Source organism: Saccharothrix obliqua, assembly GCF_019375475.1.
GTDB classification, from domain to species: Bacteria; Actinomycetota; Actinomycetes; order Mycobacteriales; family Pseudonocardiaceae; genus Actinosynnema; species Actinosynnema obliqua.
The window spans coordinates 397,500-510,363 of sequence record NZ_JAHXGQ010000005.1 but is presented as its reverse complement, the minus strand read 5'-3'; the positions used below and the strand labels follow the sequence as shown (position 1 = coordinate 510,363).

111 protein-coding genes and 1 pseudogene (2 of these 112 only partly in view) are annotated in these 112,864 nt (G+C 72.5%); 39 read left to right on the top strand and 73 right to left on the bottom strand.

Annotated elements, in window-relative coordinates; genetic code table 11:
* Together KZQ38_RS19245 and KZQ38_RS19240 are read right to left on the bottom strand one after the other, a co-directional pair.
* Positions 1–1,880 carry the start of an ATP-dependent helicase gene (locus tag KZQ38_RS19245; RefSeq protein WP_219443475.1) on the bottom strand. Its footprint begins 1,915 nt before the window's first position, so the window shows 1,880 of its 3,795 coding nt (coding positions 1–1,880); it begins with the start codon at positions 1,878–1,880; the stop codon falls past the left edge of the window.
* Positions 1,881–1,980: 100 nt separating this feature from the next.
* Positions 1,981–5,139 carry an ATP-dependent helicase gene (locus tag KZQ38_RS19240; RefSeq protein ID WP_219443474.1) on the bottom strand — a complete coding sequence of 1,053 codons (3,159 nt, stop codon included), beginning with the start codon at positions 5,137–5,139 and terminating at the stop codon, positions 1,981–1,983.
* Between the two features lie 139 nt (positions 5,140–5,278).
* Here KZQ38_RS19240 and KZQ38_RS19235 point away from each other — a divergent pair, with 139 nt between their 5' ends.
* Entirely contained in the window at positions 5,279–6,232 is a 954-nt protein-coding gene (locus tag KZQ38_RS19235) for a chitinase (RefSeq protein WP_219443473.1), read from the top strand.
* Positions 6,233–6,265: 33 nt separating this feature from the next.
* Positions 6,266–6,592, top strand: coding sequence for an MGMT family protein (locus KZQ38_RS19230; protein WP_219443472.1), 327 nt, complete (start codon positions 6,266–6,268; stop codon positions 6,590–6,592).
* Here KZQ38_RS19230 and KZQ38_RS19225 read toward each other — a convergent pair.
* The 5 genes from KZQ38_RS19225 to KZQ38_RS19205 form a co-directional block, all read right to left on the bottom strand.
* On the bottom strand, positions 6,555–6,944 hold the full coding sequence (locus tag KZQ38_RS19225; protein ID WP_219443471.1) for a tetratricopeptide repeat protein: 390 nt from the start codon (positions 6,942–6,944) through the stop codon (positions 6,555–6,557). The two genes, KZQ38_RS19230 and KZQ38_RS19225, sit on opposite strands and share 38 nt — an antisense overlap.
* A gap of 60 nt (positions 6,945–7,004) precedes the next feature.
* A complete protein-coding gene (locus KZQ38_RS19220; protein ID WP_219443470.1) occupies positions 7,005–7,802 on the bottom strand; it encodes a TIGR02569 family protein in 798 nt (265 codons plus the stop codon).
* 176 nt (positions 7,803–7,978) lie between these two features.
* Positions 7,979–9,151 (bottom strand): adenylyltransferase/sulfurtransferase MoeZ, encoded by a 1,173-nt coding sequence (gene moeZ / locus KZQ38_RS19215; RefSeq protein ID WP_219443469.1) that lies wholly within the window; start codon positions 9,149–9,151, stop codon positions 7,979–7,981.
* Positions 9,152–9,575: 424 nt separating this feature from the next.
* The gene (locus tag KZQ38_RS19210) at positions 9,576–10,601 is read right to left on the bottom strand and encodes a DUF3152 domain-containing protein (RefSeq protein ID WP_219443468.1); all 1,026 of its coding nucleotides are present in this window, start codon (positions 10,599–10,601) and stop codon (positions 9,576–9,578) included.
* Between the two features lie 60 nt (positions 10,602–10,661).
* Positions 10,662–11,639, bottom strand: a complete 978-nt coding sequence (locus tag KZQ38_RS19205) for an alpha/beta fold hydrolase (RefSeq protein ID WP_219443467.1) — start codon at positions 11,637–11,639, stop codon at positions 10,662–10,664.
* Positions 11,640–11,776: 137 nt separating this feature from the next.
* On the opposite strand from KZQ38_RS19205, the gene KZQ38_RS19200 reads away from it, so the two are divergent.
* Positions 11,777–12,421: a TetR/AcrR family transcriptional regulator gene (locus tag KZQ38_RS19200; RefSeq protein WP_219443466.1), complete on the top strand. Its 645-nt coding sequence runs from the start codon at positions 11,777–11,779 to the stop codon at positions 12,419–12,421.
* A gap of 8 nt (positions 12,422–12,429) precedes the next feature.
* On the opposite strand, the gene KZQ38_RS19195 is transcribed toward KZQ38_RS19200, so the two are convergent.
* Positions 12,430–13,275, bottom strand: coding sequence for an alpha/beta fold hydrolase (locus KZQ38_RS19195; RefSeq protein WP_219443465.1), 846 nt, complete (start codon positions 13,273–13,275; stop codon positions 12,430–12,432).
* Positions 13,272–14,171, bottom strand: coding sequence for an AurF N-oxygenase family protein (locus KZQ38_RS19190; protein WP_219443464.1), 900 nt, complete (start codon positions 14,169–14,171; stop codon positions 13,272–13,274). The genes KZQ38_RS19195 and KZQ38_RS19190 overlap by 4 nt, the downstream gene beginning before the upstream one ends.
* 58 nt (positions 14,172–14,229) lie before the next feature.
* Between KZQ38_RS19190 and KZQ38_RS19185 the strand changes: the two genes are divergently transcribed.
* Positions 14,230–14,940 carry a TetR/AcrR family transcriptional regulator gene (locus tag KZQ38_RS19185; protein WP_219443463.1) on the top strand — a complete coding sequence of 237 codons (711 nt, stop codon included), beginning with the start codon at positions 14,230–14,232 and terminating at the stop codon, positions 14,938–14,940.
* The gene (locus tag KZQ38_RS19180) at positions 14,940–15,251 is read left to right on the top strand and encodes a DUF4873 domain-containing protein (protein WP_219443462.1); all 312 of its coding nucleotides are present in this window, start codon (positions 14,940–14,942) and stop codon (positions 15,249–15,251) included. The genes KZQ38_RS19185 and KZQ38_RS19180 overlap by 1 nt, the downstream gene beginning before the upstream one ends.
* A 51-nt stretch (positions 15,252–15,302) precedes the next feature.
* Here the strand turns inward: KZQ38_RS19180 and KZQ38_RS19175 are convergent, their stop codons facing one another.
* Both KZQ38_RS19175 and KZQ38_RS19170 read right to left on the bottom strand, forming a co-directional pair.
* Positions 15,303–15,533, bottom strand: a complete 231-nt coding sequence (locus KZQ38_RS19175) for a DUF3107 domain-containing protein (RefSeq protein ID WP_219443461.1) — start codon at positions 15,531–15,533, stop codon at positions 15,303–15,305.
* A 61-nt stretch (positions 15,534–15,594) separates the two neighbouring features.
* Positions 15,595–16,272 carry a ferritin-like fold-containing protein gene (locus KZQ38_RS19170; RefSeq protein ID WP_219443460.1) on the bottom strand — a complete coding sequence of 226 codons (678 nt, stop codon included), beginning with the start codon at positions 16,270–16,272 and terminating at the stop codon, positions 15,595–15,597.
* A 285-nt stretch (positions 16,273–16,557) separates the two neighbouring features.
* On the opposite strand from KZQ38_RS19170, the pseudogene KZQ38_RS37510 reads away from it, so the two are divergent.
* The 3 genes and pseudogenes from KZQ38_RS37510 to KZQ38_RS19155 all read left to right on the top strand — a co-directional run.
* Positions 16,558–18,175, top strand: a pseudogene (locus tag KZQ38_RS37510) (DEAD/DEAH box helicase); the annotation flags it as partial.
* Positions 18,176–19,434: 1,259 nt separating this feature from the next.
* Positions 19,435–20,814, top strand: coding sequence for an Rv3212 family protein (locus KZQ38_RS19160; RefSeq protein WP_219443459.1), 1,380 nt, complete (start codon positions 19,435–19,437; stop codon positions 20,812–20,814).
* A gap of 46 nt (positions 20,815–20,860) precedes the next feature.
* Positions 20,861–21,733, top strand: coding sequence for an alpha/beta fold hydrolase (locus tag KZQ38_RS19155; RefSeq protein ID WP_219443458.1), 873 nt, complete (start codon positions 20,861–20,863; stop codon positions 21,731–21,733).
* A gap of 3 nt (positions 21,734–21,736) precedes the next feature.
* Here KZQ38_RS19155 and KZQ38_RS19150 read toward each other — a convergent pair whose 3' ends face one another.
* Genes KZQ38_RS19150 through KZQ38_RS19130 form a run of 5 tightly spaced genes read right to left on the bottom strand, consistent with a single transcriptional unit; the run spans position 21,737 to position 24,565 of the window.
* Entirely contained in the window at positions 21,737–22,033 is a 297-nt protein-coding gene (locus tag KZQ38_RS19150; RefSeq protein WP_219443457.1) for a hypothetical protein, read from the bottom strand.
* A gap of 8 nt (positions 22,034–22,041) precedes the next feature.
* On the bottom strand, positions 22,042–22,881 hold the full coding sequence (locus tag KZQ38_RS19145) for a RecB family exonuclease (RefSeq protein WP_308258472.1): 840 nt from the start codon (positions 22,879–22,881) through the stop codon (positions 22,042–22,044).
* Between the two features lie 48 nt (positions 22,882–22,929).
* Positions 22,930–23,787, bottom strand: coding sequence for a PHP domain-containing protein (locus tag KZQ38_RS19140; protein ID WP_219443456.1), 858 nt, complete (start codon positions 23,785–23,787; stop codon positions 22,930–22,932).
* 14 nt (positions 23,788–23,801) lie between these two features.
* Entirely contained in the window at positions 23,802–24,362 is a 561-nt protein-coding gene (locus KZQ38_RS19135) for a PH domain-containing protein (RefSeq protein WP_219443455.1), read from the bottom strand.
* A gap of 44 nt (positions 24,363–24,406) precedes the next feature.
* Positions 24,407–24,565, bottom strand: a complete 159-nt coding sequence (locus tag KZQ38_RS19130) for a hypothetical protein (RefSeq protein ID WP_198932907.1) — start codon at positions 24,563–24,565, stop codon at positions 24,407–24,409.
* A gap of 143 nt (positions 24,566–24,708) precedes the next feature.
* Here KZQ38_RS19130 and KZQ38_RS19125 point away from each other — a divergent pair, with 143 nt between their 5' ends.
* Positions 24,709–25,122, top strand: coding sequence for an NUDIX hydrolase (locus KZQ38_RS19125; RefSeq protein WP_219443454.1), 414 nt, complete (start codon positions 24,709–24,711; stop codon positions 25,120–25,122).
* Positions 25,123–25,169: 47 nt separating this feature from the next.
* Here the strand turns inward: KZQ38_RS19125 and KZQ38_RS19120 are convergent, their stop codons facing one another.
* The gene (locus KZQ38_RS19120; protein ID WP_219443453.1) at positions 25,170–26,249 is read right to left on the bottom strand and encodes a DUF2332 domain-containing protein; all 1,080 of its coding nucleotides are present in this window, start codon (positions 26,247–26,249) and stop codon (positions 25,170–25,172) included.
* A 9-nt stretch (positions 26,250–26,258) separates the two neighbouring features.
* The gene (locus KZQ38_RS19115) at positions 26,259–26,801 is read right to left on the bottom strand and encodes a MaoC family dehydratase (RefSeq protein WP_372452257.1); all 543 of its coding nucleotides are present in this window, start codon (positions 26,799–26,801) and stop codon (positions 26,259–26,261) included.
* Positions 26,802–27,060: 259 nt separating this feature from the next.
* Here KZQ38_RS19115 and corA point away from each other — a divergent pair, with 259 nt between their 5' ends.
* A complete protein-coding gene (corA, locus tag KZQ38_RS19110; RefSeq protein ID WP_219443451.1) occupies positions 27,061–28,137 on the top strand; it encodes a magnesium/cobalt transporter CorA in 1,077 nt (358 codons plus the stop codon).
* A 180-nt stretch (positions 28,138–28,317) separates the two neighbouring features.
* Positions 28,318–28,977, top strand: a complete 660-nt coding sequence (locus KZQ38_RS19105) for a hypothetical protein (protein WP_219443450.1) — start codon at positions 28,318–28,320, stop codon at positions 28,975–28,977.
* On the opposite strand, the gene KZQ38_RS19100 is transcribed toward KZQ38_RS19105, so the two are convergent.
* Positions 28,866–29,948, bottom strand: a complete 1,083-nt coding sequence (locus KZQ38_RS19100; protein ID WP_219443449.1) for a DUF2332 domain-containing protein — start codon at positions 29,946–29,948, stop codon at positions 28,866–28,868. The genes KZQ38_RS19105 and KZQ38_RS19100 overlap by 112 nt on opposite strands.
* 106 nt (positions 29,949–30,054) lie before the next feature.
* Here KZQ38_RS19100 and KZQ38_RS19095 point away from each other — a divergent pair, with 106 nt between their 5' ends.
* On the top strand, positions 30,055–30,720 hold the full coding sequence (locus KZQ38_RS19095) for a metallophosphoesterase family protein (protein WP_219443448.1): 666 nt from the start codon (positions 30,055–30,057) through the stop codon (positions 30,718–30,720).
* A complete protein-coding gene (locus KZQ38_RS19090) occupies positions 30,720–31,559 on the top strand; it encodes a chromosome partitioning protein ParB (RefSeq protein WP_219443447.1) in 840 nt (279 codons plus the stop codon). Before KZQ38_RS19095 ends, KZQ38_RS19090 begins: the two co-directional genes overlap by 1 nt.
* Here the strand turns inward: KZQ38_RS19090 and KZQ38_RS19085 are convergent.
* The 10 genes from KZQ38_RS19085 to KZQ38_RS19040 all read right to left on the bottom strand — a co-directional run bounded on the left by KZQ38_RS19085 (position 31,556) and on the right by KZQ38_RS19040 (position 41,449).
* A complete protein-coding gene (locus KZQ38_RS19085) occupies positions 31,556–32,518 on the bottom strand; it encodes a hypothetical protein (protein WP_219443446.1) in 963 nt (320 codons plus the stop codon). The genes KZQ38_RS19090 and KZQ38_RS19085 overlap by 4 nt on opposite strands.
* A gap of 81 nt (positions 32,519–32,599) precedes the next feature.
* Positions 32,600–33,487: an SDR family NAD(P)-dependent oxidoreductase gene (locus KZQ38_RS19080; RefSeq protein ID WP_219443445.1), complete on the bottom strand. Its 888-nt coding sequence runs from the start codon at positions 33,485–33,487 to the stop codon at positions 32,600–32,602.
* Between the two features lie 245 nt (positions 33,488–33,732).
* Positions 33,733–34,917 (bottom strand): ABC transporter ATP-binding protein, encoded by a 1,185-nt coding sequence (locus tag KZQ38_RS19075; RefSeq protein WP_219443444.1) that lies wholly within the window; start codon positions 34,915–34,917, stop codon positions 33,733–33,735.
* A gap of 4 nt (positions 34,918–34,921) precedes the next feature.
* Positions 34,922–35,767 (bottom strand): carbohydrate ABC transporter permease, encoded by an 846-nt coding sequence (locus KZQ38_RS19070; protein WP_219443443.1) that lies wholly within the window; start codon positions 35,765–35,767, stop codon positions 34,922–34,924.
* A complete protein-coding gene (locus tag KZQ38_RS19065; protein WP_308258471.1) occupies positions 35,767–36,705 on the bottom strand; it encodes a carbohydrate ABC transporter permease in 939 nt (312 codons plus the stop codon). The genes KZQ38_RS19070 and KZQ38_RS19065 overlap by 1 nt, the downstream gene beginning before the upstream one ends.
* Positions 36,702–37,943 carry an ABC transporter substrate-binding protein gene (locus KZQ38_RS19060; protein ID WP_219443442.1) on the bottom strand — a complete coding sequence of 414 codons (1,242 nt, stop codon included), beginning with the start codon at positions 37,941–37,943 and terminating at the stop codon, positions 36,702–36,704. The genes KZQ38_RS19065 and KZQ38_RS19060 overlap by 4 nt, the downstream gene beginning before the upstream one ends.
* Positions 37,944–38,108: 165 nt before the next feature.
* Positions 38,109–38,600 carry a YflT domain-containing protein gene (locus KZQ38_RS19055; RefSeq protein ID WP_219443566.1) on the bottom strand — a complete coding sequence of 164 codons (492 nt, stop codon included), beginning with the start codon at positions 38,598–38,600 and terminating at the stop codon, positions 38,109–38,111.
* Positions 38,601–39,019: 419 nt separating this feature from the next.
* Positions 39,020–40,213: an acyl-CoA dehydrogenase family protein gene (locus KZQ38_RS19050; protein ID WP_219443441.1), complete on the bottom strand. Its 1,194-nt coding sequence runs from the start codon at positions 40,211–40,213 to the stop codon at positions 39,020–39,022.
* A 25-nt stretch (positions 40,214–40,238) separates the two neighbouring features.
* Entirely contained in the window at positions 40,239–40,442 is a 204-nt protein-coding gene (locus KZQ38_RS19045; RefSeq protein ID WP_219443440.1) for a hypothetical protein, read from the bottom strand.
* 47 nt (positions 40,443–40,489) lie between these two features.
* The gene (locus KZQ38_RS19040) at positions 40,490–41,449 is read right to left on the bottom strand and encodes an HpcH/HpaI aldolase/citrate lyase family protein (protein ID WP_219443439.1); all 960 of its coding nucleotides are present in this window, start codon (positions 41,447–41,449) and stop codon (positions 40,490–40,492) included.
* A 113-nt stretch (positions 41,450–41,562) separates the two neighbouring features.
* Between KZQ38_RS19040 and KZQ38_RS19035 the strand changes: the two genes are divergently transcribed.
* Positions 41,563–41,901 (top strand): hypothetical protein, encoded by a 339-nt coding sequence (locus tag KZQ38_RS19035; RefSeq protein WP_308258470.1) that lies wholly within the window; start codon positions 41,563–41,565, stop codon positions 41,899–41,901.
* Positions 41,902–41,948: 47 nt separating this feature from the next.
* On the top strand, positions 41,949–42,806 hold the full coding sequence (locus KZQ38_RS19030; protein WP_219443438.1) for an aminoglycoside phosphotransferase family protein: 858 nt from the start codon (positions 41,949–41,951) through the stop codon (positions 42,804–42,806).
* Positions 42,807–42,831: 25 nt separating this feature from the next.
* Here the strand turns inward: KZQ38_RS19030 and KZQ38_RS19025 are convergent, their stop codons facing one another.
* On the bottom strand, positions 42,832–43,665 hold the full coding sequence (locus tag KZQ38_RS19025) for a PhzF family phenazine biosynthesis protein (protein WP_219443437.1): 834 nt from the start codon (positions 43,663–43,665) through the stop codon (positions 42,832–42,834).
* A gap of 167 nt (positions 43,666–43,832) precedes the next feature.
* Here KZQ38_RS19025 and KZQ38_RS19020 point away from each other — a divergent pair, with 167 nt between their 5' ends.
* Both KZQ38_RS19020 and KZQ38_RS19015 read left to right on the top strand, forming a co-directional pair.
* Positions 43,833–45,077, top strand: a complete 1,245-nt coding sequence (locus KZQ38_RS19020; RefSeq protein ID WP_219443564.1) for a magnesium transporter MgtE N-terminal domain-containing protein — start codon at positions 43,833–43,835, stop codon at positions 45,075–45,077.
* Complete coding sequence (locus tag KZQ38_RS19015) at positions 45,070–45,579, top strand: DUF1003 domain-containing protein (RefSeq protein WP_219443436.1); 510 nt, start codon at positions 45,070–45,072, stop codon at positions 45,577–45,579. The genes KZQ38_RS19020 and KZQ38_RS19015 overlap by 8 nt, the downstream gene beginning before the upstream one ends.
* 34 nt (positions 45,580–45,613) lie before the next feature.
* On the opposite strand, the gene KZQ38_RS19010 is transcribed toward KZQ38_RS19015, so the two are convergent.
* Positions 45,614–46,087 (bottom strand): MarR family winged helix-turn-helix transcriptional regulator, encoded by a 474-nt coding sequence (locus tag KZQ38_RS19010; RefSeq protein WP_308258469.1) that lies wholly within the window; start codon positions 46,085–46,087, stop codon positions 45,614–45,616.
* A gap of 185 nt (positions 46,088–46,272) precedes the next feature.
* Between KZQ38_RS19010 and KZQ38_RS19005 the strand changes: the two genes are divergently transcribed.
* Positions 46,273–47,400, top strand: a complete 1,128-nt coding sequence (locus KZQ38_RS19005) for an Mrp/NBP35 family ATP-binding protein (RefSeq protein WP_219443434.1) — start codon at positions 46,273–46,275, stop codon at positions 47,398–47,400.
* A gap of 343 nt (positions 47,401–47,743) precedes the next feature.
* Here the strand turns inward: KZQ38_RS19005 and tatB are convergent, their stop codons facing one another.
* The 5 genes from tatB to KZQ38_RS18980 all read right to left on the bottom strand — a co-directional run bounded on the left by tatB (position 47,744) and on the right by KZQ38_RS18980 (position 52,379).
* Positions 47,744–48,163, bottom strand: a complete 420-nt coding sequence (gene tatB / locus KZQ38_RS19000) for a Sec-independent protein translocase protein TatB (protein ID WP_219443433.1) — start codon at positions 48,161–48,163, stop codon at positions 47,744–47,746.
* Between the two features lie 45 nt (positions 48,164–48,208).
* Entirely contained in the window at positions 48,209–49,759 is a 1,551-nt protein-coding gene (locus tag KZQ38_RS18995) for a S1C family serine protease (protein WP_219443432.1), read from the bottom strand.
* A gap of 273 nt (positions 49,760–50,032) precedes the next feature.
* Positions 50,033–50,665, bottom strand: a complete 633-nt coding sequence (locus KZQ38_RS18990; RefSeq protein ID WP_219443431.1) for an anti-sigma factor — start codon at positions 50,663–50,665, stop codon at positions 50,033–50,035.
* Positions 50,662–51,234: an RNA polymerase sigma factor SigE gene (gene sigE, locus KZQ38_RS18985; RefSeq protein ID WP_219443430.1), complete on the bottom strand. Its 573-nt coding sequence runs from the start codon at positions 51,232–51,234 to the stop codon at positions 50,662–50,664. Before sigE ends, KZQ38_RS18990 begins: the two co-directional genes overlap by 4 nt.
* Before the next feature lie 182 nt (positions 51,235–51,416).
* Entirely contained in the window at positions 51,417–52,379 is a 963-nt protein-coding gene (locus KZQ38_RS18980) for a helix-turn-helix domain-containing protein (protein WP_219443429.1), read from the bottom strand.
* A 52-nt stretch (positions 52,380–52,431) separates the two neighbouring features.
* Between KZQ38_RS18980 and KZQ38_RS18975 the strand changes: the two genes are divergently transcribed.
* Positions 52,432–52,812, top strand: coding sequence for a cupin domain-containing protein (locus KZQ38_RS18975; RefSeq protein ID WP_219443428.1), 381 nt, complete (start codon positions 52,432–52,434; stop codon positions 52,810–52,812).
* Here KZQ38_RS18975 and glgC read toward each other — a convergent pair.
* The gene (gene glgC, locus KZQ38_RS18970) at positions 52,799–54,013 is read right to left on the bottom strand and encodes a glucose-1-phosphate adenylyltransferase (protein WP_219443427.1); all 1,215 of its coding nucleotides are present in this window, start codon (positions 54,011–54,013) and stop codon (positions 52,799–52,801) included. The genes KZQ38_RS18975 and glgC overlap by 14 nt on opposite strands.
* A gap of 104 nt (positions 54,014–54,117) precedes the next feature.
* Here glgC and glgA point away from each other — a divergent pair, with 104 nt between their 5' ends.
* Positions 54,118–55,278, top strand: a complete 1,161-nt coding sequence (glgA, locus tag KZQ38_RS18965; RefSeq protein ID WP_219443426.1) for a glycogen synthase — start codon at positions 54,118–54,120, stop codon at positions 55,276–55,278.
* Between the two features lie 1,281 nt (positions 55,279–56,559).
* Here glgA and KZQ38_RS18960 read toward each other — a convergent pair.
* A complete protein-coding gene (locus KZQ38_RS18960) occupies positions 56,560–57,810 on the bottom strand; it encodes an MFS transporter (protein ID WP_219443425.1) in 1,251 nt (416 codons plus the stop codon).
* Positions 57,811–57,866: 56 nt separating this feature from the next.
* Here KZQ38_RS18960 and KZQ38_RS18955 point away from each other — a divergent pair, with 56 nt between their 5' ends.
* Positions 57,867–58,742 carry a LysR family transcriptional regulator gene (locus KZQ38_RS18955; RefSeq protein ID WP_257901771.1) on the top strand — a complete coding sequence of 292 codons (876 nt, stop codon included), beginning with the start codon at positions 57,867–57,869 and terminating at the stop codon, positions 58,740–58,742.
* On the opposite strand, the gene KZQ38_RS18950 is transcribed toward KZQ38_RS18955, so the two are convergent.
* Together KZQ38_RS18950 and KZQ38_RS18945 are read right to left on the bottom strand one after the other, a co-directional pair.
* Positions 58,730–60,148 (bottom strand): leucyl aminopeptidase family protein, encoded by a 1,419-nt coding sequence (locus tag KZQ38_RS18950; protein ID WP_219443423.1) that lies wholly within the window; start codon positions 60,146–60,148, stop codon positions 58,730–58,732. The two genes, KZQ38_RS18955 and KZQ38_RS18950, sit on opposite strands and share 13 nt — an antisense overlap.
* Before the next feature lie 94 nt (positions 60,149–60,242).
* Positions 60,243–60,410: a DUF3117 domain-containing protein gene (locus KZQ38_RS18945; protein ID WP_012783412.1), complete on the bottom strand. Its 168-nt coding sequence runs from the start codon at positions 60,408–60,410 to the stop codon at positions 60,243–60,245.
* 263 nt (positions 60,411–60,673) lie between these two features.
* Between KZQ38_RS18945 and KZQ38_RS18940 the strand changes: the two genes are divergently transcribed.
* Both KZQ38_RS18940 and KZQ38_RS18935 read left to right on the top strand, forming a co-directional pair.
* Positions 60,674–61,453: a PaaX family transcriptional regulator gene (locus tag KZQ38_RS18940; RefSeq protein ID WP_308258468.1), complete on the top strand. Its 780-nt coding sequence runs from the start codon at positions 60,674–60,676 to the stop codon at positions 61,451–61,453.
* Between the two features lie 15 nt (positions 61,454–61,468).
* Positions 61,469–62,248: an enoyl-CoA hydratase-related protein gene (locus KZQ38_RS18935; RefSeq protein ID WP_219443421.1), complete on the top strand. Its 780-nt coding sequence runs from the start codon at positions 61,469–61,471 to the stop codon at positions 62,246–62,248.
* On the opposite strand, the gene KZQ38_RS18930 is transcribed toward KZQ38_RS18935, so the two are convergent.
* From KZQ38_RS18930 to KZQ38_RS18910, 5 genes are read right to left on the bottom strand one after another with little or no spacing between them, the layout of a single operon-like run.
* Positions 62,235–62,792: a DNA-3-methyladenine glycosylase I gene (locus tag KZQ38_RS18930; protein WP_219443420.1), complete on the bottom strand. Its 558-nt coding sequence runs from the start codon at positions 62,790–62,792 to the stop codon at positions 62,235–62,237. The genes KZQ38_RS18935 and KZQ38_RS18930 overlap by 14 nt on opposite strands.
* Positions 62,789–63,199 (bottom strand): SRPBCC family protein, encoded by a 411-nt coding sequence (locus tag KZQ38_RS18925; protein WP_219443419.1) that lies wholly within the window; start codon positions 63,197–63,199, stop codon positions 62,789–62,791. Before KZQ38_RS18925 ends, KZQ38_RS18930 begins: the two co-directional genes overlap by 4 nt.
* On the bottom strand, positions 63,186–63,485 hold the full coding sequence (locus tag KZQ38_RS18920; protein WP_219443418.1) for a DivIVA domain-containing protein: 300 nt from the start codon (positions 63,483–63,485) through the stop codon (positions 63,186–63,188). Before KZQ38_RS18920 ends, KZQ38_RS18925 begins: the two co-directional genes overlap by 14 nt.
* A 46-nt stretch (positions 63,486–63,531) precedes the next feature.
* Positions 63,532–64,215, bottom strand: coding sequence for a permease prefix domain 1-containing protein (locus tag KZQ38_RS18915; RefSeq protein ID WP_219443417.1), 684 nt, complete (start codon positions 64,213–64,215; stop codon positions 63,532–63,534).
* On the bottom strand, positions 64,197–64,535 hold the full coding sequence (locus KZQ38_RS18910; RefSeq protein WP_219443416.1) for a PadR family transcriptional regulator: 339 nt from the start codon (positions 64,533–64,535) through the stop codon (positions 64,197–64,199). The genes KZQ38_RS18915 and KZQ38_RS18910 overlap by 19 nt, the downstream gene beginning before the upstream one ends.
* Positions 64,536–64,623: 88 nt before the next feature.
* Between KZQ38_RS18910 and KZQ38_RS18905 the strand changes: the two genes are divergently transcribed.
* Genes KZQ38_RS18905 through KZQ38_RS18890 form a run of 4 tightly spaced genes read left to right on the top strand, consistent with a single transcriptional unit; the run spans position 64,624 to position 69,534 of the window.
* Positions 64,624–65,787 carry a cytochrome ubiquinol oxidase subunit I gene (locus KZQ38_RS18905; protein ID WP_219443415.1) on the top strand — a complete coding sequence of 388 codons (1,164 nt, stop codon included), beginning with the start codon at positions 64,624–64,626 and terminating at the stop codon, positions 65,785–65,787.
* Between the two features lie 21 nt (positions 65,788–65,808).
* Positions 65,809–66,660: a cytochrome d ubiquinol oxidase subunit II gene (locus KZQ38_RS18900; RefSeq protein WP_219443414.1), complete on the top strand. Its 852-nt coding sequence runs from the start codon at positions 65,809–65,811 to the stop codon at positions 66,658–66,660.
* Positions 66,647–68,134, top strand: coding sequence for a thiol reductant ABC exporter subunit CydD (gene cydD / locus KZQ38_RS18895; protein WP_219443413.1), 1,488 nt, complete (start codon positions 66,647–66,649; stop codon positions 68,132–68,134). The genes KZQ38_RS18900 and cydD overlap by 14 nt, the downstream gene beginning before the upstream one ends.
* On the top strand, positions 68,131–69,534 hold the full coding sequence (locus tag KZQ38_RS18890) for an amino acid ABC transporter ATP-binding/permease protein (protein ID WP_308258467.1): 1,404 nt from the start codon (positions 68,131–68,133) through the stop codon (positions 69,532–69,534). The genes cydD and KZQ38_RS18890 overlap by 4 nt, the downstream gene beginning before the upstream one ends.
* Here the strand turns inward: KZQ38_RS18890 and folP are convergent.
* From folP to dapE, 4 genes are read right to left on the bottom strand one after another with little or no spacing between them, the layout of a single operon-like run.
* Positions 69,531–70,400, bottom strand: coding sequence for a dihydropteroate synthase (folP, locus tag KZQ38_RS18885; protein ID WP_219443412.1), 870 nt, complete (start codon positions 70,398–70,400; stop codon positions 69,531–69,533). The two genes, KZQ38_RS18890 and folP, sit on opposite strands and share 4 nt — an antisense overlap.
* Before the next feature lie 17 nt (positions 70,401–70,417).
* On the bottom strand, positions 70,418–70,972 hold the full coding sequence (locus KZQ38_RS18880) for an LOG family protein (RefSeq protein ID WP_219443411.1): 555 nt from the start codon (positions 70,970–70,972) through the stop codon (positions 70,418–70,420).
* Positions 70,954–71,724 carry an LOG family protein gene (locus KZQ38_RS18875; protein ID WP_219443410.1) on the bottom strand — a complete coding sequence of 257 codons (771 nt, stop codon included), beginning with the start codon at positions 71,722–71,724 and terminating at the stop codon, positions 70,954–70,956. The genes KZQ38_RS18880 and KZQ38_RS18875 overlap by 19 nt, the downstream gene beginning before the upstream one ends.
* Before the next feature lie 21 nt (positions 71,725–71,745).
* Positions 71,746–72,816: a succinyl-diaminopimelate desuccinylase gene (gene dapE / locus KZQ38_RS18870; RefSeq protein WP_219443409.1), complete on the bottom strand. Its 1,071-nt coding sequence runs from the start codon at positions 72,814–72,816 to the stop codon at positions 71,746–71,748.
* 25 nt (positions 72,817–72,841) lie between these two features.
* On the opposite strand from dapE, the gene dapD reads away from it, so the two are divergent.
* The gene (gene dapD, locus KZQ38_RS18865) at positions 72,842–73,807 is read left to right on the top strand and encodes a 2,3,4,5-tetrahydropyridine-2,6-dicarboxylate N-succinyltransferase (RefSeq protein WP_219443408.1); all 966 of its coding nucleotides are present in this window, start codon (positions 72,842–72,844) and stop codon (positions 73,805–73,807) included.
* Positions 73,808–74,022: 215 nt separating this feature from the next.
* Here the strand turns inward: dapD and KZQ38_RS18860 are convergent, their stop codons facing one another.
* From KZQ38_RS18860 to KZQ38_RS18795, 14 genes are all read right to left on the bottom strand, one after another.
* Positions 74,023–74,451: a GNAT family N-acetyltransferase gene (locus tag KZQ38_RS18860; protein ID WP_219443407.1), complete on the bottom strand. Its 429-nt coding sequence runs from the start codon at positions 74,449–74,451 to the stop codon at positions 74,023–74,025.
* Positions 74,448–75,530: a succinyldiaminopimelate transaminase gene (gene dapC, locus KZQ38_RS18855; protein ID WP_219443406.1), complete on the bottom strand. Its 1,083-nt coding sequence runs from the start codon at positions 75,528–75,530 to the stop codon at positions 74,448–74,450. The genes KZQ38_RS18860 and dapC overlap by 4 nt, the downstream gene beginning before the upstream one ends.
* A complete protein-coding gene (gene fdxA / locus KZQ38_RS18850) occupies positions 75,527–75,853 on the bottom strand; it encodes a ferredoxin (RefSeq protein ID WP_033430540.1) in 327 nt (108 codons plus the stop codon). The genes dapC and fdxA overlap by 4 nt, the downstream gene beginning before the upstream one ends.
* A 388-nt stretch (positions 75,854–76,241) precedes the next feature.
* The gene (locus KZQ38_RS18845; RefSeq protein WP_219443405.1) at positions 76,242–77,021 is read right to left on the bottom strand and encodes a hypothetical protein; all 780 of its coding nucleotides are present in this window, start codon (positions 77,019–77,021) and stop codon (positions 76,242–76,244) included.
* On the bottom strand, positions 77,005–77,394 hold the full coding sequence (locus KZQ38_RS18840) for a hypothetical protein (RefSeq protein ID WP_257901654.1): 390 nt from the start codon (positions 77,392–77,394) through the stop codon (positions 77,005–77,007). Before KZQ38_RS18840 ends, KZQ38_RS18845 begins: the two co-directional genes overlap by 17 nt.
* A complete protein-coding gene (mshB, locus tag KZQ38_RS18835) occupies positions 77,391–78,227 on the bottom strand; it encodes an N-acetyl-1-D-myo-inositol-2-amino-2-deoxy-alpha-D-glucopyranoside deacetylase (protein ID WP_219443404.1) in 837 nt (278 codons plus the stop codon). Before mshB ends, KZQ38_RS18840 begins: the two co-directional genes overlap by 4 nt.
* A 202-nt stretch (positions 78,228–78,429) precedes the next feature.
* Positions 78,430–79,485, bottom strand: a complete 1,056-nt coding sequence (locus KZQ38_RS18830) for an ABC transporter ATP-binding protein (RefSeq protein ID WP_257901653.1) — start codon at positions 79,483–79,485, stop codon at positions 78,430–78,432.
* Positions 79,482–80,660 (bottom strand): ABC transporter ATP-binding protein, encoded by a 1,179-nt coding sequence (locus tag KZQ38_RS18825; protein ID WP_219443403.1) that lies wholly within the window; start codon positions 80,658–80,660, stop codon positions 79,482–79,484. Before KZQ38_RS18825 ends, KZQ38_RS18830 begins: the two co-directional genes overlap by 4 nt.
* Entirely contained in the window at positions 80,657–81,607 is a 951-nt protein-coding gene (locus KZQ38_RS18820; RefSeq protein ID WP_219443402.1) for an ABC transporter permease, read from the bottom strand. The genes KZQ38_RS18825 and KZQ38_RS18820 overlap by 4 nt, the downstream gene beginning before the upstream one ends.
* Positions 81,600–82,598, bottom strand: a complete 999-nt coding sequence (locus KZQ38_RS18815; protein ID WP_219443401.1) for an ABC transporter permease — start codon at positions 82,596–82,598, stop codon at positions 81,600–81,602. The genes KZQ38_RS18820 and KZQ38_RS18815 overlap by 8 nt, the downstream gene beginning before the upstream one ends.
* 144 nt (positions 82,599–82,742) lie before the next feature.
* Positions 82,743–84,572: an ABC transporter family substrate-binding protein gene (locus tag KZQ38_RS18810; RefSeq protein WP_219443400.1), complete on the bottom strand. Its 1,830-nt coding sequence runs from the start codon at positions 84,570–84,572 to the stop codon at positions 82,743–82,745.
* Positions 84,573–84,873: 301 nt separating this feature from the next.
* A complete protein-coding gene (locus KZQ38_RS18805; RefSeq protein WP_308258466.1) occupies positions 84,874–86,520 on the bottom strand; it encodes an ABC transporter family substrate-binding protein in 1,647 nt (548 codons plus the stop codon).
* Between the two features lie 221 nt (positions 86,521–86,741).
* Entirely contained in the window at positions 86,742–88,643 is a 1,902-nt protein-coding gene (typA, locus tag KZQ38_RS18800; protein ID WP_219443398.1) for a translational GTPase TypA, read from the bottom strand.
* Positions 88,644–89,009: 366 nt separating this feature from the next.
* Positions 89,010–89,309 carry a YciI family protein gene (locus KZQ38_RS18795; RefSeq protein WP_219443397.1) on the bottom strand — a complete coding sequence of 100 codons (300 nt, stop codon included), beginning with the start codon at positions 89,307–89,309 and terminating at the stop codon, positions 89,010–89,012.
* Between the two features lie 195 nt (positions 89,310–89,504).
* Between KZQ38_RS18795 and trpS the strand changes: the two genes are divergently transcribed.
* A complete protein-coding gene (trpS, locus tag KZQ38_RS18790; RefSeq protein WP_219443396.1) occupies positions 89,505–90,470 on the top strand; it encodes a tryptophan--tRNA ligase in 966 nt (321 codons plus the stop codon).
* 222 nt (positions 90,471–90,692) lie between these two features.
* Here the strand turns inward: trpS and KZQ38_RS36310 are convergent, their stop codons facing one another.
* From KZQ38_RS36310 to KZQ38_RS18775, 3 genes are read right to left on the bottom strand one after another with little or no spacing between them, the layout of a single operon-like run.
* Positions 90,693–91,523: an NUDIX domain-containing protein gene (locus KZQ38_RS36310; RefSeq protein ID WP_308258465.1), complete on the bottom strand. Its 831-nt coding sequence runs from the start codon at positions 91,521–91,523 to the stop codon at positions 90,693–90,695.
* A gap of 16 nt (positions 91,524–91,539) precedes the next feature.
* Positions 91,540–92,808 (bottom strand): sensor histidine kinase, encoded by a 1,269-nt coding sequence (locus KZQ38_RS18780; RefSeq protein WP_219443395.1) that lies wholly within the window; start codon positions 92,806–92,808, stop codon positions 91,540–91,542.
* Positions 92,805–93,527 (bottom strand): response regulator transcription factor, encoded by a 723-nt coding sequence (locus KZQ38_RS18775; protein ID WP_308258464.1) that lies wholly within the window; start codon positions 93,525–93,527, stop codon positions 92,805–92,807. The genes KZQ38_RS18780 and KZQ38_RS18775 overlap by 4 nt, the downstream gene beginning before the upstream one ends.
* A gap of 156 nt (positions 93,528–93,683) precedes the next feature.
* Between KZQ38_RS18775 and KZQ38_RS18770 the strand changes: the two genes are divergently transcribed.
* Genes KZQ38_RS18770 through KZQ38_RS18755 form a run of 4 tightly spaced genes read left to right on the top strand, consistent with a single transcriptional unit; the run spans position 93,684 to position 97,240 of the window.
* The gene (locus tag KZQ38_RS18770) at positions 93,684–94,796 is read left to right on the top strand and encodes a LolA family protein (RefSeq protein ID WP_219443394.1); all 1,113 of its coding nucleotides are present in this window, start codon (positions 93,684–93,686) and stop codon (positions 94,794–94,796) included.
* 40 nt (positions 94,797–94,836) lie between these two features.
* On the top strand, positions 94,837–95,853 hold the full coding sequence (locus KZQ38_RS18765; protein WP_219443393.1) for an ABC transporter ATP-binding protein: 1,017 nt from the start codon (positions 94,837–94,839) through the stop codon (positions 95,851–95,853).
* Positions 95,850–96,683 (top strand): DUF2705 family protein, encoded by an 834-nt coding sequence (locus KZQ38_RS18760; protein WP_219443392.1) that lies wholly within the window; start codon positions 95,850–95,852, stop codon positions 96,681–96,683. Before KZQ38_RS18765 ends, KZQ38_RS18760 begins: the two co-directional genes overlap by 4 nt.
* Positions 96,683–97,240 (top strand): GNAT family N-acetyltransferase, encoded by a 558-nt coding sequence (locus KZQ38_RS18755; RefSeq protein ID WP_308258463.1) that lies wholly within the window; start codon positions 96,683–96,685, stop codon positions 97,238–97,240. Before KZQ38_RS18760 ends, KZQ38_RS18755 begins: the two co-directional genes overlap by 1 nt.
* On the opposite strand, the gene KZQ38_RS18750 is transcribed toward KZQ38_RS18755, so the two are convergent.
* Genes KZQ38_RS18750 through KZQ38_RS18740 form a run of 3 tightly spaced genes read right to left on the bottom strand, consistent with a single transcriptional unit; the run spans position 97,224 to position 100,813 of the window.
* Entirely contained in the window at positions 97,224–98,207 is a 984-nt protein-coding gene (locus KZQ38_RS18750; RefSeq protein ID WP_219443391.1) for an ABC transporter ATP-binding protein, read from the bottom strand. The two genes, KZQ38_RS18755 and KZQ38_RS18750, sit on opposite strands and share 17 nt — an antisense overlap.
* Positions 98,208–99,803 carry an ABC transporter permease gene (locus KZQ38_RS18745; protein ID WP_372452253.1) on the bottom strand — a complete coding sequence of 532 codons (1,596 nt, stop codon included), beginning with the start codon at positions 99,801–99,803 and terminating at the stop codon, positions 98,208–98,210.
* Positions 99,779–100,813 (bottom strand): thiamine ABC transporter substrate-binding protein, encoded by a 1,035-nt coding sequence (locus KZQ38_RS18740; RefSeq protein WP_219443390.1) that lies wholly within the window; start codon positions 100,811–100,813, stop codon positions 99,779–99,781. Before KZQ38_RS18740 ends, KZQ38_RS18745 begins: the two co-directional genes overlap by 25 nt.
* 137 nt (positions 100,814–100,950) lie before the next feature.
* Between KZQ38_RS18740 and KZQ38_RS18735 the strand changes: the two genes are divergently transcribed.
* Positions 100,951–101,244 (top strand): 4a-hydroxytetrahydrobiopterin dehydratase, encoded by a 294-nt coding sequence (locus tag KZQ38_RS18735; RefSeq protein ID WP_219443389.1) that lies wholly within the window; start codon positions 100,951–100,953, stop codon positions 101,242–101,244.
* Here KZQ38_RS18735 and KZQ38_RS18730 read toward each other — a convergent pair.
* Together KZQ38_RS18730 and ychF are read right to left on the bottom strand one after the other, a co-directional pair.
* Complete coding sequence (locus KZQ38_RS18730; RefSeq protein ID WP_219443388.1) at positions 101,200–102,402, bottom strand: mannosyltransferase; 1,203 nt, start codon at positions 102,400–102,402, stop codon at positions 101,200–101,202. The two genes, KZQ38_RS18735 and KZQ38_RS18730, sit on opposite strands and share 45 nt — an antisense overlap.
* 282 nt (positions 102,403–102,684) lie before the next feature.
* On the bottom strand, positions 102,685–103,764 hold the full coding sequence (gene ychF / locus KZQ38_RS18725; RefSeq protein WP_219443387.1) for a redox-regulated ATPase YchF: 1,080 nt from the start codon (positions 103,762–103,764) through the stop codon (positions 102,685–102,687).
* Between the two features lie 79 nt (positions 103,765–103,843).
* Between ychF and KZQ38_RS18720 the strand changes: the two genes are divergently transcribed.
* The 3 genes from KZQ38_RS18720 to KZQ38_RS18710 are packed head-to-tail and all read left to right on the top strand — an operon-like array spanning position 103,844 to position 107,563.
* Complete coding sequence (locus KZQ38_RS18720) at positions 103,844–105,112, top strand: bifunctional transcriptional activator/DNA repair enzyme AdaA (protein WP_219443556.1); 1,269 nt, start codon at positions 103,844–103,846, stop codon at positions 105,110–105,112.
* Positions 105,109–105,624: a methylated-DNA--[protein]-cysteine S-methyltransferase gene (locus KZQ38_RS18715; protein ID WP_219443386.1), complete on the top strand. Its 516-nt coding sequence runs from the start codon at positions 105,109–105,111 to the stop codon at positions 105,622–105,624. Before KZQ38_RS18720 ends, KZQ38_RS18715 begins: the two co-directional genes overlap by 4 nt.
* A 7-nt stretch (positions 105,625–105,631) precedes the next feature.
* A complete protein-coding gene (locus tag KZQ38_RS18710) occupies positions 105,632–107,563 on the top strand; it encodes an ABC transporter ATP-binding protein (protein WP_257901652.1) in 1,932 nt (643 codons plus the stop codon).
* Between the two features lie 10 nt (positions 107,564–107,573).
* Here the strand turns inward: KZQ38_RS18710 and KZQ38_RS18705 are convergent, their stop codons facing one another.
* Together KZQ38_RS18705 and KZQ38_RS18700 are read right to left on the bottom strand one after the other, a co-directional pair.
* Positions 107,574–110,477, bottom strand: coding sequence for an AAA family ATPase (locus tag KZQ38_RS18705; RefSeq protein WP_219443385.1), 2,904 nt, complete (start codon positions 110,475–110,477; stop codon positions 107,574–107,576).
* Positions 110,474–111,613, bottom strand: coding sequence for a metallophosphoesterase family protein (locus KZQ38_RS18700; protein WP_219443384.1), 1,140 nt, complete (start codon positions 111,611–111,613; stop codon positions 110,474–110,476). The genes KZQ38_RS18705 and KZQ38_RS18700 overlap by 4 nt, the downstream gene beginning before the upstream one ends.
* 98 nt (positions 111,614–111,711) lie before the next feature.
* On the opposite strand from KZQ38_RS18700, the gene KZQ38_RS18695 reads away from it, so the two are divergent.
* Together KZQ38_RS18695 and KZQ38_RS18690 are read left to right on the top strand one after the other, a co-directional pair.
* Complete coding sequence (locus tag KZQ38_RS18695) at positions 111,712–112,647, top strand: DNA recombination protein RmuC (protein ID WP_219443383.1); 936 nt, start codon at positions 111,712–111,714, stop codon at positions 112,645–112,647.
* Between the two features lie 41 nt (positions 112,648–112,688).
* Positions 112,689–112,864, top strand: the start of a protein-coding gene (locus KZQ38_RS18690) for a DUF6542 domain-containing protein (RefSeq protein WP_219443382.1). 595 nt of this gene lie beyond the right edge of the window; 176 of the gene's 771 nt are visible here — the first part of the coding sequence; the start codon lies at positions 112,689–112,691; the stop codon falls past the right edge of the window.

Sequence of the window (112,864 nt, the reverse complement as noted above, 5' to 3'; positions counted from 1 at the left end):
GCCGCCGCGAAGTCCGTCACGACGTCGGCGAACGCGTCCAGGTGCGCGCGACCCACGCCGCCGGGCCGGGCCATGGCCTCGATGTCCAGCAGCAACGTGCGCTCGACGTCCGCGACCAGCTCCGGCAACGGCTGGTCGAGGCGGCGGCGCAGGGCGGACAGCTCGGCGCCCAGCCGGCGGATGCGGCGGTAGCCCTCCGCCGAGTACGCCGCCGGGTCGCCGGGGTCGTCCAACGCGTCGGCCAGCCCGGCCTGCTCCGCGTGCTCACCCGGCAGGGCGTCGGCGATGACGGCCAGCGGGTCGTCCACCACGGACTGCCGGCTGGGCGCGCCCGCCAGCTCGCGCGCCCGCTGCCACAGGGCGGCCAGGTCGACCGCGGCCACGCGCCAGCGCGAGCCGGTGAGCAGGCGGGCCGCCGCGGTACCGGCCAGGGGGTCCACCAGCACGCGCAACGCGCTGGTCAGGTCACGCACCTCCGGCTCGTCCAGCAGACCGCCCAGGCCGACCACCTCCACCGGCAGGTCCCGCTCACGCAGGGCCGCGGCGACGGCGGACATGTCGGCGCGGCGGCGGACCAGGACGGCGGCCGTGGGCGGCTCCTCGCTGCGCTCCACGTGCTCCGCCCACCGGGCGGCGACGGCGTCGGCCATCCAGTCCAGCTCGGTCCGCACGTCCTCGAACAACCCGATGCGCACGTCGCCCGGACCCGCGCCGGGACGGGCACGCAGCTCGTCCACGTCCAGCCCGGACGCGCGCAGCGGGGCGGACACGGCGTTGGCCAGCGCCAGCACCTCCGGCGGGTTGCGGAAGCTGGTCAGCAGCCCGAACTCCCGGGCGGGCGGGAAGTCCTGGGTGAAGCGCGGCAGGTTGGCCGCCGACGCGCCGCGCCAGCCGTAGATGGCCTGCGCCGGGTCGCCGACCGACGTCACGGCCATCGGCTCGCCGCGCCCGAACAGGGACCGCAGCAGCACGCGCTGCGCGTGGCCGGTGTCCTGGTACTCGTCCAGCAGCACCGCGCCGTAGCGCTCGCGCTCGCCACGCACCACCTCCGGGTGGTTCTCGGCGAGGCGGGCGGCCAACGACATCTGGTCGGCGAAGTCCATCGCCGCTTCCCGCCGCTTGCGCGCCTGGTACGCCTCCAGCAGCGGCAGGAGGTGCACGCGGAGCTGTTGGGCGTTGATGACGTCCTTCAGCTTCTCCGGCAACGCGTCGCGCTGGCGGGCCGTCTTGGGCGCCGACTCGATCACGGTCGTCAGCCACTCGGCGTGCTTGCGCAGGTCGGTCGGCTCCACCAGGTGCTCGCCCAGCTCACCGGCCAGCGCCAGCAGGTAGCCGGTGACCGTGGCCGGGACCTTGTCGGTGTCGATGTCCTCCGTCCACGTCGTCACGACGCGGTGCGCGAGCTGCCACGACGCGGTCTCGGTGAGCAGCCGCACGCCGGGTTCGACGGGCAGCCGCAGGCCGTGCTCGCCGACCAGGCGACCCGCGTACGCGTGGTAGGTGAGGATCACCGGCTCGGTGGTGAGCACGGCGGCACGGCGCTCGCCCGCCGGGTCGAGCCGGTCCAGCAGCGGCGAGCCGGCGAGGCGGCGCAGCCGGGCCCGGACGCGGTCGGCGAGCTGGCGGGCCGCCTTGCGGGTGAACGTGAGACCGAGCACGCGGTCCGGCGTGACGAAGCCGTTGGCCACCAGGTACACGACGCGGGCCGCCATGGTCTCCGTCTTGCCCGCGCCCGCGCCCGCGACGACCAGGGCCGGCGCGGGTGGCGCGGCGATGACGGCGGCCTGTTCCGGGGTGGGTTTCGGCAGGCCGAGCGCCTCGGCCACCTCGAACGGGCTCGCCCGTTCTCCCTCCGCACCCGGCACTGCCACGACTCGCATTCTCCGATGTCGGCCGTCGAGATCTTCGGGGACCCGCGGCGGGCGGGGCGGCGACCGGCCAATGACTGTGTCAGAGACGCCCGCGGGTCGCCAGTCGCCGCTACTGCCCCACCTGCCGCCCGGACGCGTGCACGGGGCACGACGTCCGCGCCGGGCAGCGGTCGCAGTCGGGCGTCTCCACCGCCGTGTACTCGGGCCCGCCGCCGGCGTCGGCCGCCGCCTGCACCGCCTCCAGCCACACCCGGACGCCCTGCTCGTCCAGCGGCGCCTGCGCCAGCTCGGTGGCGCCGGTCTTCTTGTTCTCCTTCGCCACGTACAGCAGGCGCGCGCCGCCCGGTTCCGTGCCCAGGCCGAGGTGGGTGAACCCGCCGAGCGCCGACGCCAGCTGGTAGACGGCGAGCTGCGGGTGCTGCCGGGCCTCCTCCTTGGTGACCGGCGACTTGCCGGTCTTGAGGTCGACCACGACGGGCCGGCCGTCGCGGTCGGTCTCCAGCCGGTCGACGCGGCCCTTGACCCGCAGCCACGGCCCGCCGCCCGCACGCGGCACGTCGACCGTGACCTCCTCCTCGACCGCGACCTGGGTGAGCTGGTCGCGGCTGGACGCGAGCCAGGTGAGGAACGTGTCGAGCATCCGCTCCACGCGCTGCCGCTCGCGGCGGGAGAACCACGGCGCGCCCGCGTCCACGGCGGACCACGCGTCGGCCAGCTTGGCACGCAGCTCGCGCTCGTCCGCACCGGCCGCGGCGGCCTGCGCGAGGGCGTGCACGAGGGTGCCGGTGATGGACGCCAGCTCCGCCGGGTCCTGCCCGCCGTGCCGCTCCACCACCCACCGCACCGGGCACTTCGCCAGCACCTCCACCGTGGACGGTGACACGCTGACCGTGTGGTCCTCCGTCCACAGCGGATCGGTCGAGGACACCGGGGCGAGGCCGTACCAGGAATCGGGGTGCGCGCCGGGCACGCCCGCCGCCGCGAGCCGGGCGAGCTGGGTCGCGGCCCGCGCGCGGCGGTCCTCGGTCTCCTCCGCGTCGCACACCACGCGACGCAGCTCGCCGACCAGCTCGGCGAGCACCAGGCCGCGTTCCGGGGTGTGCGTGGGGCGTTCCCGCTCCTCGGTGCTCAGCTCCTCCAGCTCGTCCAGGAACCGGGACGGCTGCTCGTCCTCGCCGCGCACCGCGCTGACCAGCAGCACCCGGCGTGCCCGGCTGGCGGCCACCAGCAGCAGGCGGCGTTCCTCGGCGAGCAGCGGCGCGACCGCCGACACCTGCTCGCCTACACCGGACACCACGTCGACCATGCGCTCCACGCCGAGCAACGAGCCACGCAGCCGCAGGTCGGGCCAACTGCCCTCCTGGACGCCGGGCACGGCCACCACGGTCCACTCGCGACCGGCGGCGGCGTGCGCGGTGAGGACGGTCACGGCCTCGCCGGTGGGCGCCGACGCGGCGAGCGTGTCGCCCACGATCTCCTGCGCCGCCAGGTAGTCGGCGAACCCGTCCGCGCCCGCGCCGGGCAACCGGTCCACGTACTTGGCGGCGGCCTCGAACAGGCCCACGATCGCGTCCAGGTCGCGGTCGGCCTGCACGCCGGCGGTGCCGTGCCGCGCGGACTGCGCGACCCACCGCTTCTCCAGCCCGGTGGCCTGCCACAGGTCCCACAGCACCTGCTCCACGCTCTGCCCCTTGGCGATCGCCGCGCGTGCCCGGCGGAGCAGGTCGGCGACGCGGCGCGCGGGCTGCGCCTCGGCGTCCTCCAGGGCGGCCAGCCGGTCGGCCGACTCGATCACCTCGACCAGCAGCTCACCGCTGGGCCGGTCGCCGCCCGCGGCCATCTCCAGCCGACGCAGGCCGCGCCGCAACCGCCGCAACGCCAACGGGTCCGCGCCGCCCAGCGGGGACGCCAGCAGCATCGCCGCGGTGTCCTCGTCCAGGCTGCCGGGTGTGGCGGCGCACCGCAGCAGGGCCAGGAACGGCGCGACGGCGGGCCGCCGCGCGAGCGGCAGCTCCTCGGTGGGCACGGCGACCGGGACGCCGGCGGCGAGCAACGCGCGTTGCAGCACCGGCAGCACCCGGGTGGTCGAGCGCGCCACCACGGCCATCTCCGACCACGGCACCTCGTCGATCAGGTGGGCGCGGCGCAACTGGTCGGCCACCCAGCTCGCCTCCTGCGCGGCGGACGCGAACAACCGCACGCGCACGTCACCCCGACCGGCCGCGGGCACGACGTCGCGGGTCGGCGACGCGCCGGGCAGCCTGCCCGCGAGCCGCGCGACGGCGGCACGCACCTCCGGGACCATCCGGTGACCCTCGCGCAGCACGACGGTGGGCACGTCGGTGTCGGCGAGCAGCACCGGGTCGGCGCCGCGGAAGGAGAACACCGCCTGGTCGGGGTCGCCGGCCAGGACGAACTCGGCGGCGGCGTCCCCGAGGCGGGAGATCAGCTCGTGCTGCAACGGGTCGAGGTGCTGGGCGTCGTCCACGAGGAGGTGGCGGACGCGGCGGCGCTCGGCCGACAGGACGTCCGGTTCGGTGTCGAGCACGAGCAGCGCGCCACCGACGAGTTCGGCCGCGTCGTAGGACTCCGCCACGCCGAGCCCCGCGCCGGACAGCAGGTTGACCTGCTCGTACTGCTCGCCGAACCGGCCGGCGGCAACCCACTCGTCGCGGCCGTGGGCGTGGCCGAGGGCGATCAGGTCCTCCGGGGCGAGGCCGCGCTCGGTGGCACGCAGCAGCAGGTCGCGCAGCTCGTGCGCGAAACCGGGCAGCGGGAGGGCGGGGCGCAGGCGTTCCGGCCAGGCGGGCGCGCCCAGGCTCACGTCGCCCGCCAGCAGTTCGCGGACCACCGCGTGCTGCTCGGGACCGGAGAGCAGGCGTGGCGCGGGTTCGCCGGCGGCCGTCGCGCGGGCGCGCAGCACGGCGAACGCGTACGAGTGCACGGTGCGCACCAGCGGTTCCTGGGTGGTGGGCAGCACGTGGCCCGCGTCGGTGTCGGTGAGCAGCCGGGTGATGTGGGCGCGCACGGCGACCGCGGCCCGCCGGTTGGCCGTCAGCACCAGCACGCTCTCCGGGTGCGCGCCGCGCCGCACGCGGTCGGCCGCCACCTCGGCGAGCAGCGTCGTCTTGCCGGTGCCCGGTCCGCCCAGCACGCGCAGCGGACCGCCGGTGTGCTCGAACACGGCCCGCGCGGGCGCGCTCCAGGCACGCCGGGCGGGCGCGACCCGTTCCCGGCGCACGAGCAGCGGAGCCCTGTGCACGGCCATGCGTCGATGGAACCACGCGGGTACGACAGCGCACGCTCGGGCACCCCGACCGGGAATTCGTATGGTGTCTTGACAATGCGCAGTGGTCCAGGCCACTTTGAGAGGTGCGCCCCCGCCGCCCCCGTACTCCGGAGGAACGATGAAGTCCTTGCGGCGGTTGGCGATCGTGCTGACAGCCGGCCTGTCCGGACTGGCCCTCGCGCCGGTCGCGCAGGCTGCGCCGGACCCGGTCCTGGCGTCCCCCTACCTGTACCAGTGGGGTGGGCGGGTCGACCCGGTCGCGGTGATGAACCAGACGGGTGTGAAGGCGTTCACGCTCGCCTTCGTGCTCTCCGACGGCGGTTGCAACCCGACGTGGGACGGCACCCGCCCGCTCACCGGGTCGGACGCGACGCTGATCCGGAACATCCGCGCGGCGGGCGGTGAGGTGGTCCCGTCGTTCGGCGGCTGGGCCGGTCGCAAGCTCGGCCAGTTCTGCTCGTCGGCGAGCGCGCTCGCGGACGCCTACCTGAAGGTGATCGACGCCTACCAGCTCACCGCGATCGACATCGACATCGAGGCGGCCGAGTTCGAGAACAACACCACGCAGGACCGCGTGCTCGGCGCGCTGAAGATCGTGAAGGAGCGCAAGCCGGCGGTGCGCAACGTGATCACCATGCCCACCGCCAAGTCCGGCCCGAACACGTGGGGCCGCCGGCTGATCACGCGGGCCAAGGAACTCGGCGCGCCGGTCGACGTGTGGGCGGTGATGCCGTTCAACTTCGGCGGGCCCAGCGACCTCGTGGCGGGCACCAAGTCTTCCGTCGACGGGTTGAAAAACCACATCAAGGCCACGTTCGGGCTGTCGGACGACGAGGCGTACCGGCGCAGCGGGTTGTCCTCGATGAACGGCATCACCGACACCAAGGAGACCGTGACCACCGCGCAGTTCCGCGCGATCCGCGACTGGGCGACCGAGAAGCACCTGTCCCGCTTCACGTTCTGGGCCACCAACCGGGACCGGGGCAACTGCGGCGGGTCCAGCGACAGCTGTAGCGGGACCAACCAGGGCACGTACGACTTCACCAAGCTCGTCGCGGGCTACACCGGCTGACCCGCGGGCCGCCGCGCGTGGAAAGCTGGGCTGGTGGAAGAAGAGTTGCACGAGTTGGTGCGGGAGACCGTGCGGTCGATACCCCGCGGCCGGGTCGCCACCTACGGCGACGTCGCCGACCTGTCCCGCGCACCCTCGCCACGGCTGGTCGGGCAGGTCCTGAACCAGGACGGGCACGACCTGCCGTGGCACCGGGTGCTGCGGGCCAACGGCACGTGCGCGCCGCACATCGCGGACGAGCAGCTCCAACTGCTCCGCGAGGAGGGCGTGGTCGCCCGGGACGGCAAGGTCGACCTGCGCACGTACCGCTGGGAAGAGGCGGTCAAGGAGAAAGAGGACGAGCCGCCCGGTCTGTGGTGACCCGCTGCTCGACGCGGGCCAGCTCGGACTCGACCTCCGGGTCGCGGGTGAGCGCGACGGCGAGGCGCAGCTGCGGCAGCGCCTCCTCGTGCCTGCTCTGCCTGCTCAGGGTGCGGCCGAGCAGCAGCCGGGTGAAGCCGTCGGACGGGTCGAGGTCGACCAGTTCACGCAGCACGCCCTCGGCCTTGCCGAGCGCGGCGGACTGGAAGTGCGCCAGCGCCAGCTCGGTCAGCACGGTGCGGTCGGCCGGCGCGTGCTCGGCCGCCTGCGCCAGGAAGCGGGCCGCCTGGCTCGGGTTCCCGGCGGCGCGGAACTCCCGGCCGAGCGCCAGCAGTTCGCGGGTGTCGGTCATCTCGTCACAACTCCTCTGACTGGGTCGACCAGGTCAACGAAGTTGAGAACTCAACTATTCCTAGAGGAGGTCGAGGACCCGCGTCGCGGTCCGCTCCAGGCCCAGCAGCGACTGCGTGCCGGACAGCGGGTGCAGTGCGTGCACGGCGAGGCGGAACAACGTCGCGCGCAGCAGCACCTGCGGCCACTCGGCCAGGTGACCCCACCGCTCGACCAGGCCCAGGTCGGCGCCGCCCCACGACAGGGCGTCCACGACGACGATCGCCGCGCCGTACTCGGCGGGCCGCCAGTAGGCGGTGAAGTCGATGACGGCCGGTGCGGCGTCGCCCGCGAACAACACGTTGCCGAACAGGTCGCCGTGCACGACCTGGGGCTTGAGGGACACCGGCTTGCGGTAGGCCGCCAGCAGCTCGAACAACCGCCCGCCGAGCGCCTCGTCCAGCTCGACGTGCTCCTCTTCCCACGCGCACCGGTCGGCGGTGGCGAACACGTCGGTCCGCGCGTCCAGGAACCGGGGGCGGGGCAGGTCCTTCGTGGCCCGGTGCAGCCGCACGGCGACCTCGACCACCTCGTCGTGCCGGGGCTCGGCACGACCGGAGAGGTACTTGGTGGCCGCCCACCCGCCGACCACGTACCGGCCGTCGGTGGACCGCAGCGGCCGGCCGATGCGCAGGTTCTCGACCACCAGGGCGTCGAGCGTCCTGGCGACCCACGTCGCCTCGGCGGGCTTGCCCGCGGGCCGGATCGCCGCGTCGCCGCAGCGCCACACCGGACCGGCGTCGATCAGCTCCGGCTCGGCGTCACGCGCGCCGAACGCGGCGCGCACGTGCGACGGAGGCGGCTCCGGGGATGGGGTCACGCCGGCACGCTACCTGCCGAAGCCTCGGGTTTGGTGGATCCGGCCCGACCCGCGCGCGGTGTTGCACCTGAACGGCCTAGCCGCACTTTTGCGGTTTCAGCACCTCATCCCACCTGGCCGCCACCGGGCAGTGGCCACCCCCACACCGGCGGTCGCGCCGGTGTGGGGGCGTGGTGTCAGTACGTGGGCAGGCTCGGGTCCACCTCGCGGGCCCAGGCGAGCACGCCGCCGCCGACGTGCACGGCGTCCTTGAAGCCGGCGCGGTGCAGCGCGGCGAGGGCCTCGGCCGACCGGGCCCCGGACTTGCAGTGCAGCACGACCTGCTTGTCCTGCGGCAGTTCGGCGAACGCCTCACCGGACAGGATGCGGTCCTTGGGGATGAGCACGGAGCCGGGGATGCGCACGATCTCGTACTCGTGCGGCTCGCGGACGTCGACCAGGAGGAAGTTGTCGCCCGCGTCCTGCTTCTGCTTCAGCTCCAGCGGCGTGATGGTGTTGCCCGCCGCGGCCTGCTGCGCGTCGTCGGACACGACGCCGCAGAACGCCTCGTAGTCGATCAGCTCGGTGATCTTGACGCTCTCCGGGTCCTTGCGGATCTTGATGGTCCGGTAGGACATCTCCAGGGCGTCGTACACCATGAGCCGGCCCAGCAGCGGGTCGCCGATGCCGGTGAGCAGCTTGATCGCCTCGGTGACCATGATCGAGCCGATGGACGCGCACAGCACGCCGAGGACGCCGCCCTCGGCGCACGACGGGACCATGCCGGGCGGCGGCGGCTCGGGGTAGAGGTCGCGGTAGTTCAGGCCCTGGCCGTTGGGCGCGTCCTCCCAGAACACGCTGACCTGGCCCTCGAACCGGAAGATCGAGCCCCAGACGTAGGGCTTGCCGAGCAGCACCGCCGCGTCGTTGACGAGGTAGCGGGTGGCGAAGTTGTCGGTGCCGTCCAGGATCAGGTCGTAGTCCCGGAAGATGTCGAGCGCGTTCTCCGAGCTGAGGTGCACCTGGTGCAGGATCACCTTCACGAACGGGTTGATCTCGGCCACCGAGTCGCGCGCGGACTCCGCCTTGGGCTTGCCGATGTCGGACTGCCCGTGGATGACCTGCCGCTGGAGGTTCGACTCGTCGACGACGTCGAAGTCGATGATGCCCAGCGTGCCGACGCCCGCCGCGGCGAGGTAGAGCAGCGCCGGGGACCCGAGCCCGCCCGCGCCGACCACCAGGACCTTGGCGTTCTTCAGCCGCTTCTGCCCGTCCACCCCGACATCGGGGATGATCAGGTGCCGGCTGTACCGAGCCACTTCTTCCTTGGTCAGCTCCGCTGCGGGCTCCACGAGCGGCGGAAGCGCCATCTGATCCTCCTCGACGAAACATGTCCTCTACCGAGGTACAACACCAGCCTGCTCCAGTGTCTTCCCCGATGGGAAGCCGTCCCAGTACGTGGACGCACAGTGACGTGCACCCGCGGCGGGTGCTAGGAGCTGCCCTCAAAGCCGGAGCGCGGCCGGTTCCTGTCCCTCGCCGGTGCGGACGGCGGCCAGGCAGGACGCTAATTATCAGGCAGGCTCCCTGAAAGTTTCGCGGGGCCGCAACCTCCAGGACCACCCCTGCCGCGCGGCGCAGACAGCGGACGGGCCAAGCCCTAACTATCAGGCAGGCTCCCTGAAAGTTTCGCGGGCTGCGGCTTCCAGGCCCCGCTGTCACGGGGAGTACGGCGGCCAGGCAGGACGCTAACTATCAGGCAGGCTCCCTGAAAGTTTCAGGAGGAGCAGGCCCCTAGCGCGGCGCCACCGGGAACGCGTTGGGGGTGCACACCTTGCCGTCGTTGGGCACGACGCCGCGGTTCGACGAGTCGACCTCGTTGAGCTGCGCCACGTAGTCGTTCGCCACGCCGAACGTCTGCTGCATCATCACGGGGGCGGGCTGGCCGTGCTCCTTGCAGCCCTCGTGGTTGTTCCTGAGCGCGTGCCCCACCTCGTGGTTGATGACGTAAGCGCGATATGTCGACAAGTCGTTGCTGAACACCTTCGCGCCACGCACCCACCGCGCCGTGTTGATCACGACGCGCTTGGTCGTCGGCTGCCAGCACGACGTCTCGTACTGGATCTGCACGCCGCACAGCTTGTGGGTGGTCGTGGTGGTGGTGAGGCTGACCACGAAGTCCGCCGCCTGCTCGTCGTCCACGCGCTGCATCGCGACCTGGCCGGTGCCGATCCAGCTCCGGTTGTCGGCCAGCACCCCGTCGATCGTCCGGGCGAACGCCTCCCGGTCGCCGCCGTAGTCGGCCGCCTCCACGCCGTCCTCGACGGCGATCGCGTACTTGTACAGCGTGGCGCCCTGACCGACTTGGGCGGTGGTGCCGGGCACGACCTGCCACGTGCCGGCGCCCTGCTCGGAGAACTTGGGGCCGTCCGGCAGCACGGCGGTCGGGATGTTCACCGGGTCGACCTTCACGGGCGGCGTCTCGCTCGCCACGGGCGGGCCCTGCGTGGTCGTCGTGACCATGGCCTGACCGCTCTTGCCGTCACCGGCGTCGTCACCCGGCGTGGCCGTGTCCAGCACCACGAGCGCCGTGAGCACCAGCAGGACGGGCACCGCGTAGACGCGCCACCCGTAGTTCGCCACCCAGCCCTTCAGGCCACGCGCACGACCGCCCCGCGGCCTGCCCGCGGGCTCCCACGACGCGGCCAGCGGCTCCGCACCGGTCCGGCGCGCGCCCCGGCGGTAGCGGTCGTCGGGCGGAACCGGCCGGGCACCCGGTGTGGACACCGTGCCGCGCCCATCCTGCGATGTCCGGTTCACGGCGAACAGCGTGCCACAGCCGCGCCCGACCGGCGGACCGCGGTGCCGACGCGCACCGGCCTACCAGGCGGCACCGGATTCCCACATCCCGAGCACGGCTCGCGCCACCGACTCCGGCCGCTCCATCTGCGCCACGTGGCCGGTCCGCGGCAGCACGAGCAGCCTGCCGCGCGGCAGCAGGCGCGCCACCCGCGGCGCCTTCCGCACGCTGACCAGGCGGTCCTCGGTGCCCCACACGACCAGCGCGGGCGCGGTGACCTTGGGCGGCAGCAGCCACATCGACCGCGAGCGCGGCACCAGCCACGTCCGGATCAGCTCGACCGTGCTGCGACCGAGCGCGTTGTTCGCCCACGGCTGCGCGGACCGCTCCGCGTACTCCTCCACGGACTGCTCGATGCGGCACTCGGGCACCAGCGACGGGTCCGCGAAGCACAGCCGCAGCATCTGCCGGGTCCGCTCGTGCGGCGTGACCTCGGCCAGCCGCCGCCGCACCCGCGCGCCGACGACGGGCAGGTACGCCAGCGGCAGGCGCGGGTCGGACACCCGGCGCAGGCTCGGCCGCAGGTCCGGCACGGCGGGCGAGACCAGCGTCAACGTCCGCACCAGGTCGGGCCGGGCGGCGGCGGCCATCAACGCGATCGCGCCGCCCATGGAGTTGCCGAACAGGTGCACGGGACCCACCCCGAGCGATTCGACGTACCCGAGCACCACCTCGGCGTGCGTCGACATGCTGAACGTGTAGCCGGGTATGGGCTCCGACCGGCCGAACCCGGGCAGGTCCAGCGCGTGCCCGTCGACGTGGCCGGAGAGCTGGCCGGCCAGGTCCGTCCAGTTGGTCGCCGAGCCGCCGAGACCGTGCACGTAGACCGCGGTGTCGCCGGTCGGGCCGGGCGTGCGCCGGACGTGCACGGTGTGCCCGGCCACCTCGACGTAGTCACCCGGCCACGGGCCGCTCGTTGTGTCCAGCGGTGGTAGCGGCGCGGCGGACAGGGGCACGTGGGTGATGGCGGGTCTGCTCGCCTCCAGGGTCTCGGTCACCGGACCAGGATGCCTGTTCGGGCGCCCGGTGAAACGAGAAGCCTTCCCGGAACGCTGCTACCAGCGAGTAAGGTTGCCGACGAACCGGCGGGTCGACCCCGGCCGGTTCCGCGATGGACAGGTTGGCTGGAGGCACCATGACGGAGACGGCCCAGACCACGGTCGGGCACAACGGCGGCGCGGGACGAGGGGTCCGGCTCCCACGCACCGCCCGACGTGCCCAGTTGCTGGCCGCGGCGCAGGACGTGTTCGTGGCCAACGGCTACCACGCCGCCGCGATGGACGAGATCGCCGAACGGGCGGGCGTCAGCAAGCCGGTGCTGTACCAGCACTTCCCCGGCAAGCTGGAGCTGTACATGGCGCTGCTGGAGTCCCATGTGGACGAGCTGGTGGGCCGGGTGCGGCACGCGCTCGCGTCCACCACGGACAACAAGCAGCGCGTCAAGGCCACGGTCGGCGCGTTCTACGACTTCGTGGCCGGCGAGGGCCAGGCGTTCCGGATGGTCTTCGAATCGGACCTGCGTGGTGAACCCGCCGTGGCGCGGGCGATCGAGCGGGCCACCACGGACAGCGTCGCCGCCATCACCGAGACCATCACCGCCGACACCGGCCTGGACGAGGACCGCGCCCGCCTGCTCGCCGTCGGCCTGGTCGGGTTGAGCCAGGTGACCGCCCGGTCGTGGCTGGCCGACGACCGGAAGCTGAGCCGGGAGGACGCGGTCAACCTGATCTCGACCCTGGCCTGGCGCGGCATCGGCGGCGGTTTCCCGCTCCAGCACTGACCGCCGGTTCACCGCGGGGCGGTGATGCGCGCGGCGACCTCCGCCGCCCGTTCCAGCGGGATCATGTGACCCGATCCTGGGTAGATCACCAGTTCGGCGTGCGGCACGCCGTCGGCGATGGCCAGCGCGTGGTCGAGCGGGGTGAGCCGGTCCGCGCCCCCGGCGAGCACCGCGGTCGGGACGCCCGCGAACCCCGTCAACGATTTCACCCGGTCGTGGGCGTCGATGGACTCCCGGAACGCCGCCAGCGCGACCGGGTCGCACCGGCCGACCATGGCCGCCGTCGACGCCACGTCCGCCCACGACGGCCGCTTGCCGAACAGCAGCCACCGCAGGCCGGGCCGAAGGACCTCGGTGCGCGTGAGCAGCCGGGGGCGGCGCAGGCCCGCGATCCGCCGGCGCGCGGCGCGCTCCCCCGCCACGAACGCCCGGCCGAGCACGCCCGGCAGCCCGACCGCGGACCCCGCGAGCCCGCCGCACGACGTGGCGACGAGCACGACGCCGGCCACGCGGCCGAGCAACGCCGGATGTCGCTCGGCCAACGCCATGAGCGCCATGCCGCCCATCGAGTGCCCGACGAGCACGACGCGACCGGTCGGCACGCGTGCCGCGAGCAGTTCGGCCAGGTCGTCCGCGCACCGCTCGATCGTGAACGCCGCCCTCGACGCCGACCGGCCGTGGCCGCGGTGGTCGTAGCGGAGGACGCGACCGGGCAACGCCGACGCCACCCGGTCCCACGACGTGTGGTCCAACGTCCAGCCGTGCACCAGCACGGTCGTCACCTCGGCGTCACGGGGGCCGGTGTCGACCACGTGCAGCGCGACGCCGTCGGACGTCGTGAACGGCGCGCTCATCCGAGGAGGAAAGACCGGCGCCACGCGTGCATCCCCGGCTGACCGACCAGACCGTTGTCGTCCAGGAAACCCATGATCCGCTCACCGGCCCAGCGGATGGTCTCCCGCCAGTGCGGGTTGCCCAGGGCGGTCCGGTGGGCTTCGTCCCGGTCCAGCCCGACCGCCGCGTACACGTCCGGGTGGATGAGGGACCGGGTGACGAACATGGAGGTGGTGGCGAGCAGCCACCGCTGGTAGGGCAGTTCCTTGCGGGAGAGGCTCCGCACGCCGCGCACGACCTCCTCGCGGGCGAACCGGACGTGCCGCGCCTCCTCCAGCACGTGGATGCGGTTGACCATGCGGACCAGCGGCTGCACGGTCTCGTCGGCCATGGTCTCGCGCTGCAACCGGTCCAGCACCTCCTCCGCGACCAGGATCGAGCCGTAGAGGGCGGGGCCGTAGCCGATCACCGGGAGCAGCCGACCGAGCCGGTGGACGTGGCGGCGCGGGCCGTAGGGCGGGCAGCCGATGCGCTCGACCATGCGGGCGAACATGGTGGAGTGCCGGCACTCGTCGGCGACCTCGGTGAGCGCGTACTGCGCGTGCTTGGTCGTCGGGTCCGCCCGGTAGACCTCCTTGAGCAGCATCCGCATCAGCAGGATCTCGAACCACAGGCCGACGCTCGCGACGCTCGCCACCTCGTGCCGCGAGAGGTCGACCCGCTGCTCCGGGCTCATCCGGTCCCACAACGCGGTGCCGTAGAGGGAGCACCGGTGCTCGGACGTGTAACGCAGCCCGTCGACCAGCGGTGCGGACCAGTCGATGTCCACCTCGGGGTCGTAGAACTTGTCGGCCGAGGAGTTGAGCAGCCGGGCCGCGGTCTTCTCGCGATCGGCGGCCTGCGAGGTCCTCGTCATCGGTCCTCCCCAGTTACTGCGACTTGAGGTAACAGTTACTTCTGGTAGCGTGCGTCACATGGCTCGAACTGTCAAGGGCGGTCCGGACGCGCGCCGGGAGCGCTGGAAGGGGCACCGGGAGGCGCGTCGCGCGGAGTTCGTGGAGGCGACCATCCGCGCCATCGCCGAGCACGGCCCGGACGTCGGCATGGACGAGATCGCCGCAGCGGCGGGCGTGAGCAAACCCGTGCTGTACCGGCACTTCGCGGACAAGTCCGACCTGTACCTGGCGGTCGGGCGGCGTGGCACCGAGCTGCTGATGGACCAGGTCGTGCCCGCGATCACCGGGGGCGGCCCGATCCGCGCCCGCATCCGCGGCATCGTGGACGCCTACCTGGGCGTCATCGAGCAGAACCCGAACCTGTACCGGTTCGTGGTGCGCAAGTCGTTCACCGACCGCCCCGTCGAGCAGGACGTGGTGCACGAGGACAAGCAGCTCATCGCCGCCGCGCTGGCGCGGTTGCTCGGCGACCACCTGCGGGCGTACGGGATGGACTCCGGCGGCGCGGAGCCGTGGGCGCACGCGCTGGTCGGCATGGTGCAGAACGCGGGCGACTGGTGGCTGGACCGCCAGTCCATGACGCGGGCGAGCCTGAGCGACTACCTGACCACGATCATCTGGCACGCGGTCGACGGCCTGCTCCGCTCCGGGGGCGTGACGCTCGACCCGGACGCGCCGCTGGCCGCCGGTTCCCCCGCGTTGCGGCTCGTGGACGCCGAGGAGGCGTGATGACCGAAGACGGCTACACGGGCCCGGCCGTGCTGGTGTTCGACCGGCGCGAGGTGCCGGTGGAGGTCGACCTGCGCGGGCACTTCCAGCCCATCGACGGCCGCTACCACTGGTACGGCCGGATCGGGGCGAACGACGAGGTGGGCGAGCTGGTGGCGGGCGGCGCGCGGACCGCGCTGCTGCGCACGCCGGGCGGCTCGGCGACCGGCGCACTCGCCGACCTCGACCCGTGGCGGCGTTACCGGGTGACGGGCACCGGCACCCCGCCCTACGCGATACCGCCCGCGCCGGAACCGACCGAGCGGTACTGACGGCGGGAGGGGCGCTCCCGAACCGGGAACGCCCCTCCCGCCGATCGGACTTCAGTCCCCGGTCACGAACCCGACCTTGCGGGAGTCGCTCGGACCGATCTCCACGTACGCGATGCGGTTCGCGGGCACGACGTAACGCGCGCCCTTCTGGTCGACCAGCGTCAGGTGACCGCTGCCCGCCCTCAGCGCGTCCGCGACCTGCGACTCGACCTCGTCGGGCGACAGGGAGCTGGACACCACAAGCTCACGCGGGCTGTCCGCGACGCCGACCCTGACCTCCACGCTGACCTCCGTACACGGGTTGACCGCCGGCGCGGCGATCAGAGAGTTGTCGAAATCAACCCTAGCCGAGCCCGAGCGCCGTCATGCGACGCGTGTGGCTCTGCTGGAGCCGGCGGAACAACGCGGCGATGCCGGCGAGGTCGCCGGAACCGCGGACGATCAGCTCCGCGAGCGGGTCCCGCTCCGCCACCACGTACTGGGCCTGCGTCAACGCCTCGCCGAGCAGCCGGCGACCCCACAGCGTGAGCCGGTCCTTGATCTTCGGGTCGGCCGCGCACGCCGCGCGGACTTCGCGCTCGGCGAACGCCGAGTGGCCCGTGTCGGCGAGCACGTCGAGCACCAGCCGCCCGGTCGGCTCGTCCAGCCACCGGGCGACCTCGCGGTAGAAGTCCGCCGCCAGGCCGTCGCCGACGTACGCCTTCACCAGCGACTCGTGCCACGACTTCGGCGCGGTCGAGGCGTGGAACGCGTCGAAGCCCGCCACGAACGGGCTCATCGCCTCCTCCAGCCGGTGGCCGCGCTCGGCCAGGTAACCCTCGATCAACGCGTAGTGGCCGATCTCGGCGGCGGCCATCGCGGACAACGCCGCCCGGCCGGCCAGCGTCGGCGCGGTGCGCGCGTCCTCCGCCAACCGGTCGAACGCCGACAGCTCGCCGTACGCGAGCGCACCGAGCAGGTCGACCACGCCCTCCGCCACCTGGCCGGCCACCGCCGACCTTCCTGCCTCCCCGTCACCCATGGCGGCGAGCCTAGTCGGGTGGCGTGCGCGACACCCCGGGCACGCGAGTCCGCAGCACGCGCGGCCGTTCCACCACGAACGGCCTAGTCGGGAGGTAGAGTGGCTACCCGACGCCCGGCGCGGCGCGGCCCACTCGGGGCCCGCAGCGGTGCCGTGAGCCGACTACGGCGGCACCGTGCCGCCAGGAGAGGGTGCGCGCATTACCTCGCAGGCCCTCCCGCGCCACTGCCCGGCCGCCCCCACGGCCGAGAGGCGGCAGGCGCGGTCGAGCGGCCCGTACAGGCCGTGCGCGCTGGTACGAGAGAGGCGATCACCCTGACCGCGACGAACGAAGAAACCCACCTGGACCCGGTGGCGCTGGAGCACAGCGAGCTGGGCGTGCCCGACGTGGACACCTCGCACCCGCTGGTGGCGAACGCCCCGGTCCGGTCCGACTCGCCGACGTTCGCCGAGCTGGGCGTGCGTGACGAGATCGTCCGCGCGCTGCGCGAGGCCGGCATCGAGCGCGCCTTCGCCATCCAGGAGCTGACCCTGCCGCTGGCGCTGGCCGGCGACGACGTGATCGGGCAGGCGCGCACCGGCACCGGCAAGACGCTGGGCTTCGGCGTGCCGCTGCTCCAGCGCATCACCGTGCCGGGTGACGGCACGCCGCAGGCGCTCGTCGTGGTGCCGACCCGTGAGCTGTGCCTCCAGGTGACCCACGACCTGACCGACGCCGCCAAGCACCTCGGCGTGCGGGTGCTCGCCATCTACGGCGGGCGGCCGTACGAGCCGCAGATCGCCGCCCTGCGCAAGGGCGTGGACCTGGTCGTCGGCACCCCCGGCCGGCTGCTGGACCTCGCCGAGCAGCGCCACCTGGTGCTGGGCAAGGTGCGCGGGCTGGTGCTGGACGAGGCCGACGAGATGCTCGACCTGGGCTTCCTGCCCGACATCGAGCGCATCCTGCGCATGGTGCCCGACGAGCGGCAGACGATGTTGTTCTCGGCGACCATGCCGGGCCCGATCATCACGCTGGCGCGCACGTTCCTCAACCAGCCGACGCACGTCCGTGCCGAGGAGAACGACGCGGGCGCGGTGCACGAGCGCACCGAGCAGTTCGTCTACCGCGCGCACGCGCTGGACAAGACGGAGCTGCTGGCCCGCGTGCTCCAGGCACGTGAGCGCGGGCTGTCCATGATCTTCACCCGCACCAAGCGGACCGCGCAGAAGGTCGCCGACGAACTCGTGGAGCGCGGGTTCGCCGCGGCGGCCGTGCACGGCGACCTCGGGCAGGGCGCGCGGGAGCAGGCGTTGCGCGCGTTCCGCAGCGGCAAGATCGACGTGCTGGTGGCGACCGACGTGGCCGCGCGCGGCATCGACGTCGGCGGCGTCACGCACGTCGTGAACTACCAGTGCCCCGAGGACGAGAAGACCTACGTGCACCGCATCGGGCGCACGGGGCGCGCGGGCCGCACCGGTGTCGCGGTCACGCTCGTCGACTGGGACGAGATGCCGCGCTGGAAGATGATCAGCGACGCCCTCGGCCTCGACAAGCCGGAACCGGTGGAGACGTACTCGACGTCCGACCACCTGTTCGCGGAGCTGGACATCCCGGCGGGCTCCACCGGCCGCCTGCCGCTGGGCCTGCGCACCCGCGCCGGCCTGGCCGCCGAGCCGGAGGAGGACCTGAAGGGCGACCGCAAGACCCGCCGTCGCCGGGGCAAGCGGGACGCGGTGGCCGACGGGACCACCACCGAGCCGACCAGGACCTCGCGCCGCCGCCGCAAGCGCAGCCGGGGTGGCGTCGCGTTGGACGGCGAGGCCGCCGCGAACGGCACGGCGACCGGTGCCGAGCCCGCCGCCGACCAGCCGGCCGAGTCCGGCGAGCAGCCCTCGAAGCGCCGCCGACGCCGCCGCCGCGGGGGCGGTGCGGACGCCGGCGCGACGCCGGTCGAGGCGACGCCGACCGAGACCGCGCCGGTGGCGGACGTCGCGCCCGCCGAGGCGCCGCCGGTCGAGGCTCCGGCCAAGCCGGCCCGCCGGCGGACGCGAGCGGGTGCCGAGCAGGCCGTTGAGGTGGAGCAGCCCGTGGCGGACGCGGTGTCCACCGAAGCTCCGGCCAAGCCCACCCGCCGCCGCACCCGGGCGGGTGCCGAGCAGGTCGCCGAGGCCGACCAGCCCGTGGCGGACGCGGTGTCCACCGAAGCACCGGCCAAGCCCACCCGCCGCCGCACCCGGGCGGGTGCCGAGCAGGTCGCCGAGGCCGACCAGCCAGTGGCGGACGCGGTGTCCACCGAAGCACCGGCCAAGCCTGCCCGCCGCCGCACCCGTGCGGTCGCGGAGCAGGCCACCGAAGCGGAACAGCCGGTAGCGGACGTGGAGTCCACCGAAGCACCGGCCAAGCCCGTCCGCCGCCGCACCCGGGCGGCTGCGGAGCAGGCCGTTGAGGCGGAACAGCCGGCGGAGGTGCCGGCCAAGACGACTCGTCGGCGCACCCGTGCCGCGAGCGCCGAGCCCGCCCCGGAGCAGGTGACCCCCGAGGTCGAGCCGGAAGCGCCCGCCAAGCCCGTCCGCCGGACGCGTGCCAAGCGGACTGCCGAAGCGGCGAGCACCGAGACCGAAGCGACCGTCGAGGCCGCCGGTGTCGAGGCCGCGGACGTCGAGGCGCCCGCGAAGAGGACCCGCCGCACCCGGGCCGCCGCGACCGAGGCGACCGAAGCGACCGCCGAAGCACCCGCCAAGACCACGCGTCGCCGCACGGCCGCGGCGAGCGCCGAGGCCCCCGCCGCGGAGGAGAAGCCGAAGCGCACCCGCGCCAAGGCCGCGGCGGAGCCGGTCGACGCGGAGGCCAAGCCCAAGCGGACCCGGGCCAAGGCAGCCGACACCGAGGCAGCCGAAACCGAGGCCGCGCCCAAGCGCACCCGCACGCGCAAGGCGGCCGACCCGACCGAGGTGGCCGAGGAGAAGCCGAAGCGCACCCGCAAGGTCGCCGACGCCGAACCGGACGCCAAGCCGAAGCGGACGCGCAAGGTGGCCGACGCCGACGCGCCGGCGCCCAAGCGGCGGGCGCGTGGTGGTTCCGCCGAGGCCGGGTCCTCGGCAGACTGACGCCTTACACGGATCACCGGCCACGTGCGGCAGCATGTGGCCGGACAGATCACCGAACCCATCGGGAGCCGGGCAGTGGGCGAGCCGGAACAGCCGGAGTCGAACGGCCAGGTCGTGCTGGACGCCGAGGGGCGTCCGGCCGACCAGGCGTCCGCCGACACCACCGAGGACGTCCTGGCGGAGCAGCGCTCCGACACCGCGCCGGACGAGGAGCCGGCCGAGGAGCCCGACGACGGGCCGGTCGGCCCGGTCCGGACGTGGCGCACCAGGGGCGACTACGTCGCGCTGGCCCTGCTGCTGGTGGCGGTCCTCGTGGGCGGCCTGCTGGTGTGGGCGTTCAGCGACGTGCGCAACACGGACTCCCGCACCGGACCGAGCGAGGTCGCCCTGCTGCCCCCGGTGACGGTGCTGCCGCCGTCCCTGGGCGAGGTGTGGCGCGCGCCCAGCGCCGCCACCCCGGTGCCGGTGAGCGTGGACTCCGTGGTGGTGACCGGCGACGGCGGCGAGGTCGTCGGCCGGGACCCGCTGACCGGCGACGTCCGCTGGTCGTACCGCCGGAACTGGCCGCTGTGCACGGTGAGCACGGCGTGGGGCCGGGCGTTCGCGCTCTACCGCAAGGACACCAACTGCTCCGAGCTGACCACGCTGGACCTGGCGTCGGGCAAGCGCGGCCCGCAGCGCAACGGTGACGCCGCGAACGACACCCGCCTGCTGAACGAGGGCTCGCACGTGCTGGCCACGGGCAACACGTACTTCGAGGTGTACCGGCGGGACGACCTGGTCCGCTCGCTGGAGTACGGCAACCTCCGGGCGATCGTGAACGCCGGCAAGCAGCCCCGCCCCGGCTGCGAGTACGGGTCGTTCGCGGTCACCAGCGGCAAGGTCGCGGTCGTGGAGCGCTGCTACGCGCTGGACCCGTCCGACCGGCTCACCATCCTCAAGCCGAACCCGGAGAAGTTCGACGAGCCGCAGGTGATGAGCAGCGTGGTGGTCGGTGAGAAGGGCGCCCGGGTGGTCGCGCTGACCAACAACCGGGTCGCGGTGGCCGTGCCGGGCAAGCTCCAGGTCTTCGACGCCGACACCGGCGGCCTGATCCGTGACTACCCGGTGGAGGTGACCGCCGAGGAGCTGGCGGGCGACCCGCCGGGCCGCGTGGTGGCGTCGACGACCAGCACGGCGAACGTCTACTGGTTCACCGGTTCGCGCACGATCGCGTTGTCCCTGGTCGACCTGAACCCGGTGTGGTCGCTGCCCGCGCAGGGCCCGGCGACGACGCTCGCCGGCCGGGCGCTGGTGCCGGTGCGGGACGGGCTGGCGGTGGTCGACCAGGTGACCGGCCAGGTGGCGGCACGCATCCCGGTGAACCGGGACGGCTACACCGGGCCGGTGCTGCCCGCCACGGAGGGCCCGATCGTGTTCGAGCAGCGCGGCGGCACGCTGGTCGCCCTGCGCTGAGTCGCGGTGGGCGCGCATCGGCGCGTCGGCCGGCAGACTGCGAGACGTGCACTCGCAGCTCAGCCCGCACCGCGCGGAACGCGTCGACCTGCCCGGCCGGTACGGCCCGATCGCCGCCCTCCGCTCGCCCGCCGCCGGTGGCGACCTGGGCGCGACAGCGCTGCTGGTGCCCGGCTACACGGGGTCCAAGGAGGACTTCGCGCCGCTGCTCGACCCGATCGCGGACGCGGGCCTGGAGGTGCTGGCGATCGACCTGCCCGGCCAGTACGAGTCGGCGGGTCCGGTGGCCGAGGCCGACTACCGGCCCGGTCCGCTGGGCGCGGCCGTGGCGGAGCTGGTGGGCAAGCTGGCGGTGGACCGGCGGGTGCTGCTGCTCGGCCACTCCTACGGCGGCCTGGTGGCGCGGGCCGCGGTGCTGGCGGGCGCGCCGGTGAGCGGGCTGACGCTGTTGTCGTCGGGACCGTCTGAGCTGCCGCCCGGTGACCGCCGCACGGCGTTGGACCACGGCGAGGTGGTGCTGCGCGAGCAGGGCATCGAGGCGTCGCAGCGGCTCAACGAGGTGCGGGCGACGGCCGACCCGCGCTGGGCGCTGGTGCCGGCGGAGCTGAAGAACTTCTACCGCGAGCGGTTCCTGCGCAGCACGCCCGCGGGCCTGCTCGGCATGGGCGACTCGCTGCGCACCGAGCCGGACCTGGTGGCGAAGCTGGCGCGCGCGCTGCGCGCGGCACGCGTGCCGTGCCTGGTGGCGTGCGGCGAGCTGGACGACGCGTGGTCGGCCGCGAGCCAGCGGGACATGGCGGAACGGCTGGACGCCGACTTCGCGGTCCTCAAGGGCGTGCGGCACTCACCGAACACGGAGGCGCCGGAGGCGCTGCTGGCCACGCTGCTGCCGACGTGGCGGGCGTGGCTGGCGGGCTGACCGTCACGCCCACCAGAAGAACCACAGCACGCCCGCGCCGAGCACCAGCACGGCGAGGCCGAGCACGCCGGCGACCCAGCGGGTGCGGCGGTCGGCGAAGACCTGCGCCACGACGGCGAGCACGGCGGCCACCACGTGCCCGGCGACGACGTCCACGCCCGGTCCGGGCAGGTCGTGCCCCGCCGCGTACACCTGGACGCCGATCAGGGCCAGTGCGAGTAACACGAGGCCCACCGCCACCGCACCGCTCACGCCACGCCAGACGCGCACGAGCCGCGGCTCGGTACCCACGTTCGTCACAACTCTCCCTACGGCGCGAGCAGAGCCCACGGATCGAGTGTCGGTGCGGCCTGCTGCCCCTCGGGGCAGCTGCGGCGGAAGTCGCACCACGTGCACTGCTTCCCCGTCCGGGGCGGGAACAGGATCTCGGGGTCGCCGCCCGCCGCGAGGGTGTCGCCCGCGAGCCCCAGCTCGTCGGCCGCCTCCTCGGCACGCGACACGTGCCGGGCGAGGCTTTCCTCGGTGTGCTCCCACACGGAGACCGTGCCCGTGGGCAGGTGGTGCAGCTCCACCCGGTGACACGGTTTGCGGAGCGTGCGGCGGGCCGCCAGGGCGTACAGGGCGAGGGCCTGCGACCCGCGTGCGTCGTCCACGGTCAACGCGTGCCTGCCGGTCTTGTAGTCGACGATGACCAGCTCGCCGTCACGCAGGTCGATGCGGTCGACGCGGCCCTCCGCGACGATCTTGGCGGTGGGTGTGGACACCCAGCGCTCGATGCCGACGGGTTCGGCGGTCGTGTCCAGCTCGGCGACGTAGTCCCGGACCCAGCCCTCGGCCCGGCCCCGGTACTCGGCGGCCTGCTCCGCGTCGCGGAACCCGTCGTTCTTCCACTGCCGGTGCAGCAGGTTCACCGCCTGCTCGGGGGTGCGCCGGTCGGCGGGCAGGTCGAACAACGCCTTGAGGGCGTTGTGGACGACCGCGCCGAGCGTGTTGTGCGCCCACGCGCCACCACGCGGCGGTGCGGGGCGGTCGAGGTAGGCCATGCGGTACCGCCGCGGGCAGTCCGCCCACGTGGCGAGCTTCGCCGGCGTCACCCGCACCAGCTTCTTCGGCATCGCGCCGAAGTCGAACCCCAACTGCTCGTGCACGCACCCAACCTACTGGTTCGGATCACCGCACCGTCGCCGAGCCGACCCCTAACCGCCGAGGACCTTGCTGCCGGTCGCCCGGTCGGCGATCGCGTCCAACACGTCAGGTGATGTGGTCTCCGCACCCAGTCGCACGGTTTTGTTGGTGCCGTGGTAGTCGGACGAACCCGTGACGAGGAGCCCCAGCTCCCCCGCCAGCCCGCGCAGCCGGTCGCGGGTGGCGGCGTCGTGGTCGGGGTGGTCCACCTCGACACCGCCCAGCCCCAGCTCCGCCAGGTCCGCCACGACGTGGTCGGACACGATCGGCCCGCGCACGGAGGCGAAGGGGTGCGCCAGGACGGTCACCCCGCCCGCGTCGGCGATCATCGCGATGGCGCGCTCGACCGGCGTGTCGGTGCGCGGCACGTAGTACCGCCCGCCGGTCAGGTACCGGGCGAACGCCTCGTCCACGCTGGTGACCACGCCGGCCCGGATCAACGCCATCGCGAGGTGGGGTCGCCCGGCGGGCGCGTCCGGCGGCATGGACGCCATCAGCTCGTCCGGGTCGATCGGGAACCCGTCCTCGACCATGCGGTGCGCCATGCGGCGCAGCCGGTGCCGCCGCTCGGAGCGCAGCCGCAGCTGCTCCTCGACCAGCGCGGGCGAGGTGGGGTCGTAGAGGTAGGCCAGCAGGTGAACGGTGATGACCCGGCCTCGACCGTCGTCGGACGCGCACGACAGCTCCGCGCCGCGCACCAGCCGGAGACCCGGGGGCAGCGCCTCCGCGGCCTCCGCCCAGCCGGCGGCGGTGTCGTGGTCGGTCAGGGCGACGGCGGACAGCCCGGAGGCCGCCGCGGCGGCCACCAGTTCGGCGGGCGTGTCGGTGCCGTCCGACTCGGTCGAGTGGGTGTGCAGGTCGATGCGCACCCGCCCAGTCTGACCTACGGCACCATCTTCTTCCCGCGCGCCGCCCGCTGCGCCTTGATCATCGAGAACCGCTCGGCCTGCGCCTTCTTGTCACCGAAGGTCAACTCCGAGATGGCGTCGTAGACCTCCTCGGGGTTGGGCAGGAACTCGATCCGGTTCAGCGCCTGGATCTGACCCGCCGACTCCACGATCAGGGTGCCGTAGCCGAACATGCGCCCGAGCACGGTGCGCTCGTAGGTCAGGTCGGTGACCTTGCTGATCGGCATCATGGCCACCTTGGTCTCGAAGACCCCCGAGGAGATCATGAACCTCTTGTCGGTGACGACGATGCGCTCCACCCACCACTCCATGACGAAGTACGCCAGCCTGAGCAGCACGAACAACGACACGTACCAGAGGATGTTCTGGATGATGCCCGCGTTGTCCGGGAGCAGGTAGGAGATCATCATCGCGCCGGCGAGCAGCGCGAGCGCCTCCAGGAGGTCCCAGAGCAGGCTGGTCCAGTGCCTGCGGACGCGGATGACCCGGCGTTCCGTGGGCAGCAGGTACTCGTCGGGGTCCCGTGGTGCGAACATGGCTCAGACCTGACCCTTCGCCGTCGGGGAGGAGCCGGGCGGACTCAGAACAATTGTTTCACGAAGGTGATGAGCGCCTCAGCAGCGTCCCGCAGCGTGCCCAGGATGTTCTGCACAAGCTGAGCCGCCTGCTGCGGCTCCGCGATGAGGAAGAACAGGAGCAAGCCGACCCCGGCGAAAGTGAGAATCTTTTTCAGATTCACGGTGATCAACCCCGTTCGCTACCCGCACCCGTTTGGCGCCAGTGAAAACCGTTGTACCGCACCGCGCGGCACCGTGGGAGCTTTGTACCGCACCTGGGGTAGCCGGGTGCACCGCCGTTCCGGTGTGACTACGGGGAGTGAGCATGGCGGCCGAACGCGCCCGCTTGATCCGCTGTGTCGGCGGAGTCGTGCACGACGCCGCGGGCCGGCTACTACTCGTTCGGCGGGCCAATCCCCCAGGTGAGGGACGGTGGTCGATACCGGGTGGACGAGTCGAGCCCGGTGAGGGTGATCATGCCGCCGTGGTCCGGGAGATCCGCGAGGAAACCGGACTTGTCGTGACGGTGGGTGAACTCGTCGGCCAGGTCACCCGTCCGGCGGCTGACGGCCTCTACGACATCCACGACTACGCCTGCCAGGTGCGATCGGGTGTCCTCCGTCCGGGCGACGACGCTTCGGAGGTCCGGTGGGCGACGACTGCGATCTTGGCCACACTTGACCTCGCGGACGGCCTGTACGAGGCCCTTCGCGAGTGGGGCCGGCTGCCCCGGGCGTGAGCGGTTCGCCCGAACGGGGTTGCCCCGCGGGGAGCCGGCCAAACCCGTCAGGGCAGCCACACCATCCGCTGCCCGTGCTGGTGGGTCATCGCGAGCGCCTTCGCGGACACCACCTCGCCGCCCTCGAACCGGACCAGCCCGAGCACGCCGAACGCCTCGTGCGGCGCCTCCAGGTCGGTCCGGCCCGGCAGCACGTGGGTCAGCGCCGCCGCGTACGCCTCGTGGCTGATCCACCAGGCGGGCCGGTCCAGCTCCCGCAGCGCGCGCACGAACTCGTCACCCGGCGCGTAGTGCAGCGTGTTGCTGGTGATCACCACGAGCGGCAGCTCCGCGGGCACCCGCGCGACCGCCTTCGCCAGGTCCGCCACGGCGTCGCCGGTCACGAACTCCGGCGGCGACTTGCGCTGCACGGTCGCCGCCACGCCGAACAACCGCAACCGCTCCGGCTGGTCGGCCCAGACGCACGCCTCCAGCCACGCGTAGGTGTCCTCGTCGGCGAGGTCGGCGGGCGCGCGGTCCAGCCCCACCTTCGCCGCGACCTTCACCGACTTGGGGATCTTCGGCAGCTGCGCGCCCGGCGCCAGCTCCAACGCGCAGTGCAGCCCGAGCGCGGCCTTCGCGGGACCCGCGGCGAGCTGCCCGGCCTGCTCGGTCTGGTACCGGTAGCCGTACTGGTCGAGCCCCAGCAGCAGGCCCGCCGAGCAGCCGACCTCCAGCAGCCCGACCGGCCCCTTCACCATGGCCAGCGCCGGGTACAGCAACGCGGCCCGGCGCACCTCGTTGGTCTGCGTGGTGCGGGTCGCGACCAGCTCGCGCACCCGGTCGGCCCGCTCCAGCACGAACGACCGGAACAACGGCCACGTGTCGTCGTCCGGCCCGAACGTGCCGCCCAGCGACGGGTAGTAGTTCGACAGCGGGTGGAACGGCTCGGCCTGCACCAGCCGGTGCGCCGCGGCCAGCAGCAGCGTCGGCTGCGCGAACGGTTCCGGGGCCGCGGTCAGCAGGCCCGCGACCTCCGGGTCGGCGGCGGCGCGCGAGGCCAGGTGCTCGTAGAGCGGGGACACGCCGCACGCGCCCCGCCGGGCGAACCCGTCCAGCCGCTCCCTCACCAGTTCCAGCGACGTCACGTCACTCCTTCACCCGATCAACGGCTCCGGGCGACCGGGCTGCTCGCCGCCCCTGCGGTCGCCGTACGAGCGCTTGGGGACCATCACCTTCCGGCGGAAGACGCAGACCACCGTGCCGTCCTGCTTGTAGCCGCGCGTCTCCACGTGCACGACACCCCGGTCGTCCTTCGACCTGGACGGCGTCTTGTCCAGCACCTCGGTCTCACCGTAGATGGTGTCCCCGTGGAAGGTCGGCTTGATGTGCCGCAACGACTCCACTTCGAGATTGGCGATGGCCTTGCCCGAGACGTCCGGCACGGACATGCCCAGCAGGAGCGAGTAGACGTAGTTGCCCACCACGACGTTCTTGCCGAACTCCGTGGTCTCCGCCGCGTAGTGCGCGTCCATGTGCAGCGGGTGGTGGTTCATGGTCAGCAGGCAGAACAGGTGGTCGTCGTACTCGGTCACCGTCTTGCCGGGCCAGTGCTTGTAGATCGCGCCGACCTCGAACTCCTCGTAGTAACGCCCGAACTGCACCGCACGCCTCCGTTGGCTCGTGGTGGGAGCTGTGATCGAACACCCCCACGACCGGGACGACAGTGTGAACTCGGGAGGAGTACCCTCGGCAACTGGTCTGTGAGCGACTCCACCGCCGCGGACGACCGACCCGAGGAGGTGAGGACTACCGATGAGTAACGACCCCCATCCTGCGAGTACCTCGCGCGTCCTCCTCGGCGGGTCGGCTTCGCGCAGCTAGGCCCAGCGCTGTCCGGTCGGGGACGTGCCGTCGTCGTTTGTCGTGCCAGTCGACGCTCCCCTGCCTGGAGGACCCGTGCCCAGCCTGCCCTCGCTCGGCGGCCTGAGAGGCCGCACGCCCGGTCGCGCCTCGGCCCCGATCCCGGTGCCCCTGTCCGCGTACGTCGTCGACTGCGGCGTGTACGTGGACGGTCGACGCCTGCCCGGCCGCTGGTCGCACACCGACGCCGTCGAAGAGGTCCGCAAGCGTGGCGAGGGCTTCGTCTGGATCGGGTTGCACGAGCCGGACGAGGAGCAGATCCAGGGCGTCGCCGAGACGTTCGGCCTGCACGAGCTGGCCGTCGAGGACGCCGTGCACGCCCATCAGCGCCCCAAGCTGGAGCGGTACGACAACACGCTGTTCATGGTGCTCAAGACCGTGCGGTACGTGCAGAACGCGTCGCCCGACACGGCCAACGAGATCGTGGAGAGCGGCGAGATCATGGTCTTCCTCGGCCGCGACTTCGTCGTCACGGTCCGGCACGGCAACCACTCCGGCCTCGCCGCGGTGCGCCGCGAGCTGGAGTCCGACGCGGACAAGCTGCACGTCGGGCCGGCCGCCGTCCTCTACTCGATCGCCGACCACGTGGTGGACAACTACCTGGAGGTGACCGCCCGCATCGAGGACGACATCGACCAGGTGGAGACCCTGGTGTTCGCGCCGCGCAGCCGGGTCAGCGCCGACCAGATCTACCTGATGAAGCGCGAGGTGCTGGAACTGCGCCGCGCGGTGATGCCGCTGGCCGTGCCGCTGCGCCGGCTCGCCGAGGGGTACACCCCGCTCATCCCCGAGCAGGTGCGCTCCTACTTCCGCGACGTCGACGACCACCTCACCGAGGTGTCCGAGCGCGTGACGAACTTCGACGAGCTGCTGACGACGCTGGTGGACGCGACGCTGGCGAAGATCACGCTCCAGCAGAACTCGGACATGCGCAAGATCACGTCCTGGGCGGCCATCATCTCCGTGCCGACCATGGTGGTCGGCGTGTACGGCATGAACTTCGACTTCATGCCGGAGCTGCACTGGAAGTACGGCTACCCCCTGGTGATCACCGTCATCCTGGTCGCCTGCCTGACCCTGTACCGAATATTCCGTCGGAACCGCTGGCTCTAGCCCCCAGTCCACCCCGACCCGACGGGACGTTCCCACCATGACCAGGATGCTCACCAACCTGCGGTTCTGGGTTCTCGCCTTCCTCCTCGGCTGGATCACCACGGTGACCCTGCTGATCGCCACCGGCAACTAGGGGAGATCACCGCGCCACGCCCCACTTCCCAGGCGGAGGTGGGGACGATGGACAACAGGCTCAGCCGACCGATGCACCGCTCGGTCGTCGTGTTCGACATCGCCGGCTACGGCCGGCGGGACAACCGCGCCCAGGTGCGGGCGCGGGAAGTGCTGCACACCGCCGTGCGCGGCGCGTTCCGCGTGGCGGGCGTGCCGTGGCGGCGGCTCGTCGTGGAGGACCGGGGTGACGGCCTGATCGCCCTGGCGCCGCCCTCGGTGTCCAAAGTGGACCTGCTCGACCCGCTGGTGCCCGCGCTGGCGGCGGGTCTCGCCGACGCGGCCGAGCCGGTGCGGCTGCGGATGGCGGTGCACGCGGGCGACCTCGTGCGCGACGCGTACGGCTGGGTCGGCGCGGACCTCAACACGGCGTGCCGCCTGGTGGACAGCGACGTCCTGCGCGAGGCGCTGCGCGACGCGCCGGGCGCGGTGCTGGCGGTGCTGGTGTCCGACGTCGTGCACCGGGCCGTCGTGCGGCACGGCTACCGGGGGCTGCGCGCGGCCGACTACCGGCCGGTGCGGGTGGTGTGCAAGGAGGTCGACGAGCGGGCCTGGCTTCAGCTCCAGGGCTGGGTGTCCCAGGTGAACGGGATGCCGTGGCCGCCGCCCGCGCCCAGGCGCAGCGACTCGCCGCCCGGCCACAGCTTCAGCAGGAGCTGGAAGTCGTAGCGGTCCGGGTCGGGGGTCCGCCGGGACTCGAACACCAGCAGCGCCAGCGGGGCGGTGGCGGTCGCGCGTGCCGCCGCGTCGGCCAGGACCGCGCGGCCCATGGCGCGGTCGGCGGGCGACACGTACTGCCAGATCACCGAGTGCCACACGACGGTGAGCACGTCGCGCTCGGGCCGGACGAGCTGGTCCGCCAGCCACTCCGGCCCGTTCGCCCGGCTCACCGGGACCGGGTCGAGCCGGGCCAGCTCCAGCGCCGCCTGGAGGCGTTCCCAGCGCAGCTTCTGGTCCGGCCACACGAACGACGACAGGTGCAGCCGGCCTTCCTCGGTGGACACGTCCACCGGGTGGCGGTCGCACCCCGCGCGACGCGCCAGGCGCACGTTGTGGGACAGGTCGACACCCGGCCGGCCGGTCCACCGGACGTCCATCGTGAACGGGCTGCCCACGTCGCCGTACACCTCGTCGCCCACCCGGTAGGCGATCCGGTGCGGGCGCAGGTTGAGGCCGCCGGACGCGCCGACCTCCAGCAGCCGCACCGGGAACGGCGTGCGCCTGCCCGCCGCCTCCGCCGCGAGGTGGGCGGCGACCTGGAGCCCGCCGAACAGGGGCGCGCTGCGGCCCGGCTCGTTGGTCTGCACGACGGACCTGCCGATCAACGCGCGCAGCTCGTCGGCGTGGGCGTGCAGCACGGGCAGCGCGTCCTGCCAGAGCGTGGCCAGCCGCGGTTCGCCGCCCACCGTGGGGTAGTGCTCGGCGAGACCGGGCGCGCGGCCCTCCAGCACCAGCCGGTGCACCGCGCCCGCGAACCGCAGGCCCGGCACGGCGCCCCTGCGGTCGCACTCCGCGCCCGCCATCACCCGCGCGGTGACACCGCCGCGCACCAGGTCGTCCGCCGCCGCCACCAGCAGGGTGCGGTTGAGCGGGCTGTCCCGGCAGGCGCGGGCCGCGTCGAGGAACAGCTCGGCCAGCACATGCCGACGCTAACCCCATTCCCACCCGGCGGCAGCGGGGCGGACCGGCGGTTCACCCGTTCACCGACGAGGTGTCCCCCGTGCCCGGCGGTCCTAGGCTCGGTGGATGCCGAAGGTGCTCGCGGTGGCGGACGAGGTGGTCGAGCCGCTGTGGACCGAGCAGGTGCGGCGGCACGACGTGGACCTGGTGGTGGCGGCGGGCGACCTGCCGTTCGACTACCTGGAGTTCCTGTCGTCGGCGTTGGACCGGCCCTGCGTGTTCGTGCCCGGCAACCACGACGTGGACCTCAGCGGCTACGCGAACGTGCGTGGCCTGTGGACGAAGGCGGGTATGCCGTCCCGGTGGCCGGGCCCGGCGGGTGGGGTGAACGCCGACGGACGGGTGGTGGACGTGGCGGGCCTGCGGATCGCGGGCCTGGGCGGTTCCATCCGGTACAACGCCGGGCCGAACCAGTGGACCGAGCGGCAGCAGGCGCGGCGGGTGCGGCGCGTGGCGCGGCTGGCGGCGTGGCGGCGGGCCCGCGACGGGCGCGCGGTGGACGTGCTGCTCACCCACTCCCCGCCGCTGGACTGCGGTGACGAACCGGACCCGCCGCACCGCGGGTTCGCCTGCCTGCACGACGCCGTGCGCCTGCTGCGCCCGTCGCTGCTCCTGCACGGGCACATCCACCCGCACGGCGTTCCCCGGCCGGACCGGTGGTTGGCCGGCACGCGCGTGGTGAACGTGGTGGGCAGCAAGGTGCTGGACGTGACCGGACAGGAGGAGGGCTGATGCGCCGCGACACCGGGTTCCCCGCCGCCGACGCGGAGAACGACTTCCTGCGCGCCCGCCGCGGGCAGGTGCTGTCCCGGCTGGCCGCGTGGCTGCGGCGGGAACCGGACGACGTGAACATCATGCTGCCGTTCCACGAGGTGGTCGAGGCGTTGGGGCTGGTCACCGAGCGCCGGCTCGGCCTCCAGACCATCCGGCTGGACTCGATCGTCGGCAGCGTGGACCGCACCCGCGATTTCGACCGCCGGTTCCGGCCCACGTCGGCACGGGTGCGGGAGCGCTGGCAGCGGCTGGCGCTGGCCGCCCGGCGCGGCGAGGCCGTGCCGCCGATCGAGGTGTACCGGGTGGGCGACCTGCACTTCGTCCAGGACGGCCACCACCGGGTGTCGGTGGCGCACGCGCTCGGCCTGGCGGTGATCGACGCCTACGTCACGGAGGTGGTGACGCGGGTCCCGGCACACGGCATCCGCCACCGGGGCGACCTGATCGTGAAGGACTACCGCCGGTTGTTCCTGGAGCGCGTGCCGCTGTCCGGGCGGGAGCGGGCGGCCGTGCTGCTGTCGGACCCGTGGGACTACGCCGAGCTGGGCGAGCACGTGGAGGCGTGGGGGTTCCGGCTGATGCAGGACGAGGGCGCGTTCCTGGACCGGGCGACCGTCGCGCACCGCTGGTACGCCGAGGAGTACGTGCCGGTGGTGGAGATGCTGCGGCAGGCGGGCCTGGTCGGGGACCGCACCGAGACCGAGGCGTACATGTGGGTCGCGGCGGAGCGCTACCGGCTGATCCGCACGCACCGCTGGGACCCGGACGTCATCGACGCCATCCGCGACCGCCGCTAGCGCTGGCCCTCCAGCTTGGGCAGCGGCCGGGCGCGGTCCATCACGCGGTCCGCGTAGCTGTCCAGCAACCGCGTGGCGACCTGCTGCGAGTACCCGAGGATGACGGCCCACAGCAGCAACGCGGCCTGGGACGCGACCCCGATCAGGCCGGTCGTCACGCCCGCGCCCAGCGCCAGGACGCCGATGACGGCGAGCGCCGCGCCGAGCAGGATCTTGATCGTCGCCTGGTAGCCGATCATGACGTACGGCGAGAGGCTGGGCCGCCTGCGCAGCAGCAGCACGACCGCCGACAGGACCGCGCCGAACGCGCCCAGCACCTGGACCAGCCAGACGTCCCAGCCGCTCGCCGCCTTGCCGGTCGGGCACACCGTGGGCAGCCGCTCCGAGCCCACGCACATCGGGATCGCGCCGGGGTGCGTGAACGCGATGACGCCGATCAGCGTGTTCACCAGGAACAGCACCGCGGACGCGGCGATCAGCTTGTTGCGCAGCGCCCGCGACCCGGCGTGCGCGAAGTCCGACCGGTCGAACGACGCCCGCAACGCGTCGACCACCAGCTCCCGCTCCGCGGTCGGCGGCAGCTCGCCGGGCCGCAGCTCCTCCAACGCGATCCGCCGCGGGTCGTCGTCGTCCAGGTTCTCGGCGACCCGCGCACGCAGCCCGGGCAGCCGCCCGAGGTAGCCGGGTCCCGCCGCGACGACCGCGATCTCCGCCTCGTGCAACGACCGCCAGGCCCGTTCGATGTGCCAGCCCGACCACCACGACGCGACGGTCCGCAGCCGGGACTCCTCGCGGGTGATCATGTCCTCCACGACGGCCGCCTGCTGTTCGGCGACCGCGCACCAGTGCGCGCCGACCGGGTCCGTCGGACCGAGCACGGCCAGGTCGGCACGCACGCGGTCCAACCGCGACTGCACCACCAGCCGCCAGTCGGTGACCCTCGGTCTGCGTGCGCCCACCCTGTCGATGGTGACACCGACCGGTCGGTCGGCACTCACCCGGACGAGTGGTACGCGTCCGGGAAGTGCCGCCGCGCGCCCTCAGGCCGTGCGGCCGGGCTCCACCAGCTCGCGCAGCCGGGGCGGCATCCGCTTCTCCAGGCCGAACGGTTCGAGGTGCGCCTGGAGCACACCGTCGAACGCCCGCTTCACCGACGTCGTGTCCCAGCTGTCGCTCTCCAGGACGGGCTGCTTGAAGTAGGGCTGGCCCACGAGGTGCAGCTGCCTGCCGTTGCACCGGACGATCTGCCCGGTGATGCCGTCCGCGTCGTCGCTGAGCAGGAACAGCACGAGCGGGGCGACCTTGCCCGGTGTGCGGTCGGCGGGGATCGCCCGCAGGGACCGCTCGGACTTCCAGACCATGCGCGTGTGGGCGACCGGGCACACCGCGTTCACGCGGATGCCCTCGGTCTCCAGGTCCAGTGCCCACGACGTGCTCAGGGACGCCACCGCGCCCTTGGTCGCCGCGTACGTGGCCAGCTTGCGCTGGCCGAAGAACGCGCCGGAGGAGATGTTCACGATCGAACCGCGGCCCTGCGCGCGCATCACGCGCATCGCCGCGATCCCGGTGTAGATGACGCCCAGGAGGTTCACCTCGACCGTGCGGCGGACCGATTCCGGGTCGTCGTCCCAGGACGGCGTCTCGTAGTTCAGCCCGGCGTTGTTCACCAGGCCGTCCAGCCGACCGAACTCCGCCACGCACAGGCCGACGATCTTCTCCGCCTGCGCCGGGTCGGTCACCGTGTGCGTGCTGGCGACGGCCCGACCGCCGTACCCCCGGATGTGCTCCGCGACCTGTTCCGCCAGGTCCGCGTCCACGTCGTTGACCACCACCGCGGCCCCGGCCTGCGCCGCGTGCATCGCGTACGCCTCACCCAGCCCGCGCCCCGCACCGGTGATCACGACTGCTTTTCCGTCAAGAATCCCCATCGCGCGCTCTCTTCTGTGCTCGGCGGTCTCCCCTGCCCCGACGCCGTTGATCGGGGTCATCCCCGCCTTCGACCAGGGTGGGGACCGACCGGAGCGAAAGCCGCGCGAAAGCGGCGAGCTGCGGGTTGGCTGCGCTGAATGGCCTACGAAGTTCGTTCCTGCCGATGGTCTCGGCTGGTCAGTAACGCATCGTGACGTGCGGTGAATGGGGGCCGCCCACCCGCACCGAACGGCCCCCGGACCGCTCAATTCCCGGAATAAGTGAGGTTGCGCCCGTTCTTCGGGTCGAACAGCTGCACCTTGTCGGCGTCGAACCAGATCTCCGCCTGCTCACCCTCCGTAGCCGTCGACACGGCGGACAACCGCGTCACGAGGGACACGCCCTCGCCCGGCACGTCCGCCGAACCGGCGTCGGCGGCCAGCTCCGCCAGCTCCGCCGACGTGGCCTGCTCGCCCGACAGGCTGAAGTAGGCGTACTTGTCGGAACCCATGGACTCCAGCACGTCCACGTGGCTGGTGAACGTGACGCCGTGGGCCCGCACCGCGTCGTCGACCAGCCGGGCGTCCTCGAAGTGCTCCGGCCGCAGCCCCACGATCACCTCGCGCGGCACGTCACCGCCCGCCAGCAGCCCGCGCACCCGGTCGGTGAGCGGGATGTCGCCCAGCGGCGACCGCAGCACCGCGTCCTCCAGGCCGGCGGGCACGAAGTTCATCGACGGCGAGCCGATGAACCCCGCGACGAACAGGTTCGCCGGGTGTTCGTACAGGTGCTGCGGCGCGCCGATCTGCTGCACCGCGCCGCCCCGCATGACCACGACCCGGTCGCCGAGGGTCATCGCCTCGGTCTGGTCGTGCGTCACGTACACCGTGGTCGTCCCGAGCTGCTTCTGGAGCCGCGACACGGAGGTGCGCATCTGCACCCGCAGCTTGGCGTCCAGGTTGGACAGCGGTTCGTCCATCAGGAACGCCTTGGGGCTGCGCACGATCGCGCGGCCCATCGCGACGCGCTGCCGCTGGCCGCCGGACAGGTTGGCCGGCTTGCGGTCCAGGTGCTGGGTGAGGTCGAGGATCTCGGCCGCGTCCCGCACCTTCTTCTCCACGGTGGCGTTGTCCACCTTGGCCAGTCGCAACGGGAAGGCCATGTTCTCCTTCACCGTCATGTGCGGGTAGAGCGCGTAGGACTGGAACACCATGGCGATGTCGCGGTCCTTCGGCGCGCGCTCGTTCACCCGCTCGCCGCCGATGCGCAGCTCGCCGGACGTGATGTCCTCCAGCCCGGCGATCATGTTCAGCGTCGTGGACTTCCCGCAGCCGGACGGGCCGACCAGGATGATGAACTCGCCGTCGGCGATCTCGATGTCCACGTCCCGCACGGCCACCGCCCCGTCGGGGTACTGCTTGCTCACCTTGTCGAGCACGATCTCGGCCATCGCTTCACCCCTTGACGGCGCCGGAGGTCAACCCGGCGACGATCCGACGCTGGAAGAACAACACGAACACGACGATCGGGATGGTGATCACCACCGCGGCGGCGGCGATCGACCCGGTCGGGTCCTCGAACTGCGAGCTGCCGGTGAAGAACGACAGCGCCACCGGGACGGTCCGCGATCGCTCGGTCGAGGTCAGCGAGATCGCGAACAGGAAGTCGTTCCAGCAGAAGATGAACACCAGGATCGCCGTGGTGAACACGCCCGGCGCGGCCAGCGGCGCGATGACCCGGCGGAACGCCTGGCCGGGCGTCGCGCCGTCCATCTTCGCCGCCTTCTCCAGCTCCCACGGGATCTCCCGGAAGAACGCCGAGAGCGTGTAGATGGCCAGCGGCAGCGCGAACGTGATGTACGGCAGGATCAGGCCGGGCCAGGTGTCGAACAGCCCGAGCGTCCGCTCGATCTCGAACAGCGGCGAGATCAGCGAGATCTGCGGGAACATCGACACCAGCAGCGAGACGCCCACCAGGACGCGCTTGCCGGGGAAGTCCAGGCGGGCGATGGCGTAGGCGGCCATCGTGCCGAACACCACCGCGATCACCGTGGCGATGACCGCGATGCCGATGGAGTTCACCAGCGCGCGCACGAACTCCGTGGTGGAGAAGATCGCCGCGTAGTTGTCCAGCGTCCACGCACGGGGGATGAAGTTCCCGTCCGCCAACGTCTCCTTCGTCTTGAACGACAACGAGACGATCCACAGGACGGGGAACAACGCGTACGCCACCACGAGGGTGTTGAGGACCGCCCACCGCGCCTTGCGGGCCGGGGTCTCGGCACCACCGATGCCCGCCATCAGCGCCTCCCCCCGCGATCGGTGCCCGGCGCGGCCGTGCCGAACAGCTTGATGAAGATGAACGCGATGATCGCCACCGCGATGAAGATCAGCACCGACATGGTGGAGCCGATGCCCAGGTTCAGGCCCTTGATCAGGTTGTTGTAGGTGATCATCGAGACCGACGACGTGCCCTGTGAACCACCGGTGAGCACGAACAGGTTGTCGAAGATGCGGAACGCGTCGAGCGTGCGGAACAGCAGCGCCACCAGGATCGCGGGCTTCATCACCGGCACCATCACCCTGGTGAACCGCTGCCACGCGCTCGCCCCGTCCACCGCCGCCGCCTTCAGCAGGTCGTCCGGCACCAGCGCCAGGCCGGCCATCAGCAGCAACGCCATGAACGGCGTCGTCTTCCAGATCTCGGCCAGGATGACGGCCAGCACCGCCGGCACCTTCTGGGTCAGCACCGGTTCGCCGCCCGCGATGGTCTCGGCCAGGTAGCCGGTGTTGGGCGTCCACGCGTAACGCCACGAGAACGCCGCCACGACCGTCACGATGCCGTACGGGATCAGGGTGGACGTCCGCACGATGCCGCGCCCGACCAGCGTGCGGTGCATGATCAGCGCCAGCGCCATGCCCAGCACCAGCTCGATCGCCACGGACACCACGGTGATCACGATCGTGATCCACATGGCGTTCCACCAGTACGGGCTGGACAGCACGGTCACGTAGTTGTCCAGGCCGACGAACTCCTGCTTGTCGGGGAACTTCAGGTCGTACCGCTGCAACGACAGCCAGAGCGAGTAGATGATCGGCCACCCCGCGACCGCCGCCATCACGAGGACCGCGGGTGCGCACAGCAGCAGCCCGAGCCGCCGCTCCGCCTTCTTGCCCTCGCTCAACGCCGCTTTCGCGGGCCGGGCGCCCGGTTCTGCCTCCGGCAGCGCGTGGCTCACGGCAGCACCCCCTTCGAGTCGAGCGCGGCCTGCAACTCCTCGCGCAGCCGGTCCGCCGTGGCCCGCGGCTCGATCGAGCCGGGCGGGGAGAGGATCGTGGAGATCACCGTCGACACGTTCTGGTACGCCGGGGTGCGCGGCCGGACGCTCGCGTTCTTCAGCGTCTCCAGGATGGCTTCCTTCATCGGGTAGGGCTCCGCCATCTCCGGGTCCTCGTAGACCGACTCGATGGTCGGCGGGACACCGTCGTTGATGGCCGCGAACTTCTGGTTCTCCGCGCTGCGCAGGCACGCCACGGCGTCGAACGACTCGGCGGAGTGCCGGGTGTAGGAGCTGACCGCGTAGTTGACACCGCCCACGGTGACCTTGGCGGGGCCGCCGTCCACCGAGGGGTACGGCGCCCACTTGAAGTTCTTCGCGAAGTCGGGCTTCTTCTGCGCCGCCGCGTAGACGAACGGCCAGTTCAGCATGAAGGCCGCGTGGCCGTTCTCCATCGCCAGCCGCGCCTCGTCCTCGGCGAAGTTCGCGAACGACGGGTCGACCACCTCGGACGTGGCGAACCGCTTCAGCACTTCCAGCGCCTGCACGGCCTTGTCGTCCACGACGGCCTCGGTGCCGTCGTCGTTCAGGACCTCCCCGCCCGCGGAGTTGACGAGGGTGTTGAAGAGGACGACGAGCCCTTCGTACTGCTTGCCCTGCGCCTCCACCAGGCCGGGCTTGCCCTCGGCCTTCAGCCGGGCGCCCTGCGAGATCATCTCGTCCCACGTCTTCGGCGGGGTGTCGACGAGGTCGCTCCGGTACCAGAGCAACTGGACGTTGGTGTTGTCCGGCGCCCCGTACAGCCGACCCTGGTAGCGGGCGGTCTCCAGCGGCGTCGACAGCGTCCCGCTCTCCACCCGTGCCTTGTCCTGACCGGTGAACTCCTTGATCCACCCGGCTTCGGCGAGTTCGGCGGTCCACGTGACGTCCAGGCCCAGCACGTCCATCCCGGTGTCGCCCGCCGCGAGCCGGCGCACCATCTGCTCGCGTTGCGCGTCGGCCTCGCGAGGCAGCTTGTGGTAGACGATCCGGTAGCCGTCGGCCCGCTCGTTGCAGCCGTCGACGATCTTCTGGAAGTTCTCCTGCGGGTACTTGTAGACGTTGACGACGGTCCCGTCCTCGCCCGACCCGCACCCCGCCAGCACGGAAGCCGCGACCAGCGCGACACTCCCGGCGGCGACCAACCGATGACGCCTCATCGGCCCTGCCTCCTTCCCGACATCGGAGGAGCCAGACCGCAGCGCCCGGCACCCCGTCGTGCCACACCGGCCGAAACCGGTGGAACGAACGTAGGCCCGGTGATCAGGTGCCGCAACCACCGGAGCCCGGAAGGGCCTTACCCGGTGATCACGGAATCGAAACCCCTAGTCCTTCGGAACGTCGGAGGGCCGCATCGCCAACTTGGCCAGCAGGTCACGCCCCCGCTCGGCGGAACGCGGTTGGCACAGCACGTCGTAGCGACCGGCGACCAGTTGGCTGGCCGACTGGAAGTCCCGCTTGCCACGAGCGGACCCGTACCCGACGGCCGCGAAGATCAACCCGAACCCGACACCCACGACCAACCCGACCAGGATCGGCCCGAAGCTCGCGCCCGGCGTCGTGTTGAACAAGGACAGCAGAACACCCACGAACAGACCGAACCAGGCACCCGAAGCAGCCCCGGTGCCCAACACCCGCCCCCACGTGAGCCGCCCGGTGACCCGCTCGACCAGCATGAGGTCCACACCCACGATGGTCACCTCCTGGACGGGGAAGTCACCGTCGGCGAGGAAGTCGACCGCGCGCTGCGCCTCCTCGTAGGTGGCGTAGGAGCCGATCGGCCACCCACTGGGCGGCGTTGGCAGGCGCGGCGGCATACCGGGCCGGTTCTGGCCGGAGAAGGAACTCGTCACGGAGACCACCTCTTCTGCTGATCACCCCCATCCTGCCAAGGCAGGGCGAACAGCGCGAAACGGGTAACCCGGAACTCAACTCTTCCGTGACCTGAAGCACCCAACACGACCACTTTTCACATACCAGAACACGCGCAGCGCACACAGACGCCCACCTGCTACGCGCAGCGCACACACCAGGCCCCGCTGCGTGTCATCCCCGTATGGCCTGCGCGCCAGCGAACCGCGCTTGGTCAGGGAGGGCAAGCACGCTTTTCGCTTGCCCTCCCTGACCAAGGGTGGTTGTCTTGACCAGGCCATACGGGGATGACACGCAGCCCTCAACGTCATCCTTGGCGGCCTGCCAAGCGGCGAGCGTCGCTTTTAATCCCGAGGGGACGCACTCACCGCGCCCGGTACTCCCGCAACAACCCCCGACTGATGATCGTCTTCTGGATCTCGCTGGTCCCCTCGCCGATCAAGAGGAACGGCGCCTCCCGCATCAGCCGCTCGATCTCGTACTCCTTGGAGTACCCGTACCCGCCGTGGATGCGGAACGCCTCCTGCGTGACCTCCGCGCAGAACTCCGACGCCATGAGCTTCGCCATCCCGGCCTCGACGTCGTTCCGCGCCCCGGAGTCCTTCAACCGCGCGGCGTTGACCATCATCAGGTGGGCGGCCTCGACCTTCGTCGCCATCTCGGCGAGCTTGAACCCGATGGCCTGGTGCTCGACGATCGGCTTGCCGAACGCGCGGCGCTGCTGGGCGTACTCGATGGCCAGCTCGAACGACCGCAACGCGATGCCGCAGGCGCGGGCCGCGACGTTCACCCGGCCGACCTCGACGCCGTCCATCATGTGCCGGAAACCCTCGCCCGGGACGCCGCCCAGCACCTGGTCGGCCGCGATCCGGAACCCGTCGAACACCATCTCGGTGGTGTCGACGCCCTTGTAGCCCATCTTGTCGATCTTCCCGGGGATGGTCAGCCCGGGCAGCACCTCGCCGTAGCCCTCGGGCTTCTCCACGAGGAACGCCGTGAGGTTCTTGTGCGGCTTCTCCGCGCCCTCGTCGGTGCGGACCAGCACCGCGGTCAGGTTGGACGTGCCGCCGTTGGTCAGCCACATCTTCTGGCCGTCCACCACGTAAAGATCGCCGGAGCGCGCCGCGCGGGTCCGGATCGCCGCCACGTCCGAGCCCAACTCCGGCTCGGACATCGAGAACGACCCGCGCACCTCGCCGGTCGCCATGCGGGGCAGGTACTTCTCCTTCTGCTCCGCCGTGCCGTGCTGCTTGAGCATGTGGGCCACGATGAAGTGAGTGTTGATCACGCCGGAGACCGACATCCAGCCGCGGGCGATCTGCTCGACCACCAGGGCGTAGGTCAGCAGCGACTCGCCGAGCCCGCCGAACTCCTCGGGGATCGTGAGCCCGAACAGGCCCATCTCCTTCATCCCCTCGACGATGTCCGCCGGGTACGCGTCACCGTGCTCCAGGGTTTGGGCGTGGGGGATGATCTCGCGGTCCACGAAGGTGCGGACGGTGGCGAGGATCTCCTCCTGCACGTCGGTCAGTCCGGCGGTCTGGGCCAGGCGGGCCATCTCGGCTCCTCTCTCCCCCGCCCGATCAGCCGGCCGCCAACTCCAACTCCCCGCCGCAGTGCCTGCACACCTCGGCGAACACGTGGACATCGGCCGTGCAGTCGGGGCAGGTGCGGATGCTGCGCTCAAGCAGGTCGTCGGCGGGTCGTCGGCGGAAGAGCCCGCGTTTGGGGGCGGCGTGTCTGGCCATGGGGAACACCATGCACAGGTCGGGCAGCTTGATCGCCACCCTGTTGTGCGTAGGGTCACCAGTTCTCGGGAGGGCTTGGGTCAACCTCACTCAGAAGCAGGCGACCACACGTCTGTCCGCGACATCCCCGCCGCGCGCCCCTTGGACGAGATCACCAGCGCCATCTTCCGCGACGCCTCGTCGATCATCTCGTCACCGAGCATCACCGCGCCGCGCTTCCCGCCCGCCTCGGACGTGTAGTAGTCGTACGCGTCGAGGATGTTCTCGGCGTGGTCGTAGTCCTCCTGCTTCGGGCTGTACACCTCGTTCGCCGCCTCGATCTGGCCGGGGTGCAGCACCCACTTGCCGTCGAAGCCCAGCGCGGCCGACCGGCCCGCCACGCGCCGGAACCCCTCCACGTCGCGGATCTGGAGGTACGGCCCGTCGATGGCCTGCTTGCCGTGGGCGCGGGCGGCCATCAGGATCTGCATCAGGATGTAGTGGTAGGCGTCGCCGACGTCGTAGCCGGGCGGCTGCTCGCCGACCACCAGCGACTTCATGTTGATCGACGCCATGAAGTCGGCCGGCCCGAAGATGATGGTCTCCACGCGCGGGGACGCGGTGGCGATCGCGTTGACGTTGGTCAGGCCGAGGGCGTTCTCGATCTGGGCCTCGATGCCGATCCGGCCGACCTCGTAACCCATGGTCTTCTCGATCTGGGTGAGCAGCAGGTCCAGCGCGTGCACCTGCTCCGCGGTCTGGACCTTGGGCAGCATGACGCAGTCCAGGTTCGCGCCCGCGCCCTCCACGACCTCGGTGACGTCGCGGTAGGTCCACTCGGTGGTCCAGTCGTTGACGCGCACCACGCGGGTCCGGTCACCCCAGCCGCCCTCGTTGAGCGAGGCGACGATGGTCTTGCGCGCGCCGGGCTTGGCCAGTGGGGCGCAGGCGTCCTCCAGGTCGAGGAAGACCTGGTCCGCGGGCAGCGTGCGGGCCTTGTCGATCATCTTCTGACTGGAACCGGGCACGGCCAGGCACGAGCGACGGGGACGCTGCTGGTCGACCACTGGGTACCTCCTTGTACCGACCGGTAACAATCCGCTCCGGGCAGCGTGGCACGCCGGGTGGTCGGCCGCTATTCCGTGAGTCCCGGCTCACAGGGGCGTGGCAGGCTGAACCGGTGGAGATCACACGACTGCTCGACAACGCGCTCCGGAAGGCCGCCGCCGTGTGGGTTTCGGCGGGTGGTGGGCCGGCGCGGCTGGTGTGGGCGCTGTGGCGGGACGACGCGCTGCTCGTGGCGGTCGGCGGCGGGGAGCAGGAGGTGCCGGGCTTGTCCGACGGCGTGGCGTGCACGCTCACCGTCCGGTCGCCGTCGACCCACTCGCACCTGTTGACCGCTCCCGCCGTCGCGCGGCTCGTGGTTCCCGACGAGGACACTTCTGCGGCTCTTCGGGGGGCGCGGCTCAACGGGGAGGCCCGGTGGGAGTCGGTGTACCGGTTGGAACCAGTTCCGTGACCCCGATGCTTCCCGGCCCCAGACCCGAAGCTGAACCCGGAGCAGAAATGATCGAAGTACCCCCAGGATTCGCCGAGAACCTCGGCGAAGCAGCACTGGCCTGGCGAGCAACGCTCCCCGCATTGGCCACCCGCTTCTGCGCACGCTGGAACCTCACCCCGGACGGCGCGCTCATGCACGGCTACGTGGCCGTGGTGCTCCCGGTGCGGCAGGCCGACGGCCACCCGGCGGTGCTCAAGCTGACCTGGCTGGACGAGGAGACGCGGCAGGAGCCGGCGGCGCTGCGGGCGTGGGACGGCCGCGGCGTGGTGCGACTGCTCGACCACGACGACGAGCACGGCGCGCTGCTGCTGGAGCGGTTGGACCACGGGTGGTCGCTGCTGGACGTGCCGCTGGAGGAGGCGTTGTCCGTCGCCGGCGGGTTGTTGCGGCGGCTGCGGACGCCCGCGGGGCCGGAGTTCCGGCGCGTCGAGGTGGACGACCTGGTGGCGGAGGGCGGCCCCGTCCCGGAACGCTTGACGCGGCTCGCGACGGAGGTCGGGCAGGCGCTCGCGGCCACCGCCGGCACCACGCTCGTCAACGAGGACCTGCACTACGCGAACGTGCTGCGCGGGGAGCGGGAGCCGTGGTTGATGATCGACCCGAAACCGGTGTCCGGCGACCGCGAGTTCTCGTTGATCCCGCTGTTGTGGAACCGGGCCCGTGAGATCGACGGGGTTCGCGGGCTGCGGGACCGGATCTCGGTGTTGTGCGACGTGGGCGAGTTGGACGCGGGGCGCGCGGTCGCGTGGACGTTCTACCGGGCGGTGGACACGTGGTTGTGGGGCCTTTCCAGCGGGGAGGAAGAACTCGCCGAGTTCTGCGCATGGGTGTCGGCGGAGCTTCGGCCACAGGTCCGGATCTGATCAGACCCGCATCTCCGGCATCTGATCAGACCCGCATCTTCCCCTCGGCGACCGGAACCACCCCACCCGAGACCCGCACGTGCGTCGCCACCCCGCCGACCGCCGTCACCGAGCACTCCAGAGTGGACGGACGACCCACCTCGACACCCTGCCGCACCGAGAACCGGTGCTCGCCCTCCGGCGGGAGCAACCCCCGGTCCACCAGGAACACTCCGAGCGCGAGCGCGGCCGACCCGGTGGCCGGGTCCTCTCCCCCGCTCACCCGGAACATCCGCACGTGCGCGACACCGCCGGCGAAGTGCACCGGCACCAACCCCCGCCCCGGCACGTGCCCGGCCAGGTCCTGCCGCGGGTGGGCGCGTGCCACCGCGTCCTCCTTCACCGGGAGGAACGTGAAGTCCACCCCCGCGCCCGCGACGCCGGCGTGACCATCCACATCGGACAGGAACAGGCCCAGCGCGTTCGCCGGCGGTCCGGCGTCGAGGTAGTCGCCGACGGATGGGGTGTCGCCCGCCAGCTCCGCGCCGTTCGGGGTGGTGGTCACCTCGTGCAGGCCACGCGCCGTCTGCTGCACGACCACGCCACTGGGGATCACGCCGCGGGACGCGAGCAGCCACGCCGTGCCGATGCTCGGCAGGCCCGCGAACGGGAGTTCGCCGGTCGGGCTGAAGATGCGCAGGCGGTAGTGGGCGTCGGGGTGGGTCGGCGGCAGGGGGAACGCCGTCTCGGACAGCCCGAACTCGTTCGCCACCGCTTGGAGGCGGGTGTCGGGCAGGTCGCCCGCGCCGTGCACCACCGCCAGGGGGTTCCCGGTGAACAGCTGGTCGGTGAACACGTCCAGCAGGTCGTAGTCGAGCACGCGTTGACAGTAGCTCGAAGCAAAGCCTCCCACCGCTTCTCCTCGCCTCTCATCGCCTCCTCCCGACCCCGCCTTCTCCGACCCCGCCTCCTCCCGACCCCGCCTTCTCCGACGTCGTTTCCCCAGAGCAACACGAGCCGACCTTGGTTAGCCTCTTCAGCGTGGTTGTGAACCGCGTTTTCGCCGCTCAACTCGCCGGACTCCCCGTCTTCGGGCCGGACGGGGAATCCATCGGCAAGGTCCGCGACCTGGTGGTCGGCCTGCGCGTGGACCGACAACCGCCACGCGTGCTGGGCCTGGTGCTGGAACTGGCCACCCGCCGCCGCATCTTCGTGCCCATGCTCCGCGTGACCTCGATCGAACCGAACGCGGTGACCCTCGCCACGGGCTCGGTGAACCTGCGCCACTTCCACCAGCGCACCAACGAGGTCCTGGTGGTGGGCGAACTGCTCGACGCGCGGGTGCGCACCGCGGAAGGCGCGAGCGCCGTCCTGGTGGACGCGGCCATGGAGCCGACCCGCACCCGGGACTGGCGGATGTCCCGCGTCGCGGTCCGCGAGCGCACCGGGCGGCTGGGCAGGCGCGGCCCGGTGAAGGTGGTGCGCTGGGAGGACCTGACCGGCCTGTCGGTCACCGAACTGGCGAACCAGCCGCAGGGCGCGCAGCACCTGATCGCGGTGTTCGAGACGATGCGGGCGGCGGACGTGGCGCTGGCCCTGCACAGCCTCCCGGTCAAGCGGCGGTACGAGGTGGCCGAGGCCCTGGACGACGAGCGCCTGGCGGACGTGATCGAGGAGATGGCGGAGGACGACCAGAAGGACCTCCTGGCGCACCTGGACGAGGAGCGCGCCGCGGACGTGCTGGAGGCGATGGACCCGGACGACGCCGCCGACCTCCTCGCCGAGCTGCCCGAGGACGACAAGGACCGGCTGCTGGAGCTGATGGAGCCCGCCGAGTCGGCGCCGGTGCGGCGGCTGCTGGAGTACAGCTTCGACACGGCGGGCGGCCTGATGACGCCCGAGCCGGTGGTGCTCGCCCCGGACGCCACCGTCGCGGAGGCACTGGCGCACGTGCGCAACCCGGACCTGACACCCGCACTGGCGAGCATGGTGTTCGTGTGCCGCGCGCCGACCGCCACCCCCACCGGGAGGTACCTGGGCTGCGTGCACATCCAACGACTGCTGCGGGAACCACCGTCCGACCTGGTGGCGGGCGTGCTGGACACGGACCTGGCGACCCTGTCGCCCGACGCGTCGCTCAGCGACGTGACCAGGTACTTCGCCGCGTACAACCTCGTCTGCGGCCCCGTGGTGGACGAGGCGGACCACCTGCTGGGCGCGGTGACCGTGGACGACGTGCTGGACCACCTGCTGCCGGACAACTGGCGGGAAACGGGGCTGACCCATGCCTGAGCTGCTGCCGCGCCGCCGGCTCGACCAGCCGCGCCCACCCGGCCGGTTCCGGTTCTCGCTCGACCCGGAGGCGTTCGGGCGCTTCTCCGAGCGGCTGGCCCGGTTCCTCGGCACCGGGAAGTTCCTGTTCTGGCAGACGCTCATCGTGGTCGTGTGGATCACGCTGAACCTGGCGGCGGTGTCGCTCCAGTGGGACCCGTACCCGTTCATCCTGCTCAACCTGGCGTTCTCCACGCAGGCCGCGTACGCCGCGCCGCTGATCCTGCTCGCCCAGAACCGGCAGGACGACCGGGACCGGGTGTCGCTGGAGGAGGACCGGGCGCGTGCCGCGCAGACCAAGGCGGACACCGAGTACCTGGCGCGGGAGCTGGCCGCGCTGCGGATCGCGCTCGGCGAGGTCGCCACGCGGGACTTCCTGCGCGGCGAGTTGGACCGGGTGTTCCGCGAGCAGCGGCGCAAGGCGGCGAAGGACGACGCGCGTTGGGACGACGTGTCGTCGTGAGTCGGCGGGTCGGCGGGGTCGGCGGGGTCGGCGGCTACAGCACCTCCTCGGGGGAAGAGGAAGCCAACAGCTCGCAAGCCCGCCCGAACGCCTCCAGCTCGGAGTTCGTGAACACCTCCGCGAAGTGCCGCACCACCCCGGCGAGGTGTGTGCCCGACGCGGTGCGCAGGCGTTCCAGCCCCGACGAGGTCAGCACGGCGACCACGCCCCGGCCGTCGCCGTCCGCGCGTTCCCGCAGCACGAGACCGGCGCGTTCCAGCCGGTCGACGAGCCGGGTCACGCCGGAGCGGGACAGCAGGACGGCGTCCGCCAGTTCCGTCATCCGCAGTCGGTACTGCGGTGCCTCGGAGAGCTGCACGAGGACGTCGTAGGCCGCGAGCGAGAGTCGCTGCTCGGCGATCAGTTCGGCTTCCATGATCCGGGTGAGCCGCGCATGGGCCCGGAGGAAGGATCGCCACACCCCGAGTTCCGCTCGGGTGGGCAACCGGGCACTTCCGGTTTCCGGCACGGGTAGCAATGTTACGGAAAGCACGCAACCGGCTGCGCGCAGGTCCGACGTTGCGTGCGGGGATCTCTTGGCAGCTCTCGCCCGCCCTCCGGCCCAGCTCCTCTTCTCCGTCCTCGTGCTCCCGACCCTGACCCCGAGCCCCCCGGAAGTAGCATGGGTGGCCCACCCCCGAAGAAGGCGATCCCGTGACCCCGAGCGTTGACGACGTGAACAAGGCGCTAGCCGCCGTGCAGGACCCGGAGATCCGGCGACCCATCACGGACCTCGGCATGGTGAAGTCCGTGTCGGTCGAAGACGGGGTCGTGGACGTCGGGGTGTACCTGACCGTCGCGGGCTGCCCGATGCGCGACAAGATCACCGCGGACGTGACCTCCGCCGTGCAGGCGCTGGACGGCGTGACCTCGGTCCGCGTGGCGCTGGACGTGATGAGCGACGCCCAGCGCACGGAGCTGCGGAAGTCCCTGCGGGGCGGCGTCGAGGAACCGGTCATCCCGTTCGCCCAACCGGGCTCGCTGACGCGGGTGTACTGCGTCGCGTCCGGGAAGGGCGGGGTCGGCAAGTCGAGCGTCACGGTCAACCTGGCGGTCGCGATGGCGGCGCGCGGGTTGTCGGTGGGCGTGGTCGACGCCGACATCTACGGCCACTCGATCCCGCGGATGCTGGGCACCGAGGCCCGACCCACCCAGGTCGAGAAGATGATCATGCCGCCGCAGTCGCACGGCGTGAAGCTGATCTCGATCGGGATGTTCACCTCCGGCAACACCCCGGTCGTGTGGCGCGGACCGATGCTGCACCGGGCGTTGCAGCAGTTCCTCGCCGACGTGTTCTGGGGCGACCTGGACGTGCTGCTGCTCGACCTGCCGCCGGGCACCGGCGACGTCGCGATCTCGGTGGCGCAGCTCGTGCCGAACGCCGAGATCCTGGTGGTGACGACGCCGCAGCAGGCCGCGGCGGAGGTCGCCGAGCGCGCCGGGTCCATCGCCATGCAGACGCGGCAGCGGATCGCCGGTGTGATCGAGAACATGTCGTGGCTGGAGCTGCCGGACGGGACGCGGATGGACGTGTTCGGGTCCGGGGGCGGTGAGGCGGTGGCCTCGTCGCTGACGCAGGCCGTGGGAGCCGAGGTGCCGCTGCTGGGGCAGGTGCCGCTGGACCCGCGCCTGCGGGAGCAGGGTGACGCCGGGACGCCGATCGTCCTCGCCGAGCCGGAGTCGCCTGCCGCGCAGGTGCTGACCTCGGTGGCCGCGAAGATGTCGGTGCGGTCCCGGGGGTTGGCGGGGCGGCTGTTGAACGTGTCGCCGGCTGGGCGCTGAGCCCTCGCTGACCCGGCCCGTTGCGGAGGCCGTCCCTCGCTGGGGATACCTCGGGATTAAAAGCGACGCTCGCCGCTTGGCAGGCCGCCAAGGATGACATCAAGGGCTGCGTGTCATCCCCGTATGGCCTGGTCAAGACAACCACCCTCGTTCCCAGGGCGCAAACGAAGAGCGTGTTTGCGCCCTGGGAACGAGCGCGGTTCGCTGGCGCGCAGGCCATACGGGGATGACACGCAGCGGGCGGGTTTGTGCTGGTTCGGTAGTGCGAAGCGCGCGCGGGGTGATTGCCGGTGCGCTTGGGTGTTTTTGCCGGTTTGTGTGGTGTTTTTGGTTCCGGCTTTTGTCAGGTGGCGTCCGGGTCGTACGGGGGGCGTTCGCCTTGCTGCAAGGGGCGTTCGCGTTCCCGTTCGCGGGCGCCGGTCGGGCCGGGCTGCGGGGCCGTCGTGTGCGGTCCGGAGGAGCCGTTGGGCTTGCTCTGGCCGTTGGTCGTTGTCGGCGCGTCGTCCCACAGGTGCTTGGTGATGGCCCGCTTGGGGTCGAAGTTGCGGAGTTCTCGCAGGTCCTCGAGGGGTTTCCGGAGCTGCTCGAATTCCGGGCCCATCTCCTGCTTGAGCTGGTCGCGGGCGCCGGTCGCGTAATCGCGGACCTGGCGCATGGTCTTGCCCACCCACGCGGCGGCCGAGGGTAGGCGTTCCGGGCCGAGGATGAACAAGCCCGCGACGATGATCAAAAGCAGTTCAACCCAGCCGATGTTTTCGAACACTCGCCTGTCACCTCCGCCGACTGCCGCCCGGGTTCAGGGTAGCCGTCAGTCCGACCGCAGCGTCACCTGCACGGTCAGCTCCCGGCCCTGCCTGGCCAGCACGACCGGGACCGTTTCCCCGATTTCATGCCCTCGTACGGCAACGGTCAACTCCGCGGCGTTGCGGACCATGCGGTCGCCGACGCGGGTGATCACGTCCTCCTCCTGGATGCCGGCGGCTGCGGCGGCACCGCCTTCCAGGACGTTCTGCACCTTCGCGCCCTCCGCGGTCTCCGCGGAGACGGAGCGGACGTTGATGTTCATGTCCGCGTGCTTCACCTGGCCGTCGCGGATGAGGGCCTGGGCGATCTTGCGCGCGTAGTTGCCGCTGATGGCGAACCCGAGGCCGACGGAACCACCGGTCTCCGTGCGGATGGACGAGTTGATGCCGACGAGGCTGCCCGACGAGTCGACCAGCGCACCGCCGGAGTTGCCCGGGTTGATGGCCGCGTCGGTCTGGATCGCGTCGTAGGTCACCTGGGGGCCGCCGTTCTCGCCGGCGGCGGTGACGGGGCGGTGGAGGGCGCTGACGATGCCCTCCGTCACGGTGTTCGACAAGGACAGCGGAGAGCCGATCGCGAGCACGGCGTCACCCACGGCGAGGTCGTCGGAGTTGCCGAACTGGATCACGGTCGGGTTGTCCACCTGGACCTTGATCACGGCGAGGTCGGACTTCGAGTCCCGGCCCACGACCTGCGCCACGGCCCGCTTGCCATCGGTGAACACGACGGTCAGCTTGGCCGACGTGTCCTGCACGGCCGGGGCCACGACGTGGTCGTTGGTGACGATGTACCCGCCGCGGTCGATGAGGACCCCGGAGCCGACGCCCGCCACGTTCGAGCCCTTGAACTCGATGGAGACGACGCTCGGCGTGACGCGCTTGGCGATGTCCGACACCGAACCCACCGGGCGCTCCTTGCCCGGCTGCACCTCGGCCAACGTGACGCCGCCGTCGGTGAGCGGGTTCCCGACCCGGCCGGCGGACCAGCCGACCAGTCCACCTACCGCGCCGACCGCGAGCGCGATGACGGCGAGCAGCGCGAGGGCGGTCGGCTTGACGCGCCGGCCGAAGAGCAGTTCCGGGATGCTGAGCTGCGGCCCCACGGCCGTGACCGCGGGGGCCTCGGACTTCTCGGGCTCCTCGGTGACGGCGGGAGGGCCGATGACGGCGCTCGCGCCCGGGTCGCGCCACGAGTCCCCGGCGGGCTTGCCCTCCCAGAAGACGGGCTCGACCTCGGGTTCGCCGTTCACGTCGACCGGAGGCCGTTGGAGCAGTTCGGAGGTGCCCTGAGGACGGCCGAAGGCCGTACTGAGCGCCTCCGGGGGAGGAGGAGCCAGTTGGACCCCGTTTACCCCATTTACCCCGTTTGGTGCGGTGGCCGAACCGTTGGCCGGGCGGCCGGCGAACGCGCCCGGCACGCCGGACGGCCTGCCGAAGACGGCGGCCTGGCCGGGGTCCACGGGCGGGCGGTTGAGGGGACGTGGTGCGAGCCTGCGGTGCGCCCCGTCGTCCACGCCGGACCTGGGGGTCCCGTTCCCCTGTTCTGGCTCGCTCATCGCTCCCCGCACGTAGGTGTAGCCCGATCATCGCCGGCCGGACCGTCGATGACGCATTCCGCGCACATCAGTTTGGCTCGCCTGGCGGTCGTATGGTGCCCGTTCAGCGGTAAAGCCATCGTCAGAGTCCCGGCGCAGGACGCGACCGCGACCGCGGTAGGCGCGCTGACGAGAGCGGGTGCGGTGCGGAGGGCGGTGCCGGGAGGGCGGTGCCGGGGGGGGCGGTGCCGGGGGGCGGTGCCGGAGGCTGTCCTGTCGGCTGCCCGGGGGCCGCTAGCGGGCGAAGAGGGCGTTGGTCGCTGCCGGCCTGGGCTGGGCGGGGGTGGAGTCCGCCGAGGGGTGGAGCAGGTTGGCCGGTTCGGTGTTGCCCGCGACCCTGGGTCCGGCCACCTGGGGTGGGGGTGGGGCCGCTCCCTGGTCCGGTTGCCGGGCCTGGTCCTCGCCGCCCGGCACGACCAGGGCCAGGGCGCCCAGCATGAGGCCGGACACCACGACGCCGGCGCCCTGCCGGGCGCGGCTGCCGAAGCGGCTGCCGGTGCCGAAGGGGCGGCTCTGGCCCAGGACCGGACCGGTGCCGAAGGCGACCCGGTCCGGGCGTTGCACGGCGACCAGCCTGCCGTCGTCGGTCACGGCCAGGCCGTCCGGTGCGCTGGGCAGGTCGACCTCCTGCGGGATGGCGCCGAGCCTCGCCAGCAGGCCCGCCGGGGCACTGGGCGTCTCCGCCGCGCGCACCGCCGACCTGGCCTGCTGCTGCGAGTACGCCTCGGCCGCGCAGAACGGGCAGCGCGCCAGGTGCGCGGACGCCCGGCTGTGGGCCGACGACGACAGCTCGCCGTCGACGAAGGCGACGACCGCGTCGGGCAGCAGGTGCTGCTCGGGCAGTTGCCAACCTCGCAGATCGGTCATGCAGAGTCCTCCTGAACAAGACCCCGACGGCGTTCCAGTGAGGCACGCAGGGCCTGCCTGCCCCGGTGGATCCGGCTCCTCACGGTACCCAGTTTCACGCCGAGGGTCGCGCCGATCTCCTCGTACGACAACCCTTCGACGTCACACAACACTACTGCGGCGCGGAAGTCGGGCGGCAGCTCGTCCAGCGCCGCCTGGAGGTCGGGGTCCAGGTGGGTGTCGGTGTAAACCTGTTCGGGTGACGGGTCGTCACCGGCGACGCGGTCGGCGTCGTCGGGCAGGCCCTCCATGCGGAACTTGGACCGCCGGCGAACCATGTCCAGGAACAGGTTCGTGGTGATGCGGTGCAGCCAGCCTTCGAACGTGCCCGGCTGGTACGACGCGAGGGACCGGAACACCCGGATGAACGTCTCCTGGGTGAGGTCCTCGGCGTCGTGCTGGTTGCCGGTCAGGCGGTAGGCCAGCCGGTACACCCGGTCGGCGTGATCGCGGACGACCTGGTCCCACGTCGGCACGATCCACTCCGTGTCGTCGATGGGTGCGGTCGCGGTAAACGGCTGCGTTGGCATCGGGCGGTGAAGCACCTCCAGTGGGCCGGCTGCCCTGCTGCACGGATCAACGGTCGCTGCGGCTCTCGTGTTCCCGTGGCGTCCTGCGCTGACACATAGCGTGCCGGGCTCGCTTATAACCATCGTGAGAACCGCCTGAGAGGCTGCTGAGAATTCCGCCGACCTGGGACGACGCCGTCCGCCTAGGCGACGCCGAAGCGCTTGCGGTAGTCGGTGGGGCTCAGGCCCGTACGGCGACGCAGTTGGGCACGCAGGTTCGACGGCGAGCCGAGGCCGGAGCGGCGCGCCACGACGTCCAGCCGGGTCTCGCCGCGCTCGATCAGGACCCGCGCCAGGTCGACGCGCTCGGCGGTGAGCCAGGCCAGCGGCGTGGTGCCGAGTTCGCGGCGGAACCGCCGGTGCAGGGTGGCCGGGCTGAGCGCCGCCGCGGCGGCGAGCGCGGGCACGGTGAGGGGTTCGGCCAGGCGTTCCCGCGCCCAGGCCAGCACGTCGCCCAGCGAGCGGTCCCGCACGGGTGGCACGGGGCGGGCCACGAACTGGCGCTGCCCGCCGTCGCGGTGCGCCGCGAACACCAGCCGGCGGGACACCGCGTTCGCCACCTCCGCGCCGTGGTCGAGGCGGATCAGGTGGAGGCCGAGGTCGAGCGCGGCGGCGCTGCCGGCGGCGGTGTGCACGTCCTCGTCGGCCACGTACAGCACGTCCGGCACCAACGCGGTGCGCGGGAACAACGCGCGGAACTCGTCGGCCCACCGCCAGTGGGTCGTGGCGCGGCGGCCGTCCAGCACGCCCGCGTGCGCGAGGGTGAACGCGCCGGTGCAGAAGCCGACCAGGCGGGCGCCCCTGGCGCGGGCCCGGCGCAACGCCGCCAGCACCGGTTCGGGCGGCGGGGTCAGCGGGTCGGGCCGGTTGGGCGCGATCACCGTGTCCGCGTCGTCCAGCGCCGACAGGTCGGGCACGCCGGACAACGTGAAGAAACCGTGGCTCATCGTCACCGGGCCGGACGCGCAGAGCGTGAACGAGTACCACGGCCGGTCGCCCAGCTCGGGCCGGCTCAAGCCGAACAACTCGGTCGCGACCCCCATTTCGAACGGGTTCGAGCCGTTGTCGACGACCATCGCGACCCGGTGCGAGGAATCAGGCGGCATGTGCGATTCCTAGCACTCACCGACACCCGCCGGGAGCCCCCATGATCACGTCATGGAACCGGTGAACCTGGACGCGGCCTTCGCCAGCTTCGACGCCTTGTGGAGCCCGCGCATCGTGGCCGCGGTGAACGACTACGACGTCCGCATCGCGAAGGTGAAGGGCGAGCACCTGTGGCACGCGCACCCCGAGACCGACGAGTTCTTCCTCGTGCTGGACGGCGAACTGGACATCGCGTTGCGGGACCGGGTGGTCCACTTGGGACGCGGTGACGTGTTCGTGGTGCCGCGCGGCGTCGAGCACAAGCCGTCGTCGCGGGACGGCGCGCGGATCGTGGTGGTGGAGCCGACCGGCACGTCGAGCGTCGGGGTCCCCTCGGAAGAGGTCCCCGACCACGTCGACGCGACGACCGGCCACCCGGTCACTGCGCGGTGACACCCTTGCCGAGCACGGTCACGCCGCCCGCCGAGACGGTGTAGCGCTGCCGGTCGGTGGCCGGGTCCACGCCGATCAACGCGCCGTCCGGGACGACCACGTTCTTGTCCAGGATGGCGCGGCGGACCACCGCGCCCCGGCCGATGCGGACACCGGGCAGCAGCACCGAGCCCTGCACCACGGAACCGGTCTCCACCACCACGTCGGACGAGACGACCGAACCGTGGACGGTGCCGGAGATGATCGAGCCCGGCCCCACCATGGAGTCCTCGGCGCTGCCGCCCGCGATGAACTTCGCCGGCGGCAGCGGCGGGGTCGCCGTGCGGATCGGCCACGCCTGGTTGTAGAGGTTGAACACCGGGCGCACCGACACCAGGTCCATGTGCGCCTCGTAGTAGGCGTCGATGGTGCCGACGTCGCGCCAGTAACCGCGGTCGCGGTCGCTCTCACCCGGCACCACGTTGTCGGCGAAGTCGTAGACGTGCGCCTGCCCCTGGTCGACCAGCATGGGGATGATGTCGCCGCCCATGTCGTGCGCCGAGTCGGGGTTCGCCGCGTCCGCGCGCAACGCCTCCAGCAACGCCTCCGTGGTGAACACGTAGTTGCCCATGGAGGCGAACGTGACCTCCGGGTCGCCGGGCACGTGCGGCGGGTCGGCGGGTTTCTCCAGGAACCGGGTGATCTGGCCGAACTCGTCCGAGTCGATGCACCCGAACGCCTTCGCCTCGGCACGCGGCACGCGGATGCCCGCCACGGTCACGCCCGCGCCGGTCTCGACGTGCTGGTCCACCATCTGGCCCGGGTCCATCCGGTAGACGTGGTCCGCGCCGAAGATCACGACGTGGTCGGGTTTCTCGTCGTAGACCAGGTTGAGGCTCTGGAAGATCGCATCGGACGAGCCGGTGTACCAACGCGGGCCGAGGCGCTGCTGCGCGGGCACCGGCGTGACGTACTGACCGAGGACGTTGGACAGCCGCCAGGTGGTCGAGATGTGGCGGTCGAGTGAATGGGATTTGTACTGCGTGAGGACGCAGAGCTTGACGAAACCTGCGTTGACGAGGTTGGAGAGCACGAAGTCGACGAGCCGGTAGTTACCGCCGAAGGGCACCGCCGGCTTTGCCCGGTCGGCGGTCAACGGCCACAACCGTTTGCCTTCGCCACCGGCGAGGACAATTCCTAGTACATGCGGTTGCCCTTTCACGACAACGACCCTAACCGGGCCGGCACCGGCCCACCAACGGCGAAGTAACGCAAACTCCGCTTGTTCACCCGGACGTCCCGGTGCGCGGGGTTACGGTGGGCGGCGTGCGAATTGGACTGCTGACACGGGAGTACCCGCCGGAGGTCTACGGCGGAGCCGGGGTGCACGTCGGCGCCCTGGTGCCGAGGCTGCGCGAGCTGGTGGACGTGGCGGTGCACGCCTTCGGCGGGCCGCGACCGGACGCCCTGGCGTACCTCCCGGCACCGGGCCTGGAGGCGGTGAACCCGGCGCTGGGCGTGCTGTCGGCGGACCTGGAGATCGCGGCGGCGCTGGGCGGGGTGGACCTGGCCCACTCGCACACCTGGTACGCCAACATGGCCGGGCACCTGGCGAAGCTGCTGCACGGCGTGCCGCACGTGGTGACGGCGCACTCGCTGGAGCCGCGCCGGCCGTGGAAGGCCGAGCAGCTCGGCGGCGGGTACCGGATCTCGTCGTGGGTGGAGAAGTCCGCGTACGAGGCGGCGGACGCGGTGATCGCGGTGAGCGAGGGAATGCGGGCCGACGTCCTGGACTGCTACCCGGCGCTGGACCCGGCACGCGTGCACGTGGTGCGCAACGGCATCGACACCGCGGCCTACCACCCGGTGCCGGACACGGATGCGTTGACGCGGCACGGGATCGACCCGGCGAAGCCGATCGTGACGTTCGTCGGGCGGATCACCCGGCAGAAGGGCGTGGGTCACCTCGTCGCGGCGGCACACCGGATCTCGCACGACGCGCAGGTGGTGTTGTGCGCGGGCGCGCCGGACACGCCGGAGATCGCGGAGGAGACGCGGGTCGCGGTGGCGGAGCTGGCGGCGGCGCGGCCGGGCGTGGTGTGGATCCAGCGGATGCTGGAGCCGGACGAGGTCAAGCAGATCCTCAGCCACTCGGCGGTGTTCGTGTGCCCGTCGGTGTACGAGCCGCTGGGCATCGTGAACCTGGAGGCGATGGCGTGCGGCACGGCCGTCGTCGCGTCGGACGTGGGTGGCATCCCGGAGGTCGTGGCGCACGGCCGGACGGGCCTGCTGGTGCACTACGACGAGGCGGACGTGGCGGCGTTCCGGACCGGGCTGGCGGACGCGGTGAACGAGGTGCTGGGCGACCCGGCGAAGGCGCGGGCGTTCGGCGAGGCCGGCCGCGAGCGCGCGGTGCGGGAGTTCTCGTGGGCGACGGTGGCCGAGCAGACGGTGGACGTCTACCGGAGCGTCCTCTCGGCCCGGTGAGACGCGCGTCACACGTGACAACCCGATAGAGGGGTGACCGCCTTTAACCAGTAGGGGATCAACTACTGGGGGTCACATGCGTCGGGTGGGGCTCGCCCTCGCCGTCCTGCTCGCGGCCGGGTGCGGCACCGCCGCGCCGGAACAGCTCACCGCGCCGGGGCTCACCATGGGCGGTCGGCCGGTGGTGGACCCGCAGGGCCTCCAGATGGCGGCGGAGGCCCAGCTCAGCTACACGCTGAGCTTCGGCTACGTGGCGCGGGCGGGCAGCGAGGCGGTCAACTGCTGGTTCGCCCGCGCCGACGCGAAGACCGAGGTGGACCACCGGCTGTGGTGCGGCCCGGTCCAGGTGCCGGGCACGGCCGCGGCGACCGACTGGGTGCCGGTGCCGCTCAAGGAGGTCGAGCGGGGCGACGCCGGCGTGCGGCTGGAGGTGCAGCCGCCGCAGGTGCCCGCGCCGGGCAACCGCAGCACGCCGCTGGGCGAGCTGGTCCGCACCGACGGCCGCGTGGCCGAGGCCGACCAGGGCGTCGGCGAGGCGGGCCCGGACTTCCTGGCGGTGCTGCCCGACGACGGCCGCACCGTGCCCGAGGCCACCGGCCTGCTCCGCGACGACCAGCTCCTCACCCGGGTCACCGGCTACGCGACGCCGGAGTCCTGGTCGACCCCGAAGGGCGAGCTGCGGGCCGAGCACGGGGTGCGGTTGCGCGTGCTGCGCCTGGCCGTGGAGCGGCTGACCGACACCGACTCGGCGTTCCAGCAGGGGCCGTGGCTCGGCTGGGACCCCCAGCGGCCCGAGCTGTCCCTCCAGGTGCCCGGCCGCCGCCACCGGCTGCCGGTGGACCGGCTGCCCGAGTCGGGGCACGTGTTCGTGGTCTACACGGTGCCGGACGCGGGCGGCCCGGAGGAGCTGGTGCTCGACACCGTGGGACCGAAGTCCCTGGAGCAGCGGGTGGAGGTGCCCTCCGGCCGGCGCACCGCCGGCGACTGGGCCGTGCTGCACCGCGAGCCCACGCCCGCCGAGCCGCCGACGGCGAAGCTGCCGGTGAAGCTCGGCGACCAGGCGGGCTCGCTGGAGGTGCAGCGCGCCCGGCTCGGCCGTCAGCGCCCGGTGAGCGCCGACGACCGGTACACCCTGGTCACCGCGTCCGCGCCGGACAAGGCGCTGCTGGAGCTGCGCGTCCAGGGCGCGGGCCTGCCGCAGGTGCCGGGCGCGACGGTCACCAAGGACCTGATCGCGGTCACCCTGCCGGACAAGTCCCGCGCGCCCCTGGTCGGCGCGCGTTACGGCGGCGAGGCGTTCCCGGTGGCCGTGGTCGTGGAGGTGCCCGCCGACGCCCGGTCGGTGGAGGTGTCGGTGACCTCCGGCGAGGTCGCGCTGCCCGTGCTGGGCGCGACGGCCCTGGAGTCCACCGGTGCCGTGACCGTGTCGTTGGAGCGCTGAACCAACGCCACCGCCAGCGCGGCCACCGCGAGCCAGCCGAGCACCAGCACGACCAGCCCCGACCAGCCCCACGCCTGGTAGGTGGCGCTGCCCGCGGTGCCGCCCGCGCTGGAACCCACGTAGAACGCGCACAGGTACACGCCGGACGCCGGTCCCTTCACGCGGGCACGCGCGCCGACCCAACCGCTCGCCACGGCGTGCGCGGCGAAGAAGCCGCCGGTGAACACGGCCAGCCCGGTGGCGACGACGGCCACCTGGTCCGGCAGCGTGACCAGCGCGCCGACCGCCGTCACGGCGAGCGCGCCGAGCAGCACCGGCGCCCGGCCGTGCCGGTCGGCGAGCCTGCCCGCGAACGCCGAGCACACCCCGCCCGCCGCGTAGGACAGGAACACCAGGGACGCGACGCCCGGCGGCAGCGCCAGCCGGAACGAGATCACGTTGAACAACGACACGAACGCCGCCACGGCGAGCACGGCCACGGCGTACTGGACCAGCAGGACCCGGTCGGTCAACGCCGACCGCAGTCCGCGTTCGCGCTCACGCGCCTGCCTGCCCGCGGGCAGGAACACGGCCGTGACCACCGCGCACCCGAGCCCGAACACGGCCACCGCCAGCAACGCGCCGCGCCAGCCGAACCAGTCCGCGGCGAAGCCCGCGAGCAGCCGGCCGATCATGCCGCCCGCGCTGTTGCCCGCCACCAGCGCGCCGATCGCCGTGCCGACGGACTTCGCCTCGTCGGCGAGGAACGCCATGGCCACCGCCGGGACGCCCGCCGTCGCGAGCCCCTGGAGCACCCGCAGCGCGAGGAACACCGGGTAGGTCGGCGCGATCGGCAGCAGCAGCCCGAGCACCGCCGCCGCCAGGACCGACCAGACGATGACCCGTCGCCTGCCGATGCGTTCGGCGAGCACCGAGCACGGGATGACCGCGATCGCCAGCGCGCCGGTCGCCGCGCTCACCGCGAGGGACGCCGCACCCGGCCGCAGGCCGAACTCGGCGGCGAGCTGCGGCAGCACCGGCTGCGGCGCGTACAGCAGCGCGAACGTCGCCAAGCCGGTGGACGCGGTGGCCAGGTGCAGGCGACTGGGCATGTTCTCGACGCTAACCGATGCGTCCAATGCGCATTTCGACGAGAATTGATCCGGTGATGGATGAATTGGCCCCGAAGCTGCTCGTGCTGCGCGCCCTCGGCCGGGACGAGCACGTCACGCGTGCGGCGGAGGCGGCGGGCGTGCCGCAGCCGACGGTCAGCCGCTGGCTCGCCGCCATGGGCGAGTCGCTGGGCGCGCCGGTCGTCACGCGCGCCGGCAGGCGGGTGCGGCTGACCAGGGCGGGGCGGCTGCTCGCGGACGCGGCGGACCGGGCGCTGGCCGTGCTGGAGGCGGGTCACCGGGTGGCGGTCGAGGACGTCGACCCGGCACGCGGCACGGTGGCGCTCGGCTTCCTGCACCTGCTCGGGCGGACCCTGGTGCCGGAGCTGGTGCGCGGGTTCCGGACCGACCACCCGGACGTCCGGTTCCGGCTGGTGCAGGGCTCGCGGCAGGTGGTGCTCGACCACCTGGAGCGGGGTGTGGTGGACCTGGCGCTGGTCGCGCCGCCGCCCGACGTGCCGGGCCTCGCGCACGCCGTGGTCCGCGAGCAGGAGCTGGTGCTCGTGCTGCCGCCGGGTCACCGGCTGGCCGTGCGCGCCGCGGTCCGCGTCGCCGAACTGGCCGGTGAGGACTTCGTCGGCCTGGAACGCGGCTACGGGTTGCGGCAGATCACCGACGACCTGTGCGCGGCGGCCGGTTTCACGCCCCGGCCGGCGTTCGAGGGCCAGGACAGCGAGACCGTGCGCGGCCTGGTCGCGGCCGGCCTCGGCGTGGCGCTGCTGCCCCACGCCGAGGGGTCGTCCGACCTGGTGGAACTGCCGCTCGCACCCCGCGCGACCCGCGAGATCGCGCTGGTGTGGCCGACCGACGTGCCGCTGCCACCCGCCGTGCGGGCGTTCCGCGACCACGCCCTCGCCCGTCAGCCCCGGTAGTGCTCGACGAACTCGACCAGCGTGCGCGCGGCGTAGCCGGACGCGCCCGCCACCACCTCGGCGTAGTTCTTGTCCGCGCGGGCCGGGCCCGCGATGTCCAGGTGCGCCCACGGCAGGCCCGCGGTGAACTCCCGCAGGAACAACGCCGCCGTGATGCCGCCCGGTCCGGGCGGGCACTGGCGCAGGTCGGCGATGTCGCTGCGCACGTCGTCCACCAGGTCCTCCAGCAGCGGCATCCGCCACCACGCCTCGCCGGTGCGCTCGCCCGCCTCGGCGATCCGCGTGGCCAGGTCGTCGTCGTCGGCGAACAGGCCACCGGTCCGCACGCCCAGGCTGACCTTCATCGCACCGGTCAGCGTGGCCACGTCGACCAGCACGTCCGGCGCCAGCTCGGCGACCGCGTAGGCGAGGGCGTCGGCCAGCACCATGCGGCCCTCGGCGTCGGTGTTGGTCACCTCGGTGGTGGTGCCGCCGTAGTGGCGCACCACGTCGCCCGGCCGGTACGCGGACCCGGACACGTGGTTCTCCGCGCACGGCACCAGGCCGGTGACCCGCACCGGCAGGCCGCGGCGGGCGATGGCGACCAGGGCGCCGATGACCGCCGCGCCACCCGCCATGTCGGTGCGCATCAGGTGCATCCCGTCGGCGGGCTTCACCGACAGGCCGCCCGTGTCGAACGTGATGCCCTTGCCGACCAGCACCACGTGGGGACCGCCCGGCGCGCCCTGCCAGGTGAGCTGGAGCAGGCGGGGCGGGCGGGCCGAGCCACCGCCGACCGCCAGCACGCCGCCGAAGCCCTCGCGGGCCAGCCACGCCTCGTCGCGCACCACCGCGTCCAGGCCGGGCACGGCCGCCGCGGCCTTCGCGGCGGTGGTCGCGAGCCACGCCGGGTCCTTCACGTTCGACGGCGCGTTCGCCAGGTCGCGGGCCAGCGCGGTGGCCGCCGCGAGGTCCAGGGCGTGCCGCACGTCGTCGGCGGACACGTCCGCGCCGACCAGCCGGAACGACTTCACGCGCCGGGGCGCGGGCTGCCCGGTGACCTTGAACCGGTAGCCGCCCAGGGCGAGGCCCAGCACGAACGAGCGGACGTCCGCACCGGGCGTGACCAGCACGTCGAACGACGTGCCGCCGCCCTGCTCCGCCGCCGCGTCCAGCGCCCGGACCAGCGCCGCGCCCGCCGACCGCCAGTCGGCCGGTCCACCGTCGCCGACACCGAGCACCCACCGGTCCCCGCGCTTGGCGGTCGCGCCCGCCGCACCGGACAGGTCCGCGGCGTCGACCTCCTCGCCACCCGGTCCGAGCACGGGCGGCTCGCCGGGTGTCGCGAGCACCACCCGGCCGGCGCCGCGCCGGGGTGAGCCCGCCGCCTCGACGGCGACGAGCGGGGCGGGCACGGTCAGGCGCACGGGGACTCCTCGGGGAAATCGGGTGGTCAGGACGAAGCGATGCCCCGGTTCCACAGTGGAAACCGGGGCTTCGACGTTGGTCGCTCCGGCTGGGTCAGCCAGCGGCTGCCTTGAGGGCGTCGCCCAGGGCGTTGGCCTCGTCCGCCGACATCTCGACGACTAGGCGCCCCCCGCCCTCGAGTGGAACGCGCATCACGATGCCACGCCCCTCCTTGGTGACCTCAAGGGGACCGTCGCCGGTCCGGGGCTTCATGGCCGCCATCGCGTGCTCCCTCCGTCAACATTCTCCCCGTCCGACCGGAGCCGGATACTCGACCCATTCTCCCCTATGCGGACTCACCGGCGAAACCGAACCGATCTTTCCAACCGGGCCGGGACATGCCGACGATCTTCCGCAACGCCCAGTTCAGGGGCTGGATCGCTGTGCGCGCAAGGATTTCCGGCCGCGTTTTCACCGTCATCCGGTTGTGACCGTTTCCGGCGGCTGTGGCGTGTCGCGGGGTCTCCCTGACAGACTCCGATCCTGTGCGAGCACGTTCCGCGCTCTTCGACGTCTACGGCGGTCACCTCCGCGAGCGGGGTGGCGCCGCGACCATCGCCGCCCTCGTCAAGCTGCTGGAGCCCCTTGACTTCGCGGCGCCCGCCGTGCGCACCGCCGTGTCGCGCACCGTGCGGCAGGGCTGGCTGGAGCCGGTGAAGCTGGCGTCCGGACCCGGCTACGCGATGACACCCCGCGCGGAACGGCGGCTGGACGAGGCCGCCGCCCGGATCTACCGGACGAGGCCGTCCACCTGGGACGGTCGGTGGCACGTCGTGGTGCTGGAGGAGCTGCCCGCCCGCGAGGCCCGCGACCGGCTCGCCTCCTCCCTGCAACTGCTCGGCTACGGCGCGTTGGGACCCGTGACGTGGATCGCGCCGCGGCCGTCGCCGGAGCTGACCGACGTGCTGGCCGCCGAGGGCGTCGCGTCCGCCGCGTTCCACGGCGCGCACGACGGTCCGGACGTGGCGTTGGCGGCACGGGCGTGGGACCTGGGCGCCCTCGGCGCGGACTACGCGCGGTTCGTCGCCGAGTGGGAACCGGTGATGTCCGCTGTGGACGGAACGACGCCGCCGGCGGCGTTCGCGGCGTCCCAGCGGTTCCTGCACGCGTGGCGGAAGTTCCTGTTCCGCGACCCCGGGCTGCCCCGCGAGCTGCTGCCCGCCGACTGGCCGGGCCACGAGGCGGCGGAGTTCTTCGACCGGCACACCGCGCGGCTCGCGCCCGCGGTGCGCGAGTTCGTCGACGACAGCCTGGGTATCGACTAGACCGGAGGTCTCCACGTGTCCGAACTGCTCATCGACGACGCGGACGGTGTTCGCACCTTCACCCTGAACCGGCCCGAGTCGTTCAACTCGTTCACCACGGCGTTGAAGGAGCGGCTGCTGGCGGCGGTCCGGGAGGCGTCGGCGGACGAGTCGGTGCGGGCGGTGGTGATCACCGGCGCGGGCCGCGCGTTCTGCGCGGGGCAGGACCTCAAGGAGCACGTCGGGCTGCTGGAGTCCGGCGACCCGCAGCCGCTGGCCACCGTCGAGCGCCACTACAACCCGCTGGTCAAGGCCGTCGTGGCGATGCCGAAGCCGGTGCTCGCGGCGGTCAACGGCACGGCGGCGGGCGCGGGCGCGTCCCTGGCGTACGCGTGCGACCTGCGGATCGCGGCCGAGTCGGCGAAGTTCCTGATGGCCTTCGCGAACGTGGGCCTGTCCGCCGACACGGGCGCGTCGTGGACGCTGCCGAGGCTGATCGGCCACGGCCGGGCGATGGAGATGATGCTGCTCGCGCAGCCGGTGGGCGCCGAGGAGGCGTTGCGGATCGGCATGGTGAACCGGGTCGTGCCGGACGGCGAGGCGCTGCCCGCCGCGCTGGAGCTGGCCCGCGCGCTCGCGGCGGGCCCGACCACGGCCTACGCCAAGATCAAGGAGGCGATGGCGTTCTCCGGCGAGCTGGCGGCGGCGCTGGAGGTCGAGGCGCGCACGCAGGCCGAGGCGGGCGCGACCGCCGACCACCGGGAGGCCGTGGCCGCGTTCGTGGCGAAGCGGCCGGCGGTGTTCACCGGCCGCTGACGGCGGGCTGAGCGGCGCGGAAGCAGGTCGCGATGTGGTCGTCGACCATGCCCGTGGCCTGCATCAACGCGTAGCAGGTGGTGGGTCCGAGGAACACGAACCCGCGTCGCTTCAGCTCCTTGGCCATCGCCTTGGACTCGGCGGTGACGGCGGGCACGTCGGCCGCCGTCGCCGGCCGCTCGTGGGTCTCCGGCGCGAACGACCACAGCAGTTCGTCCAGCGAGACGTCCAGCTCGGCTACGACGCGGGCGTTGGCGATCGCCGCGTTGATCTTGGCGCGGTTGCGGACGATGCCCGCGTCGGCCATCAGCCGGTCGAAGTCCGCGGACCCGAACGCGGCCACGGTCTCGGGCGTGAAGCCCGCGAACGCGCGCCGGAAGTTCTCCCGCTTGCGCAGGATGGTGATCCAGGACAGGCCGGACTGGAACGACTCCAGGCACATCCGCTCGAACATCTCCACGTCGCCGTGCAGCTCAACGCCCCACTCGTGGTCGTGGTAGTCGATGTAGTCCGGCGTGCTGTCGCCCCACGGGCAACGGTTCATCGGTGGTACTCCCGGGCGAATTCGGCGAACCTGTGCAGGGACCAGCGCACACCCGGCCGGAGCGCGAGGCCGAGCAGCGCGGGCACGTCCTCGGCCCACGCGAACTCGCTGCGCGGGCCGTGCGGCACCACCCGGAACTCGGCCGTGCCGCGCACGAACCAGCCGGTGTGGCGCACGACGCAGCGGTGCGGCGGGTCCCACTCGGTGACGGTCATGGTGTCGGTGAAGCCGATCGGGCCGAGGCCGGTGAAGGCGGTCAGCTCGGTGCCGACGCCCCGGCCGTCGCCGCCGGTCACCGCGACCCGCGTGGCGAGCATCCACTCGCCCTGGCGGGCCCAGTCGGTGCCGGCCGCCCACGTCACCTCCGCCGGGGCGGCGACGTCGACGCGCAGCTCAAGCCGGGTCACGCTCCGCCTCCAACTCGGCGACCCGCTCCCGCAACCGCGCCACCTCGGTCGCGAGCCGGTCCAGCGCCCAGTCCACCTCGGTCATCTTGTAACCGCGGAAGACCTGCTGGAACCGCAGGTCCCGGACGTCGTCCGGGGACACCGACTCGGCGGGCAGCCTGGTCGGCGACGCACCCGGCGGCAGCGGGGCCAGCTCCTCCCCCCGCCCGAACACCAACGACGCGAGCAGGAACACCACGGCCGCCACGAGGACCATGACGACGAGGTAGATGAGCGCGGTGGTCACACGACGAATCGTGGCACATCCGGTGTCGGCGCAGCGCTAAGGAACGCTAGACCGACGCGAACACCACGCAGCGCCGGGCCAGCACGGTGAGCCGGAGCATGATCAGGACGGACACCACCGAGGCCGCCGCGACCGGCGGCGACATCACCAGCCGGGCCGCGTCGAGCTGCGCCGTGGCGAGCAGGATCGACAGGTTGCCGAACAACGCGAAGCCCATCCCGGCGACCGCGACCGCGCCCGCGAACCGGGCGAGCGGGGCCGCGCCCACGCCGCGCCGGGCGAGCACGCGGCCGACCACCAGGGCGCACAGCGCCGCGCCCGCGACGACCCAGCCCGCGGAGTCGTTCGCGCGGGCCACCCACAGGTACCAGGCGGGCGGCGGCGCGACGCCGTCGAACGAGGGCCACGAGCCGATCCAGAACGCGAGGTTCAGCTCCCACAGCACGCGGGCGAGCGGGAGGACCACGATGAGCGTCCACAGCGTCCGGACGCTGTGCGCGAGCGCCAGCAGGCCCTGGTAGTCGCGGGCGGTGTGGTCGACCGGGCCGAAGTCGGCGACCGCGCGGGCCTGCGCCTCGGCCGCGGCCAGGCCGCCGTCCCGGTAGGCCGCCGCCGCGTCGTCCAGGCTGTCGCGTGCTTCGGCGAGCAGGTCCTCCTTGACGTGCTCGGGGCCGCGCAGCCGACCGCCGAGGTCGGTGAGGTAGTCGTCGATCACGCCCGCGCCGGCCACGGCCCACCTCCCAGGACGCCCTCGATCGCGGTGGTGAACTCGTGCCACGCGGTCCGCTCGGCGGCCAACGCGCGCTGCCCGGCCTTGGTGAGCCGGTAGGTGCGCCGCCGGCGACCGCCGACGGTGCTCCACTCGCCGGACACCAGGCCGGCGGTCTCCAGCCGGCGCAGCGCGGGGTAGACGGTGCCGGTCGGCAGGTCGAGCGCGCCGCCGCTGCGCCGTTGCAGCGCCTCGATGATCGCGTAGCCGTGCAGCTGCCCGCCGTCGAGCACGGCGAGCAGCAGCGCGTCGAGGTGGCCGCGCAGCGCATCGGACTTCATAGGTAGCCACTCTACGGGTCGGAGATCCGGGACACATCAGGGACGACCCCGATCACATGTTGCCTGCCTACCTATACCGTCACTACCCATGGACGCACTCGGACTCGCCCGGCTCCAGTTCGCCGTGACGACGTCGTTCCACTTCCTGTTCGTGCTGCTCACGCTGGGGCTGGTGACGCTGGTCGCGATCATGCAGACGCGTGGCGCGGTGACCGGGAACCCCGTGCACGCGCGGATGACGCGGTTCTGGGGCCGGCTCTACGTGGTGAACTACGCGCTCGGCATCGCCACGGGCATCGTGATGGAGTTCCAGTTCGGCCTGAACTGGTCCGGGCTCTCCCACTACGCGGGCGACGTGTTCGGCGCTCCGCTGGCGGTGGAGACGCTGGTCGCGTTCTTCCTGGAGTCCACCTTCCTGGGGCTGTGGATCTTCGGCTGGGACCGGCTCGGCCGGTGGGTCCACCTGGCGTTGATCTGGCTGGTCGCGCTCACCGCGTACGCCTCGGCGCTGTGGATCATGGTGGCGAACGCGTTCCTCCAGCACCCGGTCGGCCACGAGGAGCGCGACGGCGTGCTGCGCCTGGTGGACTTCCCGGCGCTGCTCACCAACCCGCTGTTCACCACCGCGGTGTGGCACGTGGTGCTCGCCGCGCTGACGGTCGGCGGCGTGTTCGTCACCGGCGTCAGCGCGTACCACTTCATCAAGCGCACCACCGAGGTCGACTTCTTCCGGCGGTCGCTGCGGCTGGGCGTGGTGACGACCGCCGTGGTGACGCCGTTGCTGGTCGGTGCGGGCTTCGCCCAGTTCCCGGCGCTCATGGCGTGGCAGCCGACCAAGACGGCGGACGCGGGTGTCGGTGGCGCGGTCGGCCTCGGCTTCATGATCCAGATCGGGATGGTCCTGCTGCTGGTCAGCTGGCTCACCGTGCCGCTGCTGCTGCGGGACCTGGTGGTGCGCATGAGGTTCCCGCTGTACCTGATGGTGATCGGCATCCCGCTGCCGTTCATCGCCGCCATCGGCGGGTGGCTGTACCGCGAGCTGGGCCGGCAGCCGTGGCTCGTCTACGGGCTGCTGCGCACCGAGGACGCGATGTCGGACGTGAGCCGGGACGGGATGTTGTTCTCGTTCATCGCCTTCACCGCCGTGTTCGCCGTGCTGGCGGTCGCCGACTGGGTGCTCATCGCCCGCCTCGCGCGGCGTGGACCGGTCGAGCACGCCGAACCCGTGTCCCCGCTCGTGCCCGCGCTGTGAGCCTCCGGAAGGGAAATCGCTGTGGAAGGTCTGTGGGTCGTCCTGCTGGCGTTGCTGACGGCGGGGTACTTCGCGTTGGCGGGCTTCGACTACGGCGTCGGGCTGCTGTTCCGGTTCGTCGGCCGGGACGAGGCGGAACGGGGCCGCGTGCTGCGGTCGATGACGCCGTTCTTCCTGGGCAACGAGGTGTGGCTGGTGGCCGCCGCGGGCGTGCTGTTCGGCGCGTTCCCCGGGCTTGAGGGCGAGTTGCTGTCCGCGCAACGCGTCCCGTTCGTGGTCGTCCTGGTGGGATTGGTCGCGTTCACGGCGGCCGTGCAGCTGAGGTCGCACCCGTGGTGGGACGTGCCGCTGGTCGGCGGAGCGCTGACCGTCGCGGTCGGCTGGGGCCTGCTGCTGGGCTCCGTCCTCGGTGGTCCGCGTGCGTTGTGGGGTATCGGGGTGCCGGTGCTGTTCCTGTTGCACGGCGCGGTTTTCCTGACCTGGCGGCTGCGTGGCCCGGCGCGTGAGCGGGCCACGCGGATCGCCAGGGCGCTGGTGCTGCCGGCGGTGGCGTTCGTGGCCGCGGCGGTGGCGTTCGGCGGCGTGGTGCGCGAACCCGGTTACGGGTGGATCGGCGCGGCGGTGGCGGTGGCGTTGCTCGTGGGCACGTGGTTCGCGTTGCGCTCGGGCGCGCACCGGCTCGCGTTCCTCTGCACGGCCACCACGTGCGTGCTGCCCGTGCTCACCGTGTTCGGCGCGCAGTCCGTGGTGACCGCCGGAGTCATGGCGCACGCCCCGACCCTGCGTGCGTTGAGCTGGGTGGCGCTGGCCGTGCTGCCGCTGGTGCTGTTGTTCCAGTGGGCCACGTGGTGGATGTCCCGTGCGGCACGTTGACCGGCGTTACGCCGTCGCGCTGGGGGTGCTCGCGGCGGTGACGGCTGTCCTCGTGCCGGTGCAGGCGGAACTGCTCGCGTCCGTGCTGAGCGGTGCCGGCGGGGTGGTCCCGCTGCTCGGCGTGGTGGTCGCGCGTGCCGCGTGGGTGTGGGTCGGACAGGTTGTGGCGCAACGGGAAGCGGCGAAGGTCAAGGCGGCGCTGCGGAAGCGGGTGCTGCGTGACGCGACCGGCACGCCCGGCGAGGTCGCCACGCTCGCGGTCAAGGGCCTGGACGCGGTCGAGCCGTACCTGGCGGGTTACCTGCCGCAGCTCGCGGTGGCCGCGGCCGTGCCGGTGGCGGTGCTCGTGCGGTTGTCGTTCGCGGACTGGGGTTCGGCGTTGGTCATCGCTTTGACGCTGCCGCTCGTGCCGGTGTTCGCGGCCTTGGTCGGCGTGCACACGCGTGAGCGGACACGTGCGCAGTGGGCGGCGATGGCGTCCCTGGGTGGTCACTTCCTCGATGTGGTGCGTGGTCTGGGCACGCTCAAGCTGTTCGGGCGGGCCGCCGCGCAGGCGCGGACCGTGCGGTTGATGTCGCACGCCCACGCCGCCGAGACGATGCGTGCGCTGCGGGTCGCGTTCCTGTCCGCGTTGGTCCTGGAGCTGGTGGCGACGTTGTCCGTGGCGCTGGTCGCGGTGCCGGTGGGGCTGCGCCTGCTGGACGGCGGCGTGACGCTGCACGTGGCGTTGCTCGTGCTGCTGCTGGCACCCGAGGCGTACCTGCCGCTGCGGGCCGCGGGCGCGCAGTTCCACGCGAGCGCGGAAGGGCTGGCCGTGCTGGAACAAGCCCTGGCGACCACCCCGCGCACGACCACGACGACCCGCCGCCGCCCGCCGGACCCGCGCACGTCGCCGATCGTGTTCGAGGCCGTCGAGGTCCGCTACCCGGACCGGGCGGAGCCCGCGTTGAGCGGGTTCCACCTGACCGTGGCGCCGGGTGAGCGGGTCGCGCTGGTCGGGCCGAGCGGCGCGGGCAAGAGCACGGCCCTGGCCGTGCTGCTGGGCGCCGTGCCGCCGACGGCGGGCCGGGTCCTGGTGGGTGGCGTGGACCTGCGTGAGGTCGACCGCGCGGAGTGGCTGCGGCATCTCGCGTGGGTGCCGCAGCGGCCGACGTTGTTCCCGGGCACCGTCGGCGAGAACATCGCGCTCGGCACGCCGGGCGCGGACGTGGTGGGGGCGGCCCGCGCCGTGGGGCTCGGCGACCTCGTGCACGCCCGGCACGCGTTGTCGTCGGGCGAGCGCCAACGCGTCGCCGTGGCCCGCGCGCTGGCCCGCACCGACGCCCGCTTGCTGCTGCTGGACGAGCCGACGTCCCGGTTGGACGGCCGGACGGAGGAGATCGTGCTGAGGGCGACGCGGGGCCGGCCGGCCCTGGTCGTGGCGCACCGACCGGCCCTGCTGGGCGAGGTCGACCGGGTGGTGGAGTTCCGGTGAGGCGACTGCCGGCCGCCGTGCTGGTGGGCGCGGCGGCGGAGTTGGCGGGCGTCGGGTTGACGGCCACCGCCGTGTGGCTGGTGATGCGGGCGGCGGAGCAGCCACTGATGTCGGCGTTGACCGTGGCGGTCGTGGCGGTGCGGACGCTCGCCCTGGCACGGGGCGGCCTGCGTTACGCGGAACGCCTCACCGGGCACGACGCCGTGCTGCGGGCGATGGCGGAGCTGCGCGGGAAGGTGTACGACGCGCTGCTGCGGAGACCGTTGCGGGGCGGGGACGCGTTGACGCGCTTGGTGTCCGACGTGGACGCCGTGCAGGACGCGGTGCTCCGCTGCGCCCTGCCGGCCGGCGTGGCGGCGGTGGTCGGCACAACGGTGCTGATCGCGACCGGTGCCCCGGCCCCGTTGCTCGCGGGAACACTGCTGGCGGGCGTAGTGCTCCCCGCACTCGCGTTCGGCTTGGCGAACCGCCGCCTCCGAGCGCTCGCACCGCTGCGTGCCGAGCTGACCGAGCACGTGGTGGCGTTGCGCGAGGGCGAGGTGGAGCTGACCGCGTTCGGCGCGCTGGACCACGCGCTGGACCGGGCGGGCGACCTGGTGGACGACCTCGCCGCACGAGAGCGCGACCACGCCGCGACGGCCCTCGCCGGCCTGGCCGTCGCGGTGCAGTTCGGCACGGGTGTCCTGCTGCTGGTGAACGGCGAACCGGCACACGTCGTGCTGGGCGCGGTCGCCGCCCTGGAGGTCTTCGTGCCGCTCACCACCGCCGCGCGGCGGTGGGCGGAACACCGCGGCTCGGTCACGCGCGTCCGGGAAACGCTGGCGGCACCACCGGCGGAGCCCCCACCGCCGCTGCTGCTGCCGACCGCGCGGCGGGTCGGCGTCGTCGGTCCCAGCGGCGCGGGCAAGAGCACCCTGCTGCACGCGATCGCCGCGGCCAACCCGGGCCGCGCCAAGGGGCTGCTGGACGACGCGCACGTGTTCCGGCGCCCGGTGCGGGACAACGTCCGGCTCGCCGACCCCGACGCCGGGCAGCCGAGGCTGGACGAGGTGGCCCGCGTCGCCGACCTGGACGTGCCGTGGGACGCGGGTCCCGAGCTGTCCGGTGGCGAGCGCCAACGCCTCCTGCTGGCCCGAGCGCTGCTCGCCGACCCGGAGGTGCTGCTGCTGGACGAACCCGTGGAGGGCCTGGCGACCCGCCACGGCGACCGCGTCCTGAGAGCCGTGCTCGCCGCCGCGCGTGGCCAGGTGGTGCTGGTGACGCACCGCCTCGCGCCGTTGCGGGACTTCGACGAGATCATCGTGGTCGAGGAAGGTCGCGTGACGCAGCGCGGCACGCACGACGAACTCAGCCGCACCCCGGGCCACTACCGCGACCGGTGGACCGCCGAGTGCCCCTAGGCCAAGGCGCGCAACACCTTCGCGGGCGGTCGGGTGCCCGCGATGCCCGCCACCATCTCCACCACGTGCCGGGTCTGCCGGACCTGGTGCGCCCGGAACACCTTCGCGCCCAGCCAGGCGGCCACGGAGGTGGCGGCCAGCGTGCCGTCCACCCGGTCGACCAGGTCCGCGCCCAGGGTCTCGCCGACGAAGTCCTTGTTGGACAACGCCATCAGCACCGGCCACCCGGTGCCGACCAGCTCGTCGAGCCGCCGCAGCAGCTCCAGGCCGTGCCAGGTGTTCTTGCCGAAGTCGTGCGTGGGGTCGATCAGCACGCCGGCCCGCGGCACGCCCAGCGCCACCACCCGCTCGGCCCGCTCGACCAGTTCCGCCGCGACGGAGGCCACCACGTCCTCGTAGCGGACGCGGTGCGGGTCGGTGCGCGGCGGCAGGCCGCCGGTGTGGGAGCACACGATGCCGACGCCGAACTCCGCGGCCACCTCGGCCAGCTCCGGGTCCGCGCCCGCCCACGTGTCGTTGATCAGGTCCGCGCCCTCGGCGCACACCGCGCGCCCCACCTCGTGCCGCCAGGTGTCGACGCTGATCACCAGGTCGGGGTGGCGCTCACGCACGGCCGCGACGAACGGCACGACACGACGTGCCTCCTCGGCGGCGTCGACCACCTCGCCCTTGGAGCCCGCCTTCACGCCGCCGATGTCCACGATGTCCGCGCCGTCGGCCACCGCCCGGTCGACGGCGGCCATCGCGGCGTCGTCGGCGAAGGTCGCGCCCCGGTCGTAGAAGGAGTCCCGCGTCCGGTTGACGATCGCCATCACCAGCGCACGATCCCCGGGCACCTCACGATCGCCGAACCGCATACCCGGCATCGTGCCACGCCCCGCGATCACGGGGCCTGGCAGGCGTCCAGGGCGGTCCGCACGTCGTCGGTCACGACCAGGGAGTCCAGCGCGGTCCGCGACACGAAGCCGCGTTCCACCAGTTCACCCAGCCACGCCACGAGGCCCCGGTAGTGGTCGTCGACGTCCAGCACCACCACGGGTTTGTCGTGCAGCGCCAGCACCCGCGCCGTCCACACCTCGAACAGCTCCTCGCACGTGCCGATACCGCCCGGCATCGCCAGGAACGCGTCGCCGTGCGCCTCCATCAACGCCTTGCGGTCCCGCATGGTGTCCACCACCAGCAGTTCGTCGGCGTCGTGGTCGGCCCACTCGCGGTCGACCAGGGAGCGCGGGATGACGCCGATGGTGCGCGCGCCACCGGCACGGGCGGCCTGCGACACCGCGCCCATCATCGACCTGCGCCCGCCGCCCCAGGCCAGCGACCAGCCGCGCCGCGCGATCTCGGCGCCCACCTCGGCGGCCAGCTCCAGGTACGGCTCCGGGACCGTCCGCAGCGAGCCGCAGTACACCGTCACCGTGGTCAATGCGCGTCCGCCCATGCCTGGTGCGCCTCGCGCACGACCCGCACCGCGTCGTCCACGTCGTCGGTCAGGTGCAGCAGGGCGAGGTCCTTGTCCCCCACCTTGCCGCTGCCCAGCACCGAGTCGCGGACCCAGTCGTACAGGCCCTGCCAGTACGAGCGGCCGAACAGGACCACCGGGAACTTGGTGACCTTCTTCGTCTGCACCAGGGTCAACGCCTCGAACAGCTCGTCCAGGGTGCCGAACCCGCCCGGCAGGCAGATGAACGCCTGCGAATACTTGATGAACATGGTCTTGCGCACGAAGAAGTAGCGGAAGTTCACGCCGAGGTCGACCCACGGGTTCAGGCCCTGCTCGAACGGCAGCTCGATGCCCAGCCCGACGGAGAACCCGCCCGCCTCGGAGCAGCCCCGGTTGACGGCCTCCATCGCGCCGGGCCCGCCACCGGTGATCACCGCGAAACCGGCTTCGGCCAGCGCGCCGCCCAGCGCGCGGCCCACCTGGTACTCGGGGTGGTCGCGCCCGGTGCGCGCCGAGCCGAACACGGTGACCGCGCTCGGCAGCTCGGCCAGCGCGCCGAAGCCCTCCACGAACTCGGCCTGGATGCGCAGCACCCGCCACGGGTCGGTGTGCACCCAGTCCGTCGGTCCGCGCGAGTCCAGCAGCCGCTGGTCGGTGGTGGTCAGCTCATCGCGGCGCCCGCGACGCAGGACGACCGGCCCGCGCTGCTTCTCCCTGGGGTGCTCGTCGACGCCGTTGTGCTCACTCATTGGCGCGAGTCTATCCGGCGATCACCCGAGGTCGAGGAAGCTCGCCAACACTTCCCGGCACCGTCGGACCTGGTTCACCGGCACGTGCTCCTGCCGGGTGTGCGCCAACGTCGGGTCGCCGGGGCCGAAGTTCACCGCCGGCACGCCCAGCGCGGCGAACCGGGCGACGTCGGTCCACCCGAGCTTGGCCACGGGCGTCCCACCGGCCGCGCGCACCAGCTCCTGCGCCGCCTCGGTGCCCAACCCGGGCAACGCGCCGCCCACCGAGTCCGTCACCACGACCTCGTAGCCGGCGAACACCTCCCGCAGGTGCGCCTCGGCGTCGGCCACGGACCGGTCGGGCGCGAACCGGTGGTTGACGGTCAGCACCGCCGCGTCCGGCACCACGTTCCCCGCGACGCCACCCGACACGTGCACGGCCTGGAGGCCCTCCCGGTAGAGGCACCCGTCGATCTCGACGGTCCGCGCCTCGTACGCCTCCAGCCGCCGCAACGCCTCGCCGAGCGCGTGGATGGCGTTGCTGCCCATCCACCCCCGCGCGGTGTGCGCGCGGACCCCGGAGGTCCGCACCTCGACCCGCATCGTGCCCTGGCAGCCCGCCTCGACGATGGCGTTCGACGGCTCGCACACGATCGCGAGGTCGCCGTCCAGCCACTCCCGCAGCTCCCGCTCGATGCGCCCGAGCCCGTTGCGCGTGGCCTCGACCTCTTCGCAGTCGTAGAACACGAAGGTCAGGTCGTACCGCGGCCGGCGGCCGACACCGGCGGCCAGGCTGAGCATCACCGCGTCGCCGCCCTTCATGTCGCACGTGCCGAGCCCGTGCAGCACGTCCCCGTCGAGCCGCGAGGGGAGGTTGTCGTTGACCGGCACCGTGTCCAGGTGACCCGCCAGCACGACCCGCTTGGGCAGCCCGAGCGTCGTGCGCGCCAGCACCGCGTTGCCCGAGCGCACGACCTCCAGCGACGTCTGCTCCCGCAGCGACGCCTCCACGAGGTCCGCGAGCCGGGCTTCGTCGCCGGAAACGCTGGGCACGTCCACGAGGGCGGCGGTCAGGGAGACGGGGTCGGCAGCGAGGTCCAAGGTGTCAGCCACCCCCGGCACGTTACCGTTGACACCCGTGAGCACCGCGAACACCACTGCCCACGGCGTCGGCCTGGCCACCGTGACCCCCTCCGGGGCCGTACTGGACACCTGGTTCCCGTCCCCGCGACTGGGCGAGGCGCCCCTCGGCACCACCCGCCTGTCCGCCGCGGAGGTGGCGGCCGAACTGGGCGAGGCCGCGGCCAGGCAACTGGGCGTGGACGAGGACCGGGACGTCGAGGTGGTCGGTGTCCGGGTGGGCATCACGCTCGCCGAAGCACCCGCCGACACCTACGACGTCTACCTGCGCCTGCACCTGCTGTCCGCCCGCCTGGTCCGCCCGCACGGCCAGAACCTCGACGGCGTCTTCGGCCTGCTGAACAACGTCGTGTGGACCAACCACGGCCCGTGCGCCGTGGAGGACTTCGAGGAAACCCGCACCAAGCTCCGCGCCAGGGGTCCGGTGACCGTCTACGGCGTCGACAAGTTCCCGCGCATGGTCGACTACGTGGTGCCCTCCGGCGTGCGCATCGCGGACGCCGACCGCGTCCGCCTGGGCGCCCACCTCTCCCCCGGCACCACCGTCATGCACGAGGGCTTCGTGAACTTCAACGCGGGCACCCTCGGCGCTTCCATGGTGGAAGGCCGGATCTCGGCAGGCGTGGTGGTGGGCGACGGCTCCGACATCGGCGGCGGCGCGTCCGTGATGGGCACCCTGTCCGGCGGCGGCAAGCAGGTCATCGAAATCGGCGAACGCTGCCTGATCGGGGCGAACGGCGGCGTGGGAATTTCCTTGGGCGACGACACCGTCGTGGAAGCCGGCCTCTACATCACCGCCGGCACCAAGGTCACAGCGGAAGACGGCACCGCGGTGAAGGCCGCAACCCTGTCCGGCGTACCGAACCTGCTGTTCATCCGGGACTCGACCACCGGCCAGGTAAAGGTAAAGCCCCGCAAGGGCACCGGCGTAGAACTGAACGCCGCACTGCACTCAAACGACTAAAACACAAAACACAACACCAATAACCCAGCTAGCTGCGTGTCATCCCCGTATGGCCTGCGCGCCAGCGAACCGCGCTCGTTCCCTGAGCGCAAACACGCTTTTCGTTTGCGCTCAGGGAACGAGTGTGGTTGTCTTGACCAGGCCATACGGGGATGACACGCAGCCCGCTCTTGATCGTCATCCTTGGCGGTCTGCCAGTCCGGCGAGGACGCTTTTCACCCCGACGAAAAACTCCACCAGTACCCGGCGTCGTCGTGCAAAGACGGCCGCCCACCAGCCGCCTCGTACAACGAGATCGCGGCCACGTTGTCCTCACTGGTGAACAGCCACATCTTCGCGTGCCCCTCCGCACGCACCACTTCCACGAACGCCTCCAGCAGCGCACGCCCCACCCCACGCCGCCGAACCGAGGGCAACACACCTATCTCGTACAGCTGAACCTGGGTGTACCCGACAACATGCCGCTGCCGAACCCCCCAAACCCAACCAACCACCGCATCACCATCAACAGCCACGAACGCCAACGAGGCGGGATCACCGAGAAACCCGGCAACGGGAACATCAACCCCGCGGAACTCCAGAACCGCAGCCCGCAGCAGCTCAGCATCAGCGGCCGAGACCCGCACCACGCGGAAGAAACTCAAGCCAGCCGCTCAACCGCAGCCGCGACCCGCTCATCAGCAGCCGTCAACGCGATCCGCACGTGCTGGTCCCCGGTGGGCCCGTAGAACGTCCCGGGCGCGACCAGTATCCCGCGCCGGGCGAACCAGGCAACGGTGTCCCAGGCGTTCTCACCCCGGGTGGCCCACAGGTACAGCCCGGCCTCCGAGTGGTCGACCGAGAAACCCGCGTCCTTCAACGCCGGCAGCAGCACCTCACGCCGCCGCCCGTACCGCGCGCGCTGCGCGGCCACGTGCTCGTCGTCGTCCAACGCGGCGGTGATGGCCGCCTGCACCGGCCGGGGCACGATCATCCCGGCGTGCTTGCGGACCTCCAGCAGCCCGGCGACCACGTCCGGGTCACCGGTCACGAAGCCCGCCCGGTACCCGGCCAGGCTGGACGACTTGGACAGCGAGTGCACCGCGAGCAGGCCCGTCAGCGACCCGCCGTTCACCGACTCCCGGAGCACGGACACCGGCGACGCCTCCCAGGCCAGCGCCAGGTAGCACTCGTCGGAGGCCACCACCGCGCCGACCGCGCGCGCGTCCGCGACGGCACCCGCCAGCGCGTCCTCCGGCAGGACGCGCCCCGTGGGGTTGGACGGCGAGTTCAACCACACCAGCCGGGTGCCCTCGGGTGGCGGCTCGCCGTCGGCCAGCCGCACCACCGTCGCGCCGCACAGCCGCGCGCCCACCTCGTACGTCGGGTACGCGAGCGCCGGGATGGCGACCACGTCACCGGGCCCCAGTCCCAGCAACGTCGGCAGCCACGCCACCAGCTCCTTGGAGCCGATGGTGGGCAGCACCGCGACGGGGTCGAGCCCCCGGACCCCGTGCCGCCGCTCCAGCGCGCCGACCACGGCCCGCCTCAGCTCGGCGGTGCCGTGCGTGGTCGGGTACCCGGGTTCGGCGGCCACCGAGGCCAGGGCGTCCTGGATGATCCTCGGCACCGGGTCCACGGGCGTGCCGACGGACAGGTCGACCACGCCGCCGGGGTGCGAACGCGCCTCGGTGGCGTGGCCTGCCAGGGAATCCCAGGGGAAGTCCGGGAGCCGCTTCGTCACTCGTGCGACGCCTGCGGCGGGAGAGCCTTCACGAAGGCCGGGTCCGCGCTCACCTTGCCCACCTTGGAGGCGCCGCCCGGGGAACCGAGTTCGTCGAAGAAGTCCACGTTCGCCTTCGTGTACTCCTTCCACTCGTCCGGCACGTCGTCCTCGTAGTAGATGGCCTCAACGGGGCACACCGGCTCGCAAGCACCACAGTCGACGCACTCATCCGGGTGGATGTAGAGCATCCGGTCGCCTTCGTAGATGCAGTCGACGGGGCACTCTTCGATGCACGCCTTGTCGAGCACGTCCACGCACGGCTGGGCGATCACATAGGTCACTGCGCTCTCCTGCTCTTGTCCTGGTCCACACCGCGCAAGCCGGAGAGTACGCGGCGAGTCCGATTGTCCAACGCTCAGGCTTGCCTAATCAGCACCGTGCTCCAGCTCACACCCCGGGTGTTCACCGGCACGGCTCCACGAGGTACGCGCTCCACACCCGCGCAGGTCCTGGCGGGTGGAGCGGGGTCTCTGGCGCGCACCGGGGCCTCCAAGGCTTCGCGACCCCGAAGACGGCGGGTCCACGACAACCATGCCGGCAGAGATCAAGAGCACAAGGGGTCGGGGCTCTCCGCGCCCAGAACAGCAGGAAGCAAGACGGGTTCCCGATGACAGGGGGCGCGCACAGACAACGGCCGAGCCGCCCACCCCGGCCAAGCGACCTCAGCAGCTACCGAACCCCACCGCTCTCGCGCTCGAACCACTTCTCCGCTTCCCCCCGCACCCGCCGCAACGCGGACCGCTCCCCCAGGTAGTCACCCACGACCCCGACCACCGGCACCATCCCCAATGCCTGGTGGTAGAACCGCCCCTGCGGGCGCTTGTCCAGCTCCCCCTCTAACGCCCACAACACCTTGCCGAGCTTCCACACCGTGCGCCCGACACCACGCACGGTAGACCGGACACCCAGCTCCGAGGTCAACTCCTCGGTAACCCGGTCCTCCTCCACCCGGTCCTCCTCCGCCCGCTCCTCCTCCGCCCGCTCCTCTTCCACCCGCTCCCCGGGAGCACGCCCGTCCACCTCCCGCTGGAACAACACGTGCGCGAGGAGCCGAACCCGGTCCTCCACCGAGGTGAACCCGTGCTCACCGGCCATCGCGGACAGCAGCAGCCCCTGCCCCGCCGCGCCCAGCGCGGCCTGGACCGGCAGCCGGTCGGCCAGCGCGCCGCCGACCCCGGGCAGCGCCGCCACCAGCGACACGAGCCTCCCGACGCGGTTCAGCCACCACGCGTCCCGCTGCGCCACGTCCATCCGCGCCCACCCCGCGGTGCCGGGCACCTTCACCTCGGCCAGCCGGTCCCACAGGCGCGCCACGCGCCCTCCGCCGACCCTCTCCCGCTCCCGCAACCCGAGCAGGTCGGCGTCGCGGACCCGGTCCAGGACCGGCCCGGTGGCCCGCACGAACGGCCGCAGCGCCCGCACCACGTCCCGGTCACTGATCGACGGCACGGACCGGTCTCCCCATGAACGCGCCGACCGCGACGGCGGCGGGCAGCGCACCGCCCGCGAACAACAGCAACGTCCGCCAGTCGCTCATCAGCACCGCGTCACCGCCCGGCCCGAACATGCCGAACAGCAGCAGCGTCCCGAACCACACCAGCAGCGGCGAGGCGGCGGCCACCGGTCGGCGCGCGTACCGCGACGCCACGACCACCAGCCACGGCGTCGTCACGGTGGCCACCAGGACGGTCACCGGGAACGGGTAGTCGGCGACCCGCGGCAGCAACGTGCCGTCCAGGCGCAGCGGCAGGAAGAACAGCTCCAGCACCGCCAACACGAACGCCTGGACCATCAGTGCCGCGAGCGCCAGCCCGTCTCTCAATCGAGCCCTCCGAACAGGTCCGTGCCCGCGCCTTCCGCCGAGCCCCGTGCCAGCACGTAGGACTCGGCGGGCAGCACGGGCTGCGCGATGCCGTTGGACAGCGCGTACGCGGCACGCGGCCCGTCCTGCCACACACTGACCTGCGTGGAGTGCGCGCGCAACGCGCGGAGCTTCGCCACCAGGTGCTCCGACACGTCGACGGTGGTGGTGATGTCGGCGTCGTCGGTGGCCGGCAGCTCGCCGGGCGCGGGCAGCCGCCACGGCAGGTCGTCCCAGGTCGCGAGGCCCGCCGTACCTTCTTCCAGTGCCGCTCGGGACGTGGCCGTGTAGAACACCCGGTCCACGTCGCCCGCGGCGGCCATGGTGATCTCGTGCGCCCGGATGTGGTCCGGGTGCCCGTACCCGCCGAACGCGTCGTACGTGACCACGACCTGCGGTTTCACCGACGCGATGATCGCCGCGAGCTGTTCGGCCTGCTCGTCGGCCGAGCCGCGGGTGAACGCGCGCGGGTGGCTGTTCGCGGCGACGCCCGCCATGCCGGAGTCACGCCACCGCCCGACACCGCCGAGGAACCGGTGGTCGGTCACGCCGAGGGCGGTGCAGGCGGATCTGAGTTCGGCGACGCGGTATCCGCCGAGCTGGTCGGCGGCGCCGGCGGCCAGTTCGCTCAGCGCGGGCGGGATGATCTCGCCCTCTTCGCCGAGGGTGCAGGTGACCACGGTGACGTGCACGCCGGTCGCCGCGTAGCGGGCGATGGTGCCGCCCGTCCACAGGCTTTCGTCGTCCGGGTGTGCGTGTACCAGCAGCAACCGTGGTGGAGCAGTCAGCGTCACCAGATCAGCGTAGAGACCGGGTCCGACGGCGCAGGTCGGGGGAGGGTTGCCGACCCGCACAGCAAGACCCCGCACAGCAAGACCTCGCACAGCAGAACCCCGCACAGCGAGGCCTCGCACAGCGAGGGCCGGGCCGGCCACCTGGCACCCCAGGCAGCCGACCCGGCCCTCGGCTCAGCTCACACCGAGCGGAACCCCACCGTCACCCGACGATGGACCGCACCTCGGCGAAGTGGCACGCCGACAACGTCCCGTCGGCGTCACCCCGCCGCTCCAACTTCGGCTCCTCCACCGCGCAGATGTCCTGCGCCTTCCAGCACCGCGTGCGGAACCGGCAGCCGGACGGCGGGTTCACCGGCGACGGCACGTCACCGGTGAGCACGATCCGCTGCCGCTGCCGCTCCTGCTTGGGGTCCGGCACCGGCACGGCCGACAGCAGCGCCTGCGTGTACGGGTGCATGGGCCGGCTGTAGATGTCCTCGCGCTCACCGAGTTCGATGATCTTCCCGAGGTACATCACGGCGACCCGGTCGGAGATGTGCCGCACCACGGACAGGTCGTGCGCCACGAACAGGTACGCGAGGCCCAACCGCTCCTGGAGTTCCTCCAGCAGGTTCACCACACCGGCCTGGACGGACACGTCCAGCGCGGACACCGGCTCGTCCAGCACGATGAGCTTCGGGTTGAGCGCCAGCGCGCGGGCGATGCCGATGCGCTGCCGCTGACCGCCGGAGAACTCGTGCGCGTAGCGGTTGCGGTGCTCCGGGTTGAGGCCGACGAGTTCCATCAGCTCGTTGACCCGGTGCTGGACGTCCGTGCCGCTCTCCGTGCCGTGGATCTTGAACGGCTCGGAGATCAGCTCGTTGATCTGCCAGCGCGGGTTGAGCGACGCGTACGGGTCCTGGAACACGATCTGCATGTCCCGCCGGATGCCGCGCAACGCCTTGCCGCGCAGCTTGGTCAGCTCCTTGCCCTGGAACCTGACCGAGCCGGAGGTGGGCTTGTGCAGCTGGAGGATGGCGCGCCCGGTGGTGGACTTGCCGCAGCCGGACTCGCCGACGAGGCCCAGCGTCTCGCCCGCACGCAGGTCGAAGGACACGCCGGACACGGCCTGCACCTGCCCGACCGTGCGCGGAACGATGCCGCCGCCCCGCACGGGGAACGACTTGACCAGGTCGGTGACCTCCAGCAGCGGCGCGCCGCCGGCACCGGACGCGGCACCGCCCGCCTGCGGGTTCACGTCAGTTGCAGTGCTCATGAGGTGGGCCTCTCATCTTCGTGCAGCCGCGCCTCCACGTCGTCGAGTTCTTCGGCGACGGGGATGTCCGGGTTGGCCATGGTGACCGCCGCGGGGTTCTCCACCACGCCGATCTCCTCGTGCGCGAACAGCCGCTGCGGCTGCTCGATGGTGGCCAGGTGCGCGGACCGGTGGCAGCGGGCGAAGTGGCCCGTGCGGTCGGTTTCGAGCAGTTCCGGCTCGGTCTCCCGGCACACGTCGATCGCGAGCGGGCAGCGCGGCGAGAACGAGCAGCCCTTCGGGAGGTTCATCAGCGAGGGCGGCGCGCCCTTGATGGGGGTGAGCCGCTTGCCGAGCAGCTGCGGGTTCGGGATGGACCCGAGCAGGCCGACCGTGTAGGGCATCCGCTGGGCTTCGAAGACCTCGTCCACGCCGCCCTGCTCGACGACCGTGCCGCCGTACATCACCTGGACGCGGTCCACCATGCCCGCCACGACGCCGAGGTCGTGGGTGATGATCATGATGCCGGCGCTCGTCTCGTCCCGGATGCGCAGCAGCGTGTCCAGGATCTGCGCCTGCACGGTCACGTCCAGCGCCGTGGTCGGCTCGTCCGCGATGATCACGTCCGGGTCGTTGATGATCGCCATGGCGATCATCGCGCGCTGCCGCATACCGCCCGAGAACTCGTGCGGGTACTGGGCGGCGCGGCGGTCCGGCTGCGGGATGCCGACGAGTTCCAGCGATTCGACCGCCTTCGCCCACGCGGCCTTCTTCGACACGTCGTGGTGCGCGAGGTACGCCTCGGCGAGCTGCCACCCCACCGTGTAGACGGGGTTCAGCGACGTCATCGGGTCCTGGAAGATCATCGAGATGCCGTTGCCGCGCACCGGCTGCATCTGCTTGTAGGTCCGACCGACCAGCTCGTCGCCCTTGAACCGGATGGAGCCGCCGACCCGCGCGGTCTTGGGCAGCAGGCCCATGACCGCCATGGACGACACGGACTTGCCGGAGCCGGACTCGCCGACGATGCCCAGCACCTCGCCCGGCCCGAGCGTGAACGACACGTCGCGCACGGCGTGGACCACGCCGTCCTCGGTGGGGAAGTCGACCGAGAGGTTCTCGACCCGGAGCAGCTTGTCCCCGGCGAGCCCTCGGGACGCCGACTCGGGAGCGTTCATGACACCCAACTCACTCATGCCTTCACCCTCTTCTGGCGCGGGTCGAAGGCGTCCCGGAGGCCGTCGCCGATGAAGTTGACCGACAGCGAGATCAGCACGATGAAGATGAACGGCGTGAAGAACAGCCACGGGTGCAGCGTCAGCTCGTTCTTGTTCAGGCTGATCATGAGGCCGAGGGACGTGTCCGGGCTCTGCACGCCGAGGCCGATGAACGACAGCGCGGCCTCCAGCAGCACGGCCTGCGCGATGGCCAGGGTCGCGTTGACGATGATCACGTCGATGGTGTTCGGCAGGATGTGCCGGAACACGATGCGGGAGGTCGACGCGCCCAGCGCGCGGGCCGCCTCGACGAACTCCTTCTCACGCAGCGACAGCACCATGCCGCGGATGACGCGGGCGATGGACAGCCACATGATCAGGCCCAGGTACAGGGCCACGACGACCCAGTTGCTGCCGCCGCCACCCGCGACCGAGGCCACGAAGCTGTTGCGGACCAGCACCGCCGCGATGACCAGGCTGGGGATCACCAGGATCAGGTCGATGAACCGGCTGATCACGGCGTCGACCCAGCCGCGCAGGTAGCCCGCGAGCGAGCCGAGCACCACGCCGATGATCGTGGACAGCACGGCCACGAAGATCGCGATCTGGAGCGAGAACTGGGTGCCGCGGATGATCTGCGCGACCATGTCGAACCCGAGCCGGTCGGTGCCGAACGGGTGGTCGCCGGTCGGGTCGAGGTAGCGGCGGAAGGTCTGGTCGTACGGGTGCTTCCAGAGCCACCCGCCCAGGAAGGCGAACAGCACGAGGACCACGAACAGCACGAGGCCGACCAGGGCCGCCTTGTGCCGGGTGAACCGGCGCAGGATGACCTGCCACTGCTTGCGGGCCGCCGTCGAGTCGAACTGGCTCGCCTCGCCGGTGCTCGGCCCGGTCGGCGCGGCCACGGGGGAACCGATCTCAGTCAAGGCGAATCCTCGGGTCCAGGATCGCGTACATGACGTCCGCGATCAGGTTGAACACGATGATGAACACGGCCGTCACCATCATGAAGCCGAGCACCTGGTAGGGCTCGATCTTCGTGATCGCCTCGACGAGGAACTTGCCCATGCCGGACCACCCGAAGACGGTTTCGGTGATCACCGCACCACCGAAGTTCGCACCGATGTTCAACGAGGACACCGTGATGATCGGGATGAGCGCGTTCCGGAAAGCGTGCTTGAAGATCGCCCGGCCCTGGGAGACGCCCTTCGCCTGCGCGGTGCGCACGTAATCGGCGTTGAGGGTGTCCAGCATGGACGCGCGCTGGAACCGGCTGTACAACGCGAACTGGATGACCACCAGGCAGATGGTGGGCAGCACGTACGCGCCGGTGTACTGGAAGACCTGGGTGCCGATGCTGCCGCTGAAGCCGTCACCCGGCGGACCCGCGGTGATGATCCACCGGTCCGCGCCGATCGACTCCAGCCAGTTGTTCAACTCGATGCCACCGGCCTTGAGCACGAGTGCCACGCAGAAGAGGGGCATCGAGAACATCGTGAACGATATACCGGTGGCTATGTAGTCGAAGATCGAATATTGTCGCACGGCGCCGATGACGCCGACCGCGATGCCGAGGATCAGCGCGATGATCTCGGCGCCCAGGATCAACCGGAGGGTGACGCCGAACGCCTTGAGGACCTCGTCCTTCACCGGCCTGCCCGCGTTGCCCGGGACGACGGACTCGCCCCAGTCGCCGGTCACGAAGTCACCCGCCCAGGTGGCGTAGCGCTCGAAGAACGGCTTGTTGTAACCGGTCCGCTCGTAGGCGGCGGAGATCTCCGCCGGGGTCCTCGGCTTCTGGAGCTTCCACTCGCCGAGGGGGTCGCCCATCGCGTTGACGAGTCCGAAGCAGAGGAATGAGGCGACGATCAACAGCGGGATCGAGATCAACAGCCGCCGGATTATGTAACGGAACATGACAAGTCTCTAGTCTCCCTAGGCGCCCCCGCCCAAGCGGGCCAGCCTACCGGACGCGGACACCGCCCGGGGGGCCGGTGCTTGTGGCACCGACCCCCCGGTCGGAACAAACGGAATGGCGTCGTGAGCTGGAGGCAGCTCGACTTACTTCTTGATCTGCCAGGCGTAGAGGTTCCAGGTCACGCCACCACCGACACCGATGTACGAGATCGGGCCGATGTCCGCGGTGGACGCGGCGAAGTCGGTCAGCTGGAACAGCGGGACGCTGTGCAGGTCCTCGCGCATCTGCTTGTCGACGTCGTTCATCATCGTGATGCGCTTCTGGAAGTCCAGCTCACCGTTCGCGGCCTGCCACTTCTCGGTGACCACGGCGGAGTCGTAGTTGTTGTAGTTCGCCGACCCGCCCTTCTCCTTCTGGGCGTAGTTGCCGAACGCACCGGCCTTCAGCGGCTGGCCGACCCACGCGAACAGGGCCGCGTCGAACTCGGACGCCGGGAGGCGCTTGTCGTTGAAGTCGGCGGCCTGGTCGTCGATGATCTCGATGCCCGCCTGGCGGCACTTGTCCTGGAGGATGCGGACGGTGTCCGCACGGCGCTGGACCGTCTTGTGGCCGATCTTGAAGGACGCGCGGAACTCACCCTTGGTGTAGATGCCGTCGCCGCCCTGCTTCCAGCCGGCGTCGTCCAGGGTCTTCTTGGCCGCGGCCACGTCACCGTTGCCGACGTCGCCGTAGTGGTCCTCGTAGCCGACCTCGTTCGGCATGAAGGTGAACGAACCGAGCGGCTTGGCGTTCGGGTCGACGTCCTTCACCAGCTTCTCGACCAGGTCCTGCCGGTCGAAGCACTGGGCGACGGCGAGGCGCAGCTCCTTGTTGTTCTTGAACAAGGGGCGGTCCATGTTGAAGTCCACGTGCTCGTAGGTCTGGCCACCGGCCGCGTAGACCTTGAACGAGCTGTCACCGCGCAGCTGCTGCGCCACGGCCGGGTCGGCCTGCGGGGCGATGACGACGACTTCCTTGTTCTGGAGCTGCTGGGCCGCCGACTGGGCGTCCGTGTTCGTCTTCAGGACGACCTTCGACGCGGCGGGCTTCTCGCCCCACCACTTCGGGTTGCGCACCAGGACCGTCTGGTCCTTCAGGTCCGAGGACTCGATCAGGTACGGACCGCCGGAGAGGGCGACCGCCGGGTCGAAGCCCAGCCAGCCCTTGGTGTAGAACTCGGCGACCTTCTTGACGGTCTCGTCGTTCTGGGACGGCAGGACCTTGGTGATGTCCGCGACGCCGGTCTTCTGCTCCAGCACGTGGGCCGGGAGCAGGCCGTCACTGCCGACCTGCGAGAACAGCGCGCGGTAGTCCGCGAACGGCTTGTCCTTGAAGAACGACGTGGTGATCGTCTTGCCGTTGTCCGAGCACTCGAGCTTCTCGATGTTCTCGTAGCCCGTCGGGGACGAGTCGAAGATCGAGGCTTCCGAGCCGTCGTCGCCCTTGACCGTCGCCTTGCTGGTGGCGGCCAGCCACTTCAGGTGGAAGTCCTTGCAGTCGATCGGCGCGCCGTCGGACCAGACGGCGGCCTTGTTGACCTTCCACTCGATGACCTGCGGGTCGCTCGACGTGACCTTGATGGACTCCATCAGGTCGCCGTCGATCTTGATGACGAACTTGCCGTCGACCAGGTCGGTGATGTACGGCGAGGGCTGCACGTTGGACAGCGCGATGGTGCTGGAGAAGTTGTTCGTCGCGCCGATGTTGTTGTTGTAGTTGTGGAAGCCCTCTTCGATCGCGACCGCGATCTCACCGATGTCGTCCACCTTGGGACGCTTGAACAGCTCGTCCTGACCACCGATCTTGCCGGGGTCGGAGTTCTGCTGCTCACCCTGGTCGGTCCCGCCGGTGCTGCCGCCGCCACCACACGCACTCAACACGAGTGCGGCGCCGGTCAGCAGCGCAAGCGCCGAGACAGCCTTTGATCTCCTCATCGACACGTGCCCTCCTAGCACTGGGTTGGAGCACCGCTCAGCGGTGAACTCCACCCATAACCGTGATGTGCCAAACGCGCCCCGAACCGACACACCGTTGCAGCACGATAAGAACCCGCCGCAAGCAGGGTCACGACCCCCCGGCCGATCGTGACCAAAGGGTGACACGCTGGTAGCAGCAAGCTACTCCGTCGTTACCGCGCGGGAGCGTTTGTTAACCGGACGTCGGGAATACTGTCAATATTGACCGGGCACCGCACCTCGGGTGCGAGTGAACTCACTCGAAGAGACGAGTCAACTGTCAACGCCCCTCCCTCCGCCAGGTGGCCGCACCGCTCAGCGGACCCGCGAAGGGCGCGCCAGCGGTGACGTTCTGGGCCTGTGGCAGGACCACGAGCAGGTCTGCTACCTGGAACAACGGCATCGAGACGGCCTGCTGCCAGAGCACCGGCTCGACCCGGGCCAGCGCGTCGGACAACAGCAGCCCACCGGACAGCGCGTCGTCGATCGTGGGCTGGACGGACTGATCGCAGAAACCGGACAGATTCGCCGGAATGGGTGTACCGGAGTCCGCCTCGGCGGTGCGGCAGCCGAATGCGGAGGCGAGCACGGCGGTCGAATCACCGGTGTCGACGCGGGGCACGACGGCAATGTCGATCGGCTCGGCGTTGGTTGTCGCGGTGCCGGAAAGATCACGTCCGAACAACTGATTGCCGGGCGTTGTCAGGAGCCGTCCGGCGATTCCGGACAATGCCAGTTGGCGTTGCACCTGGCTCGCGACGGTGACGTACGGCTCGATCCCGGCGGGTGCGGCGATGGTGAGCGTCAGCGGTTTGCCGTCCCGCGCCCACTGGCCGTTCTGCTGGGTGTAGCCGGCGTCGGTGAGCAGCTGGGCGACCGGCGCCGGGTTGGGCTGGTAGGCGGGCTGGTAGCCGGTCTTCGTGGGCGGCACGACCTGCGAGTCCGCGCGGAGCCGGGCGGACGGCCCGTTGCGCGAGCCGAGGGCGACCAGCTCGTCCCGGTCCAGGGCGTTGAACACGGCCTGCCGAACCCGGACGTCCGCGAGCTGCGGCGCCGCGGGTCTGGCCAGCAGCGTCACCACCTCGGGCCGGGGCACGACGGACGTTGTCAGGCTCGTTGTCCGGCCGAGGTCACCGATGTCTTTCAACGCGATCGCGTCCGCCCGGAGCAACGCGGCCTGGTTGTCGCCGGACTTCAGCGCCTCGATGGTGTTGTGCTGGCTCGCCCGGCGCAGCACCACGCGGTCGAGCGCGGCGGGTCGCTCCCAGAACCGGTCGTTGCGCTCCAGGATGATCTCGCCACGCGGCTGGTCGAGGGTGCGGACGGCGAACGGCCCCGCGCTCGCCGGGAAGCTGTCGGCGAGCGCCGCGGCCCACCCGCCCGGCGCGTCCTTGAGCAGGTGCGCCGGCAGCAGGTTGGTGAACAGGCTCCGCCAGCCCGGGTAGGGGCTGCGGAACACCACCTCGACCACCTTGCCGCCCTCGCGGGACGCGATGTCCGAGATCAGCCGGTAGCCGGCCGGGTCCACCACGCCCGGCTCCTCGCGCATCCGCTCCCAGAGGTAGACGAAGTCCTCGGCGGCGATGGGCGCGCTGTCCGACCAGGACGCGTCCCGGCGGATGGTGTAGGTCACCGTGTACGGCTCGGCCTTCGTCACCTCGGCGCTCACCAGCAGGTCGAGGTCGATGCGGGGCGTGCCGTCGCCGTTGGTGCGGAACGCGCTGGGCAGCAGCAGCGACGACAGGGCCGTGGTGACCGTCGACTGGGCGGCGAGGGTGTGCGGGTTGTAGCCGCCCTTGACCTCGTCGACGCCGACGACGACCTCGTTCAGCTTCTCCTTCGGCACGACCGTCATGCCGGGCGTGGAGGGCACCAGCGGTGGCGGCGGGGTGATGGAGCAGGCGGACAGCGCGAAGAGCGCGACCACCGCACCGACGGCAGCGCGCACACGCGTCCCCCCAGACCGAATCATGCGCACGAGGGTGCCAGACGGTTCGGGCAGGTTACCGGGGACCCCAGGCTTCACGTACCTGGGACGGGCCCGGCCGCGCCCCGGTTGGCCGCTGTGGCGATCCGCACGATCGGGTGATGGCACGCGAACGCCCCCCGCCGGCGGGCGGCGGGGGGCGTTCGCGGTGGTCCGGGGCGTCAGCCGCGCAGCTTGGCGCGGTTGCGCTCGCGCCCGCGCTGGTTGGCGTCCAGGGTCACCTTGCGGACCCGGACGACCTCGGGCGCGACCTCCACGCACTCGTCGGCGGCGCAGAACTCCAGCGCCTCCTCCAGCGACAGCTTGCGCGGGCGGGCCAGCGTCTCCATCACGTCGGCGGTCGACGTGCGCATGTTCGTCAGCTTCTTCTCGCGGCAGACGTTCACGTCGAGGTCCTCGGCACGCGGGTTCTCCCCGACGACCATGCCCTCGTAGCTGTCCGCGCCCGGCTCCACGAAGAACGTGCCGCGGTCCGCGAGCTGGATCATCGCGTACGCGGTGACCGAACCCGCCCGGTCGGCGACCAGCGAGCCGTTGTGCCTGGTGCGGATCTCGCCCGCCCACGGGCCGTAGCCCTCGGCGACGGCGTTCGCGATGCCCGTGCCGCGCGTCTCGGTGAGGAACTCCGTGCGGAAGCCGATCAGGCCGCGCGACGGCACGACGTAGTCCAGCTTGATCCGGCCGGAGCCGTGGCCGGACATGTTCTCCATCCGGCCCTTGCGGTTCGCCAGGAGCTGGGTGATCGAGCCCAGGTGCTCCTCGGGCGCGTCGATGGTCAGCCGCTCGAACGGCTCGTGCACCTTGCCGTCGACGGTCTTCGTCACCACCTGCGGCTTGCCCACGGTCAGCTCGAAGCCCTCGCGGCGCATCTGCTCGACCAGGATGGCCAGCGCCAGCTCACCGCGGCCCTGCACCTCCCAGGTGTCGGGGCGCTCGGTGGGCAGCACGCGCACCGACACGTTGCCGACCAGCTCCGAGTCCAGGCGGGCCTTGACCAGGCGGGCGGTGAGCTTCGTGCCGCCGCCGCGACCCGCCAGCGGCGAGGTGTTGACGCCGATGGTCATCGAGATGGCGGGCTCGTCGACGGTGATCCGGGGCAGCGGCTCCGGGTTGTCCACGTCGGCCAGCGTGTCGCCGATGGTGATCTCCGGGATGCCCGCGATGGCGACCAGGTCGCCCGCGTGCGCCTCCTCGGCGGGCACGCGCTCCAGCGCCTCGGTGATCAGCAGCTCGGTGATGCGCACCTTGTGCACCGAGCCGTCCTCGCGGCACCAGGCGACCGTCTCGCCCTTGCGGATGCGGCCCGCGGCGATCCGGCACAGCGCGATGCGGCCGAGGAAGGTGGACGCGTCGAGGTTCGTCACCAGCGCGCGCAGCGGCGCGTCGGCGTCGCCGGTCGGCGCGGGGATGTGGTTGAGCAGGACCTCGAACAGCGGGTCGAGGTTCTCCTCGGCGGGCAGGTCGCCGTCCGCGGGCTGGGTCAGCGAGGCGCGACCGGCGCGGGCCGAGGCGTAGACGACCGGCAGGTCCAGCACGGAGTCGTCCGCGCCGACCTCGGTGGCCAGGTCCAGCAGCAGGTCGTGCGCCTCGTCCACGACCTCGGAGATCCGGGCGTCGGGGCGGTCGACCTTGTTCACCACCAGGATCACCGGCAGGCCCGCGGCCAGCGTCTTGCGCAGCACGAACCGGGTCTGCGGCAGCGGGCCCTCGGAGGCGTCGACGAGCAGCACGACGCCGTCCACCATCGACAGGCCGCGCTCCACCTCGCCGCCGAAGTCGGCGTGGCCGGGGGTGTCCACCACGTTGATGGTCACCACGCCGTCCGGCGTGTGCCGGCGGACGGCGGTGTTCTTGGCGAGGATCGTGATGCCCTTCTCGCGCTCCAGCTCGCCGGAGTCCATCACCCGGTCAACGGGTTCGGCGCGTTCGGAGAAGGCGCCTGACTGGCGCAGCATGGCGTCGACGAGAGTGGTCTTGCCGTGGTCAACGTGCGCGACGATCGCGACGTTGCGCAGGTCGTGGCGGACCTGCGTTTCCTTGATCGACGCGGTGGCCGTGGGCACGCGGAACTCCTAGAGCTGTTCGTCGAGGATGGGCAGGCGCCGGGAGTTGAGATCGCGCGCAGCCATCGGACAGCCTACCGGGCCGACCGCCATTACCACACACGTGCACGGGGTGAGGTCAACCTCACCCCGTGTGCGCGCACGGGTCGACCGCAGCGGATGAAGAGGGGGCCGTCGTTCACCGCAGTACGGCGGAAAGCCGTCCGGTGGCGGAGTGCGGAAAACACGCCGGAAGGCGATCAAGAAAGCGGCGGGCGGCTCGCGGAGCCACGCGGGAATCCGCGCGAACCCGGTTCACCCGGATCACCCGGGTGGGGGTCGACACCGTTGTCCGATTGTGGGTTGTCCGGGGGTTGCCCGACTTGTTCAGGCCAACACGGCTTCGTTGACCTTGGCCAGTTCCGGGGCGGTCTTGGTGGCCTGGAACTCCACCACCCGGTGACGGACCAGCTTCTGCACCGCGAAGGGGTCGGTCGCGAGCAGGGCGTCCAGCTTCCCGCGCGCCATCGGGCGGGCGATGATCACACCGCCGACCCTGGGCACCTGCCGCCCGGAGGCGAGGAAGTAACCGGCTTCGTACTGCTTGTTCAGCCAGTCCACGTGCTCCGGCAAGGCGTAGTCGACTTCGTCCAGCGGCTTGATGTACTCCAGCAGCACGATGTACATAGAGGAAATGTAGACCTGCGACACACGGGTAAAACACGCTATGATCGCGGCTATGCGCACTCTTTACCCGTTCTGGTGGTCCGCCTAGCGGCGGCCGTGAGAACTGTGCGTTGACGAAACGCAGGCCGCCCGCTCCGGGCGGCCTTCGCGTATCCGGGGGCTGGTCGGGCGGGCGCACCTCGAAAGGGAGCCACCATGATCAGGTTGTCCGCCATCACCCCCTCCGGCCAGGTCCAACTGGGCAACTACCTCGGCGCGATCCGCCGGTGGGCGGCCGAGGGCACCGACGAGGACGTGTACTTCATCAGCGACCTGCACGCGATGACCACGTCCCACAACCCGGCGCGATTGCGCTCGTTGACCAGGGAACAACTCGCGGTGCTGATCGCCGCGGGCGTCGACCCGCGGTCCGTCTCCGTCCAGTCCGACCTGGTCCGCGAGCTGGGCGCGCTGACCTGGGTGCTGGAGTGCACCTGCACGTACGGCGAGGCCGCGCGGATGATCCAGTTCAAGGAGAAGTCGGCCGGCCGCTCGTCGGTCCGGTTGAGCCTGCTCACCTACCCGGTGCTGATGGCGGCGGACATCCTGCTCCAGGGCGCGCACGAGGTGCCGGTGGGTGACGACCAGGCGCAGCACGTCGAGCTGGCCCGCGTGCTGGCCCGGCGGTTCAACGGGACGTACGGCGAGGTGTTCGTGATGCCGAAGTCGGTGGTCCCGCCCACCGCCGCCCGGGTCCGCGATTTGGCGGACCCGACCCGGAAGATGGCGAAGACCGCGAAGGACTCGGCGGGCACGGTGTTCGTGCTCGACCCGCCGGACCTGGTGCGCCGGAAGATCCGGCGGGCCGTGACCGACGACCAGGGGGTTGTGCGGTACGCGCCGGACACCCAGCCGGGGGTGGCCAACCTGCTGGAGATCCTCGCCGCGTGCACGGGGAAGACCCCCGAGGACCTGGTCGCCACGGTGAAGGACTACGCGGAGCTGAAGGAGGCCACGGCGGAGGCCGTGATCGAGGAGCTGCGCGGGGTGCGGGAGCGGACGCAGTCGCTGCTGGACGACCCGGCCGAGCTGGACCGGGTGCGCGCGCACGGTGCCGAGCGCACTCGCGAGCGCTGTCGCCACCGCCTCGACGCGGCCCTGCGGATGTCCGGCCTGGGCTGAAGGCCCCGGCCCGACCCTCATCGGCGGCGGGGGTCGGGCCGGGTTCGCCGCCGGGCGCGGCGACCAGGGCACGTCGGTCCGGCGGACAGGCACCCTCGGCCGGGCCGGGCGCGCGGCGGGCAGCCGCGAGCAGCGGGCGGCGGTGCCCCTCCGGTGTGGCGAGCCCGGCGGGCAGCCGCGGGCGGCGGGGGCGGACACCCGGCGTCGGGGAGCGGCAGGCCCTCAGCCCTCGGGTTCCCGCTCCAGCTCCGCGTGCAGGGCGGGCAGCAGGACGCGGTCGGCGGGCAGCCAGTCCAGGCCGCCCAGCTCGGCCGGCGCGACCCAGCGGACCGCCTGGTGGTCCAACGCCCGCGGCTCGCCGGCGGTCAGCTCCGCCCGGTACACCCGCAGCAGCAGGTCCTCCCGCAGCGGCACGTCGGGGCCGAGCGGGTCGGTCACCGCGACGGTCACGCCCAGCTCCTCGGCGCACTCCCGGACCACGGCCGCGCGGTCGTCCTCACCCGGCTCGACGCGCCCGCCCGGCAGCTCCCACCGACCGGCGTGGTCCGCCGGGTAGGCGCGCTGCTGGGCCAGCAGCAGGCCGTCCCGGACGACCGCCGCGCCCACGACCACCCGCGCGCCGACCAACCGCCTGCTCCGCGCGGACACCGCCTCGGCCCGCGCCTGGAGCACCTTCAGCGCCAGGCCGCGCCCCACGATCACGTCCGCCAGCCGCCCGAACGGCCCTCCCGGGCTGGTCCACTCGACGGAGTCGACCACCAGCGTGCCGCCACCGGTGTGCAGCAGGTCGGTGGCCAGCACGAACCTCGGCAGCGGGCCGTCCACCAGCTCCGCCGACACGCCCGTGGTGTCCGCCCTGGTCACCAGCAGCGTCCCGGCGACCGGACCGACCGCGCCCGCGAGCCGCGCGCCCGCGTACAGCACCGGGTCGCCGCTCGCGATCCGCACGCCCAGGCCGCGGGTGGACGCGGCCAGCAGCCGGGCGTCCAGCAACGCCGCGGCGACCGTGCGCAACGGCGCGTCGACCAGCGTGGTCGCTCGAAGCTCGGGCACGGCGCTGATCCTCCCATCACCGGTAGGCGGGCCAGCGAACCTCCAGGCGCGCGCCGCCCTCCGGCGACTCCAGCGCGCGCACCGTGCCGCGCCGCCGCAGCACCAGGTGCGCCACCAGCGCCAACCCGAGCCCGAACCCGCCGGTCGCGCGGCCCCGGTCGGACTCGACCCGGTAGAACCGGTCGAACACCCGCTCCCGGTGCTCGGGCGGGATGCCGTGGCCGTCGTCGTCGACGACCAGCCGCACCTCGCCGGGCGCGGGCAGCACCGAGATCCGGATGAACGTCCGCGCGTACCGGCTCGCGTTGCGGATGAGGTTGTCCAGCACCAGCTCGACCTCGGACTTGGCGGCCTGGATCAGGCACGCCGTCATCGGCGCGTGCACGGACACCAGCAGGTCGCTCGCGGGCAGCCGCTCGGTCGCGGCCTGCGCCTGAAGCACCAGGTCGACCGGTTCGGCGCGGGGCAGCTCGCCGGTGTCCGCGCGGGCCAGCAGGAGCAGGGCGTCCACCAGGTTCGACAGCCGCTCGGACTCCTCCACCACGGACTCCAGCACCTCGATGGAGAAGTCCGGGTCGGGGTGCGCCACGGCGACCTCGGCCTGCGCGCGCACGGACGTCACCGGCGAGCGCAGCTCGTGCGCGGCGTCGCCGGTGAACCGGCGCAGCCGCTCGGTGGCCTCGTCCCGCCGGGCGAGCAGGGCGTTCAACGCCTCGGCGAGGGCCTGCAACTCGTCCCGGGTCGGCGGCACGGGCAGCCGCCTGCCGCGCGGCAGCTCACCGGCGGCGATCCGCATCCGCTCCACCGGCCGCAGCGACGACCGGACGGCGAGCCACGTCGCGGTGCCCACCAGGCCCGCGACCAGCACCGCCGCCACGGCCAACCACCTGGTGCCCAGCTCGTTGGCCTTGCCGTAGCCGACCAGGGTGTCACCCGCGACGTGCAGCCGCGGCGTCCCGTCCGGCGCGAACACGACGCGCCCGTGCCAGCGGTGGGCGCTCTCGCCCTCCACCCGCAGCACCTTCTCCCCCGCCTTGAGCTGCCGGATCTCCTGCGGCGTGAGGTCGGGTCGCGGACCACCGTCCAGCGGTTCGCCCGCGGTGTCCAGCACGCGCACGGCGGCGGTCCGCTCCAGCTCGGCGTCGGTGGCGCTGATCTGCACCATCCCGATCAGGCTCGGCGCGAGCAGGGTCAGCGCGAGCAGGCACAGCAGGGCCACGCCGGTCGCCACCACCGTGATCCGGAACCGCAGGGTGCGGTGCAGCCACCAGCGGCGCGGGTTCACCTGCGGCGGGCGGCGGCGGAGTCCAGGGCCGCGTCCAGGTCGGGGGTGGACGCCAGGTAGCCGTGGCCGCGCACGGTGCGCACCACCTCGCCCGCGCCCATGGCCTCCAGCTTGCGCCGCAGGTACCCGACGTACACCTCGACGGCGTTGCGGGTGGCGGCCTGCTCGTCGCCCCACACGGTGCGCAGCAGCTCGTCCTTCGTCACCACGGAACCGGCTCGGCCCGCCAGCACGTCCAGCACGGCGTACTCGCGCGGCGACAGGCTCACCGGCTCGCCCGCCCAGCTGACCTCGCGCACCGCCCGGTCCACGACCAGCTCGCCGAGCTTGAGCTTGCGCCGCGCCAGGTCGGCCTGGTTGCGCCGCAGCAGCGCCCGGACCTGCGCGACCAGCACCACGAAGCTGAACGGCTTCACCAGGTAGCCGTCCGCGCCGAGGTCGAGGCCGTCGGCCTGGTCCACCTCGCCGTCCTTCGCGGACACCATCAGCACGGGCGTGCGCACGCCTTCCGCGCGCATCCGCTGGAGCACCCGGTAGCCGCTCAGGCCGGGCAGCATGATGTCCAGCAGGACCACGTCGAACGCGCCGGTCAACGCCACCCGCAGGGCGTTGGGGCCGTCGGCGGCGGTGACCACCTCCATGCCCTCCGCGGACAGGCCGCGCTCCAGCGCGCGCCGCACGCCCACCTCGTCGTCGACTACCAGCACCCGTGGCCTCACGCTCCTCAGGATGCCCGGACAGGAGGACAATCCGCGCGGGGCCCTCAGCACGTTCTCAGCGTCGGGGCCGCTCTCAGCGTGATCTCAGCTCGGGGCGTGGAACGTCTGCGGTGTCGGACCGGCACCCGGTCGGCCGACGCCTGTGGAGGAGGGGACATGAACCGGAGAAGGGTGACCGTGGTCGCCGCGGCGGTCGGCGTGGTCGCCGGAGCCGCGGGCCTGGGGGTGCTCGCGATGCCCGCCGGTGCGGGTCCCGCGCCGGTCCTGCCGGACGTGAGCGCGGAGTCCCTGGTGGAGTCGGTGCTGACCGCCCGGCCCGCGGCGTTCGGCGGGTCGGTGGAGGTGGCCAACGACCTGGGCGTGCCGGCGCTGGCCGACGTGCCGCAGCTCGCCGACGGCGAGTCGAAGCTGCGGATGTGGTCCGACGGCGAGGGCCGCGTGCGGGTGCAGCTGCCCGCGGCCGACGCGGAGCGCACGTTCGTCGACGACGGCGAGACCGGCTGGCTGTGGAACTCCGCGGACCAGACCGTGACGAAGCTGCCGCACGGCGCGTCCGCCGAGCCGAAGCTCGACCTCGACCCGGACGGCGAGCAGGTGCCGCCGGACCCGGTCGCGGTGTCCCGCGAGGTCGTGGCGAAGGTCAAGGAGTTCAGCGACGTCGCGGTGGACGGCACGGCCCGCGTGGCCGGTCGCGCGACCTACGAGCTGGTGCTCACGCCGAAGCCGACCGAGCGGACCGTGCTGCGCGAGGTCCGGGTGGCCGTCGACGCCGAGCTGCGGGTGCCGCTGCGGGTCGCCGTGCTGACCAACGGCACGAACAACCCGGCGGTGCGGGTGGGCTTCACCGAGCTGAACGTGGGTCCGCAGGACGCGACCCTGTTCGCGTTCACGCCGCCGCCCGGTGCGAAGGTGGCCGAGCAGCAGCCGACCGGCCCGACCGACGAGGACCGGGCGCTGGCCGAGGGCGCGCTGGCCGAGGCCCGGCCGCAGGTCCACGGCGAGGGCTGGGACGTGGTCATCACCGCCCGGACCCCGGAGAACGCGCTGGCGGGTCTGGCCGAACGGGAGCGCCCCGGCACGCCGGCGGAGGACGAGGTCGACGTCGCGGGCCTGCTCGCGCGGGTCGGCAAGCCGGTCAGCGGCCCGTGGGGCAGCGGCACGCTGATCACCACGCGGATCGGCGGCGTGCTCCTCGCCGACGACGGCCGGGTGGCGTTCGGCGCGGTGCCCGAGCAGGTGCTGACCGAGGCGATCGCGCAGGTCAAGTGACCGCCGCGACCGCGTCGAACGACGCAGGGGGTAGAGCCGGATGACCACCTCGACCAGCACGCCGGCGGAACGTGCGGACGACGTCACCGCACCGGCCCTGGCCGCGCGCACCAGGGGGCTGCGCAAGGTGTACGGCCGGACGGTGGCGGTGGACCGGGTGGACCTCGACGTGCCGCGGGGGGCGGTGCTCGGGATGCTCGGGCCGAACGGCTCGGGCAAGACCACCACGATCCGGATGCTGCTCGGGCTCGTGCGGCCGACCGAGGGGGAGGTCGAGCTGCTGGGGAGGGCGTTGCCCGACGGCGCCGCCGCCGCGCTGCCGCACGTCGGCGCGCTGGTCGAGGGACCCGGTTTCCACCCGTTCCTGACGGGGCGGGAGAACCTGCGGCGGGTGGCGGCCTTCGAGCCGCTGCTCGCCACCGGCGACATCAAGCGGGCGGTGGAGGACGCGTTGGAGCGCGTCGGCCTGGCCGCCGCCGCGCACCGGCGTTACCGGGGGTACTCGCTGGGCATGAAGCAGCGGCTCGGCCTGGCCGCCGCGCTGCTGGTGCCGCGGGAGCTGATCGTGCTGGACGAGCCGACCAACGGGCTCGACCCGGCGGGCACGCGCGAGGTGCGCAACGTGATCGCCGAGCTGCGCACGGGCAGCACCACCGTGGTCGTGTCGTCGCACCTGCTCAGCGAGATCGAGGCGACCTGCACGCACGTGGCGGTGCTGCACCGCGGCACGGTCGTCGCCCAGGGCGGCCTCACCGAGCTGCTCCAGGCGGAGAGCAGCGCGTTGCTGGTCACCACGCCGGAGTGGGTGCGCGCGTTGAACGTGCTGCGCGACGCCCGGATCTCGGCACGCGCGGCGGGCGGGGAGAGCCTGCGCGTCGAGCTGATCGGCACCACGCCGCCTGCCGTGCTGGAGGCGCTGGTGAAGGGCGGTATCCCGGTGTGGGAGGCACGCCGGCAGCGCACCGGGCTGGAGGAGCTGTTCGCCCGGCTGACCGAGGCCGAGGAGGCCGAGGAGGGTCTGTCCGCGGTGGACACCGTCGAGGAGGGGGCGCGATGACCAACCCGGTCGTGACGCGGGCGCCGCTGGGCAGGCAGCTCCGGTCCGAGCTGCGCTGGATCGTGCGCAGGCCGCGGACGGTGATCGGCCTGTCGGCGTTGTGCCTGGTGCCGGTGCTCGCGGGCATCGGGCTGTGGTTCGCGGTGGACGGCGACGGACCCGCCGGTCCCGGCCTGGCGGCGATCATCGCCGGCAACGGCCTGGTGCTGCCGGTGTTCACGTTGTTCCTGGCGCTGCCGCTGCTGCTGCCGCTGGTCGGCGCGATCTGGGCGGCGGACGGCCTCGCGGGCGAGGCCCAGCACGGCACGTTGCGCGGGTTGCTGCTGTCGCCGGTCGGCCGGGTCCGGCTGCTGGCGATCAAGGCGTTCGGCGTGGCGACCATGACGTTGGCGGCGGTGGCGTTGCTGGCCGTCGTCGGCGCGGTGGTGGGCGTGGTGTTGTTCGGCGGGCAGGGGATGCTGACGCTGTCCGGCAACACGCTGCCGGTCGGTGCCGCGCTCGGCCGGATCGCGTTGACCGTGCTGCTGGTGACCGTGCAGGTGTGGGGTGTGGCGGCGATCGCGATGGCGATCTCGGCGTGCACCGAGCACCCGCTGGTGGTGATGGCGGCGACCATGGCCGGTGTCATCGTGTCCGGGGTGCTCGGCGTGTTCAGCTCGCTGGACTGGCTCCACCCGTACTTGATCACGTCGGGCTGGAACAAGCTGGTCGACGTGATGCGCGACCCGCTGCCCACCGGGGAGCTGTGGCACAGCACCGCGCTCGCCGGGTGCTACGTGCTGATCGGGCTGTCGCTCGCGGCCATGCGGTTGGCCACCAAGGACAGCTAGTGGTGTTCCTGGAGACGGAACGAGTGGTCCTGCGCCGCTTCACCCCCGCCGACGAGGGTCCGCTGGTGGCGATGCACGGTGACCCGGAGGTGATGCGGTACCTGGAGGGCGGCCGACCGCTGGACCCCGCCACCACGCGGCGCGTGCTGCTGCCCCGGCTGCTCCGGGTGGACGGCTGGTGGGCGGGCGTGGCGAGGGCGTCGGGCGAACTGCTCGGCGCGTTCGAGTTCCGCACCACCGACGACGGCGTGCGCGAGCTGGGCTACCGCCTGCGCCGGGCGCACTGGGGCGCGGGTTACGCCACCGAGGTCGGGCGCGCGTTGGTGGCGCGCGGTTTCCGCGAGCTGGGTGTGCGCCGGGTGTTCGCCACGGCGCTGGCGGTGAACACGGGTTCGCGCCGGGTCCTGGCGAAGGTCGGCCTGCGTCACCGGCGGACGTGCGTGGTGGACTGGCCGGACCCGATCCCCGGCTCCGAGCACGGCGAGGTCGAGTACGACCTGACGGCCGAGGAGTGGGCCGCCCGGTGCCACCGCCCCGCTCTCAGCCACCGCCGATGACGGCGACCCCGTCCGCGTCGACCGCCAACCGCACCCGGTCACCGGGCTCCGGCGGCGCGGACACCGGGGCCACCGCCTCGAACTCGCCCTCGAACCCGGCCACCCGCACCAGCGACCGGACGTGGTCGCGGCGGTGCGCGCGGGTCAGGACCTCCGCCTCGAACGGGCCGTCCGGGTCGACGCGCAGGGCCGTCGCCCGCAGCCCCACCCGGTGCGCCACGCCCACCAGCCGCCGCGCCGGCTCGGGGTCGAGCACCACGCCGCAGCCGAGGAACCGGGCGGTCTCGACGTCCACCGGCGCACGCCACACCCGCGCGGGCGGGCCGACCTGGCGCACGCGGCCGGACCGCATCACCGCCACCCGGTCGGCCAGCGTGAACGCCTCGTCGTGGTCGTGGGTGACCACCAGCGCCGTCGCACGCGCCTCGCGCAGCAGCCGCGCCAGGTCGTCGGCGAGCGCTTCCCGCAACGCCCGGTCCAACGCCGACAACGGCTCGTCCAGCAGCAGCAGCCGGGGCCGCGGCGCGAGCGCACGCGCCAACGCCACCCGCTGCTGCTCGCCGCCGGACAGCTCGGTCACCCTCCGCCGCTGGTAACCGGCGAGCCCGACCAGCTCCAGCAGCCGCGCCACCCGCTCCGCCCGCTCGTCCTGCGGCACGCCACGCATCCGCAGGCCGAACGCCACGTTCCCGGCCACGTCCCGGTGCGGGAACAGCTGGCCGTCCTGGAACACCAGGCCGAAACCACGCCGGTGCGGCGGCGTGCCCGCCAGGTCCTCACCGTCCCACGTCACGGAACCCGCGGCGGGCGTCAGCAGACCCGCGACGGCACGCAGCAACGTCGACTTGCCGCACCCGGACGGACCCAGCAACGCGACCACCTCGCCGCCGCCGACCGCCAGGTCCACTTCGGACACCGCTTCGACCGCGCCGTACCGGACGCTGATCCCGTTCAGCCCCAACGACATCTAGAACTCCCCACCCGCGGGCACGCGCAGCCGCTCGATCAGCAGCACGGCCACCGTGGTCACCACCATCAGCAACGCGCACGCCGCGTAGGCGAGCTGGCTGTTCAACTCGCCGGGCCGACCCATGAGCCGGGCGATCACCACCGGCAGCGTCGGCGCGTCGGGCCGGGCCAGGAAGCTGGTCGCGCCGAACTCGCCGAGCGCCACCACGAACCCGAAACCCGCCGCCGCCACCAGCGACCGGGCCGCCAGCGGCAGGTCCACCTCCCGCCACACCCGCCACGGGCTCGCGCCGAGCGACGCCGCCGCCTGCCGCAGCCGCTCGTCGACGGCACGCAGCACGGGCAGCACGATCCGCACCACCAGCGGCGTCACCACCAGCGCCTGCGCCAGCGGCACCAGCAGCGGCGACGTGCGGAAGTCGCCGGGCAACGCGTCCATGGTGACCAGGTAGCCGAAGCCGACGGTCACCGCCGACACGCCCAGCGGCAGCATCAGCGCCGTGTCCAGGACCTCGCCGAGCCACGACCCGCGCCGCCGCAACCCGACCAGCACCACCGCCGACAGCACGCCGACGACGAGCGCGACCAGCGTGGCGTCGGTGGCGACGCGCACCGAGTTCAGCGCGGCCTGCCAGCCGGACACGGCGAGCGTGCCGCGCTCACCCGTGCCGGCGAGCGCGCGGTACCCGGCGAGGCTCCACCCGTCCGCCGTGGCCAGCGAGCGCACGACCAGGCCCACCACCGGCACCAGCAGCGCGCCGACCACCAGCCACGCCGCCACGACCGCGGCCCACTCGCCGCCGACCGGTCGCCGGGTCGGCTCGACCCGCAGCGGCAACGCCCGTTCCCGCTTGCGCCGGGCCGCGCCGCCGAGGAGCAGCACCGCCACCACGGCGGCGAACTGGAGCAGGGACAACGCCGCCGCGCCGGACAGGTCGAACAGCTCGACCGTGCGCAGGTAGATCTCCGTCTCCAGGGTCCGGTACCGCGCGCCGCCGAGCACCAGCACCACGCCGAAACTGGTGGCGCAGAACAGGAACACCACCGACGCGGCCGAGCCGATCGCGGGTGCGAGCGCGGGCAGCACGACCGACGTGAACGCCCGGGTCCGGGATGCGCCCAGCGCACGCGCCGCGTCCTCGGCACGCCGGTCCACCCGCGCCCACAGGCCGCCCACGGTCCGCGCCACCACGGCCACGTTGAAGAACGCGTTGGCCAGCACGATCGGCAGCACGCCGCCGTCCGGCCACAGCGCCCGGAACGCGAGGCCCACCACCACGGTCGGCAGCACGAACGGCACCATCACCGCCGCACGCACCACACCGGCGCCACGCACCCGGCACCGCGCCAGCAGGAACGCCACCGGCAGCCCCGCGAGCAACGCCAGCGCCGTCGCGCCCGCCGCCTGGCCGAGCGTGAACCCGACCAGGCCCCACGTGCCGGGCTCGGTCAACGCACGCCACACGCCGCCCTCGGCGAACCCCAGGCCGACGATCGCGGCCACCGGCCAGGCGAAGAAGACCCCGAGGAACGCGATCGGCAGCAGCGCGGCGAGCGTCCAGCCCGACCTCAGCCCTGCACCAGGGAACGCCACTGCTGGACCCACTGCTCCCGGTTGGCGTCGACCCGGTCCGCGGGCAGCGCGCGTGCCTGCGCGGGCAGCGGCGCGGCCTTCGCCCACGCCTCGGGCAGGGCCACGCCCTCCCGCGACGGGTAGACGTACATCTGGCCCGGCACGTCGGCCTGGAACTCGGCCGACAGCAGGAAGTCCACCACCGCGCGGGCGTCGTCGGGGTTCTTCGCGCCGTTCAGCACACCGGCGTACTCGACCTGGCGGTAGCACGTGTCGAGCAGCGCCCTGGTGCGCGGGTTGCCGTCCTCGCCGATCTCGGCGGACGGCGAGGATGCGTAGGACACCACGGCCGGGCGCGGACCCCGGCCGCTGGAGCCGGAGAAGTCCTGGGTGTACGCCTCCTCCCAGCCGCTGACCACCTTCACGCCGTTGGCCTTCAGCCGCGACCAGTAGTCCTGCCAGCCGGACTCGCCGAACTCGGCGACGGTGCCCAGCAGGAACGCCAGGCCCGGCGAGGACGTGGCCGGGTCCTCGACCACCAGCAGGTCCTTGTACTTCGGGTCGGCCAGGTCGGCGTAGCTCCTCGGCTCGCCCTTGTCCTTGAACGCTGCCACGTCGACGTTCACGCACACGTCGCCGACGTCCACCGCGTGCAGCCGGTTCGGCGGGTCGATCCGGTAGCGCTGCGCGCCCCGGTCCGCCTCGGGCGACGCGTACTCGGCGAACACGTCCTCCTTCAGCGCGCGGGACGCGAAGGTCGAGTCGACGCCGAACGCCACGTCGCCGAGCGGGTTGCCCTTGGTGAGCACCAGCTTGTTGGTCAGCTCACCCGCGTCACCGGACGCGAGCGTCTTGACCGTGATCCCGCTCTTGGCCCGGAAGGCGTCCAGGACCTCCGGCGACACGGCGAACGAGTCGTGCGTGAGCACCGTCACCACGCGTTCGCCCGGCGGCGCGGGGTCGTCGACCGTGACCGAGCACGCGGTGAGCGCGATCCCGGCGAGGGCGGCGGTCAGGACACGTCGCAACATCATCTCTCCCTACACCGGCATTACCCGGATCAGGTGGGGACGGTCGAGGGCCTGCGTGCCCTCCTCTCAGCCCGGCGCAACACCGGACTCCCGTGGCGAACGCGCAGCTTACGCCACGCGGTGGCACCATCTGGCACATGGCCGAGCTGCTGACCGACGACCAGGTGACCGCCGCCCTCGCCAAGCTGCCCGACTGGACCGCGCGGGGCGGCGCGCTGGTGCGCACCGCCGAACTCCCGAGCTTCCCGCACGCCGTCCAGGTGGTGAACCGGGTCGCCGAGATCGCCGAGAACGACCACCACCACCCGGACATCGACATCCGCTGGCGCATCCTGACGTTCCGCTGCCGGACGCACTCCAGCGGCGGGATCACCGCGCTGGACGTGTCACTTGCCGGCGAGATCGACGGCGTGCTCGACGCGCTCGGGTGACCGGGTGCGCAGCACGACGGCGATCGTGACGAGGGTGAGCAGGCCCGCCGCCGGGTACACCCAGCCGAGCAGCGCCAGGTGCCACGGGCGCGGGATGATCCAGATCGACTCCTGCGCGATCAGCAGGAACGAGATCAGGTAGCTGCCGATGGCGAGCACCCACGCCCACGCCGCGACGGCCGCGAGCCGGTGCCGCACGCCGTAGCAGAGCCACATCAGCGCGGGCACCGCCCACACCCAGTGGTGGCTCCACGAGATCGGCGACACCAGCAGGCCGAGGAACTGCACGGCGACCAGCATCGCGAGCGTGTCCTTGGCGCGCGCTGCGGCGTGCAGCGCCCACCCGGTCAGCGCCGCCGCGACCACCGCGGCCACCAGGAAGACCGGCCCGGTCTCCACGTCGTAGCCGACCGTGCGGGACAACGCGCCGCGCAGCGACTGGTTGATCGCCGAGCCGACCGGACCGACGCGGGTCGCGTCGCCCAGCAGCTCGAACCAGAACTGGTTCGACTGGCCCGGCGTCACGAGGTAGCCGATGCCGACCGTGCCCGCGAACGCGGCGATCGACCACGCGGCGGCCTTGAAGTTCCGGGTGACCAGGAAGTAGAGGCCGGAGATCGCCGGCGTGAGCTTGACGCCCGCCGCGACGCCGACACCCGCGCCCGCCGCCCACGCCCGCGTGCTCACCATCGTGCCGAGCAGCAACGCGGCGAGGAGCAGGTTGACCTGGCCGTAGTTGAGCGTGGTGCGGACGGGTTCGACCCAGACGAACAACGCCGTCCACAGCATCGCCCGCCGGGGGTCCCGGCTGCCGACCAGGTGCAGCGACTTGCGGACCAGGAACCACAGGCACGCGAGGCTCAGCAGCTGCCAGAACCAGCGCGACGCCTCCCAGGAGAGCAGCGACAGCGGCAGGAACGCGATCGCCGCGAACGGCGGGTACGTGAACGGCAGCGCGAACTGGTCCGAGAACTCGGACAGCCGCCACTGGTAGAGGTTGCCGGAGAACAGCTCGGGCGAGCCGTTGCGGTAGACCATCAGGTCGATCATGGTCATCTGCGTCTGGAACGCCACCATCACCAGGTGGCCCGCCAGCGAGAGCCCGAACAACCACGGCGCGACGGTGAGGACCCGGGCCTCCAACGCCCTCAGGTTCACAGCCAGTACCTCCACGATCGTGTGAATTGCGCGACTGTCGGGCTACGAAACCGGGTACCCGTACGTCAAGACGAGTGGGAGATCAACGCAAGGGGAATCGCATGACCGCCGACATCGTCGTGTTCACCGTCGCCGCGCTGCTGATGCTGGCCACCGCCGGGGGCGTCTTCGCCCTGGCGCGCCACAGCCGCAACCACGTGCGCTGACGTCGGCACCGGCCGACGTGACGACCGAAGGGCCTTCCGGAGCATCCGCCCGGGAGGCCCTTCCTCCGTCCCCGGCTCAGACGTTGAACCGGAACTCCACGACGTCGCCGTCCACCATGACGTAGTCCTTGCCCTCCATGCGGACCTTGCCGGCGGCCTTCGCGGCGGCCATCGAGCCGGCCGCCACCAGGTCGTCGAAGGACACCACCTCGGCCTTGATGAAGCCGCGCTCGAAGTCGGTGTGGATCACGCCCGCCGCCTGCGGCGCGGTCGCGCCCCGCGGGATGGTCCACGCCCGCGACTCCTTCGGGCCTGCCGTCAGGTAGGTCTGGAGGCCCAGCGTGTGGAAACCCGCGCGGGCCAGGGCGTGCAGGCCCGGCTCGTGCTGGCCGATCGACTCCAGCAGCTCGCGGGCCGACTCCTCGTCCAGCTCCAGCAGCTCCGCCTCGACCTTGGCGTCCAGGAACACGGCGTCCGCGGGCGCCACCGACTCGCGCAGCTCCTTGATCCGCGCCTCGTCGGTGAGGACCGCCTCGTCGGCGTTGAAGACGTAGAGGAACGGCTTGGCGGTGAGCAGGCTCAGCTCGCGCAGCAGCTCGCCGTCCACCTCGGACCGCGCGGCGAACAGCGTGCGCCCGGAGTCGAGCACCGCGCGTGCCTTGAGGGCGGCGTCCAGGGCGGGGCGGCGGTCCTTCTGGGTCCGCGCCTCCTTCTCCAGCCTGGGCACGGCCTTCTCCAGCGTCTGGAGGTCGGCGAGGATCAACTCGGTGTTGATGGTCTCGATGTCGGACGCGGGGTCCACGCGGCCGTCCACGTGCACCACGTCCGAGTCGTCGAAGACCCGGATGACCTGGCAGATGGCGTTGGCCTCGCGGATGTTCGCGAGGAACTTGTTGCCCAGCCCGGCGCCTTCGGACGCGCCTTTCACGATGCCCGCGATGTCGACGAACGACACCACGGCGGGCACCTCGCGCTCGGAGCCGAAGATCTCCGCCAGCTTGCCGAGGCGGGCGTCCGGCAACGGCACCACGCCGACGTTCGGCTCGATGGTCGCGAACGGGTAGTTCGCCGCGAGCACGTCGTTGCGCGTGAGGGCGTTGAACAGGGTGGACTTGCCGACGTTGGGCAGGCCGACGATACCGAGGGTCAAACTCACGGGTGGTGAGTCTACGCGCCCGGGTGTCGTGTCCGATTTCCGCGAGAACGCTGGTGCGGACGGTGGCACAGTGACTGTCGTGCTGGTCGACACCGAACGCGCCTACCGGGCCGTCGCCGCCCGCGACGCCCGCTTCGACGGCTGCTTCATCCTCGCCGTGCGGACCACCCGCATCTACTGCCGGCCGTCGTGCCCGGCGGTGACCCCGAAGCGCCGCAACGCCGAGTTCTACCCGACGGCCGCCGCCGCGCAGGCGGCGGGGTACCGGGCGTGCCGCCGCTGCCTGCCGGACGCCGTGCCGGGTTCGCCGGAGTGGAACCTGCGGGCGGACCTCGCGGCGCGGGCCATGCGGCTCATCTCGGACGGCGTGGTGGAGCGGGAGGGCGTGCCGGGCCTGGCCGCCCGGCTCGGTTACTCGGAACGCCACCTGACCAGGGTGCTCACCGCCGAACTCGGCGCGGGTCCGCTGGCCCTGGCGCGGGCGCACCGGGCGCACTCGGCGCGGCTGCTGATCGAGACCACGGACCTGTCGCTGACCGAAGTCGCGTTCGCGGCCGGGTTCGCGAGCGTGCGGCAGTTCAACGACACGATCCGGTCGGTGTTCGCGGCCACGCCGTCGGCGTTGCGGGCCAAGCGGAGCGCGCCGGGCGCGGCCGGCCGCATCGTGCTGCGCCTGCCGTACCGGCCGCCGTTCGACGCGGCGGGGCTGCTCGGGTACTTCCGGGCGTCGGCGATACCCGGCGTGGAGCACGTCACGGACACCACGTACGCGCGGTCGCTGCGACTGCCGCACGGCCAGGCGACCGTGATCCTCACGCCCGCCGCCGGGTACGTGTCGTGCTCGCTGCGGCTGACCGACCTGCGTGACCTGGGCAGCGCGGTGAACCGGGTGCGCCGCCTGCTGGACCTGGACGCGGACCCCCGGGCGGTGGACGAGTTCCTGGGCGACGACCCGACCCTGCGGCCCCTGGTCGCGGCGCGGCCGGGCGTGCGGCTGCCGGGCAGCGTGGACGGCGCGGAGACGCTGCTGCGCGCCCTCGGCCACACGTCGCCCGGCGAGGCGCTGGACGTCCCGGACGGCCCGGTGACCCACCTCTACCCCGCGCCGTCCGCGATCGACTCGCCGGTGGCGGCGGCGCTCGCGGACGGCTCGCTCGTCGTGGACGTGGGTCGCGACACCGACGACCTGGAAGCGGAGCTGGCGGCGTTCCCCGGTGTCGGCCCGGACATCGCCCGGTACGTCGTGATGCGCGTGCTCGGCGCGCCCGACGTGCCGTTGCACAACGACAACGCGGCGTGGCGCCCTTGGCGCTCCTACGCCGCCATGCACCTGAGGAGGAGCGCGTGAGCACCGCATTCGCGTCCACTGTGGACACACACATCGGCCCGTTCACGGCCGTCGTCGCGCCGGACGGCGCCGTGCTGGCCAGCGGCTGGACCGCGAGCACCGACGACCTGCTGCCGCAGGTGTCGCCGTCGCTGCGGCCTGCCGAACTCGTACCGCGCCGCGACCTGGGCCTGATCACGCGGGCGGTGCGCGACTACCACGCGGGCGCGCTGGACGCGATCGACGAGGTGCCGGTGCGTCAGCGGTCCGGCGCGTTCATGCAGCGCGCGTGGGAGGCGTTGCGCACCGTGCCCCCGGGCAAGCCGGTCAGCTACGCGGACTACGCGCTGCTCGCGGGCAGCCCGACGGCGGTGCGGGCGGCGGCGAGCGCGTGCGCCCGCAACGCGGCCACGCTGTTCGTGCCCTGCCACCGCGTGATCCGGACCGGCGGCGCGATCGGCGACTTCCGCTGGGGCGTCGACGTGAAGCGCCGGCTGCTCCACCACGAGGACCCCGCACCCGCCCGCCCCTGATTTTTCGTTGGCCGCACCGGTTCCCGCGGGTTTCCTGGACGGCATGGTGTTGATCGGGGTGGAGAACATCGCCACGCCCAAGTGGGCGCGGATGGGTCGGCAGGCGGCTTCGGTGAGCCTCGGCAAGGCGTTGCGGAGCCTGCCCGCGGCGATCCGGGTGGTGCTGCGGCTGGCGTGGCGCACGTCGCCGCGGCTGACGCTGGCCGCGGGCGTGGTGCACGTGCTGTCCGGCTGCGTCACGGCGTTCGGCCTGCTGGCGACGGCGGACGTGTTCACGGCGCTGCTGCGGGAGGGACCGACGCCCGCCCGCGTGACCGCGTCGCTGCCCGCGCTCGCCGTGGTGGTCGGGTCGTACGCGGCACGCGCCCTGCTGGACGCGGCCGTCGCGGCGGTGGAGGGCTCGCTGCGCCCGCGCGTCACGCGCGCGGCCAACGACGAGGTGACCGCCGTGCTGGTGCGGGCGGAGCTGCTGGCGTTCGAGGACGCCGACTTCCGCGAACTGGCCCGCCAGGGCGGGCGCAACGGCGTGCGAAGCCTGGAGAGCAGCCTGCGGTACCTGGCGGACCTGGTGTCGTCGTGCGTCACGGTCGTCGCGGCGGTGGTGGCGGTGGGGCTGCTGGACTTCTGGCTCGCGCCCGCCCTGCTGCTGGCGGCCACCGCGAACGCCTGGGCGTCGGCACGCGTGTCGAAGCTGCGTTACCAGCACTTCCTCGACTCCGTGACGCGCAACACCCGCAAGAGCGTCGTGGAGGACGTCGCGACCGGGCGGGACTTCGCGCTGGAGCGGCACGCGTTGACGTTGCAGGAGCGGCTGCTCGCCGAGCACCGGCGGATCGCGGACTCGCTGGTGGGCGACGAGGTGCGGATGGCGCACCGGACCAACCTGGTGCGGCTGGCGGGCCGGGCGATGGCGGGTGTCGGCACGGGCGTGGCGTACGGGGTCCTGGTGTTGCTGCTGCACACCGGCGGCATCGAACTGGCGCTGGCGGGCACGGCGCTGCTCGCGATGCGGACGGGCTTCTCCTCGCTGGGCACCACGACCCGCGCGGTGAACTCGCTGTACGAGGACTCGTTCTACATCGACTTCTACCGCCGGCTGCTGGCCGAGGGCGCGGAGCGGGCGCAGGGCTCGACGGGCACGCGCCCGCCCACCGACCCGGAGCTGATCGCGTTGGAGCACGTCACGTTCACCTACCCCGGCAAGGGTGCGCCGGCGCTGGACGACGTGAGCCTGACCGTGCGGCGGGGCGAGGTGGTCGCGCTGGTCGGCGAGAACGGCTCCGGCAAGACCACCCTGGGCAAGGTGCTGACGGGCCTGTTCCCGGTCACGTCGGGCGTGGTGCGCTGGGACGGCGTGGACCTCGCGGAGGCCGACAAGACCGCCGTGCACTCGTCCATCGCGGTCATCGCGCAGGACCCGGCGCAGTGGCCGATGACGGCACGCCGCAACGTCACCGTCGGCCGGCTGGACCGCGAGGACGAGGACGCGTGGCGGGACGCCGTCGCCAAGTCCGGCGCGGACGAGGTGCTGGCCACCCTGCCCGACGGCGCGGACACCGTGTTGTCGCGGCGGTTCAACGACGGGCAGGACCTGTCCGGCGGGCAGTGGCAGCGGATGGGCATCGCGCGCGGCATGTACCGGGACGCGGCGGTGCTGGTGGCCGACGAGCCGACCGCGGCGCTGGACGCCAAGGCCGAGGCACGGGTGTTCGAGGGCCTGCGGCGGGCGACCGAGCGGCGCACCACCGTCCTGGTCACGCACCGGCTGGCGAACATCCGCAACGCCGACCGCATCGTCGTGCTGGACCGGGGCCGGATCGTGGAGCAGGGCACGCACGAGGAGCTGATGGCACGACGCGGCCACTACGCCGAGCTGTTCGAACTCCAGGCCGCCGCGTACCGGGGCGACCTGCTGACGCGCCCCGCCCCGGCGAACTGAGCGGTGCGGGTCAGGAGGTGGTCTCCAGCGACGAGCCGCCACGTGCCTTGCGCACCCGCAGCCGGGTCGGGATGCGTCGGCGCAGCTCCTCGACGTGCGACACGATGCCGATCACCCGGCCGCCGGCCCGCAGCTCGTCCAGGGTGTTCATGACCAGTTCGAGGGTTTCGGCGTCCAGGGTGCCGAAACCCTCGTCGATGAACAGCGTGTCCAGCACCGCGCCGGCCGCGACCACGTCGGACAGGCCGAGCGCGAGCGCCAGCGACGCCAGGAACGACTCGCCGCCGGACAACGTCTTCGCGGGCCGCCGCTGCCCCGAGTAGTCGTCCAGCACGTCCAGGCCCAGGCCGCCCCTGGTGCCGCGCGGACCCGCCTCGACGGAGTGCACGAACCGGTAGCGGCCCTGGCTCATCCGCTCCAGGCGGGTGCTCGCGGCGACCGCCACCTCCTCCAGGCGGGCGGCCAGCACGTAGGTGCGCAACGTCATGCGGTCGGTGTTCTGGCCCATGCCGTTGATCACGTCGGTCAACGCGTCCAGCTCCGCGAACTCGGCGGCGACCGGTTCCAGCTCCGCCCAGGCGGCGGTGAGCCGGGCGGCCAGGTCGCTCGCGCGGGCGGCGCGCCGGGCGGCGTCGGCCCGCGCGTTGGCCGCCTGCTCGGCCTGGTCCTGCGCGGCGCGGTAGCGGGCCTGCGTGCCGGCCACGTCGACCTCGGCGTCCGGGTCGACGTCCGTCAGCTCGGCCAACACCGACTCCGCGCGCAGCCGCGCGTCCTCCACCTCGCGGACGCGTGCCTCCAGGTCGGCGACGGCGTGTTCCGGGCGGGCCGCGGCCAACGCCTCGGCCACGTCCGCGAAACCCGCCTCGGCCGCCAGGCGCGCGACGTCGACGCGGTGCTCGGCGAGCCGTTCCCGCTGCTCGGCGACGGCGGCGCGGCGGTCGGCGAGCGCGGTCAGGGCGTCGGCCAGGTCCAGCAGGTGGGCACGCCGGGTGGGCACGTCCGGGAAGTCGCCACGTGCCTCGGCCAGCAGGTCGGCGCGCTCGCGGACGGTGTCGGCCAGCTCGCGGCGCGCCGCGACCAGCTCGGCCGCCTCCCGCTCCAGGCCGGAGCGCTCCGCCGTCGCGGCCTCGACCCGGCGCTCCAGGTCGGCCAGCGCGGCGGCGTGCTCGGCACGCCGGTCGGCCAGCGCCGCCAACGCGCGGTGCTCGGCGACCAGCGCCGCCGGGTCGTCGTCGCCGACCGACTCGCGCAGCACGGCCACCCGCGCCGCCGCGTCCCGGTCCGCCCGCTCGGCGGCGGTGCGCCGGTCCAGGGCGGCCTGCTCGGCGGTCGCGGCGGCGTCCTCGTCGGCGGCCGTCACCGCGGTGGCGGCGGCCGGCGCGGGTCGTGGGTGGTCGGTGGCACCGCAGACCGGGCACGCGTCACCGGCACGCAACGACGCGGCCAGCTCCGCCGCCATGCCGTCCAACCGCTGCTGCCGAACCCGCAGCAGCACGTCCTTCGCCCCCTGGTGCGCGTCCACGGCGGCCCGGCGACGCTCCTCGGCGACCCGTGCCGCCGCCACCGCGCCGGGCAGCTCCCGAGCCGCCGCCGCCCGGGCCGCGACGGCCTCCAGGCGAGCCGCGGCCACCGCCGACCCCTCGACGGCCGACCGCGCGGCAGCCACCCGCTCCGGCGCCGCGGCCAACGCGCTCACCAGCCGGTCCAGCCGAGCCGCCACCTCCTCGGCCCGCCGCGCCAACTCGGCGACCCGCCGCTCGTCCACCCGCTGCCGCTCGGCCTCGGCGACGAGCCGGGTGAGCCCACCCGCCTCCTCCCGACACCGCTCGGCAGCGGCCCTCGGGTCGGCGCTCAGGTAGCCGGACCCCGCGGCGCCCGCGTCCGCACCGAACGCCGCCGCGGCGTCGGCGGCGGCGCGCTCGGCCGCCTCGGCCGCGGCCAACGCCCGTTCCAGCTTCCGCACGGCCTCCTGCGCGGGCACGACCACCGCCGCCCGGCGGGCGGCGTCGCGTTCCCGCACCCACGCCACCCGGCGCGGCTCGGCCGCCGCGCACCGGGCCAGCTCGTCCCGCGCGCCACGCACCCGCCGCACGCGCTCCGCCAGCTCCTGGGCCTGCCGCCACGCCGTCTCCGCGCGCCCCCGCGCACCGGCCGCCGTCTCGGCCTGCCGCCGCGCGTCCCGCTCGACCTCGGCGAGCTGCTTGAGCAGCGAGCTGAGCCACTCCGGGTCACCGTCCTCGGGCGGTTCCTCGCCCGCCGCCTCCGCGACCCGCTGCACCAGGTCCCGGTTGGCCCGCGCCAGCTCGTCCAGCTCGCGCCGCCGGTCCCGCCGCCGGTCCCGGAACCAGCGCTCCACGTCGAGGAACCGCTCCGTCCCGAACAGCCGCTCCAGCAGCTTCTCCCGCTCGGCCGTCTCCGCGCGCAGGAAGTTCGCGAACTCGCCCTGCGGCAGCAGCACCACCTGGAAGAACTGCTCCGCGGTCAGGCCGAGCAGCGACTCCACCTCGCGAGCCACGTCGTCGATCCGGGTGTGCCCCTCGCCGTGCCACCCGTCGAGCCAGGTCAGCGACGCCTTCGCGGGCTGCCGCGTCACGCCCTCGCCACGCTTCTTCGGCCGGTCGTACTCGGGGGCCCGCACCACCCGGAACCGCCGACCGCGCACGGTCAGCTCCAACGACACCTCGGTCGGCGTGTCCCGGTCGGCGTAGTCGCAACGCAGCCGCTTCACCTGGCCGCGCGCGCCCGGCACCTTCCCGAACAACGCGAACGCCACGGCGTCGAGCAACGTCGTCTTGCCCGCGCCCGTGTCGCCGTGCAGCAGGAACAGGCCGTCCGCGCCGAGCAGGTCGAAGTCGACCTCCTCCCGGCCCGGGTACGGCCCGAACGCGCTGACCGCCAGCCGGTGCAGCTTCACCCGTCCCCCTCCCGCGCGGCGGCGGCGATGGCCGCGCGCAGCAGCGCCAACTCGCGCTCGGCGGGCGGCTCACCACGCACGTCCTCCACGAAGCAGCAGGCGATCTCCTCGTCGTCGCGGCCCCGGACGCGGTCACCGAACCGCAGCTCACCGGTCCGCCCGCCCTCCGGCCGCCACTCCACGTGCACCGCGTGCGGGAACCGGACCTGGAGCCTGCGCAACGCGTCCAGCGGCCGGACGCGGTCGGTCAGCACCACGGACAGGAAGTGCTGCTCCACCGGCGTGTGGTCGGGGTCGAGGAGCAGGTCGTCCAGGCGACCGCCGAGCGTGGACAACGCACGCGGCACCGGCAGCAGCCGCCGCTCCGCGCCCGCCAGCCCCTCCGGGCCCAGCTCGACCAGCCACACCGACTTGACGTGCCGCGCCTCGGAGAACGAGTACGCCACCGGGCTGCCCGAGTAACGCAGGTGCTCGGCCAACGTCTGCTGCCCGTGCAGGTGCCCGAGCGCCACGTAGTCGAAGCCGTCGAACACGCCGCCCGGCACGTCCTGCACCCCGCCGACCGCGATCGTCCGCTCCGAGTCGCACGGCTCGCCGCCGGTCACGAACGCGTGGGCCAGCACCACCGACCGCGTGCCGCGGGCCGCCACGTCCGCCCGGACCCGCCGGACCGCCTCGGTCAGCACGGCCGCGTGCCCGCGCTCCGCCACGCCCAGGGCGTGCCGCGCCGTCTCCGGCTCCAGGTACGGGATGCCGTACACCGCGACCGGCCCGTCCGCGTCCGGCACCAGCACCGGTTCGGCCAGGTCCGCGATGCGCGTGCGCAGGTGCAGCCCGCCCGCCGCGGCGAACCCGCCGAACAGGCCCAGGCGTGCCGCCGAGTCGTGGTTGCCGGGCGTGACGACGACCCGCGCGCCGGCGGCCCTGATCCGCTCCAGCACGCGCGTGCACACGGCGACCGCTTCCGCGTTGGGCACCGCCCGGTCGAACAGGTCGCCCGCGACCACCACCACGTCGACGCGCTCGTCGGAAACGAGGTCGGCCAGCCCGCCGAGCACGGATTCCTGCTCGACCAGCAGGTCGCGGCCGTGGAACGTCCGTCCCACGTGCCAGTCGGACGTGTGCAGCAGCCTCACGCCGGCACACGCTAGGGGCGCGGGTGCGCCACGCCCGCCATCCGACTCGGCGTGTCGCTCGAACGTGTGATCGGGCCGACGTGCGCGATGATCGGGTCATGGCGGCGGTCCTCAGCGCGGTGGCGGTGGTGGTGGCGCTCCTGCTCGCGGGCGCCCTGGTGTTCCTGTGGCGGCTCTACCAGGACTCGGTGCGGCGCGCGGACAAGGCCCTGGCGGACGTGCGGGAGGAGCGGGAGCGCGGCGACGTGTCGCGGGCCGCGCTCCAGCGGTACGAGGTGGCGTTCTCGTCGGTGAGCGGCCGGGGTGAACTCGGCGAGCAGGTGCTGGTGGCGACGGCGCGGGCGCTGGGCCTGCGCGAGGGCGTGCACTTCCGGCTCCAGGTGGACGTGGCGGGCGGCGGCTCGGTGCGGCCGGACCTGGTGCTGGAGGTCGGTGGCGGCCGGCAGGTGCCGGTGGACGCGAAGATGAGCATGGCCACGTGGGCGGAGGCGGTGGAGACCGACGACCCGGCCGAGCGGACCGACGCGCTGCGCGTGCACGTGCGCAACATCCGGGCGCGGGCGGCGGAGCTGGCGGGCAAGGGCTACCAGCGCTGGGCCGACGCCATCTACGGGACGATCATGTTCGTGCCCAACGACGGCGCGGTGGTCGCGGCCCTGGACACCGACCCGGAGCTGCTGCGCTGGCTGCTCGACCGGCGGGTGTTCCTGTGCGGGCCGACCGGGTTCGCGGTGATCGCGTCGGCCGCGATGTTCGCCGTGACCGACCGCGCGCTGGCCGACGACGTGGAGCAGGTGCGCGCCCAGGCGGCACGCGCGCACCGGGCCGCCGACAACGCCATCGACGCGGTGAACCTGTCGTCCACGCACTTGCAGCGGTTCCTGTCGGCGCGGCGGCGGGAGCTGGACGCGTTGGAGAGCTTCCGCGCGGCGGTGGAACCGCTCACCGCGGCGGCGTCGAGCCCCGCGCCGGTCGCGGTGGTGCGGCGGTCGGACGAGGGCGTCAGTGCACCCTTGGACGCCCGCGAGGCGTAATAGAGTGTGTGGCCGATGCCGAAGCCGATCGAGGAGTGGGCGTGACCGCTGCAACGCGCGAGCCGGAGGACGAGGAACTCGACCCCGTCCGCTGGAACGACCGCGCCCTCTTCGGCAACTTCCGCGGGCTGCCGTGGTGGGTCGCGGTGCTGGGCACGTTCGTGCTCGCCATCGTCGGCACCTACGTGGACGTCAGCTCGCAGGCGAAGACGGTAGG

Bases quoted from the DNA above. Each gene is read 5' to 3' on its own strand.
- KZQ38_RS19240 (WP_219443474.1), bottom strand. From the start codon at position 5,139: ATGGCCGTGCACAGGGCTCCGCTGCTCGTGCGCCGGGAACGGGTCGCG.
- KZQ38_RS19235 (WP_219443473.1), top strand. From the start codon at position 5,279: ATGAAGTCCTTGCGGCGGTTGGCGATCGTGCTGACAGCCGGCCTGTCC.
- KZQ38_RS19225 (WP_219443471.1), bottom strand. From the start codon at position 6,944: ATGACCGACACCCGCGAACTGCTGGCGCTCGGCCGGGAGTTCCGCGCC.
- moeZ (WP_219443469.1), bottom strand. From the start codon at position 9,151: ATGGCGCTTCCGCCGCTCGTGGAGCCCGCAGCGGAGCTGACCAAGGAA.
- KZQ38_RS19200 (WP_219443466.1), top strand. From the start codon at position 11,777: ATGACGGAGACGGCCCAGACCACGGTCGGGCACAACGGCGGCGCGGGA.
- KZQ38_RS19195 (WP_219443465.1), bottom strand. From the start codon at position 13,275: ATGAGCGCGCCGTTCACGACGTCCGACGGCGTCGCGCTGCACGTGGTC.
- KZQ38_RS19190 (WP_219443464.1), bottom strand. From the start codon at position 14,171: ATGACGAGGACCTCGCAGGCCGCCGATCGCGAGAAGACCGCGGCCCGG.
- KZQ38_RS19185 (WP_219443463.1), top strand. From the start codon at position 14,230: ATGGCTCGAACTGTCAAGGGCGGTCCGGACGCGCGCCGGGAGCGCTGG.
- KZQ38_RS19180 (WP_219443462.1), top strand. From the start codon at position 14,940: ATGACCGAAGACGGCTACACGGGCCCGGCCGTGCTGGTGTTCGACCGG.
- KZQ38_RS19170 (WP_219443460.1), bottom strand. From the start codon at position 16,272: ATGGGTGACGGGGAGGCAGGAAGGTCGGCGGTGGCCGGCCAGGTGGCG.
- KZQ38_RS19135 (WP_219443455.1), bottom strand. From the start codon at position 24,362: ATGTTCGCACCACGGGACCCCGACGAGTACCTGCTGCCCACGGAACGC.
- KZQ38_RS19125 (WP_219443454.1), top strand. From the start codon at position 24,709: ATGGCGGCCGAACGCGCCCGCTTGATCCGCTGTGTCGGCGGAGTCGTG.
- KZQ38_RS19105 (WP_219443450.1), top strand. From the start codon at position 28,318: ATGGACAACAGGCTCAGCCGACCGATGCACCGCTCGGTCGTCGTGTTC.
- KZQ38_RS19095 (WP_219443448.1), top strand. From the start codon at position 30,055: ATGCCGAAGGTGCTCGCGGTGGCGGACGAGGTGGTCGAGCCGCTGTGG.
- KZQ38_RS19090 (WP_219443447.1), top strand. From the start codon at position 30,720: ATGCGCCGCGACACCGGGTTCCCCGCCGCCGACGCGGAGAACGACTTC.
- KZQ38_RS19080 (WP_219443445.1), bottom strand. From the start codon at position 33,487: ATGGGGATTCTTGACGGAAAAGCAGTCGTGATCACCGGTGCGGGGCGC.
- KZQ38_RS19075 (WP_219443444.1), bottom strand. From the start codon at position 34,917: ATGGCCGAGATCGTGCTCGACAAGGTGAGCAAGCAGTACCCCGACGGG.
- KZQ38_RS19070 (WP_219443443.1), bottom strand. From the start codon at position 35,767: ATGGCGGGCATCGGTGGTGCCGAGACCCCGGCCCGCAAGGCGCGGTGG.
- KZQ38_RS19060 (WP_219443442.1), bottom strand. From the start codon at position 37,943: ATGAGGCGTCATCGGTTGGTCGCCGCCGGGAGTGTCGCGCTGGTCGCG.
- KZQ38_RS19055 (WP_219443566.1), bottom strand. From the start codon at position 38,600: ATGCCGCCGCGCCTGCCAACGCCGCCCAGTGGGTGGCCGATCGGCTCC.
- KZQ38_RS19050 (WP_219443441.1), bottom strand. From the start codon at position 40,213: ATGGCCCGCCTGGCCCAGACCGCCGGACTGACCGACGTGCAGGAGGAG.
- KZQ38_RS19030 (WP_219443438.1), top strand. From the start codon at position 41,949: ATGATCGAAGTACCCCCAGGATTCGCCGAGAACCTCGGCGAAGCAGCA.
- KZQ38_RS19015 (WP_219443436.1), top strand. From the start codon at position 45,070: ATGCCTGAGCTGCTGCCGCGCCGCCGGCTCGACCAGCCGCGCCCACCC.
- KZQ38_RS18995 (WP_219443432.1), bottom strand. From the start codon at position 49,759: ATGAGCGAGCCAGAACAGGGGAACGGGACCCCCAGGTCCGGCGTGGAC.
- KZQ38_RS18990 (WP_219443431.1), bottom strand. From the start codon at position 50,665: ATGACCGATCTGCGAGGTTGGCAACTGCCCGAGCAGCACCTGCTGCCC.
- sigE (WP_219443430.1), bottom strand. From the start codon at position 51,234: ATGCCAACGCAGCCGTTTACCGCGACCGCACCCATCGACGACACGGAG.
- KZQ38_RS18980 (WP_219443429.1), bottom strand. From the start codon at position 52,379: ATGCCGCCTGATTCCTCGCACCGGGTCGCGATGGTCGTCGACAACGGC.
- KZQ38_RS18975 (WP_219443428.1), top strand. From the start codon at position 52,432: ATGGAACCGGTGAACCTGGACGCGGCCTTCGCCAGCTTCGACGCCTTG.
- KZQ38_RS18960 (WP_219443425.1), bottom strand. From the start codon at position 57,810: ATGCCCAGTCGCCTGCACCTGGCCACCGCGTCCACCGGCTTGGCGACG.
- KZQ38_RS18955 (WP_257901771.1), top strand. From the start codon at position 57,867: ATGGATGAATTGGCCCCGAAGCTGCTCGTGCTGCGCGCCCTCGGCCGG.
- KZQ38_RS18945 (WP_012783412.1), bottom strand. From the start codon at position 60,410: ATGGCGGCCATGAAGCCCCGGACCGGCGACGGTCCCCTTGAGGTCACC.
- KZQ38_RS18930 (WP_219443420.1), bottom strand. From the start codon at position 62,792: ATGAACCGTTGCCCGTGGGGCGACAGCACGCCGGACTACATCGACTAC.
- KZQ38_RS18910 (WP_219443416.1), bottom strand. From the start codon at position 64,535: ATGAAGTCCGATGCGCTGCGCGGCCACCTCGACGCGCTGCTGCTCGCC.
- KZQ38_RS18905 (WP_219443415.1), top strand. From the start codon at position 64,624: ATGGACGCACTCGGACTCGCCCGGCTCCAGTTCGCCGTGACGACGTCG.
- folP (WP_219443412.1), bottom strand. From the start codon at position 70,400: ATGCCGGGTATGCGGTTCGGCGATCGTGAGGTGCCCGGGGATCGTGCG.
- KZQ38_RS18880 (WP_219443411.1), bottom strand. From the start codon at position 70,972: ATGGGCGGACGCGCATTGACCACGGTGACGGTGTACTGCGGCTCGCTG.
- KZQ38_RS18875 (WP_219443410.1), bottom strand. From the start codon at position 71,724: ATGAGTGAGCACAACGGCGTCGACGAGCACCCCAGGGAGAAGCAGCGC.
- KZQ38_RS18830 (WP_257901653.1), bottom strand. From the start codon at position 79,485: ATGAGCACTGCAACTGACGTGAACCCGCAGGCGGGCGGTGCCGCGTCC.
- KZQ38_RS18825 (WP_219443403.1), bottom strand. From the start codon at position 80,660: ATGAGTGAGTTGGGTGTCATGAACGCTCCCGAGTCGGCGTCCCGAGGG.
- KZQ38_RS18815 (WP_219443401.1), bottom strand. From the start codon at position 82,598: ATGTTCCGTTACATAATCCGGCGGCTGTTGATCTCGATCCCGCTGTTG.
- KZQ38_RS18810 (WP_219443400.1), bottom strand. From the start codon at position 84,572: ATGAGGAGATCAAAGGCTGTCTCGGCGCTTGCGCTGCTGACCGGCGCC.
- KZQ38_RS18795 (WP_219443397.1), bottom strand. From the start codon at position 89,309: ATGTACATCGTGCTGCTGGAGTACATCAAGCCGCTGGACGAAGTCGAC.
- trpS (WP_219443396.1), top strand. From the start codon at position 89,505: ATGATCAGGTTGTCCGCCATCACCCCCTCCGGCCAGGTCCAACTGGGC.
- KZQ38_RS18770 (WP_219443394.1), top strand. From the start codon at position 93,684: ATGAACCGGAGAAGGGTGACCGTGGTCGCCGCGGCGGTCGGCGTGGTC.
- KZQ38_RS18765 (WP_219443393.1), top strand. From the start codon at position 94,837: ATGACCACCTCGACCAGCACGCCGGCGGAACGTGCGGACGACGTCACC.
- KZQ38_RS18760 (WP_219443392.1), top strand. From the start codon at position 95,850: ATGACCAACCCGGTCGTGACGCGGGCGCCGCTGGGCAGGCAGCTCCGG.
- KZQ38_RS18750 (WP_219443391.1), bottom strand. From the start codon at position 98,207: ATGTCGTTGGGGCTGAACGGGATCAGCGTCCGGTACGGCGCGGTCGAA.
- KZQ38_RS18740 (WP_219443390.1), bottom strand. From the start codon at position 100,813: ATGTTGCGACGTGTCCTGACCGCCGCCCTCGCCGGGATCGCGCTCACC.
- KZQ38_RS18735 (WP_219443389.1), top strand. From the start codon at position 100,951: ATGGCCGAGCTGCTGACCGACGACCAGGTGACCGCCGCCCTCGCCAAG.
- KZQ38_RS18695 (WP_219443383.1), top strand. From the start codon at position 111,712: ATGGCGGCGGTCCTCAGCGCGGTGGCGGTGGTGGTGGCGCTCCTGCTC.